This window comes from Streptomyces flaveolus, assembly GCF_014648815.1.
Taxonomy (GTDB): domain Bacteria; phylum Actinomycetota; class Actinomycetes; order Streptomycetales; family Streptomycetaceae; genus Streptomyces; species Streptomyces flaveolus.
In genome coordinates, this window is record NZ_BMRV01000013.1 from 54,842 (window position 1) to 165,386 (window position 110,545).

General features: G+C 70.8%; 108 protein-coding genes and 9 pseudogenes (1 of these 117 only partly in view). 53 read left to right on the top strand and 64 right to left on the bottom strand.

Features of this window, described 5'->3' with window-relative positions; all coding sequences use genetic code 11:
- The first annotated feature begins 77 nt into the window (after nt 1-77).
- Nucleotides 78-278: a hypothetical protein gene (locus IEZ05_RS26840; protein ID WP_189232833.1), complete on the top strand. Its 201-nt coding sequence runs from the start codon at nt 78-80 to the stop codon at nt 276-278.
- Nucleotides 279-427: 149 nt separating this feature from the next.
- On the opposite strand, the gene IEZ05_RS26845 is transcribed toward IEZ05_RS26840, so the two are convergent.
- Entirely contained in the window at nt 428-1,468 is a 1,041-nt protein-coding gene (locus IEZ05_RS26845; RefSeq protein ID WP_189232834.1) for a hypothetical protein, read from the bottom strand.
- A gap of 208 nt (nt 1,469-1,676) precedes the next feature.
- Between IEZ05_RS26845 and IEZ05_RS26850 the strand changes: the two genes are divergently transcribed.
- The 4 genes and pseudogenes from IEZ05_RS26850 (at nt 1,677) to IEZ05_RS26860 (ending at nt 5,334) form a co-directional block, all read left to right on the top strand.
- A complete protein-coding gene (locus tag IEZ05_RS26850) occupies nt 1,677-2,183 on the top strand; it encodes a hypothetical protein (protein ID WP_189232835.1) in 507 nt (168 codons plus the stop codon).
- A 706-nt stretch (nt 2,184-2,889) separates the two neighbouring features.
- Complete coding sequence (locus IEZ05_RS26855) at nt 2,890-3,756, top strand: hypothetical protein (protein WP_189232836.1); 867 nt, start codon at nt 2,890-2,892, stop codon at nt 3,754-3,756.
- A gap of 64 nt (nt 3,757-3,820) precedes the next feature.
- A pseudogene (locus IEZ05_RS36525) lies at nt 3,821-4,089 on the top strand (toxin Doc); the annotation flags it as partial.
- Nucleotides 4,090-4,335: 246 nt separating this feature from the next.
- Nucleotides 4,336-5,334 (top strand): YdcF family protein, encoded by a 999-nt coding sequence (locus tag IEZ05_RS26860; RefSeq protein ID WP_189232837.1) that lies wholly within the window; start codon nt 4,336-4,338, stop codon nt 5,332-5,334.
- 276 nt (nt 5,335-5,610) lie between these two features.
- Here the strand turns inward: IEZ05_RS26860 and IEZ05_RS26865 are convergent.
- The 8 genes and pseudogenes from IEZ05_RS26865 to IEZ05_RS26900 form a co-directional block, all read right to left on the bottom strand.
- A pseudogene (locus tag IEZ05_RS26865) lies at nt 5,611-6,859 on the bottom strand (DUF418 domain-containing protein).
- A 306-nt stretch (nt 6,860-7,165) separates the two neighbouring features.
- Nucleotides 7,166-7,888 carry a response regulator gene (locus IEZ05_RS26870; protein ID WP_229869892.1) on the bottom strand — a complete coding sequence of 241 codons (723 nt, stop codon included), beginning with the start codon at nt 7,886-7,888 and terminating at the stop codon, nt 7,166-7,168.
- A gap of 195 nt (nt 7,889-8,083) precedes the next feature.
- Nucleotides 8,084-8,963, bottom strand: a pseudogene (locus IEZ05_RS26875) (IS5 family transposase); the annotation flags it as partial.
- Entirely contained in the window at nt 8,873-10,096 is a 1,224-nt protein-coding gene (locus IEZ05_RS26880) for a lactate 2-monooxygenase (protein ID WP_189232839.1), read from the bottom strand. The pseudogene IEZ05_RS26875 and the gene IEZ05_RS26880, both read right to left, overlap by 91 nt.
- Nucleotides 9,990-11,765 (bottom strand): amidohydrolase, encoded by a 1,776-nt coding sequence (locus tag IEZ05_RS26885; protein ID WP_189232840.1) that lies wholly within the window; start codon nt 11,763-11,765, stop codon nt 9,990-9,992. The genes IEZ05_RS26880 and IEZ05_RS26885 overlap by 107 nt, the downstream gene beginning before the upstream one ends.
- A gap of 15 nt (nt 11,766-11,780) precedes the next feature.
- Nucleotides 11,781-13,037 (bottom strand): amidohydrolase, encoded by a 1,257-nt coding sequence (locus IEZ05_RS26890; protein WP_189232841.1) that lies wholly within the window; start codon nt 13,035-13,037, stop codon nt 11,781-11,783.
- Nucleotides 13,034-14,275 (bottom strand): MFS transporter, encoded by a 1,242-nt coding sequence (locus tag IEZ05_RS26895; RefSeq protein WP_189232842.1) that lies wholly within the window; start codon nt 14,273-14,275, stop codon nt 13,034-13,036. Before IEZ05_RS26895 ends, IEZ05_RS26890 begins: the two co-directional genes overlap by 4 nt.
- A gap of 101 nt (nt 14,276-14,376) precedes the next feature.
- Nucleotides 14,377-15,180: a class II aldolase/adducin family protein gene (locus IEZ05_RS26900; protein WP_189232843.1), complete on the bottom strand. Its 804-nt coding sequence runs from the start codon at nt 15,178-15,180 to the stop codon at nt 14,377-14,379.
- Nucleotides 15,181-15,317: 137 nt separating this feature from the next.
- Here IEZ05_RS26900 and IEZ05_RS26905 point away from each other — a divergent pair, with 137 nt between their 5' ends.
- Entirely contained in the window at nt 15,318-15,932 is a 615-nt protein-coding gene (locus IEZ05_RS26905; protein ID WP_189232844.1) for a TetR/AcrR family transcriptional regulator, read from the top strand.
- 115 nt (nt 15,933-16,047) lie between these two features.
- Here the strand turns inward: IEZ05_RS26905 and IEZ05_RS26910 are convergent, their stop codons facing one another.
- Nucleotides 16,048-16,659, bottom strand: a complete 612-nt coding sequence (locus tag IEZ05_RS26910; protein WP_229869876.1) for a TetR/AcrR family transcriptional regulator — start codon at nt 16,657-16,659, stop codon at nt 16,048-16,050.
- Nucleotides 16,660-16,744: 85 nt separating this feature from the next.
- Here IEZ05_RS26910 and IEZ05_RS26915 point away from each other — a divergent pair, with 85 nt between their 5' ends.
- Nucleotides 16,745-17,677 (top strand): alpha/beta hydrolase, encoded by a 933-nt coding sequence (locus tag IEZ05_RS26915; protein ID WP_189232845.1) that lies wholly within the window; start codon nt 16,745-16,747, stop codon nt 17,675-17,677.
- Between the two features lie 53 nt (nt 17,678-17,730).
- Here the strand turns inward: IEZ05_RS26915 and IEZ05_RS37125 are convergent, their stop codons facing one another.
- On the bottom strand, nt 17,731-17,973 hold the full coding sequence (locus IEZ05_RS37125) for a DUF6281 family protein (RefSeq protein ID WP_373298856.1): 243 nt from the start codon (nt 17,971-17,973) through the stop codon (nt 17,731-17,733).
- 62 nt (nt 17,974-18,035) lie between these two features.
- Here IEZ05_RS37125 and IEZ05_RS26920 point away from each other — a divergent pair, with 62 nt between their 5' ends.
- The gene (locus IEZ05_RS26920; protein ID WP_189233020.1) at nt 18,036-18,434 is read left to right on the top strand and encodes a hypothetical protein; all 399 of its coding nucleotides are present in this window, start codon (nt 18,036-18,038) and stop codon (nt 18,432-18,434) included.
- A 318-nt stretch (nt 18,435-18,752) separates the two neighbouring features.
- Here the strand turns inward: IEZ05_RS26920 and IEZ05_RS26925 are convergent, their stop codons facing one another.
- On the bottom strand, nt 18,753-19,673 hold the full coding sequence (locus IEZ05_RS26925) for an SDR family oxidoreductase (protein WP_189232846.1): 921 nt from the start codon (nt 19,671-19,673) through the stop codon (nt 18,753-18,755).
- A gap of 97 nt (nt 19,674-19,770) precedes the next feature.
- On the opposite strand from IEZ05_RS26925, the gene IEZ05_RS26930 reads away from it, so the two are divergent.
- Both IEZ05_RS26930 and IEZ05_RS26935 read left to right on the top strand, forming a co-directional pair.
- Nucleotides 19,771-20,460 (top strand): TetR/AcrR family transcriptional regulator, encoded by a 690-nt coding sequence (locus IEZ05_RS26930; RefSeq protein ID WP_229869877.1) that lies wholly within the window; start codon nt 19,771-19,773, stop codon nt 20,458-20,460.
- Between the two features lie 397 nt (nt 20,461-20,857).
- Nucleotides 20,858-21,361: a GNAT family N-acetyltransferase gene (locus tag IEZ05_RS26935; RefSeq protein ID WP_189232847.1), complete on the top strand. Its 504-nt coding sequence runs from the start codon at nt 20,858-20,860 to the stop codon at nt 21,359-21,361.
- A gap of 101 nt (nt 21,362-21,462) precedes the next feature.
- Here IEZ05_RS26935 and IEZ05_RS26940 read toward each other — a convergent pair.
- From IEZ05_RS26940 to IEZ05_RS26950, 3 genes and pseudogenes are all read right to left on the bottom strand, one after another.
- Nucleotides 21,463-21,591 (bottom strand): annotated as a pseudogene (locus IEZ05_RS26940) (IS5/IS1182 family transposase); the annotation flags it as partial.
- Between the two features lie 270 nt (nt 21,592-21,861).
- Nucleotides 21,862-22,083, bottom strand: a pseudogene (locus IEZ05_RS26945) (VOC family protein); the annotation flags it as partial.
- A gap of 423 nt (nt 22,084-22,506) precedes the next feature.
- Complete coding sequence (locus IEZ05_RS26950) at nt 22,507-23,646, bottom strand: PucR family transcriptional regulator (protein WP_189232848.1); 1,140 nt, start codon at nt 23,644-23,646, stop codon at nt 22,507-22,509.
- An 86-nt stretch (nt 23,647-23,732) separates the two neighbouring features.
- Here IEZ05_RS26950 and IEZ05_RS26955 point away from each other — a divergent pair, with 86 nt between their 5' ends.
- Complete coding sequence (locus IEZ05_RS26955) at nt 23,733-24,788, top strand: ferredoxin reductase (RefSeq protein ID WP_189232849.1); 1,056 nt, start codon at nt 23,733-23,735, stop codon at nt 24,786-24,788.
- A 7-nt stretch (nt 24,789-24,795) separates the two neighbouring features.
- Nucleotides 24,796-25,914, top strand: a complete 1,119-nt coding sequence (locus IEZ05_RS26960) for a fatty acid desaturase family protein (protein ID WP_189232850.1) — start codon at nt 24,796-24,798, stop codon at nt 25,912-25,914.
- 416 nt (nt 25,915-26,330) lie between these two features.
- Here IEZ05_RS26960 and IEZ05_RS37225 read toward each other — a convergent pair.
- Both IEZ05_RS37225 and IEZ05_RS26965 read right to left on the bottom strand, forming a co-directional pair.
- Nucleotides 26,331-26,479 (bottom strand): annotated as a pseudogene (locus tag IEZ05_RS37225) (IS110 family transposase); the annotation flags it as partial.
- Nucleotides 26,480-26,611: 132 nt separating this feature from the next.
- Nucleotides 26,612-27,061: a hypothetical protein gene (locus IEZ05_RS26965; protein ID WP_189232851.1), complete on the bottom strand. Its 450-nt coding sequence runs from the start codon at nt 27,059-27,061 to the stop codon at nt 26,612-26,614.
- 386 nt (nt 27,062-27,447) lie between these two features.
- Between IEZ05_RS26965 and IEZ05_RS26970 the strand changes: the two genes are divergently transcribed.
- Together IEZ05_RS26970 and IEZ05_RS37230 are read left to right on the top strand one after the other, a co-directional pair.
- Nucleotides 27,448-28,236 (top strand): potassium channel family protein, encoded by a 789-nt coding sequence (locus tag IEZ05_RS26970; protein ID WP_189232852.1) that lies wholly within the window; start codon nt 27,448-27,450, stop codon nt 28,234-28,236.
- 112 nt (nt 28,237-28,348) lie between these two features.
- Nucleotides 28,349-28,672 (top strand): annotated as a pseudogene (locus tag IEZ05_RS37230) (hypothetical protein); the annotation flags it as partial.
- Nucleotides 28,673-28,839: 167 nt separating this feature from the next.
- On the opposite strand, the gene IEZ05_RS26980 reads toward IEZ05_RS37230, so the two are convergent.
- The gene (locus tag IEZ05_RS26980) at nt 28,840-29,244 is read right to left on the bottom strand and encodes a type II toxin-antitoxin system PemK/MazF family toxin (RefSeq protein WP_189232853.1); all 405 of its coding nucleotides are present in this window, start codon (nt 29,242-29,244) and stop codon (nt 28,840-28,842) included.
- Nucleotides 29,245-29,355: 111 nt separating this feature from the next.
- Here IEZ05_RS26980 and IEZ05_RS37235 point away from each other — a divergent pair.
- A pseudogene (locus tag IEZ05_RS37235) lies at nt 29,356-29,609 on the top strand (IS701 family transposase); the annotation flags it as partial.
- A gap of 62 nt (nt 29,610-29,671) precedes the next feature.
- Here the strand turns inward: IEZ05_RS37235 and IEZ05_RS36540 are convergent.
- Nucleotides 29,672-30,010, bottom strand: a complete 339-nt coding sequence (locus IEZ05_RS36540) for a DUF6199 family natural product biosynthesis protein (protein WP_229869878.1) — start codon at nt 30,008-30,010, stop codon at nt 29,672-29,674.
- A gap of 333 nt (nt 30,011-30,343) precedes the next feature.
- Entirely contained in the window at nt 30,344-30,640 is a 297-nt protein-coding gene (locus tag IEZ05_RS26995) for a hypothetical protein (RefSeq protein WP_189232854.1), read from the bottom strand.
- Nucleotides 30,641-31,776: 1,136 nt separating this feature from the next.
- Here IEZ05_RS26995 and IEZ05_RS27005 point away from each other — a divergent pair.
- Nucleotides 31,777-31,935, top strand: coding sequence for a hypothetical protein (locus IEZ05_RS27005; RefSeq protein ID WP_189233021.1), 159 nt, complete (start codon nt 31,777-31,779; stop codon nt 31,933-31,935).
- Between the two features lie 340 nt (nt 31,936-32,275).
- Here IEZ05_RS27005 and IEZ05_RS27010 read toward each other — a convergent pair whose 3' ends face one another.
- The 5 genes from IEZ05_RS27010 to IEZ05_RS27030 form a co-directional block, all read right to left on the bottom strand.
- Nucleotides 32,276-32,776, bottom strand: a complete 501-nt coding sequence (locus IEZ05_RS27010) for a PASTA domain-containing protein (RefSeq protein ID WP_189232855.1) — start codon at nt 32,774-32,776, stop codon at nt 32,276-32,278.
- 303 nt (nt 32,777-33,079) lie between these two features.
- Nucleotides 33,080-33,547 (bottom strand): hypothetical protein, encoded by a 468-nt coding sequence (locus IEZ05_RS27015; protein ID WP_189232856.1) that lies wholly within the window; start codon nt 33,545-33,547, stop codon nt 33,080-33,082.
- A gap of 289 nt (nt 33,548-33,836) precedes the next feature.
- On the bottom strand, nt 33,837-34,676 hold the full coding sequence (locus tag IEZ05_RS27020) for a hypothetical protein (RefSeq protein ID WP_189232857.1): 840 nt from the start codon (nt 34,674-34,676) through the stop codon (nt 33,837-33,839).
- Nucleotides 34,673-35,413 carry a MerR family transcriptional regulator gene (locus IEZ05_RS27025; RefSeq protein ID WP_189232858.1) on the bottom strand — a complete coding sequence of 247 codons (741 nt, stop codon included), beginning with the start codon at nt 35,411-35,413 and terminating at the stop codon, nt 34,673-34,675. The genes IEZ05_RS27020 and IEZ05_RS27025 overlap by 4 nt, the downstream gene beginning before the upstream one ends.
- Nucleotides 35,414-35,649: 236 nt before the next feature.
- Entirely contained in the window at nt 35,650-36,141 is a 492-nt protein-coding gene (locus IEZ05_RS27030; RefSeq protein ID WP_189232859.1) for a GNAT family N-acetyltransferase, read from the bottom strand.
- Between the two features lie 459 nt (nt 36,142-36,600).
- Between IEZ05_RS27030 and IEZ05_RS27035 the strand changes: the two genes are divergently transcribed.
- Nucleotides 36,601-36,885, top strand: a complete 285-nt coding sequence (locus tag IEZ05_RS27035; protein ID WP_189232860.1) for a hypothetical protein — start codon at nt 36,601-36,603, stop codon at nt 36,883-36,885.
- A 71-nt stretch (nt 36,886-36,956) separates the two neighbouring features.
- Here IEZ05_RS27035 and IEZ05_RS27040 read toward each other — a convergent pair whose 3' ends face one another.
- The 8 genes from IEZ05_RS27040 to IEZ05_RS27075 all read right to left on the bottom strand — a co-directional run bounded on the left by IEZ05_RS27040 (nt 36,957) and on the right by IEZ05_RS27075 (nt 44,605).
- The gene (locus IEZ05_RS27040) at nt 36,957-37,898 is read right to left on the bottom strand and encodes an ADP-ribosylglycohydrolase family protein (RefSeq protein ID WP_189232861.1); all 942 of its coding nucleotides are present in this window, start codon (nt 37,896-37,898) and stop codon (nt 36,957-36,959) included.
- Between the two features lie 253 nt (nt 37,899-38,151).
- Complete coding sequence (locus IEZ05_RS27045; protein WP_189232862.1) at nt 38,152-39,165, bottom strand: pyridoxal-phosphate dependent enzyme; 1,014 nt, start codon at nt 39,163-39,165, stop codon at nt 38,152-38,154.
- On the bottom strand, nt 39,123-40,127 hold the full coding sequence (locus IEZ05_RS27050) for a GHMP family kinase ATP-binding protein (protein WP_189232863.1): 1,005 nt from the start codon (nt 40,125-40,127) through the stop codon (nt 39,123-39,125). The genes IEZ05_RS27045 and IEZ05_RS27050 overlap by 43 nt, the downstream gene beginning before the upstream one ends.
- The gene (locus IEZ05_RS27055) at nt 40,124-40,933 is read right to left on the bottom strand and encodes a Rossmann-like domain-containing protein (protein WP_189232864.1); all 810 of its coding nucleotides are present in this window, start codon (nt 40,931-40,933) and stop codon (nt 40,124-40,126) included. Before IEZ05_RS27055 ends, IEZ05_RS27050 begins: the two co-directional genes overlap by 4 nt.
- The gene (locus IEZ05_RS27060; RefSeq protein WP_189232865.1) at nt 40,930-41,682 is read right to left on the bottom strand and encodes a class I SAM-dependent methyltransferase; all 753 of its coding nucleotides are present in this window, start codon (nt 41,680-41,682) and stop codon (nt 40,930-40,932) included. Before IEZ05_RS27060 ends, IEZ05_RS27055 begins: the two co-directional genes overlap by 4 nt.
- Nucleotides 41,683-41,785: 103 nt before the next feature.
- Nucleotides 41,786-42,796: an ABC transporter substrate-binding protein gene (locus IEZ05_RS27065; RefSeq protein WP_189232866.1), complete on the bottom strand. Its 1,011-nt coding sequence runs from the start codon at nt 42,794-42,796 to the stop codon at nt 41,786-41,788.
- A gap of 14 nt (nt 42,797-42,810) precedes the next feature.
- Nucleotides 42,811-43,584, bottom strand: a complete 774-nt coding sequence (locus tag IEZ05_RS27070) for an ABC transporter ATP-binding protein (protein WP_189232867.1) — start codon at nt 43,582-43,584, stop codon at nt 42,811-42,813.
- Between the two features lies 1 nt (nt 43,585).
- The gene (locus IEZ05_RS27075) at nt 43,586-44,605 is read right to left on the bottom strand and encodes a FecCD family ABC transporter permease (protein WP_308426961.1); all 1,020 of its coding nucleotides are present in this window, start codon (nt 44,603-44,605) and stop codon (nt 43,586-43,588) included.
- A gap of 419 nt (nt 44,606-45,024) precedes the next feature.
- On the opposite strand from IEZ05_RS27075, the gene IEZ05_RS27080 reads away from it, so the two are divergent.
- The 3 genes from IEZ05_RS27080 (at nt 45,025) to IEZ05_RS27090 (ending at nt 48,677) form a co-directional block, all read left to right on the top strand.
- A complete protein-coding gene (locus tag IEZ05_RS27080) occupies nt 45,025-46,308 on the top strand; it encodes an MFS transporter (RefSeq protein ID WP_189232869.1) in 1,284 nt (427 codons plus the stop codon).
- Nucleotides 46,309-47,132: 824 nt separating this feature from the next.
- Complete coding sequence (locus tag IEZ05_RS27085) at nt 47,133-48,089, top strand: hypothetical protein (protein WP_189232870.1); 957 nt, start codon at nt 47,133-47,135, stop codon at nt 48,087-48,089.
- A 192-nt stretch (nt 48,090-48,281) separates the two neighbouring features.
- Nucleotides 48,282-48,677, top strand: coding sequence for a hypothetical protein (locus tag IEZ05_RS27090; protein WP_189232871.1), 396 nt, complete (start codon nt 48,282-48,284; stop codon nt 48,675-48,677).
- A gap of 126 nt (nt 48,678-48,803) precedes the next feature.
- Here IEZ05_RS27090 and IEZ05_RS27095 read toward each other — a convergent pair whose 3' ends face one another.
- On the bottom strand, nt 48,804-49,238 hold the full coding sequence (locus IEZ05_RS27095) for an Rrf2 family transcriptional regulator (RefSeq protein ID WP_189232872.1): 435 nt from the start codon (nt 49,236-49,238) through the stop codon (nt 48,804-48,806).
- 127 nt (nt 49,239-49,365) lie between these two features.
- On the opposite strand from IEZ05_RS27095, the gene IEZ05_RS27100 reads away from it, so the two are divergent.
- Nucleotides 49,366-50,121, top strand: a complete 756-nt coding sequence (locus tag IEZ05_RS27100; protein WP_189232873.1) for an SDR family NAD(P)-dependent oxidoreductase — start codon at nt 49,366-49,368, stop codon at nt 50,119-50,121.
- A gap of 271 nt (nt 50,122-50,392) precedes the next feature.
- On the opposite strand, the gene IEZ05_RS27105 is transcribed toward IEZ05_RS27100, so the two are convergent.
- Nucleotides 50,393-50,578, bottom strand: coding sequence for a hypothetical protein (locus tag IEZ05_RS27105; RefSeq protein ID WP_189232874.1), 186 nt, complete (start codon nt 50,576-50,578; stop codon nt 50,393-50,395).
- Nucleotides 50,579-50,847: 269 nt separating this feature from the next.
- Between IEZ05_RS27105 and IEZ05_RS27110 the strand changes: the two genes are divergently transcribed.
- On the top strand, nt 50,848-51,333 hold the full coding sequence (locus IEZ05_RS27110) for a DUF2975 domain-containing protein (protein ID WP_189232875.1): 486 nt from the start codon (nt 50,848-50,850) through the stop codon (nt 51,331-51,333).
- Nucleotides 51,333-51,596 (top strand): helix-turn-helix domain-containing protein, encoded by a 264-nt coding sequence (locus IEZ05_RS27115; RefSeq protein WP_189232876.1) that lies wholly within the window; start codon nt 51,333-51,335, stop codon nt 51,594-51,596. Before IEZ05_RS27110 ends, IEZ05_RS27115 begins: the two co-directional genes overlap by 1 nt.
- Before the next feature lie 155 nt (nt 51,597-51,751).
- On the opposite strand, the gene IEZ05_RS27120 is transcribed toward IEZ05_RS27115, so the two are convergent.
- A complete protein-coding gene (locus IEZ05_RS27120) occupies nt 51,752-52,897 on the bottom strand; it encodes an FAD-dependent oxidoreductase (protein ID WP_229869879.1) in 1,146 nt (381 codons plus the stop codon).
- Nucleotides 52,898-53,004: 107 nt separating this feature from the next.
- On the opposite strand from IEZ05_RS27120, the gene IEZ05_RS27125 reads away from it, so the two are divergent.
- Nucleotides 53,005-53,592, top strand: coding sequence for a TetR/AcrR family transcriptional regulator (locus IEZ05_RS27125; RefSeq protein WP_189232878.1), 588 nt, complete (start codon nt 53,005-53,007; stop codon nt 53,590-53,592).
- 222 nt (nt 53,593-53,814) lie between these two features.
- A complete protein-coding gene (locus IEZ05_RS27130; RefSeq protein ID WP_229869880.1) occupies nt 53,815-54,405 on the top strand; it encodes a DUF1214 domain-containing protein in 591 nt (196 codons plus the stop codon).
- Between the two features lie 12 nt (nt 54,406-54,417).
- Here the strand turns inward: IEZ05_RS27130 and IEZ05_RS27135 are convergent, their stop codons facing one another.
- Nucleotides 54,418-55,287 (bottom strand): alpha/beta fold hydrolase, encoded by an 870-nt coding sequence (locus tag IEZ05_RS27135; RefSeq protein WP_189232880.1) that lies wholly within the window; start codon nt 55,285-55,287, stop codon nt 54,418-54,420.
- 278 nt (nt 55,288-55,565) lie between these two features.
- Between IEZ05_RS27135 and IEZ05_RS27140 the strand changes: the two genes are divergently transcribed.
- From IEZ05_RS27140 to IEZ05_RS27150, 4 genes and pseudogenes are all read left to right on the top strand, one after another.
- Entirely contained in the window at nt 55,566-56,210 is a 645-nt protein-coding gene (locus IEZ05_RS27140) for a dihydrofolate reductase family protein (protein ID WP_189232881.1), read from the top strand.
- A 246-nt stretch (nt 56,211-56,456) separates the two neighbouring features.
- Nucleotides 56,457-56,744 carry a DUF6355 family natural product biosynthesis protein gene (locus tag IEZ05_RS27145; RefSeq protein ID WP_189232882.1) on the top strand — a complete coding sequence of 96 codons (288 nt, stop codon included), beginning with the start codon at nt 56,457-56,459 and terminating at the stop codon, nt 56,742-56,744.
- 51 nt (nt 56,745-56,795) lie between these two features.
- Nucleotides 56,796-56,900: pseudogene (locus IEZ05_RS37135) on the top strand (DoxX family protein); the annotation flags it as partial.
- Between the two features lie 176 nt (nt 56,901-57,076).
- Nucleotides 57,077-57,742 carry an MSMEG_1061 family FMN-dependent PPOX-type flavoprotein gene (locus IEZ05_RS27150; RefSeq protein ID WP_189232883.1) on the top strand — a complete coding sequence of 222 codons (666 nt, stop codon included), beginning with the start codon at nt 57,077-57,079 and terminating at the stop codon, nt 57,740-57,742.
- 241 nt (nt 57,743-57,983) lie between these two features.
- On the opposite strand, the gene arr is transcribed toward IEZ05_RS27150, so the two are convergent.
- Nucleotides 57,984-58,394 (bottom strand): NAD(+)--rifampin ADP-ribosyltransferase, encoded by a 411-nt coding sequence (gene arr, locus IEZ05_RS27155; protein WP_189232884.1) that lies wholly within the window; start codon nt 58,392-58,394, stop codon nt 57,984-57,986.
- Between the two features lie 285 nt (nt 58,395-58,679).
- Between arr and IEZ05_RS27160 the strand changes: the two genes are divergently transcribed.
- Nucleotides 58,680-59,096 (top strand): ATP-binding protein, encoded by a 417-nt coding sequence (locus tag IEZ05_RS27160; protein ID WP_229869881.1) that lies wholly within the window; start codon nt 58,680-58,682, stop codon nt 59,094-59,096.
- 124 nt (nt 59,097-59,220) lie between these two features.
- On the opposite strand, the gene IEZ05_RS27165 is transcribed toward IEZ05_RS27160, so the two are convergent.
- The 4 genes from IEZ05_RS27165 to IEZ05_RS27180 all read right to left on the bottom strand — a co-directional run bounded on the left by IEZ05_RS27165 (nt 59,221) and on the right by IEZ05_RS27180 (nt 61,578).
- The gene (locus IEZ05_RS27165) at nt 59,221-59,598 is read right to left on the bottom strand and encodes a fic family toxin-antitoxin system, toxin component (RefSeq protein ID WP_189232886.1); all 378 of its coding nucleotides are present in this window, start codon (nt 59,596-59,598) and stop codon (nt 59,221-59,223) included.
- Nucleotides 59,598-59,843, bottom strand: a complete 246-nt coding sequence (locus IEZ05_RS27170; protein WP_189232887.1) for a hypothetical protein — start codon at nt 59,841-59,843, stop codon at nt 59,598-59,600. Before IEZ05_RS27170 ends, IEZ05_RS27165 begins: the two co-directional genes overlap by 1 nt.
- Before the next feature lie 94 nt (nt 59,844-59,937).
- Nucleotides 59,938-60,780, bottom strand: coding sequence for an alpha/beta fold hydrolase (locus tag IEZ05_RS27175; RefSeq protein ID WP_189232888.1), 843 nt, complete (start codon nt 60,778-60,780; stop codon nt 59,938-59,940).
- A 558-nt stretch (nt 60,781-61,338) separates the two neighbouring features.
- Nucleotides 61,339-61,578, bottom strand: a complete 240-nt coding sequence (locus IEZ05_RS27180; protein ID WP_189232889.1) for an XRE family transcriptional regulator — start codon at nt 61,576-61,578, stop codon at nt 61,339-61,341.
- Nucleotides 61,579-61,856: 278 nt separating this feature from the next.
- Between IEZ05_RS27180 and IEZ05_RS27185 the strand changes: the two genes are divergently transcribed.
- The gene (locus tag IEZ05_RS27185) at nt 61,857-62,753 is read left to right on the top strand and encodes a SigB/SigF/SigG family RNA polymerase sigma factor (protein ID WP_189232890.1); all 897 of its coding nucleotides are present in this window, start codon (nt 61,857-61,859) and stop codon (nt 62,751-62,753) included.
- Between the two features lie 60 nt (nt 62,754-62,813).
- Here the strand turns inward: IEZ05_RS27185 and IEZ05_RS27190 are convergent, their stop codons facing one another.
- Nucleotides 62,814-63,296 carry an Asp23/Gls24 family envelope stress response protein gene (locus IEZ05_RS27190; RefSeq protein ID WP_189232891.1) on the bottom strand — a complete coding sequence of 161 codons (483 nt, stop codon included), beginning with the start codon at nt 63,294-63,296 and terminating at the stop codon, nt 62,814-62,816.
- Nucleotides 63,297-63,741: 445 nt separating this feature from the next.
- Between IEZ05_RS27190 and thrS the strand changes: the two genes are divergently transcribed.
- Together thrS and IEZ05_RS27200 are read left to right on the top strand one after the other, a co-directional pair.
- Nucleotides 63,742-65,070: a threonine--tRNA ligase gene (gene thrS, locus IEZ05_RS27195; protein WP_268255237.1), complete on the top strand. Its 1,329-nt coding sequence runs from the start codon at nt 63,742-63,744 to the stop codon at nt 65,068-65,070.
- 98 nt (nt 65,071-65,168) lie between these two features.
- A complete protein-coding gene (locus IEZ05_RS27200) occupies nt 65,169-65,870 on the top strand; it encodes a 2-phosphosulfolactate phosphatase (protein WP_189232893.1) in 702 nt (233 codons plus the stop codon).
- An 83-nt stretch (nt 65,871-65,953) separates the two neighbouring features.
- Here the strand turns inward: IEZ05_RS27200 and IEZ05_RS27205 are convergent, their stop codons facing one another.
- The gene (locus IEZ05_RS27205) at nt 65,954-66,274 is read right to left on the bottom strand and encodes an STAS domain-containing protein (RefSeq protein ID WP_189232894.1); all 321 of its coding nucleotides are present in this window, start codon (nt 66,272-66,274) and stop codon (nt 65,954-65,956) included.
- 168 nt (nt 66,275-66,442) lie between these two features.
- On the opposite strand from IEZ05_RS27205, the gene IEZ05_RS27210 reads away from it, so the two are divergent.
- Nucleotides 66,443-66,805: a helix-turn-helix transcriptional regulator gene (locus tag IEZ05_RS27210; RefSeq protein ID WP_189232895.1), complete on the top strand. Its 363-nt coding sequence runs from the start codon at nt 66,443-66,445 to the stop codon at nt 66,803-66,805.
- Between the two features lie 196 nt (nt 66,806-67,001).
- Here IEZ05_RS27210 and IEZ05_RS27215 read toward each other — a convergent pair whose 3' ends face one another.
- The 12 genes from IEZ05_RS27215 to IEZ05_RS27270 all read right to left on the bottom strand — a co-directional run bounded on the left by IEZ05_RS27215 (nt 67,002) and on the right by IEZ05_RS27270 (nt 79,648).
- The gene (locus tag IEZ05_RS27215) at nt 67,002-67,343 is read right to left on the bottom strand and encodes an STAS domain-containing protein (RefSeq protein WP_189232896.1); all 342 of its coding nucleotides are present in this window, start codon (nt 67,341-67,343) and stop codon (nt 67,002-67,004) included.
- Entirely contained in the window at nt 67,340-68,626 is a 1,287-nt protein-coding gene (locus IEZ05_RS27220) for a PP2C family protein-serine/threonine phosphatase (protein ID WP_189232897.1), read from the bottom strand. The genes IEZ05_RS27215 and IEZ05_RS27220 overlap by 4 nt, the downstream gene beginning before the upstream one ends.
- Nucleotides 68,626-69,429 carry an alpha/beta fold hydrolase gene (locus IEZ05_RS27225; RefSeq protein WP_189232898.1) on the bottom strand — a complete coding sequence of 268 codons (804 nt, stop codon included), beginning with the start codon at nt 69,427-69,429 and terminating at the stop codon, nt 68,626-68,628. Before IEZ05_RS27225 ends, IEZ05_RS27220 begins: the two co-directional genes overlap by 1 nt.
- Before the next feature lie 143 nt (nt 69,430-69,572).
- Nucleotides 69,573-70,523 (bottom strand): NAD-dependent epimerase/dehydratase family protein, encoded by a 951-nt coding sequence (locus IEZ05_RS27230; RefSeq protein ID WP_189232899.1) that lies wholly within the window; start codon nt 70,521-70,523, stop codon nt 69,573-69,575.
- The gene (locus tag IEZ05_RS27235) at nt 70,520-71,665 is read right to left on the bottom strand and encodes a cytochrome P450 (RefSeq protein ID WP_229869882.1); all 1,146 of its coding nucleotides are present in this window, start codon (nt 71,663-71,665) and stop codon (nt 70,520-70,522) included. Before IEZ05_RS27235 ends, IEZ05_RS27230 begins: the two co-directional genes overlap by 4 nt.
- Nucleotides 71,662-72,438 carry a glycosyltransferase family 2 protein gene (locus IEZ05_RS27240; protein WP_189232901.1) on the bottom strand — a complete coding sequence of 259 codons (777 nt, stop codon included), beginning with the start codon at nt 72,436-72,438 and terminating at the stop codon, nt 71,662-71,664. The genes IEZ05_RS27235 and IEZ05_RS27240 overlap by 4 nt, the downstream gene beginning before the upstream one ends.
- Nucleotides 72,435-73,913, bottom strand: coding sequence for a class I adenylate-forming enzyme family protein (locus tag IEZ05_RS27245; RefSeq protein WP_189232902.1), 1,479 nt, complete (start codon nt 73,911-73,913; stop codon nt 72,435-72,437). The genes IEZ05_RS27240 and IEZ05_RS27245 overlap by 4 nt, the downstream gene beginning before the upstream one ends.
- The gene (locus tag IEZ05_RS27250; protein ID WP_189232903.1) at nt 73,913-74,653 is read right to left on the bottom strand and encodes a glycosyltransferase family A protein; all 741 of its coding nucleotides are present in this window, start codon (nt 74,651-74,653) and stop codon (nt 73,913-73,915) included. The genes IEZ05_RS27245 and IEZ05_RS27250 overlap by 1 nt, the downstream gene beginning before the upstream one ends.
- Entirely contained in the window at nt 74,650-75,678 is a 1,029-nt protein-coding gene (locus tag IEZ05_RS27255) for a 3-oxoacyl-ACP synthase III family protein (protein ID WP_189232904.1), read from the bottom strand. Before IEZ05_RS27255 ends, IEZ05_RS27250 begins: the two co-directional genes overlap by 4 nt.
- A gap of 121 nt (nt 75,679-75,799) precedes the next feature.
- Nucleotides 75,800-76,963, bottom strand: a complete 1,164-nt coding sequence (locus IEZ05_RS27260) for a PP2C family protein-serine/threonine phosphatase (RefSeq protein ID WP_189232905.1) — start codon at nt 76,961-76,963, stop codon at nt 75,800-75,802.
- A gap of 126 nt (nt 76,964-77,089) precedes the next feature.
- The gene (locus IEZ05_RS27265) at nt 77,090-78,991 is read right to left on the bottom strand and encodes a CASTOR/POLLUX-related putative ion channel (RefSeq protein WP_189232906.1); all 1,902 of its coding nucleotides are present in this window, start codon (nt 78,989-78,991) and stop codon (nt 77,090-77,092) included.
- A 486-nt stretch (nt 78,992-79,477) separates the two neighbouring features.
- Nucleotides 79,478-79,648 (bottom strand): hydrophobic protein, encoded by a 171-nt coding sequence (locus IEZ05_RS27270; protein WP_189232907.1) that lies wholly within the window; start codon nt 79,646-79,648, stop codon nt 79,478-79,480.
- 244 nt (nt 79,649-79,892) lie between these two features.
- Between IEZ05_RS27270 and IEZ05_RS27275 the strand changes: the two genes are divergently transcribed.
- A complete protein-coding gene (locus tag IEZ05_RS27275; protein ID WP_189232908.1) occupies nt 79,893-80,906 on the top strand; it encodes a hypothetical protein in 1,014 nt (337 codons plus the stop codon).
- Nucleotides 80,907-80,908: 2 nt separating this feature from the next.
- Here the strand turns inward: IEZ05_RS27275 and IEZ05_RS27280 are convergent, their stop codons facing one another.
- A complete protein-coding gene (locus IEZ05_RS27280; protein ID WP_229869894.1) occupies nt 80,909-81,889 on the bottom strand; it encodes a helix-turn-helix domain-containing protein in 981 nt (326 codons plus the stop codon).
- 92 nt (nt 81,890-81,981) lie between these two features.
- On the opposite strand from IEZ05_RS27280, the gene IEZ05_RS27285 reads away from it, so the two are divergent.
- The 4 genes from IEZ05_RS27285 (at nt 81,982) to IEZ05_RS27300 (ending at nt 85,159) form a co-directional block, all read left to right on the top strand.
- Nucleotides 81,982-83,016, top strand: coding sequence for a saccharopine dehydrogenase family protein (locus IEZ05_RS27285; RefSeq protein ID WP_189232910.1), 1,035 nt, complete (start codon nt 81,982-81,984; stop codon nt 83,014-83,016).
- A gap of 85 nt (nt 83,017-83,101) precedes the next feature.
- Nucleotides 83,102-83,779 carry a HEAT repeat domain-containing protein gene (locus IEZ05_RS27290; RefSeq protein WP_189233005.1) on the top strand — a complete coding sequence of 226 codons (678 nt, stop codon included), beginning with the start codon at nt 83,102-83,104 and terminating at the stop codon, nt 83,777-83,779.
- A gap of 3 nt (nt 83,780-83,782) precedes the next feature.
- Nucleotides 83,783-84,781 (top strand): MerR family transcriptional regulator, encoded by a 999-nt coding sequence (locus tag IEZ05_RS27295; RefSeq protein ID WP_189232911.1) that lies wholly within the window; start codon nt 83,783-83,785, stop codon nt 84,779-84,781.
- Between the two features lie 117 nt (nt 84,782-84,898).
- Nucleotides 84,899-85,159, top strand: coding sequence for a GlsB/YeaQ/YmgE family stress response membrane protein (locus IEZ05_RS27300; RefSeq protein ID WP_189232912.1), 261 nt, complete (start codon nt 84,899-84,901; stop codon nt 85,157-85,159).
- Between the two features lie 65 nt (nt 85,160-85,224).
- Here IEZ05_RS27300 and IEZ05_RS27305 read toward each other — a convergent pair whose 3' ends face one another.
- Nucleotides 85,225-86,001, bottom strand: a complete 777-nt coding sequence (locus IEZ05_RS27305) for a class I SAM-dependent methyltransferase (protein WP_189232913.1) — start codon at nt 85,999-86,001, stop codon at nt 85,225-85,227.
- A gap of 81 nt (nt 86,002-86,082) precedes the next feature.
- On the bottom strand, nt 86,083-87,180 hold the full coding sequence (locus IEZ05_RS27310) for a LacI family DNA-binding transcriptional regulator (protein ID WP_189232914.1): 1,098 nt from the start codon (nt 87,178-87,180) through the stop codon (nt 86,083-86,085).
- Between the two features lie 233 nt (nt 87,181-87,413).
- On the opposite strand from IEZ05_RS27310, the gene IEZ05_RS27315 reads away from it, so the two are divergent.
- The 7 genes from IEZ05_RS27315 (at nt 87,414) to IEZ05_RS27345 (ending at nt 94,265) form a co-directional block, all read left to right on the top strand.
- The gene (locus tag IEZ05_RS27315) at nt 87,414-88,586 is read left to right on the top strand and encodes an ABC transporter ATP-binding protein (protein ID WP_189232915.1); all 1,173 of its coding nucleotides are present in this window, start codon (nt 87,414-87,416) and stop codon (nt 88,584-88,586) included.
- A 16-nt stretch (nt 88,587-88,602) separates the two neighbouring features.
- Entirely contained in the window at nt 88,603-89,874 is a 1,272-nt protein-coding gene (locus IEZ05_RS27320; RefSeq protein ID WP_189232916.1) for a polyamine ABC transporter substrate-binding protein, read from the top strand.
- Entirely contained in the window at nt 89,871-90,752 is an 882-nt protein-coding gene (locus IEZ05_RS27325; RefSeq protein WP_189232917.1) for an ABC transporter permease, read from the top strand. Before IEZ05_RS27320 ends, IEZ05_RS27325 begins: the two co-directional genes overlap by 4 nt.
- Nucleotides 90,749-91,594, top strand: a complete 846-nt coding sequence (locus IEZ05_RS27330) for an ABC transporter permease (RefSeq protein WP_189232918.1) — start codon at nt 90,749-90,751, stop codon at nt 91,592-91,594. Before IEZ05_RS27325 ends, IEZ05_RS27330 begins: the two co-directional genes overlap by 4 nt.
- A gap of 87 nt (nt 91,595-91,681) precedes the next feature.
- On the top strand, nt 91,682-92,683 hold the full coding sequence (locus IEZ05_RS27335; protein WP_189232919.1) for an SIS domain-containing protein: 1,002 nt from the start codon (nt 91,682-91,684) through the stop codon (nt 92,681-92,683).
- 115 nt (nt 92,684-92,798) lie between these two features.
- A complete protein-coding gene (locus tag IEZ05_RS27340; protein WP_189232920.1) occupies nt 92,799-93,680 on the top strand; it encodes a PfkB family carbohydrate kinase in 882 nt (293 codons plus the stop codon).
- 135 nt (nt 93,681-93,815) lie between these two features.
- The gene (locus tag IEZ05_RS27345) at nt 93,816-94,265 is read left to right on the top strand and encodes a VOC family protein (protein WP_189232921.1); all 450 of its coding nucleotides are present in this window, start codon (nt 93,816-93,818) and stop codon (nt 94,263-94,265) included.
- A gap of 54 nt (nt 94,266-94,319) precedes the next feature.
- Here IEZ05_RS27345 and IEZ05_RS27350 read toward each other — a convergent pair whose 3' ends face one another.
- A complete protein-coding gene (locus IEZ05_RS27350) occupies nt 94,320-95,684 on the bottom strand; it encodes an MFS transporter (protein WP_189232922.1) in 1,365 nt (454 codons plus the stop codon).
- Between the two features lie 360 nt (nt 95,685-96,044).
- Here IEZ05_RS27350 and IEZ05_RS27355 point away from each other — a divergent pair, with 360 nt between their 5' ends.
- Entirely contained in the window at nt 96,045-97,016 is a 972-nt protein-coding gene (locus tag IEZ05_RS27355; protein WP_229869883.1) for a helix-turn-helix domain-containing protein, read from the top strand.
- 41 nt (nt 97,017-97,057) lie between these two features.
- On the opposite strand, the gene IEZ05_RS27360 is transcribed toward IEZ05_RS27355, so the two are convergent.
- Complete coding sequence (locus IEZ05_RS27360) at nt 97,058-98,656, bottom strand: family 20 glycosylhydrolase (protein ID WP_189232923.1); 1,599 nt, start codon at nt 98,654-98,656, stop codon at nt 97,058-97,060.
- A gap of 266 nt (nt 98,657-98,922) precedes the next feature.
- Here IEZ05_RS27360 and IEZ05_RS27365 point away from each other — a divergent pair, with 266 nt between their 5' ends.
- Together IEZ05_RS27365 and IEZ05_RS27370 are read left to right on the top strand one after the other, a co-directional pair.
- A complete protein-coding gene (locus IEZ05_RS27365; protein ID WP_189232924.1) occupies nt 98,923-100,191 on the top strand; it encodes a glycoside hydrolase family 1 protein in 1,269 nt (422 codons plus the stop codon).
- Between the two features lie 10 nt (nt 100,192-100,201).
- Complete coding sequence (locus IEZ05_RS27370) at nt 100,202-100,780, top strand: TetR/AcrR family transcriptional regulator (protein WP_189232925.1); 579 nt, start codon at nt 100,202-100,204, stop codon at nt 100,778-100,780.
- Nucleotides 100,781-100,862: 82 nt separating this feature from the next.
- Here IEZ05_RS27370 and IEZ05_RS27375 read toward each other — a convergent pair whose 3' ends face one another.
- The gene (locus IEZ05_RS27375; RefSeq protein ID WP_229869884.1) at nt 100,863-102,080 is read right to left on the bottom strand and encodes a serine hydrolase domain-containing protein; all 1,218 of its coding nucleotides are present in this window, start codon (nt 102,078-102,080) and stop codon (nt 100,863-100,865) included.
- Entirely contained in the window at nt 102,077-104,428 is a 2,352-nt protein-coding gene (locus IEZ05_RS27380; protein WP_189232926.1) for a glycoside hydrolase family 3 C-terminal domain-containing protein, read from the bottom strand. The genes IEZ05_RS27375 and IEZ05_RS27380 overlap by 4 nt, the downstream gene beginning before the upstream one ends.
- Before the next feature lie 232 nt (nt 104,429-104,660).
- On the opposite strand from IEZ05_RS27380, the gene IEZ05_RS27385 reads away from it, so the two are divergent.
- The gene (locus tag IEZ05_RS27385; protein ID WP_189232927.1) at nt 104,661-105,590 is read left to right on the top strand and encodes an SGNH/GDSL hydrolase family protein; all 930 of its coding nucleotides are present in this window, start codon (nt 104,661-104,663) and stop codon (nt 105,588-105,590) included.
- Here IEZ05_RS27385 and IEZ05_RS27390 read toward each other — a convergent pair.
- The gene (locus IEZ05_RS27390) at nt 105,580-106,239 is read right to left on the bottom strand and encodes a TetR/AcrR family transcriptional regulator (protein WP_189232928.1); all 660 of its coding nucleotides are present in this window, start codon (nt 106,237-106,239) and stop codon (nt 105,580-105,582) included. The two genes, IEZ05_RS27385 and IEZ05_RS27390, sit on opposite strands and share 11 nt — an antisense overlap.
- 195 nt (nt 106,240-106,434) lie before the next feature.
- Here IEZ05_RS27390 and IEZ05_RS27395 point away from each other — a divergent pair, with 195 nt between their 5' ends.
- The 3 genes from IEZ05_RS27395 to IEZ05_RS27405 all read left to right on the top strand — a co-directional run.
- Nucleotides 106,435-107,964 carry an ABC transporter substrate-binding protein gene (locus tag IEZ05_RS27395; protein ID WP_189232929.1) on the top strand — a complete coding sequence of 510 codons (1,530 nt, stop codon included), beginning with the start codon at nt 106,435-106,437 and terminating at the stop codon, nt 107,962-107,964.
- A 76-nt stretch (nt 107,965-108,040) separates the two neighbouring features.
- On the top strand, nt 108,041-108,982 hold the full coding sequence (locus tag IEZ05_RS27400) for an ABC transporter permease (protein WP_189232930.1): 942 nt from the start codon (nt 108,041-108,043) through the stop codon (nt 108,980-108,982).
- Nucleotides 108,979-110,545, top strand: partial view of a dipeptide/oligopeptide/nickel ABC transporter permease/ATP-binding protein gene (locus IEZ05_RS27405; protein ID WP_189232931.1) — the 5' portion only. The gene runs 281 nt beyond the window's last position; the window shows 1,567 of its 1,848 coding nt (coding positions 1-1,567); it begins with the start codon at nt 108,979-108,981; the stop codon falls past the right edge of the window. Before IEZ05_RS27400 ends, IEZ05_RS27405 begins: the two co-directional genes overlap by 4 nt.

Sequence of the window (110,545 nt, forward strand, 5' to 3'; positions counted from 1 at the left end):
GGGGGTACGACCAGAGCGGGGACGAGCACTTCTTCTGGCCCTGCGACACGGACCCGGACCGGTGGAAGGTCGTCACGATGGCTCATGGAGAGGGCTGCGTGACCTTCGACGGCCCCTTCTCGGCCTTCGTCCTCGGGTTCGTGCGGCAACTGCTCGACGTGGACCGGTACCACGGCATCGACCCCTATGCCCTGGAGTACCTGGAGCCGGAGGACCTCGAAGAACTGGCCGCCGCCGGAGAGATCGGCCCCGTCCAGCCGGGCTTCGAGCCAGCCTGACAGACCAAACACTGGGAGCTCAATGCACCGGCGGGCGGTGGCCGGGCAGGCTGCGCTCGGGCGCGGTCGGCCGGCGCAGCGGTGGAGTGGGTGGCAGGAGAGCGGCGTGTTCGGCTGGGGTCCTCGCACGGACCGACGCCTGACAGCTTTCAGCCGTCGAAGCTGATCCACTTGACGTCGGATTCCGGGAGGGCCTGCAGAGCGCTGCGGTGTGTGGCGCCGGCCCACAGGTCGAACGTGCCGTCGTCCAGGGCGTCGCTGACGTGCAGGACGAGTCCTGGTGCGACGTAGAAGCGAGTGCGGGCCTGGGGCCGGAAGGGCCGCAGGGGGACGTGCTGCAGGGACACGGTGAGCTGGGCTAATTGTCGGTCGCTGAGGTGGTGGGCGAGGCCGACGTAGTCGGCGCTCATGGCGGCTTCGAAGAGGGAGAACTGGAGGAGGAAGCCGCTGAGCGGCTCCTGCTCAGCGATAGGCGTCTCGTCGAACACGCAGAACCAGACGTCTGGATCGTCTTCCGGCTCGTTCAGGGTCCAGGGCAGGCCCCAGTAGAAGGATCCCTGGTTCTCGGCGCCGAATACCAGCAGCTCTCCGAGGGGGTCGGTGAGGACTTCATGCCAGGGCAGGATGTGGTTGTGGTGTCCGAGCACGCCCGGCCGTTGTTCGCCCAGCCGGTACAGCTGCTGCAGACGGCCGGGCAGCGACAGCGACCCGGTCGGCACGGGTGACGGGCTCGGTGGCTGGTCGGCGGCCGGGTACCAGCAGGTGACGAACTGCTCGAGCACTGCGGCCCGGTCCCCGCCGACGTGCTCCAGCCACCCGAGGCCCTGCAGGTTTGGTGCGGGCGCGGTGGGGCGAACCGTCGCCAGGATGGGCCAGCTCAGTCGGGTGTCGAGCCGCAGCCCACAGCTCATGAGTGCGGGCTCGCCGCCGTCCGGCGGTTGCGTGATGTGCGCGTGCGTGCGTCGGCCCGTACCCAGATACAGCAGCCCCTCATCGAGGCGGACGGCCAGATGGAGCGGCAGCGACGACTCGTCGGCGCCCCACGCCTCCAGGCCGCCCAGCAGCCGCTTGGTCACCGGCGCGGGCGCCTCACCGACCAGACGGACTTCCTCGGCGCTCCACAGGCCGCTGTCCCCCTGCACGTCACCCGCCGCCGTGATGACCACGCTCCCAGACGGGCCCAGCAGCACGGTCGCACCGCCGACGGTGAAGCGCTGAGTGCCGGCCGGGCCTCCGCGAGTGCCTCGATCTCTGCTTCTTCCACGAGCGCCCACAGTGCGGTTGCTGCAACGCCGTCAGTCATGGGCGGCATTCTCTCCGCTGCGGCATCGGTGGCCGGGTGTCGGCCAGCGTTCTATCCCGTGGGAGTCTTCGGGGCCTGGCTCGCATACTGGCCCGATGAGTCCGCTCTCCACGCGCCATCGGTTCCGGGACCCGCGCAGCACGAAGTACGACTTCCTCGTCTCGGTTCTCGTGCGCTGTCCCAGCTGCGCGAAGGCCGCGCACGTCGTGACTGCCCCGGCACCGGAAGCAGGGCACGACCGTGACCTCTTCGCTCCAAGGCGCCTTGTCTGCCGCAGCTGCGGGACGGCGAAGCAATGGAACGGCCGGGGTGTGGCCCTCCATCGTGACCGGCACGCGCCGGCCACCGACCCGTACTTCGGCATCCCCTTGTGGCTGCAGACCCAGACCCGGCACGGATGGGTGTGGGCCTACAACCTGGAACACTTGGACCTGATCAGACGCTTTGTGCAGGCGTCGCTACGTGAGGGGATTCCCTGGCACGACCACGGCCGGAAGATGACCGTGCTGGCCCGTCTGCCCGCATGGATGCAGCACGCCAAGAACCGCAACGAGGTACTACGGGCCATCGATCGCATCCACGCCTCGCTGCTTCACACCTAAGCGCAGTGTGCGGTGTGCCGGGCCGTGTACGCGCGCAGCGCGCTCAAGTCGGCTACCTGTTTACGGTGTTCAGGCAGGCGGCCGGTTTCGCGGGTCGGCTCTGCGCTGTCCCCGTACTCGTGGAGGGTCCGGTGAGTGATGTCCGTAGTGTGTGGTGGGATGACGGACTCTGTTGTGGATCTGCTGGGAGGCCAACGTGACGTCTCAGCTGAGATCACCCCACCCTTGCCCGACCAACGCACCAGCCGCACCACCGGTTATGGGACAACCTTTAGCTTAATCTTCAACGTCTGGGCCGTTGGTCAGCTGCTGGACCGGGTCGAGGTGCCCTCAAGCTGCCTGGGACCATTTCGGCATGCGCCTGGTAGCTGACGGAACCACACCGACCTCGCGGTTGGTGCTGGTGAAGAACTTCGAGACCGACGACGGCTATGCCTTCGAGTCGTCGTGCGGGCAAGTGGAGAGCGGCTGTCGCCGGCGGGCGACTGGTCCACTCGTTGCGGGCCTGGATCTCTACGCCGCCGGTAGAAGCTGTTCCTTGAACGGTGCCTCGTACTTGGTCACTCGGTTCGGTATCCGCCATGTCGTCCCCTTTACCGCCGGCAGCCGGAACTCCCCCACCCGCCCGGCCTGGGGCCATCCGCCTCCGCCCAGCGAGCACCGCAGCGACCGATGGCCATGACCGCCCACCAAGGAGAGCCCTTTCGTGCAGAAGACTGACCTCGTCCCCTACGCCCACCTCCCCCGAGCGCACCACAACCGCCATGTCCTGACCAGTATTGTCGACGTCTTCGGCGTCGCCCACTGGCTGCTCGCCGAGCGCGCTCTTCAGCCCGGCGACGATGTCCTGCCCTTCGACGCGCTGGTCGTCTCGGTCCATCCGGGCGGCGACGTCGAACTCACCGAGCTGAGCGCCGTGCGAACTCGCTGGCCGCGCCTGGACCGCCTGCCGGACGGTGGGTTCGTCGTCGCCGCGTCGCGCGCCCGCCGGTTCGAAGACGCGGACCAGGTCCAGGTCTTCAACGCGCTGGGACGTGAGACCTCGTCCTTCTCCGTCGGGGACGCCATCGAGCACCTGCTCGTCGACGAGGCCGGCCATATCTGGGTCGGGCACTTCGACGAGAATCCGGCAGGCATCCGCCGCTGGAGCGCCACGGGCCGGCTTGCCTGGGCGTCGGACGGTGCCCGCATCCCCGGTCTCTTCGACTGCTACGCCCTGAACGTGTCGGGCTCCGCCTCCTGGGCGTGCCCCTACACGGACTTCCCGCTCGTAGAGATACGCCCCGACCGCACCAGCCAGCCGGTGAGGGTGAGGTCGAATCGCGTACGGGGCGCCAAGGCGGTGGCCGTCCACGGCGAGCGAGTCACCTTCTACGGCGGCTACGGCGAGGAGCGAGACCGACTCGCCCACGGAGAGCTCACCGAAACCTCTGTCGAACCAACGGAGGTCAGCGTGCTCACCCTGCCCAATGACCCTGCTCCCCGCCGCCGACGGGTCGTCAGCCGAGGAAGCAGGATCTACGTCCAGGCTGAGCCATTCACCGCATGGGGCCTGTTCGACCTCAGCAACTGATACCCTCCCGCCCCGGAGATGTCGGGAGCGGGACCAGGTGGAGCGCCGGGCAGCTACGCGGTTCCGGGACAAGACCCGGATGCCGAGGCTGGAGGCGTCCGAGCCGGACACCGCCTGGCGCGCGGCCGCGCTCCTGCACACGGTCGTCCGGCTGGAGCCCTCCCCCATCGCAACAGTCTCTTCGCCTCCTTCGTGGCCGCCCAGTACATGGCCCAGTCCGGCTAAGGCATCGACCCGCCGTACGGCGCCCTGTCGGATCTGGTCAGGAAGGTCCGCGACAGCCGGGTGGGCATCTACGCCGTCGCTGAGGCGCTGCGCTCCTGGCGCATCTGACCCGGGCGACGGGCGTATGCCGCTTCCGGGCGTATGCCGGTCCCGGGCGACTGCGTATGCCGGTCTCCGTCGATGGCGGCAACGTACGCCCGCCTAGGGCGCGTCGCGGCCGGTCTGCGAGGATGTTGGGCGGCCGTCCGCACCAGGTCCGCCGCGCTGCGCGAGCCCGGGAACGCGCAGGCGGCGACAGACGGGCGGGGACGGGCCCAGGGGCCCCGCGGGTGAGAGAGCGGAGTGGTGCGGGACGTGCCGGAGTACCCGGAGTACCTTGCCGCGGCGGTGTTCGCCGCGGGTGGCCTCGTGCATGCCGTGCTGGCGCCGCACCGGTTCTCGACCGCGGTCCTGTTCTGCCTCGCGGCGACGTCTGCCGGACTCGGTGTGTCCGCCCGCAGCGCGCAGACCCACCACACCGTCGCCACCGTGCTCGCCGTCCTCGCCCTGCTCGGGGCGCTCGCGCTGGGCCTGCTCCTGCTGGTCGACGCCGTCCTCCTGGTCCGGCGCTACGGGCCGCAGACGCCGTTGCTCGCGACCGGCGCCGCCGGCTGCGCGGTGCTGGCGGTGCTCGGCCTCGACGCCGTCCTGTACGCGGTCGGCGGCGAGGTGGCGGGTGGGCTCATGGTCGCGGTGAACGCGGCCGCGGGGTACCTCTCGCTGCTCTTCCTCGTCTTCACCGGGTACGTGATCGTCCGGGGGCGCAGCACCCCGCCTCCGGGGACCACCCATGTCGTCGTCCTGGGCGCTGGGCTCGACGGCGACCAGCCCGGCCCGTTGCTGCGGCGCAGGCTGGAGCGCGCCCTCGCGGTCGTCGCGCCCGACGGACCGGACACGGATCCTGTGACGTTCGTCGTCTCGGGCGGGCAGGGCGCCGACGAGGTCGTCTCCGAGGCGGACGCCATGGCCGACTACCTGCGCGCCCGTGGAGTGTCCTCCGACCGGATCGTGCGGGAGGACCACTCCGTCAACACCAGACAGAACCTCCGCTTCAGCGGGGCCCTCATGGAACACGCCGGTCCCGGCCACCGGGCCACGGTGGTCACCAGCGGCTTCCACGTCTACCGCACCACCCTGCTGGCCCGCCGCGCCGGCGTCCCCGTCGACGTCATCGGCGCGCCGACCTCCCCCGCGTACTGGCTCTCCGCGACCCTGCGCGAGTTTGCCGCCGTCCTGTGGCTGGACCGGCTCCCGCTGGTGGGGCTCAGTCTGCTGCTGGCGGTGCCCGTGGCGACGGCGGTCTTCGAGCGCTGAGCGAGTCCTCGCTCCCTTCGGTGACACCCTCTTCGGCGTGCCGGTGCGGTGAGTTCGCCGGTCGTCGGCAGTCTCCCCTGCACACGCACCTCCGTCGGCCGAGCAGGGGCCGCGGGGCCGGAGGCGTGGCGGAGCGAAGGAGTCCACGATGCCCCACCCGATTCGGCTGTACATGTCGATGTCGCTCGACGGGTTCATCGCCGGGCCGGACGATTGCTGGATCCATGAGCGGTCCAGGCCGGGGTGGGACGTGAGGCGTCTCACCCCGGCCGGGTGTCATCTGATGTGCTTCGCCGGCTTGGTGGCGGCGTTGAGCAGGTACTCCAGGGGGCCGCGGCGGAAGAAGCGGGACCAGATCGTGGCGAACACTATCGCCCCGAGGACGTACATGATCAGCGGCAACCATGACTGCTGGGTGCTGGTCCCGGGCGGGCGTGGACAGCACGGACTGTGCGACGAAGTGGCCGACGTAGGCGGTCAGGGACATGGTGCCCACGGCGATGACCGGCTTCGCCAGACGGCGCAGTCGCGGCAGGCGCTCCATCAGCACCGTCGCGCCCACGATCACGAGGATCGCGACTCCGACGCTGCCGATGATGTCGAACGTGGTGCCGCTGTGCGGCCCGGCCGAAAGAAGCGACGACGCCGGCATATCGGGGAACGACCCGCCGTCGAGGGGCATCGAACCGGAGCCGCCGGACGACGACCCGTCTTCCGCCGTGCTCCTCAGCGCATTCTTGCCGGCGAGCAGCAAGCACATGCCGTACGCGGCCACGGTGAGGGAGGCACCGACTGCGGCCAGGCGCCGCCGGACAGTGCTGGAGGACAGGTCGAGGCGGCCCAGCGCCATACCTGCGATCACGAACGACATCCAGGTGAGCGCCGGGTAGAAGCCGGTGAGCAGCAGATCGAGCACTCCCACCTCGCTGAGGCCGCGGAGCGGGTCGTAAACGTTGATGCTCTCCTGGACCGACGGAGTCAGCAGCGAGGTCAGGACGAACGCCAGCTGCGGTGTGACGAGGGCGAACGCGGCCGCGATGATCGCGAGCGTCTTGGCGCTCAGTCGCACCAGGGGCAGGGCCAGCAGGAAGTAGACACCGTAGAAGCCGAGGATGATCACTCCCCCGTACTCCATCGCCATCACGGTGCCCAGCGCCAGCAGGACCACGGCGCGGATCGCGATCCGAGCCTTCGCCTGCCGGCCCGCGAGGCCGGTCCTCGGCTCCCGGCGGCCGGCGAGCAGCATCAGGGAGAACCCGGCGAGGGTGGCGAACAGGACCGACGAGTGACCGTCCGCCACGTACCGGATCCAGCTGCCGACACCGGTCGTGGCGGACAGCGGGGGTCCGATGTGGACGATGTACATGCCGAACACCGCCAGCGCGCGGGCCAGATCCACCCCGACGAGGCGTCCCATCGAGGGACCGGGCGAGGCCAGAACGGCGGACTCGGGGGAGGTTCGGGGCGGCGGAGGCGAGTTCTCCTGCGGAGTTGACGTCTCCTGCGGCGGCTGTGTCTGTGTCATACGGAGAACCTCGCGCGGACGCCAGGGGCGGACCATCCGGCAGTCTTCGGTAACGCCCCCGCCGATCCGGGGGGGCGCCTGCCGACCGGTGGAACCTCGGTGCCCGGCCGGTCCGGTGCGACCGGACGGCGATTTTTCTTCAGCCACTCGGCGGGGGTGGCCCCGACAGTTGCCGGATGGGAGCGGGGTGGGCGGGCTTCCAGGCTGGAGGAATGACACACCGTGTGCGACACGACGAGCGCGAGGGCTTCCGCGGAACATCGGCCGACGTACCGGGCCGTGACGCCGTCCCTGGCAGGGGCGAGTTTATGGAGTTCCTCGGTATGGCGCTGGCGGCGGGCACCTTCGTCCTGTGTGTCGTCCACCCGGAGGTGACCGAAGCCTTGGTGCGCCACCTCGCCATGCGCACCACCGGGCTCGGCCACTGACCCGGCACATGCTCACGCCCCGGCACACTGAAGAAGAAGGGAATTTCGTGAACACCCCACCCGCCCCGACGACGGATGAGACGTCCCCGTCCGCCGGAGAGACGCTCAAGGCACTGCGGAGCAGCCGGACCCGTGCCGCGTCCTCGTCGACGGCCGCCTTGGCGCGGGGGTGGCTGTGCAGCAGTGTCCGCGACGCCTTGGGGGAGAGCACCACACCGCCCGCGGCCAGGGTGCGCACCAGGTTGGCGAGTTGCTCCGGCTCGGTGTCCTTGAGCAGGAAACCGGCCGCGCCGGAGTGCAGCGCGGTCAGGATGTACTCGTCGGCGTCGAACGTGGTCAGCATCGCCACCACCGGAGCGTCCGGCGTCGTCCGCAGCTCGCGCAGGACGGTGAGCCCGTCGACGTCCGGCATCCGGATGTCCAGCAGCAGCACGTCGGGCCGCTCCCGGCGGACCGTCTCGACGGCTTCGCCGCCGCCGGCGGTCGCGACGACCTCGATGTCGTCGGACGCGCCCAGGATGAGTTCGAAGCCCGAGCGGACCAGTGCCTCGTCGTCGACCACCACTACCCGGATCACGTGCTCCGCCTCACCTTCATTCATGCCGTCCGGCCCATGCCGACTCGACCCTAAAGCCCCGATCGGTCCCGGTGGCCCGTCGAGCGGCAGCTCCAGCCACACGGCGGGGCAGTACCCACCAGTCGGCAGGGACACGGCAGCCTTCTGCCGGATAGTCCATGATCGGCCCGGTCTCCAGCCTGAGGGTCATGACCCATCACCTAGGACTTGTCCGGGCGATCACGTGCGGAGCCAGATGGTAGGGGCTGCGACGGTGGCGGTGCCGAGGAAGACATGGCCGCGTTTGTCGTAGCGAGTGGCGACGGCCCGGGACTGTTTCAGACGGTTGATCGCCCGCTCGACGGTGTTGCGCTCCTCGTAGCGGTGCTCGTCGGAGCCTGGCGGCCGTCCGCCGCGTGAGCCGTTGCGCAAGCGGGCGGCCTGGCTGTCGGTCTTCTCCGGGATGGTGTGGCGGATCCCCCGCCGTCGCAGGTACCTACGAACGGGGCCGTTGCTGTAGGCCTTGTCGGCGGCGAGGCTGACCGGCTTCTTGCGTGGTCGTCCCGGGCCAGGTCTGGGCACGCGGGTCTTCTCCAGGACCGGCTTGAACTGGTTGCAGTCTGCCCACTGCCCTGGAGTGACGATCAGGGACAACTCGCTGCAGCGGCCGTCCGCGCTCAGGTGGAGCTTGCTGGTGAACCCACCCCGCGAGCGGCCCAGGCCCTCACCTCCAGCACCACCTCCACCAGGCGGGCGACGAGGCTCTGCCACGGCGTCTCGGCCTGGTGTTCCATCTCTTCGGCCCCCTTTGATCCCGGAGCCGGAGGCGGTCGGTGCGGGCGCCGGCCGCATGCTGGTGCGCGCGGACAATGGTGGAGTCGACCGAGATGTCCCAGTCGATCTCGCCTGCGGCGTCGGCCGCGGCCTGGACCTGCTGGAGCAGACGTTCCCAGGTGCTCTCCGGCCGAACAGGGGGCGCTCCTGCTATTCCTCGTACGACAAATCTCCAGTCCATGCCTGCGCACCGGATCAGCCGGCCCGCGGATGATCGAACAGCGGTCCTGTGCCGCAGCACACGCGCCGCAGGGCCGCCGGTGTGAGTTCGGCGAGGGTCGGGTAGCCGTCCACGGCCATGATCAGGTCGGCTTCGGCGAGCAGTGCGCGCAGGACGTGGGCCACGCCGTCCGTGCCACCGAGGGCCAGGCCGTAGACGTAGGGGCGTCCGACGCCGACGGCCGTGGCGCCGAGTGCGAGGGCCTTGACGATGTCCGCACCGGAGCGCACTCCGGAGTCGAAGAGGACGGGGAGTCCTTCGGCGGCCTCGACGACGGCAGGCAGCGCGTCGAGCGCGGGCAGGCCGCCGTTCGCCTGGCGGCCTCCGTGGTTGGAGCAGTAGATGCCGTCCACGCCCAGGTCCTTGGCGCGGCGGACGTCGTCGGGGTGGCAGATGCCTTTGAGGATGATCGGCAGCGTGGTGAGCGAGCGCAACCAGGGCAGGTCGTCCCAGGTGAGGGGGTTGCCGAAGATCCGGGCCCAGGTGAGGGACGTGTCTCTGGGGTCGTCCAGGTGGCCGTTCGGCAGCAGGGCGCGGAACGCGGGGTCGCTGGTGTAGTTGGCCAGGCAGTGGCCGCGCAGTTGAGGGAAGTTCGAGGTGGCCAGGTCGCGGGGGCGCCAGCCCGCGATCCAGGTGTCGAGCGTGACGACGATGCCTGCGAAGCCGGCCTTCTCGGCCCGGTGGACGAGGCTCTCCGCCAGTGCCCTGTCCGTGGGGGTGTAGAGCTGGAAGAAGCCGGGCGTCCCGCCGAATTCGGCCGCCACCTCTTCCAAGGGGTCGGCCGAGAGGGTCGAGGCGATCATGGGCACGCCGGTGCGTGCGGCGGCCTGGGCGGTCGCCAGGTCGCCGTGACCGCCGTGGGCGCAGATGCCCAGGACCCCGACCGGGGCCATGAACAGCGGCGAGGGCAGCGTCAGGCCGAAGAGGTCGACGGACAGGTCACGCCGGTCCGCGCCGACGAGCATGCGCGGGACGAGGCCCCAGTGCGCGAAGGCCGCGCGGTTGGCGTTCTGTGTGTGCTCGTCGCCGGCTCCCCCGGCGACGTACGACCACACGGTCGGTGGCATGGCGTGTCGGGCCCGTGCCTCCAATTCAGCGAAGTCCATGGGATGTTCCGGAACGACGCCGGACAGTCCGTTGAGGTAGATCTCGTTCTGATAGGCGGCGTACGGCTCTCGGGGTGCTGGATGGTTGGACATGGCGAGGGCTTTCCCTTCCGGTGGTCAGGGCCAGGTCGGTCGTCCGCCGAGGTACGTCGCTGTCACGGCGACCTCCTCCTGGAAGCGGTCGGGGTGCACGGTCCGTGGTCAGGGCGACGAGGTCGGCGCGCATTCCGGTACGGAGCGTGCCGACCTCGTTCTCCAGGTGCAGCTGCCAGGCGGGGCCTGCGGTGACGGCGCGCAGGGCCTCCTCGATGGTGAGGCGCTCGTCGGGTCCGTGTACACGGCCGCTCGGGTGGCTGCGGCGCGTGATCGCGGTGGCGACACCGGAGAGGGGGTCGGTGGGCGAGCAGACGCCGTCGTTGTGGAGGGAGACACGGTGGCCGGCGTCCACGGCCGTCCGGGCGGCCATCCAGCGCGCGGCGACGTCCGGGCCGAACAGGTCGTCCGCCAGCACGTCTCCCCACCAGCGCACGTGGTCCATGAACAGGCTGACGGTCGCGCCGAGCCGGGCGGCGCGGCGGTACTGGTCCGCCGTGATGGCACCGCAGTGCTCCAGCCGCGGTCTGAGCGAGCGCAACCGCTCGGGATCGCGGCCGGCCGCCGTCTCGTAGGCGTGCAGGACAGCCTCACAGGTGACGTCCCCGTGCACATGGGTGGCCACGGGAAAGCCCTGGGCGGTGAAGGCGGCGGCCAGGAATGCGAGTTCGTCGGTGCTGTAGTTCATTCCGCCGTGGGCGCAGCGATCGAGGCCGATGCGCACGGTGGCGTCGCCCGTCAGGAAGGGGAAGCTGGTGGCGATGCTGCCCTGCCAGGGCGTGCCGTCGGCCCACAGCTTCATACCGGAGACTCCGAACATCTCGCGTGCGGGGGCGTGGCCGGTGAACCGCCGGTCGGGATCGGCGGCCAGGTCGGGGGTGCCCATGACGTAGGCACGCACCCGCACCTCGGCGTCCGGCTGTTCGGCAGCGGCGCGCAGATCGGGCAGCAGCCGGGGTTCGGCGGCCATTTCGGTCACCGTGGTGATGCCGACCCTGGCGTGCTGGGCGAAGGACCACCGCAGGGCCGTCCGAACGTGGTGCTCGTCGAGACGGTCGCCTGCGACGGTGTTCATCAGCGCGATGACGGCCGCACTTTCGTGCGCCTCGCCGGTGGGCTGGCCGCTCTCGTCGCGGACGAAGCGGGCGCCGGGCGGGTCGGGCGTGACCGCCGTGATTCCGGCTGCACGAAGGGCGGGGGTGTTGCCGTACGCCGCGTGACCGCTGTTGGAGACGACCACGAGTGGGGCGTGCGGGCTGATGCCGTCGAGCAGGTCGCGGGTCGGTGAGGCGAGATCACGCTGAAGCAGCAGGTCGATCCCGTACGCGCCCACCGGGCGCCCGGGTGCCGATGCCACGGCCGCGCGGATCTTGTCGTAGACCTCCCGCCCGGTCGGCACGGTGAAGGGACGGACGTCCAGGGCGGGCGGGGCGATGGCCAGGCCCATGATGGTGGGGTGGCCGTGTGCTTCGACGAACCCGGGCAGCAGTGCGTGCCCTTGGAGGTCCACGACGTCGGTGCCACGGCCGCGCAGGGCGAGCACGTCGCGAGCGGCGCCCACGGCGGTGATGGTGCCGTCGCGCACGGCCAGGGCCTCGGCGTCGGGAGCGGCGGGGTCCATGGTGAGGACCGGGCCGCCGGTGAAGATGCGTTCTGGGGTGTCAGACATGGATCCGTCCTGGTGTCAGGAGGTCAGCCACGGTGAGGCCGCCAGCAGGAGGTACTGGACGCCGAGTTCGATGGTCGGTTCGGGCGCCGGCGCGAACAGCGGCGAGTGGTTGTGGGGGATCTCCGGCGGGATCCCGTCCGTCAGGAGGTCGACGCCGGCGAACGCGGCCGGGTCGAGTCCGCCGAACGTCCAGTACACCGACGGCGCGCCGAGCGTCGTTCCGAAGGCACCGAAGTCCTCGCTGCCGGTGAGGGGTTGAGGCAGGTCGACCACGCGTTCCGGTCCGAGGCCGGCACGGAACGCGGCCTGGACGGACGCGGTTGCCTCGGCGTTGTTCACCGTCGCCGGGAAGGCGTTGATGACGGTGATCTCCGGTTCCTTCGGCGCCGCCGAGGCGGCCGCTTCGGCGCGGATGATCCGCTCGACCCCGTCCAGCACCTGTGCGCGCACCGCGGATGTCGTGCTGCGGATGTTGATCGTGAGGTCGGCCGTGTCGGGAATGACGTTCTCCCGGGTTCCGGCGTGCAGCGTTCCCACCGTGACGACGGCCGACCTGTCCGCCGCGACCTCGCGGGCGACCACCGTCTGCAGGCGCATCACGGTCGCGGCGGCCATCACCACCGGATCGACGGTCGCCGCCGGGGTCGATCCGTGCCCGCCGCGTCCGTGCAGGCGTACGGCCAGACTGTCCGAGGCGGACATGAACGTACCCGGGCGGGTGGCGACCAGCCCCGCGGGAGCGGGGGCCACGTGCTGGGCCAGGCAGACGTCCGGGCGGGGGAAGCGCTCGGCGAACCGATCCGCGACCATCACCGGGGCCCCGCAGACCTCCTCCGCCGGCTGGAACACCGCGACGACCGTGCCCTGCCAGGCGTGCTGGTTGGCGGCCAGCAGGGCCGTCGCGCCGAGGAGACAGGTGACGTGCACGTCGTGCCCGCAGGCGTGCATCACGGGCACCTCCCGGCCGGCGGCGTCCGCCACCGTCCGGGTCGAGGCGTAGGGCAGCCCGGTCGCTTCCCGCACCGGCAGCGCGTCCATGTCGGCCCGCAGCAGCACGACCGCTCCCGGCTTTCCGGAGGCGAGGACCCCGACGACGCCCGTGCCGCCGACGCCCTCGGTCACCGTCCAGCCCTGCTCCCGCAGTCGGGCGGCGACGATCCCGGCGGTACGGAACTCCTGATGGGACAGCTCGGGGTGGGCGTGCAGATCGCGGTAGAGGGCGAGCAGGTCGGGCAGTTGACGGTCCAGGCCGTCGAGGAGGGCGGCGGTCACGAGGGCTCCTTCTCGGTGGGTAGGGGGGTGTCGGCCAAAGGGGTGCGCCGGTGGACGGCGGTGGTGAAGGACTCCGTGTCCTGCGGGGTCAGAAGGGCCAGCACCGCCGTGATGACCGGGCCGATGGCGAGGACGGCGAAGGCCGCTTCGAAGGAGACTGCGTCCGCGATCACGCCAAGCACCGGTGGCGCGACCATGCCGGCGACCTGCCCGCCGAAAACGATGATCGCGCTGCCGACACCGACGAGTTCGGGGGTGAGGCTGCGCAGCGGCACGGCGAAGATGGGCATGTAGCACAGGGAGGCGGCCAGGACGGCGATGGTGCCGCAGGCGATGGCGCCGGTGAGGCTGGGCGAGAGCGCCATGAGGCACAGGGCCGGAGCCGCGACCGACATGGCGGGCAGGATCACCTTGCGGTGGTGGCCCTCGAACCGGTCGGACAGCCGCCCGCCCAGCAGGGTGCCGAGCGCGGCAGCGAGGGAGGGCACCGCCACGAGGACGCCGGCGGAGGTGAGGGAGAGCCCGCGTTCCGTGTTGAGGTAGGACGGGATCCAGGTGCTCAGCCCCCACATGAGGGCGGAGTATCCGAAGAGCATCAGGGAGAAGCGCCACAGTACGCCGATGCGCAGGACCTCCCGCAGCGGGACGCCTCTCGCGGCGGGCGCGGCGCCCTCGGCATCGCGGGGAGCCGGCAGCCACAGCCGTACCGCGACGTAGACGAGCGCGCCCACCCCGGCGGCCAGGACGAAGGCCCAGCGCCAGCCGACCACCGCCGCGAGTGGCGGAACGGCCAGGGGCGCGGCGACGGAGGCGAGGGCGTTGGAGCTCATGATCAGCCCCTGCGCTCCCATCCGCTCGCCGACCGAAGTCCGCTCGACCAGAGCCTTCATGGAGGCGGAAGGGAAGATGCCTTCGGCCGCGCCGAAGGCGAAGCGCACCAGCAGGAGGGCGGTGAAGGACCAGGCGAGGCCGGTGAGTGCGGTGAAGAGCGACCAGGCCAGTAGCGCCCAGCAGGTGACGCGTTTGGCGCCGAACCGGTCGGCCAGCATGCCGCCGGGTATCTGGCAGGCGGCGTAGGAGAGGAAGAACACGGAGACGAGCAGACCCTGCTGCCCCCGATCGAGGTTGAACTCGTCACCGATCGTCGGGAGGATCACGGCGAGCGCGATCCTGTCCACGTAGTCGATGAACCATGCCGCGAACAGCAGGGCGACGGTGGTTCTGACCGGCGCGCTCATCGCCGGCTTCGCTGCGGTGGCAGGGGAACGGAGGAAGGGCACGGTGGTCCTCTCTGAGATAGCCGCGACGGTGCGTGGCCAGTGCGGTCCCTGTCCGTCGATCAGTGGAAGAGGTCCGGCTGCTCCTCGGTGATCTGGTCCCAGAGCGGCCGGAGCTGGAACCACCCCGACAGCGGGCTGCCGATCTGCTCACGTACCTGGAGCGCGGTCTCCCGGTCGATGAGGAACGGTGTGCCGGCCGCCATCGCCAGCAGCTGTGCCTGACAGGAGCGCTCCATGGTGATGAACCACCACGCGGCCTCGGCGACGGTGCGGCCGACCGTCAGCAGACCGTGGTTGGCGAGGATGACGGCCTTGTGCGGGCCGAGTGCCGCGCCGATCCGCCGGCCCTCCTCCGTGTCGTTGACGACGCCGCGGAAGTCCTCGTAGAGCCCGTGGTCCTCGAAGAACGCGCAGGCGTCCTGCGTGAGCGGGTCGAGGCGTCGGCGCAGCGCAGAGAAGGCCTTTCCGTGCACGGAGTGCGCGTGTGCCGCGGCGACCGCGTCGGGGCGGGCCTTGTGGACCTCGGAGTGGATGCAGAACGCGGCGCGGTTGACGGGGTGGCGGCCTTCGACGACGTTGCCGGCGTGGTCGACGAGCACCAGGTCGGAGACCCTGATCCGGCTGAAGCTCATCCCGAAGGGGTTGACCCAGAACCACTCGGGGTTCTCCGGGTCCCGCGCGGTGATGTGGCCCGCGACCCCTTCGGAGAACCCGAGCTTCCCGAACAACCGGAAGGCGGCGGCCAGTTCCTGCTTGCGGTGCAGCCGCTCCTCCTCGATCGAGTCGAACTCGGGCGGGAGCATCGCCCGAAATCCGGGCGGCACGGGGCCCACGCCGGTGTGCGGTGCGGTGGACGTTTCCATCGTTGGCCTCCTCGTTGAGCGCCATGGGCACGGACCGTATGAGATACGGACCCGCATGGGATACGGACCTGTATCGCATACGATGCTGTATCGTGAGGCGGGTCATGCCGAGGTGTCAATGGCCGGGAAGGAACGACGTGCCGAAGGGACCCACCAAGCGCCGCCCGCAGACGACCGCGCGGCTTCTTCAGGCGGCTCAGGAGACGTTCGCCGAGCGCGGTTTCCACGGCTCCTCGATCGAGGTGATCTGCGAGCGGGCGGGCCTGACCCGCGGGGCCTTCTACTCCAACTTCCGTGCGAAGGAAGACCTGTTCTTCGCCCTGTTCGACCTGCACGCACAACGCGTGGTGGACCGCCTGACGCAGGCGGTCGACGAACTCGACACGGCTGCGGACCCCGTGCGGGCGGTCCTCACCCACATGGGCGCCGTCGACGAGACCGAACGCCGCTGGTACCTGCTGTCCACCGAGTTCACCTTGCACGCCATCCGGCACCCCGACACGGCCCGCGCCCTGGCCGACCACGACCGCCGCCTGCGCGAGGAGATCGTCCGCGTGCTCGCCCGCCTCTTCGACCGCATCGGCCGCAGACCCACGGTCGACCTGGACCTGCTGGCCCGCCTCACCGCGGCCGTCCACGAAGGCTCCCTGGCGCAGAGCCTCGTCGAACCCGACCGCCTGGCCCCCGAGCAGCTGGCCGTCACCTTCCTGCCGACGTTGCTGGAGACGGTCTCTGAGCCGGTGGCCACGTAGGGGTGAGGGGGAGATTCAGCGGCTGCCGCTCGGTCGCCCGGCGGACTGAGGTCGCTGCGAAGCCCACGCCATGGGGCCGCCCCCGTCGGCCGAACGATCCCCACCCGCCCCGGCGTCAATCGTCCGCTTGCAGGATCGCGGGCAGGTACCTGCGCTGCAGCTCCCCTGGCTGGAGTTGGCCGGGTTCGATGAGGGCCTGCATCATCGCGCCTTCGTGGAGGGCGATGATCAACCGCGCGAGCATGTCGATGTCCCGGTCCGCACGCCGCCCGCTGCGGGCGAAGAACACCGCCAGAAGTTCGGCGAACCGGGACCGCAGCCGACGGTCGTGCTCGGCGAGCCGCCGAGCGGTCTCGGGATGCCGGATGGCGTGCAGGGTGAACTCCGTGGACGCGAGAAACCACAGGCGCTCCTCGTCGCCGCTCCCGCTCCAGGCGCCCGACAGCCCGTCGAAGATCTCCTCGACCGTGGCCGCCTGGGAGATCGACGCGTCCAGACGGGCCACCTCACGGTCGGCATGTTCGTCGAACAGGGCGAAGAACAACGTCTCCTTGTCCTCGAAGTTCGAGTAGAAGGCCCCTCGCGACAGCCCGGCGCGCGTGCAGATCTCCTCGACGGACGCGCCGTGGAAGCCTCGCTCCGCGAACGCCTCCAGGGCCGCTGCCCGCAGTTTCGCCACACTTCGCGCCCGCGTCGGCGCACCCTTCGCCATGACGTCCTTCCCCACCCGTTGACGCTGCCTGACGTGCGTGCCACAGTACGCACCACTCATAAATGAACAACCTCGGATTTTATGGAGGTAGGCCACCGCCGTGACTCTGGACCCCGTGCTCGGCTCACTCGTCAAGCGGCTCCCCGAACCGGCGACGGAGATCGAGGACCCTGAGCGGTACCGCATGGCGAAGCGCCAACTGTTCGAACAGCTCTCCGCGCGATTCATGGAACCCGGTCCCCCTGTCGCCGAAGTGCGGCTCGAACGACTGCCGGTGGCCGGCGGCGAGATCGCCTTGCGTGTGTACCGGCCGGCCGGGCCAGGGCCCCGCCCGATCCACCTCTACCTCCACGGCGGCGCCTGGATCTCGGGATCGGTCTTCGAGCCCTCCACGGACATCTGCTGCCGCGAGCGCGCCGCCGGAGCCGGTCAGGTCGTCGTCGCGGTGAACTACCGGAAAGCTCCGGAGAACCGGTTCCCCACGGGTCTCGAAGACTGCCATGCCGCCCTGGTGTGGGCCGCCGAGCACGCGGCGGACATCGGTGGCCGCGCTGACAGCATCAGCGTCGGAGGAGTTTCCGCCGGCGCCAATCTCGCGGCCGCGCTCTCCGCCAAGGCCCGGGACGAGGGCGGGCCCCGCATCCGCCTTCAGGTCCTGGAGGTCCCCGCGACCGACCTTGCGGGGGACTTCGCATCCCACCGGCTGTTCGGAGAGGGCTTCGCACTGTCCTCGACCACGATGTCCCTGGCCAAGTCGGCCTACGTCGCCTCGCTCGAGCAGCGTTCCCATCCACTGGCTTCGCCCCTGCGAGCGACCGACTTCTCCGGCCTCCCCAGAACGCATGTCATGACCGCGGAGTACGACATCCTCAGAGACGAGGGGCTGGCGTACGCGGAACGTCTGGGCGAGGCCGGAGTCGAGGTGTCCCACACCCTCGGCCGGGGCCATGTGCACATGTCGATGATGCTGACCGCGGTCCTGCCCGCCGCCCGTCAGTGGCGCGCCGAGGTCCTCGACGTGCTGAGCCGGTGACTCACCGTCTCATCGAGTACTCAAGAAGGCAGTACGCCGTCGTCGGCTGACTGTCAGCCGGCGTCACGCAGGCAAAAGCATGGTGAGAGGCACGTTGTAGCTCTTCTCGTCGGCCATCCGGAAGCCGGAGCGTCAGCGAACCGACTGCGCGACAGCGGAGCGAGTAAGTCGCAGGACGGGAACTCGGCGGGGCCGAGTGCTTCGCCAACGGTGAAGTCGACGTTGGCCACCTGCGTACAGGTGCGGCCCCCGTACAGGGCCGCGATCGCGCATGACCCTTCGGGCCTCCCCGTCACTGTCCTCCCCGCCAGCGCCCTGCGCCGTGCAGGCGGCCGTCAGCGCGGCCACGACCGTGACCATGCCCGTGTACCACGGCAGCCGCCGCGACCCCGTCGACAGAGCGGCGCCGCTTCGGCCGCGCCAGCTCCGCCCGCTCGGCGGGGTGCAGCGCGCGGGCGGCGTCCTCGGTCAGCCGGGCGCCGGGGACGCGTTCGACGTCGCCGCCCACTGGACACGGGGCCAACGCCAGCAGGGCCAGCCCCCGCAGGGGGACAACGAGAACTGCACCGATGTGCCCGCCGGACCGGCCACGGCGGGACGGCCGTGCAGCCCGCCGCACCCGGGGCAGGGCAGCCGGGTCGGCGGGCTGCCCTGGGCCGGTGATGTGTTCACCGAAGACCTGGATGCAGCCGACCAGGTGCGGTTGGCTTTCGGGCTGCTGGACCTCCTCGACGATGCGCCACCTCGTTGGCGGTGAGCAACGCGTCCGGCTTCTCGTCACTCACCCAACCGTCGCGCACTTGGCTGACGCCCCGATCAGCCAGCCAACGCCGCACCGCCTCCTCGGCTTGCATCTCCCCCCGGGAAGTATGACGACCAGCCTCGCAGGATCCGAACGAAACGGCCTTGTGCGAGCTGCTCCGCCCGTCTCAGCCACGGCGCTCCTCCCCCGCCGGCAGCTCAACGACGTGAGTGCTGCAGGGGCGGGGAACGCGCCCGTGCTTCGGTTTCGCAAGGTGCCGCAGCGGCTCGGGCAATCGGACAGCCCTGAGCGGCCATTGGCTGGTGCGATGGATCAGCGGAGTTCCGGGGTCGGCGCAGAGACGCCGGTGAGGCGTTCGGCCTCGGTCCACAGGCGTGCCGCAACGGTCTTGTCCCTGGCGCTGCGCGGCAGACGGGTGGCCTTGGTCGGGCCGACCATCGCCCAGCGCGGCCCGTAGTAGCCGCCAGGCTCGGCGTCGCGGCTGGTCGCCGCGTACAGCAGGGGTTCTGCGCCCTGTTCGGGACCCTGGGACGGCACGATCTTGTACAGCAGTGATTCGAGCCGACCGGGCCGGCCGCCGTTCAGGGTCGGGCCGGAGGTCGTCAGGTTGGTGCGGGTGTAGCCGGGGTGCGCGCCGGCCGACAGCAGCGGCCAGCCGTGCTGGTCGGCAAGGTCGGCGAGGTGCAGCATCATCAGCATGTCGGCCAGTTTGGACTGGGCGTAGGCCCGGGTGGGGCTGTAGCTGCGGGTGGACTGCAGGTCGTCGAAGTCGATGCGCGCCCGGTGGGCGGTGCCGCTGCTCATCGTGGCCACCCGCGGCGCGGGGGCGGCCAGCAGCAGTGGCAACAGGTGGACGGTGAGGGCGAACGGGCCGAGGAAGTTGCTGCCCAGCTGGAGCTCGAAGCCGTCCGGTGTCTGGGTGCGCTGAGGCACGTTCATGACTCCGGCGTTGTTCACCAGCAAGTCCAGCGGCTTGCCGTCGGCGATCAGGTCGTCGCCGAAACCGAGGACTGAGGCCAGGTCGGCCAGGTCCAGCCGGCGGACCTCGACTTGGGCGCCGGGGTGCGCGGCGAGGATCTCGCCCCGGGCCTTTTCGCCTTTGGCCAGGGTGCGCACGGCGAGCACGACACGGGCTCCGGCTCCGGCCAGCCGCTTGGCGGCCTCCTTGCCGGTTCCACTGTTCGCGCCGGTGACCACGGCGAGCTTTCCTTGCTGGTCAGGGACCTGGTACATCACGAACCCCATTACGTACTACCGGTATCTTGTCTCCCCTCACCGTAACGGACCACTGGTATCTAATCAACGTACCGCCGGTTTGTAATATGGGGACGTGACCTTCCAGCGTGCCCGCACCGACGAACAGCGCAGCCAGCGACGACGCCAGATCCTGGACACCGCAGCCGCGATGCTGACCGAGATGCCGGTCGCGGAGCTGAGCCTGAACAAGCTGAGCCGCCGCGTCTGCCTGGCCAAGGCGAACGTGCTGCGCTACTTCGAGTCCCGCGAGGCGGTCCTGCTCGACCTGCTCGACACCGAGACCCAGACCTGGATCGCCGAACTACGGAACGAGCACGCGACAATCGAGGGCACCACGCGTGAGCGAGGGGACCGGCTGGCGGACCTCCTGGCCACCTCCCTTGCGCGACGGCCGGTGCTGTGCGACCTGCTCAGCGCGCAGGGCGCGGTTCTGGAACAGAACATCTCCACCGAGGCCGGCATCCGCCACAAGCAGGCAGCCCGGCAGTCCCTGCAGGCCCTGACCCAGTTCGTGCTGAGTCACCTTCCCGAACTCGGCCCCGACGGCGCCGCCGCGCTGGTCGAGTCGACCCTACTGATGGCTATGACGGCATGGCAGTGCAGCCGCCCCTCGGACGCCATGGTGGCGGTCTACGCCTCCGACCCCGCGCTGGCCGCCATGCGCCTGGACTTCACCGACCTGGTCCGCCACACAACGGCAGTGACCGCCTCCGGCCTGCTGGCCCGACGGACGGAACAGACCAGCGCCAGCCCAACCCACTGAGCACCAGGCGCGCAGCACATCGTATGTGGGACATCGCGCGTCCGAGACAGTCATACAGGCCACAGAGAGCCATCGAGCCGGTGTCGTCGGGCAGCTGCGCGAGGGCGGCATCCCGGATCTCTGAGGAGGTTCCGGTCATCGGTCATGTCCGTGCCCTGCCGCGAGCGCAGCATCCGGGCCGTCGCCGTAGCGGGCGAGCTGGGTACGCAAGCCGTCCTTCTCCGGACTTCGACGTGTCTGTGAGAAGCCGTCGCCCTACCGATCATGGAGTCTGTCGATCGGACGGGAGTCTCGATCGGGTGATCGCGCGGGCCCTGCGCGGCATGAGAGCAGTACCTCGGATATACGGGGAAAATCCAGGGGACCGGACGGCCGCGCGCTGCTACGGTCGGGCGGCATGAGCTGGCTTCCCGATGACTTCGTCCACCCCGTCCTGGTACCGCTGCCGGGCGGTGGTCATCACCTGCGGCCGATCCGGGAGGCCGACACCCCGCTCGACTATCCGGCTGTGATGGGTTCGCGCGAGCGGCTGTGGACCATCTTCGGCCCGGCCTGGGGCTGGCCCGCGGCCACCATGACCTACGAGGCCGATCAGGCCGACCTGTTGCGGCACGAGCAGGAGATCGCCGCACACCAGTCATTCAACTACGCGCTGTTCGACGCGGCGGAGACAGCTCTGCTCGGCTGCGTCTACATCGACCCACCGGAGAGGGCCGGCGCGGACGGCGAGATCTCCTGGTGGGTGGTGGACGAGCTGGTGGGCAGCACGGTCGAGCAAGCACTCGATGCGCTGGTGCCGCAGTGGATCGCCGCCGACTGGCCGTTCGACCGGCCGCGCTTCATCGGCCGCGAGATCTCCTGGTCGGACTGGCTCGCCCTGCCGGAGCATCCCGACACGTAAGCACTTGTTGCCCGTACCGATCTTGAAGGCTGTCGATCGAACGGGAGTCTTGATCGGGTTGTCTGCGGCGGTTTCCGCGCGTGAAAGCAGGGCCTCTTGGTAGCTCGAAGGGTGTGGCGGTAGGTGATGAGGCAGGTGGCGAGGCCGAGGACAGCATCGTGGATGTCGTCGCGCCTCTCCCACCGGATCCGCAGTCGGCGGAAGCCGTGCAGCCAGGCGATCGTGCGCTGGTCTTCGGGCCGTACACCCGCATCGTCGACGCCCGCCGCAGCACAACAAGAGCCACAAAAGGGTTCGCGCCCGCTGGAACACGCCTTCGCCCGTATGAAGACCTGGAAGATCCTGCGCGACTGCCCCCTGAGGGGCGACGGTGTGCGCCACGCGATGCACGGCGTAGCCCGCCTGCACAACCTGGCTCTCAAGATGACTCCCGCCGCATGCGGGACCTGAGAGGCCCGCAGGAGACCGGCAGCTCCTCACCTCGCAGTCTCAGAGGAGGATCAGGCGAGGCAGAACTCGTTGCCCTCGATGTCCTGCATCGTGATGCACGACTCGTTGACGCCATCAGCACGCTGCGTCAGCACGTGTTTCGCGCCGAGTGCCATCAGCCGTGCGCATTCGGCCTCGAGTGTGGCCAGGCGCTCATCACCCACGAGCCCTGTGCCGACCCGCACATCGAGATGCACCCGGTGTTTGACGATCTTGCCTTCGGGAACTCGTTGTCGGAAGGAGGCGTCTGCTACCTGCTGTTATGTCGTTCGGTCGCAGGGGTGAACCGTGGTCAGTGCTTCCCCAAGGGAAACCTGGGATGCGATACCGGCCAGCCACTCTCGTGCTGCCAAAGATCTGGAAAGCGACTACGAGGGCCCCGGCGCGCTGGAACACTTGCAGCGCGGCGCACCTGGCCCGCGGCCCAGCTCACCGACCAGATGCTCGATGAGAGCGTCGACGAGCGGGCCGGTGCGCATCGTCCACCGGATCCAGTCGAGCCGTGTCCGCCGCCACGCTTATCAGAGGCAGCGCTCCCGACGGGCTTCCCGATGCCTTGTCCGGTCTTCACATCAACCCCGGTCTCAGCTGGCTCATACCGCTCTTCCCCTGGCCGCATGAGCCATCTGATGGCACCGAAAACGAGGCAGTACTCGTCAGCTGCCCCGAAGACCGACCGCCAGCGTCAGTTCAAGGACCCGGTGTGGCGATGCGAGATCGGGAAACAACTCCCGCAGCTGCGACATCCGGTACCGGACTGTCTGGGGGTGGACGAACAACGCCGCCGCCACCTCCTCCCGCCTGCCCTGGTGCAGCAGCCACGCCCGCAGCGTCTCCTCCAGCCGTCGTGCGGTCGCGACAGGCAAGGGCCGCAACGGTGCGAGGGCTCGGGCACGCAGGTCTGCGAACGCCTCCGCGTCGGCGCTCAGCACCAGCTCGGGCAGGTGGTCCTCGGTGTCGCGAATATCAGAGGAGAGGGAACGCGCGCGTACGGCTCGTGCGTACGAGGCGGACGCACGAGTCCATGGCCGGGCCGGGCCGACCACGGCGGTGCGGTCGGTCAGTTGCCGCAAGAGATGTGATCGGTCGGCATCGGGGACGAGCAGCACACCGGTGGCATCCGGCAGATCGTCGAGGACGAGGGTGCTCGGGTCGAGCGCGCGGTAGGCAGGCCGGGCCTGGGCGGCGGGCAGCAGGACCGCGGTCAGCGAAACCGGAGGCTGCCACCCGGCCCGCTGAACAGACGTCAGCAGCGCGTCCGGGCTCGCGCCGGCGAGGAGGTCGCGGGCCAGGTGTTCCAGGTGGCGCTCGTGGGCCCTGCCCCGGGCGGCCAGTTCGTCGGCGTGACCCGCGGCGCTCGCGGCGGAGAGCTCGTCGATGTAGGCGAAGGTCAGCTCGGCGAACTTGGCGACCTCGGCGGCCGGCAGACCTGCGGGTACGGCACCCGCCGCCAGGCATCGCCAGGCCACGCGGGCGCCGACGCGGTAGGCGCTGAGCAGGGCGTCCATCGAACGGCCGTCGCGCACCTCGCCGCGGCCCAACTCGTAGGCCGCGTCACCGGCGTCCCCGCCTGTGGCGTTCCCGCTCGCGAGGTCCAGGTAGTGCCCCAGGGCGGTGCGGACGGCTCGGCGGATGGTGCCGCCCATGCGGCCCGAAAGGGCGTTGGCGTAGGAAGGGACCTCGTCGATGATCGCCTGGACGACCTCGTCGGCGGTGGTCTTCAGCGTGGCCCGAAGTGCGGTGACCGTCGTCTCATCCAGGGCCAGTTCGCTGACCCTCCGGATTGCATGGCTCACGTTTTGTTCCCTGCGAACAATTCAGCCGATCAGATTCACGTCCTGCGGTCAGGACTTTACGCCTTGAGGCACAGCAAGCTGAAATCATGACGAGTACAGCCCTCCGCAGCAGGGCGTGGAAACTGCTGGAGATGATCACGACGCCACTCCTGCCGTCGGACTACCTCGACCTGGTCAGCCCGCTGCGTGCGGGCGCCGACCTGCGCGGGCGCATCGAGGCCGTGCACCCCGAGACGGGTGACGCCGCGACCATCGTGATCAGACCGGGACGGGGCTGGCGCGGCCACACAGCCGGTCAGTACGTGCGGATCGGGGTCGACGTCGACGGGGTGCGCCTGTGGCGTGCCTACTCCATCACCTCGCCGGCAAACGGCCAGGACGGCCGCGTCACGATCACCGTGAAGGCGATCCCGGACGGCAAGGTCAGCAACCACTTGGTCCGCAGGGCGAAACCGGGCACGTTGATCCAGCTCGACCAGGCGACCGGTGACTTCGTACTGCCGCAGGCCAAGCCCGCCAAGGTGCTCTACCTGACGGCCGGCAGCGGAATCACGCCCGTGATGGGCATGCTGCGCGACACTGTGCTCGACGACGTCGTCATGGTCCACTGCGCGCCACAGCCGCAAGACGTGATCTTCCGCAACGAACTGCTCGCCCTGGTCGCGGACAAGAAGCTACGGCTCTCCGAGGTGCACACCGCCACGGACGGCATGCTCGACATCGCCCGTCTCGACGAACTCGTGCCCGACTGGACCGAGCGCGAGACCTGGGCCTGCGGGCCCGCGGGCCTGCTCGACGCCGCCGAGAAGCACTGGAGCGAACACGGCATACCGGAGCGCCTGCACACCGAACGCTTCCGCCCCAGCATCGTCGTCACCGGCGACGGCGGCGAGGTCACCTTCAGCACCACCGGCAAGACCGTCGACACGGACGGCGCCACGCCGTTGCTGGACGTCGGCGAGGAGGCAGGCGTGCTCATGCCGTCGGGGTGCCGCATGGGCATCTGCTTCGGCTGCGTCACCCCGCTCAAGGCGGGCGCCGTCCGCGACCTGCGCACCGGCGAGATCACCGAGGCCGAGCCGGGCGTCCTCATCCAGACCTGCGTGTCCGCCGCGGCGGGCCCCTGTGACATCGAACGGTAGGAGCACTTTGACCGCCATTGACCCCACCGCCCACCTGACCGCGCAGCAGATCGAGGAGCTCGGCCGCGAACTCGACGCGATCCGCGACGAGGTGATCGCCGGCCGAGGTGAGAAGGACGCCGCGTACATCCGCAAGGTCATCTCGGCGCAACGCAAGCTCGAGCTGGTCAGCAGGGGCGTGCTGCTGTTCTCGATCTTCCCGCCCGCGTGGCTGATCGGCACCGCCGGTCTGTCCGTGGCGAAGATCATGGACAACATGGAGATCGGCCACAACATCCTGCACGGCCAGTGGGACTGGATGCGGGATCCGAAGATCCACTCCACGACCTGGGAGTGGGACCACGTCTCGCCGGCCGACCAGTGGAAGCACTCGCACAACGAGCTGCACCACACGTACACCAACGTGATCGGCAAGGACAACGACCTCGGCTACGGCATCATGCGCGTCGACGAGGACCAGAAGTGGCACCCCTTCCACCTCGGCCAGCCGCTGTGGAACTTCATCAACGCCTGCTTCTTCGAGTACGGCATCGCCGCGTACGACCTGGAGCTCGGCAAGAACCTGCACAAGCGCCGCCGCAAGAACCCGGAGTTCCGCGCGCAGGCCAAGGCGGTGGGCCGCAAGATCCGCAAGCAGGTACTCAAGGACTACGTGATCCACCCGCTGCTGTCGGGGCCGTCGTTCCTCCCCACGCTCGCCGCCACGTTCACCGCGAACCTGGTCCGTAACATCTGGTCCCACTCGGTGATCATGTGCGGGCACTTCCCCGAGGGCGTACAGGTCTTCGAACGCCGGTCGATCAAGGGCGAGACGCGCGGCCAGTGGTACCTACGCCAGATGATGGGCTCGGCGAACATCAGCGGCAGCAAGGCCATGCACTTCATGACCGGCAACCTGTCGCACCAGATCGAGCACCACCTGTTCCCGGACCTGCCGAGCAACCGGTACGCCGAGGTCGCGGTGAAGGTGCGCGCGCTGTTCGAGAAGTACGAGCTGGAGTACGTCACCGGGCCGCTGCCCAAGCAGGTGTTCTCCGCGTGGCGCAAGGTCTTCCGACTCTCGCTGCCGAACAAGAAGCCCAAGGTCAATACGCCGGACCGCGAGCAGGAGCTCGTCGCGGCCTGATTCCCAGTAATGGCTCCACCTTTCGGTGGTAGCGGCTGCACCGCCGGGTTCGGTGAGATCCGTCGCGGACGGCGGGCGGCCGCGACGGCAGACCGTACGACACGGGATCCGGGCAGCCCGGTGTCCGGCTGCGCTGCCCGGACGTACGCCAGGAGCCCAGCACACAGCCCCGATGAGGTGTTGCAGTGCGCCGACCCGCCAGGGTCGGGCCGGCAGTCAGGTATGTACGCGCACTCGGTGTGCCGACGGGCGGACCGAGTGGATGGCATGGGCTGTGACGTGGACTGCCGTAACCGGAGCTCGCCACCCCTGTGTCCGGCCCTGCGCTGCTGTCGAGGTGTGCGCATGACGTCAAGTGGGACGGGCGAGTGGCGGGTGAGCCAAGTGGGACAGGAGTCGGACCTTGCTCTCCGTGGAGGCCGGGACTGCTTGCGGGAGACGCTGTGCCGGTCGCGGTAGGGGGCGGCAGCCATCGGGTTACTCGCGAACACCTTGCGCTTGCCGCCCGCAGCACAGCCACCAGCAGGCCGTGGGAGGTCTCGATCACGACCGGGGCCGGGTTCTCGGCGCTCGCCGTACTCGAACAGTTCCAGCAGTGACGACGCGGGCGCCGAAGCGGTCTCCCAGTCGCGGACCCGCGCGAATCCGCGCAGAAGGGGCGCGTTACCTGACCGGCAATCAGGCAGCACGCGGAATGTCATCCCTGGATGCTCGCAGGGTGCGCGCCTGTAGTGGCGCGCGACGCGTGGGGCACGACCACGACTTGTACGTCGTCCTCGTAGATCACACGCCCTGGGTCTGCGGAACGCACGGCCAGGCAATCGATGCCGTGAGCGGCCAGAATCTCCAGGTAACCAGCCACCCGATCGAGAAGATGCGCTGCTGATGGCTTGAACCACGCCGCGGCGCCAGGGTTGATCTCATCGTCGTAGATGGCGGGGTCAACGGTCGATGGGTCGGTGTACGCGGCGTCGTACCATCTGTTGTTGCTGCGGCGGAAGGACTCCTGTTCGTCCGAGAGCCTCCCCTCCCGCGCCAGATTGTTGACGAGCCCGAAGACGCCGGTGAAGTGGCCTCGGCTGTTGCGGTGAGGCGATTGGAACCGCACGTACTGGACGGCCTCGCTGTCGCTTTCGATCATCCCCATCGAATCATCTTCCCACCGCTCCGCTCATGGGTGAGGGTGCAGGCGGCAATGTTGGCCGCACCCTCTCCGCCGGCCGACGTGTTCCGTGTCGCCTGGCGTGCTTCGGTGAGGGCTCGCTGCCTGAGGTGGCGTTGCCGCCGAACAACTAAGTTCCCGACTCGGGCCGGACCTCTTCCAAGGCAGATTCGCGAACTTCACCCCGAGCGCGATGACGACCTACGACTTCGCCAACGACCGCGCCCCACTGCTCTTCAGGCCTCGCCCTCGACTGGGCCCCTCCCCCACCCCCGGCGACCTCGCTCAGCCCTGACCCCGTGGTGGCGCCGAAGGGCCGCGGCGTGGTCCGCGGTGATGCGGGTGACGTGTCGCCGTGCGCGCTTTCTACCATGGCCCGCATGTCCGACACGAGTACTGCTGCCCGCTGGGAGCAGCGCACCCAGGGCCCGCTGCTGGCGTTGGCGGTGCTCTTCGCCGTCGCCTACGCCCTGCCGGTGGTCAAACCCGACACCCCTCCGACGGTGCTGTCCGCCTGCCACGCCGCGAACTGGGTGGTGTGGGCGGCCTTCGCAGTCGACTACGCCGTACGGCTGTGGCTGAGCGAGGACCGGCTGCGGTTCGTGCGAAGTCACCCGCTGGCCCTGCTCGCGGTGCTGCTGCCGCTGCTGCAGCCACTCAGGCTGCTGAAGCTGGTGTCCATGCTGCTGCTCGCGGGGCAGCGGGCACGGTTGGCCTCGCAGGTCAGGGTGACGACGTATGTAGCCGGGTCGTGCCTGGGGCTGCTGGTGTTCGGGGCACTTGCGGTGCTGGAGGTCGAGCGCGGCAAGCAGGGCGCGTCGATCCAGACGCTGGGCGACGCGGTCTGGTGGGCGTTCACGACGATGACCACGGTCGGGTACGGCGACATGGCGCCGACGACTGGTCTCGGCCGGCTGCTGGCAGTAGGGCTGATGCTGTCCGGGATCGCGCTGCTCGGTGTGGTCACCGCGAACATCGCGGCCTGGTTCATCTCCCGCTTCGAAATGGACGACGCGGAGGAGCGGCGGCAGACGGCGGCCATCGAAAGCCTGACGGAGGAGGTACGGGCGCTTCGGGCGGAGGTGGTCATGCTGCGGGACCAGCAGGGGGCACCGTCCGAACGAAAGAACCCCCCGGCTCCGGCCCCGGCCCGCGACTGAGCGTATGGGATCGGGCGGACGCGGTGCGTGTCGTGGGGGCTCGCCCTGCTGAAGCCCGGCACAAGCCGCTGACCGGGGTCAGGTTCTTCCGACGGTCTGTTGTGCGGCGCCGATGCGACCCGAACGGCCAGCAGAACGTTCCCGTTCGGCCGGGCAGCGGCGCCGGGGGCTGCGACGGCCTACTGAAGGCGCTCCGGGGTGGCCGTCCGATCTCGGCGATCTTCTGCCAGGCCGCCCCGGTTGCGCGGCTGCGCCGGCAAAGGTCATCACTGGGACCGCATCACCGTCCACCGACGGCCACCGTGCCGGCGTTACACCACTGCCGTGCACCCTGCGGACGCCGGGTCAGCAGCGCCACGTAGGCGCCAAGCGCTATCACCACCCCGTCGACGGCGATCTCACCCTCGACCGCGACACCGGGGTCGGCGCCGACGGCTCCGGTCAACGCCTCATGCTCCTCACCGCAGAACCCGGCACTCCCAGCCACGACGCCCTGGCCATCAGGTACTGGCATGACGCACTCCGGGCAACGCGGGCAACTGGCAGCGTCGATCATCTGGACGAGACCGACAACGCCGTCGCGGGCGTCCGCTTCTTCTCCGCCTATCCGAGTCCACCAAGACGGAGGGCGTTCCTCATCTCGCTGAGCTTCGCGGTCGTCGCCGGGGACCACTCCTTCGCCTGCTCACCGAGACGGAGGGCGTTCTCAATCTCGTTGAGTTTCGCGGAGGACAGAAGGCCCGCTCGCTCGATCAGGTCGTCCCGGGACACGGTGGTCAGCCACGTACAGGGGGTAAAGCCCGGACGCGGCAACGCGAACCGCAGCACGCCTTCGAAGGGCAGTCCTTCCACGGCGCCTACTGCCACTTCGACGGCCAGACCGGTGATGTCGACACCCGCCCGTGCGACGACCTGCATCACCCGGATCCCGGACGCGTCGTTTCCCGACAGCAGCACGACCGGCCGCCGCTCGTCGAACTCCACCCACCAGACTTCGCCACGTTGCATATGTCCTCCTGACACAGGAACGGCGGGCGGACGCTACGCGAACCCGACGCGCTGTGGCGACGGGTGCGGTCACCCGTTGATCATCGATGTGTGAAGACAAACGATCAGGTGGTGGCCGCAGGTCACAGCGTAGACCCTGCCCGCGGGCAGGAGGCGTTCGAGGGCCTGGTGAGCCGGATAGCGGGAAGGTTCACACGGGTCGAACCCCGGTTCAGGGTCCGGACGTTGGTGCGCGGACTGCTGTCGGACCTGCCACGCAAGAACAGAGCGGGGACGTGAAGAAGGGCACCGACACGGTCGGCGTCCAGCGCCGGTACACCGGTACCGCGGGCAGGATCGAAAATGCCCAGGTCGCCCTCTACCTGGTCGACAAGCCACTCTGGCATGAAGATCACGAACTACGCTGGAGCAGTAGGGATTCGATGGCTCACATCTGCTGGACCAGCATCCATGTGACGAGCCCTAAGAAGATCACGCCGACTACCCGGTTCATGGCGTAGCCCTTGCTCGTGGGCTCGGTAGCGTCGGGGTCTTTCACCCAGCCTCGCTGGAGGCGGCTGTTGGCCTTCCACAGCAACTGAGGGCGTACGACTTGAACAACTCCCATGATCAGGAAGAAGCACAGGACCAGGACGAATACCGGACTGCCGCCATCACTGTCCGAGGCAGCCTTCATTACCGCACCGTGAATCATGATGATTCGGTTGCCCAGGCCTTGAACCAGGAAACAGACATGCCTGCCCGGGCTTGCGAGACTTCCACTCACGAGGGCACCCCGACGTGGCCAGCCCCGGACCCTCTGCTGCACTCCCGAACCGTCCGGCGCCACCGGGCGGCCGATGGTGAGGAGAGGCGAGATCTTTAATTGCTTGCGTTGCCGACGCCGTGCGCTCCGATTGGGTATCAACAGACATGCCCAACGGTCCCCACGGGTTACCTGACTTAGTTCATTCCGGTGGAGTGAAGGAATCAGAGCGTTGCACCATTGCAGCGCCTCCCTTATCGGGGGCGCCTTCCCCCTGCCTCCCGACGAACGCCTCATACATCGTGATGCTGGCGCGGCCGGGGCCTGGGCAACTCCGGCGGACGGGTTGGCAGCTCAGGCGTGGGCGTGGCGGTGGGTGCTTGACCGTTTGTGCGGGGCAGCGTGATGCACGGGCCGGCCTGTTGCCGGAACTGCGAGGCGTCGCAGGGACAGGCTCGCTGTGACGAGGAGAGCAGTGAAGACGGCCAGGAGGAGGACGGACACCCACATCTGCCGGCTCCCGGGCGCCTGCCAGCCGGTCCAGAGGGCTGAGCCCGTCCACAGCAGGATGGCCGCAGCGTAGAAGGAGCGGATACGGCGCAGTTGCCGCACGGCCCGCAGGAACTGGATGCGTTCGGTCTTCGGTGCCATGCGGCACCGTGTACCCCGAGGCACGCCGGCCATCGGGTCGCAGGGAATTTTTGTGGAGGGGGCCGGCCGACCACTTGGCCGCCTTCTCGCCGTCCCTCTCGGCTTCCGCACGGTCAGCGTCCCTGTTCGGTGCTCGTGGTGCCGGGCAGGGGGCGTTCAGGTGGGTCGGCGGCCGGTCACGGTCGGCGAAGCCGCGGTCCTCATCCGGGAGAAGGTCACAAAGCCATAGGCGGTCATGCCTGTCCACATCACGGTACTGGCCAGCGGCCACCACAGATTCCATCCCTGCTCGCCCCGGATGAGACAGCTGACCCAGTTCACCGCCCAGCTGACCGTGAGAACGAGCGCCGCCCACCTGGCCCAGCGCCAGATCCGCATGGTTCCCCGGGCACGGGTCTCCTGCTTGCTCTGCTCACCCCGCCGGGCTCGTGTGCCATTCATACCTCCCCGTCTACCCGCTGTCAGGTCTTTTGCTGCGCGGTGGGGGCGCAGCGAAGACGGCACAGGGCGGGCGCGCGGCTTTGACTCATTCCCTTGCCGGGCTGCGCTCAGTCTTCTGGGAGGTGGGCACGAGCCTCGAAGTCGCGCCGCACCGCGGCGCCCTGGTCCTCAACCAGCCCGTCCTCGTCAGGGAGGTCCAACACCGCGCCGCAGTGGCTGCACAACTTTCCGTCCTCAGCCGGCGTACCGCATGCCTTGCAGAACCGGTTGCCCTTCTCAGTCTCCTGCGTCATGACTCTCCGGAAGTAGCTCGAAGTGTTGGGATTTCTATGCGAAGTACCCGTGGCTTCGGGTCTGATTCGCGAGACGTTGTGTTTCATTTTTTCCCTGCGACAGGCCCTGACCGAGCCATCTTCACGGTCTACGAGATGAAGCGGCTCGGCCGCGACGCCACCGAGCTCACCGCCCTCACCGCCCACGGCTTGGTCCTGGAGATGCTCGCCGGGTCCCTGCCCGGCATCTACTGACCCACCGGCCCCGGGAAGCTGCTGTTCGCGTTCTTCGCCGCGATGGCGGAGAACGAGCGGGAGAATATCCGCGAGTCCACGCTCGAAGGGCTCGACATCGCGGCCGAAAGGGCAAGCACGGCGGCCGGCCCCCGGTCATCACCGGCGACATGCTGCAAGCCGCGCGGCATGTCCCGCAGCACGCTGGACGACCCCGACGCCAAGCAGCAGGTAGCCGAGAACTCCGAGATCGCCGAACTGTGGGACGAGACACCTAGTGGCCCCCAGTGGCGGCGTGGCATCCGGCATCTCAGGGCCGTCCTGGCGCCCGAGGCCGACCCTCAGTAAGCCGCACTCTTGGAGATGTGACAGGCGCGGGACAGGAGGGACGACGGGCGACGGATGGGCGGGGGTGGTGGAAGCGCGGCCCGGAGGCCGGCAGGGGCGCGGGACGGCGGGCCGGGCGCGCGGGCTCCCACCGCAGCATGGAGCTACTCCCGCGGGTGCGGGTGCGGGGACACGTCGCGCAGGACCGCGTGGGCCCGGACTGCAAGATGCCCCCGACGAGACGACGGAACCCCCGCGGGCGCGGGGACGACTAGAGGCGTCCAAACTCGTGCCCAGGTCGGTGGAGCCACCCCGCGGGAGTGGGGCGCTCATCGGGGTGGGCGCCACCTTGGGTCTAGGGTCAGCAGGACTCGGCGAGTTTCACCGAGTAGATCGCGACGCGCAGCACGTCCGTGGCGCCGGGCTGTGGGTCCTGGCGGCACACCTTCCAGTTGCTGTTGTTGATGATGAAGGTGCTGCCGGGACTGATCGACTCCTCGTTGACCAGGAAGCCCTTGCTGTGCAACTGACGCATCGCCTCAGCGTGGTTCATGCCGACGACGTCAGGCACTGGTTCCACTTCCCTCTTGACCTCCGATGCGTCCTCGGCCGGCTTCTCCGCCGTCGGGGTGGGCTCGGTGAGCGGGGCGACTGACTCCTTCACAGGCGCGGCCGGGGTGGCCGTCTCAGTGACGGTGACGGCGGGCTGCGGCTTCGCGTCCGTGCTGGTGTCGTCCTGGCCCGCGTTCGCGGCGGCGCCGATCACGGCGACCACGGCGACACCGATCCAGAACCCCGTGCGCTTGTACAGGGGCTTCTTCGCGGGCTTCTTGTCCTGCGGCGGGACATACAGGCTGTTCATGATGGTCCCTCAAATGTGTTGGGGGGAAGGAAGAATGAGGCGGCGGTGCAGGGCTCAGCCCCAGTCACAGCTGGAGCCGTCGGTGTCGTGGTCGAGGTGCGCGCCGTAGCCGGGCTGGCCTTCGACAGACGCGGTCCCCCAGGCTCGGGCGACGGTGCGGTTCTCGTAGTAAGAACTGCCGGACGTGGGGTTCGGGTGTCGCCGCAGTCGTAGGCGTCGCTGTCGTCGTGGGACCTCCCCGGTCGGTCTCCGCCACGGTCGGCCGGTGGGCCGAGCGCGTCTTGGTGACCGCCACCTGATCAGCTACCTCGGCATGACCTGCCCCTGATCCGTCACGTAGTTGTTGTGCAGGCAGTCCAGGTAATCAGCTTCGGACACGTTGTACGGGCCGCCTGCTTGTTGGTTGCAGTAACTGCTCAGGGTCTGACTCTTCTGCGCGGCGGAGATCTCGGCCGGTTGGCCGTTCTGCTGCTGGTTACCCGCCTGGTCCTGCACCCATGGACTGGGGGAGGAAGGGGCCGGTTTCTCATCAGCGCCAAGGACGATGCCACCCAGGAAGAACGAACCCACGGCAACGGCGACCATTCCACCCCACAGGACCAAAGGCCGCTTCCACCAAGGGCTTTCCATCGCCGCCAGGATGCGCTGATACTCCGGGTCGGCCTCGTACTCGTCCCGCCAGCCGTACGGCTCCCCTTTCGAGTTGGCCGTCGTCGGAGCGCTGGACGGCCGTGGAGGGACGTTCGACGGAAGCGGCGACCTGTTTTCCACCCGAGTCTCCTCAAGCCCTGACCGGCAGCCACATCGCGCACGGAGAGTCAGACGGCACAGGCTAACCACAGAGTATTCATGCTTTCTACACGAATGACCCAACTGTGACCGCACCACGGTGACCAATCGAACGAAGAGGCGATGGTCATCGCCCAAACCCCCAGCCTCGGCACCCTGTACATGTGACCCGCCGCGTCCCTCCCCTGGGTCCAGGTCCAGCCCCCGACCGCGGTCGACGAGCCCGTGCGCGTTAGATGCGCGACTTTGTGGTCGAACCGAGTCTGCGTGGTCAGGTGGTCTGGCGGAGTGCGGTGACCAGTGCGCGCGGGTCGTCGGCGTGGAAGCGGATGGTGTGGGCCTTCTCCGTTGCGCCGAGCGGGCGGGTGAAGGGCAGTGGCCGGTTCAGCCTCAGGGTCACGGAGGTCTGGCTGCCCACGATCAGGTCGAGGACCCCGTCTTCGGAGAGGGTGATCAGGCTGCCTTCGGGGTAGCGCCGGTCGACCTGGACCGAGGCGACCGCGTCCGCCGGTACGACGAGGTCGAAGAGGGCCCCGTAGCGGATCCGCAGAGAGCCGTCGGCATGCACGACGTGCGGCCGAGTGACACAGGCGGCGTGCAGGGCCAGTACGAGGACGACGCCGTACAGGTCGAGTACCAGGACCACCCGGTGGACGACCGGCCAGGGGATGAGGAAGGCCAATCCCACCGTTTCGATGACCACCACGAAGAGCAGCCCGTACATCATCGCGGTCTGGGGTCCGGTATACGCGGCGGCGAGATCCCCGGGACGCACCCCGTGCGTGCCGCGCCGGACCCACCGCCCCAGGGATGCGAGGGCGCGCAGTTCGTGGAGGACCAGGCGGCGGATCGTCACCGGCACCGTCTCTTGTACAGCGGCCCGCAGCGCCGCCCGGCGGTCCGCGCCGCGGGCGCGCGCGGCGATGTACAGCGAGCGCAGCACGCGAGCCTCCATCAACAGCACCGCGAGCACCAGCGCCTCGGCGCCTGCCAGCACCCACCCTGGCAGCCGGACCCCGGCCATCAGGCAGACCACCAGAGCCAGTTCCCCCGGCAGCACGGCCGCCATCGCGGCCCGGGCCGCCCGTACGCCCCGGATCCCGCCACTCATCCCCGGCCCCTTTCCATGAACGCGTCCATGAGTCGGCTCACTACTTCCGCCTGCGCGGGGGCGTACTCCGCGAGCAGCGCCTCCTTGAACCCGGTCAGGACCGCCCCGTCCGCGGGGATCTCGGCGAACAGCTCGTCGGGGACGGCTGCCATCAGGTCAGCTGCCAGGGGTGCGATCCGCGGATCGTCGGCAGGCGCTTCGGCGAGCGCGTCGAGACGCTCATACAGTTCGACGACCGCAGGATCGGTGACCATCGTTCCGAGCAGCGCGAACATCTCCTGGTTACCGGAGCCGTCCACCATGCCGTCCACCAGCGTGAGGTACTCGCGATCCTTCGCCGCGGTCGGCGAGTCTGTCCGGGGGGCCTGAGCCAGCAGGGCGGCAAGGCCGGGAGAGACTGGTCCTGTCGCGCCGGGCGGCTCGGCGAGCAGGGCGCCGAGGCGGCGGCGGCGTTCCCGGATGTCGGCTTCCTGGCGGGCCAGGTCGGCGTCGAGGTCCTTCAGTACCTCGGCCAGTTCGCGTCCGTCATCGTCGGCGAGAGCGTCGCGCACTTCATCGAGGCTGAGGCCGAGTTCGGTGAGCCGGCGCACTCTGGCGAGCAGGACGGCGTCGCGAATGCTGTACGTCCGGTAACCGTTGGGGCGCCGCTCCGGTTCCGGGAGCAGTCCGATGTGGTGGTAGTGCCGGATTGCCCGGGTGGTGAGCCCGACCAGCACGGCGATCTCTCCAATGCGCATGCCCTCAGTAGAAACCCTGCCGTTGCGTCAAGGTCAAGGCCCGTATCAGTGGGCCTAGAACGACTCAAGCAGGGCTGCTTCCCGGGAGTTTGCAGTCCGTGTCCCCCGATGCCGTCCGGGGCCACGTTCCCAGCCCGGGCGCGGCGATGGAAGGATCCGGCCGGTGCCGCGGCGAGGCACCGGCAAGAACTGGATGAGGTACCGCTCCGCAGCCGGCCCACCAGCACGATCACGGTCTACCGCTGGGGTACCAAGTCGCGCTGATACCAGGGGCCTGAGGCACCACCGAGGTCGGCCGGGTCAACCAGGACAAACCCAGCCTTGATCAGCACCCTCTGGGACGCGACATTCTCGCGGGAGGTGCCCGCCCGCAGGGTGCGCAGCCCGTGCCGCGCCACCGCCAGCCGGCACAGCTCCCGGACGGTCTCGGTCGCCACGCCGCGTCCGGCGACGTGCTGCGCGACCCGGTAACCGAGCTCAGCAGTGCCGTTCTCGAGGTCGTACAGGTTGAACCGGCCCAGAACCGAGCCGTCCTCGGCAACGAGCAGGTAGAAGGCGCAGATGCCGGCCTCCTGCTCGGCCAGCAGGGCGCCGTACCGGTCGGTGAACTTGTCGAAGAAGTCGTCGCCGCGGTCGGGGACCGAGGCAGCGAAGTAGGCGCGGTTCTCCAGCTCGAAGGCCAGGACCGCCGGGGCATGGCTAGCATGCAACCGCTTCAGCTTGGGCACCGCCCGACCCTAACCGGATGGTGGGCTCAGATCATCTGAGTTTCCGCCAGCGGCAGACAATCCCAAGACCAGGGCACATAACGGTCTACGGCTGAAGTACTAGCCTCGGGGGCAGGGGCCGCCATAGGGCGGGTGGTGCCCCCTGCGGAAATGCGTCTGCAGGCGCCCACCGGATCGCCTCGCCGACCTGCCGTCGAGCCTTTGACCACTCCCCCACACACAACGACGAGGGAGATTCGTCGAACCGGCGACGCATCTGAGGCCGCGAACCGCGGGCACGATGTCGGTGGCCCGGCATGAACGCTCTCTCAACACCTCGCCGATCGCTTCGGGCCCCCGGCCCGCGCAACGTCCGTGCCAGAGGGCCGGTGTCAGTGCCACGGGCAGGCGGGTCCAGGACCCGAGCGGCTCTGAATGTCGGATGCTTGTGTCGGGCAATGACGACGAGGAGCGCTGACGGTGATCAAGACCTGCCTGTCCTGGTACCGCGAGGGCCGGATGGATGAGTCCGAGTTCCGCTCGGTCACTGACCTCCTGGCCGAGTCCGGGATGTCCCTCGAACATCCCACGCTGGGGTGCGGGATGCTTCTGGACGTCGTGGGGGAACAGGTGAGGTGGCCTCCCGAGCGGATCCGGGAGCTGGTCGGACTGTCGGTCGCGCCGCTGTGCCTGCAGTTCTGGCTTGGCGCGGATCACCACCGGTACCCGCCGAGCGCCATCCTCCTCGGTAAGACTCCACCCTGAGCAGCAGGCCGGCGGCGGCGCGGAAGGATCCCATGGCATCACGGATCATGCCGGCCTGTCGTCCTCGTGGATCAGGCCGCCGGCGTCTCTTCGAGGCGGTGTGCGAGGTGGAGCAGGTCTGTCAGGTGCAGCACCCGTCCATCGAATCCAGGGAGGGGAACGTGGAGCGGCTGGGTCCAGTGCGGGGGGATGGCGTCCAGCCCGTAGCAGGCCCCTGCGAGGCCGCCCGTCACCGCGGCGACGGTGTCGGTGTCACCGCCGAGGTCGATCGCCGCGCGTATCGCCTCTTCGAAGCCGGCAGTGGTGCGCAGGGCCCAGACGGCGGAGCCCAGGCAGGGCCAGACGGCGCCGTTGAACTCGGTCGCCTGGTCGGGGTGCCAGTCGGGCGCGAGGACGGTGGCGTAGCGGCCGCGGTGATCGGGGTGGATTGCGGCGAGGGTGTCCGGGAGCGCGGTGAGCGGGTCGGTGTCCTCGAGTATGAGGCGGATGAGTTCGTGGAAGACCGCAGTGCCTTCCCAGGCCGCGCGGTCGCCGTGGGTGAGGGCCGCGATACGGCGGGCCGCGTCCATGGTGACTTCCTGGCCGGCGCGCGCGAAGTAGACCGCGGACGTCGAGGCCCGCATCAACGAGCCGTTCCCCGCTGCTCGCTGGTTGACCTGGAAATGGATCGCGGCGGCGAGGTCCCAGGGCATGCCGTTGGTCAGGACGTCCTCGGTCTGCAGGCCGATGTCCTTCGGTTCCGCTGCTGCCCACCGCTGGAAGCGGGCGAAGATGTCCGGCAGATCCAGTCCGCCCCGCTCCAGCAGCGACTCCGCCACCAGAATGGCCATCTGCGTGTCGTCCGTGGCCTCACCCGGGTCCCAGCCACCGCCTCCGCACATCTCCCCACCGGCACCAGGCACGGGAAACCGTGCGGAGAACGCTCCCTCGGGGCCGAACTCGAAGGGGCCGCCCAGGGCGTCGCCCACCGCTGCGCCGACGACCGCGCCGGCGGCCCGCTGAGTTCGCTTCATCCGCGCAGGCTATCCGGGCCGCACCGTACGCCCCCGTGTGCGGCTGCGATCCGCACGTTCCTGCTCGGCACCGACAACCGAGACGGATTCCCGTCCGGATCCAACTCCCGAAGGCGGGCTGGGCTCGGCCGCGGTCTGTCCTCGGGGCTGGACGCCCCGACGGTCCGTGCCGTCGCCGAGCCGTCGGGCCCTACGAGGAACGCGGAGGCGGGGCGAGGATCGCCCGCCTTCGCGCGGCCTGTCCCTGTGGCGGCTATCCGAGGATCGCTCCCGCGGGTGCCGGCGACCCGTCCCAGCTCATACGTGACCAGGGGAGGCTCAGTTCGTCCGTGCGGCGTACAGACCGGGGGGCGAGGTCCTCGATCCGGGGGGTCTCCCGGTGCCGGGCGAAGACGGTGTCGACGTAGCGGTGCCCGGTGTCCGCGGCGATGAACAGCGTTGTACGGCTGGGCTCTTCGCGGCGTTCCCACTGGGCGGCGAGGTAGGCGGCTCCGGTGGACAGGCCCGCGAAGACGGCGTGCCGGCGCAGCAGGTCGACGCTGCCGGCGAGGGCGGCGTCGAAGGCGAGCCAGTGCAGGGTGTCGTAGAGGTCGTGGCGGACGTTGCCGAAGGGGATGGAGCTGCCGATCCCGGCGATGATGATCTCCGGGTCGGCGACGTGTTCGCTGCCGAAGGTGACGCTCCCGTAGGGCTGGACGCCCACGAGTCGTACGTCGACGGAGCGTTTCCTGAGGTAGTGGGTGAGGGCGCCGGTGGAGGCCCCGGAGCCGACTCCGCCGACGAAGGTGAGGGAGGCGCCACCGGTCCGGTCGTGTATCTGTTCGGCGACGGCTTCGTAGCCAAGGTAGTGGATGTCGTCGTGGTACTGGCGCATCCAGTGGTAGTCCGGGTGTTCGCGCAGGATCTCTCGGACTCGGGCGACGCGGCGGTTCTGGTCGAGCTTGAGGCTGCTGCTGGGCGGCATCTGCTCCAGGCGGGCGCCGAGTATGTCGAGCTGGATGCGCAGAGTGTGGTCGACAGTGGTGGAGCCGACGATGTGGCAGCGCATGCCGTAGCGGTGGCAGGCCAAAGCGAGGGCGTAGGCGTAGATGCCGCTGGAACTGTCGATGAGCGTGTCGCCGCGTCGTACGGCTCCGGTGTCGAGCAGATGGCGTACGGCGGCGAGGGCGGAGATCACCTTCATGGTCTCGAAGCGAAGGCAGAGGAGGCCGTCGTCGAGGCGTATCAGGTCCGGGCGGCCGATGGCTTCCGAGATGTGTTCGTCCACGGGAACTCCTCGCTGGTGGGTGACGCGAAGGTGGTGAAGGTCCGGGTCGGTCCGATGCCCTCGCGCTCCAGGTCGCGGGTGCAGCGGCGCAGTCTGTTGTGCAGGCCGGGGGTACGGGGGTCGAAGAGGATGCCGGCGACGTTGCCGCTGTGGGCGATCTGCACGCCGACTGCTCCGGTGCTGTCGGCGATGGCGGTGAGGGCGGGGAACTCGTGATGGCGCAGGACGCGTTGGCGCAGGCGGGCGCTGGCGGTACTGACCCGGCCGAGCAGGGCGCTGTCGACGGTGGTCACCGCGCGGCGGAGCATGCGGCGCAGGTGTGCGTAGGCGGCGAGGTCGTCGTCGTGGTGGAGGACGGGGAGGGCGAGGGTGTCGACCGGTGCGCCTCCGGCGAGCGTGCACCCGACCACCACGGCGGGCGGCAGTGCGGAGCCCAGGACCTCGAGGACACGGCCCTCGCGCTGCGCGAAGAGCAGTGGGCGTGAGCCGTGCATCAGGGGGTCGCTGGCTCCTTCGGCGCGCACCGCGATCCGGGCGATCGTCTCCGGCGGCAGCAGCACGCCCCAGGCATCGGCGACCGCCCGCACAGTGGCGATGACGTCGCTGGTGGAGGAGCCCATGCCGAGCCCGACGGGGAGGTCCCCGGTGAGTGTCAGGTCCCCGCCGCAGGGGTCCGCGTCGCGGCGTGCGGCGCACTCCCGTACCGCGAGGACGGCCGCCGCCCGCGCCTTGGTCCGGCCGGCGGGCGTCACCGTCACCTCGTCCGGCAAGCTGCCGGGCCGCTGCGTGAACCGTGCGGTGCTGCCCGGTCCGTGCATCGCCAGCGTGACCAGTGCGTGAACCGGGCGACGCCGCTCGTCGGGAAAGACGCCTTGCAGGATCTCGCCGTGGTGGCAGGCGGCGTGTCCGGTGCCCTCCGTACCACGGGCAGCCGCCTCGGGCGGGCGGGTGGCGGCCGTCATGCGCCGGCCGCCACCCGGTAGCGGTACAGGGTGGTGGGCTCGGCGCTGAACTGGGAGAAGGGGAAGGGCTCCGCCGACAGCGCGGTCACACCCTGGCCGAGGAAGGCGCGCGCCACGGCACTGCCGGTCTGGGCGTAGACCACCAGAGGCACGCCGCGCTCTCGACAGCGGGCCAGGACGGTGTCGAAGCTGCCGTTGCTCAGGGTCATGCCGGTGGCCACGACCGCGTCGGCGGTGTCGAGGACCTCGTGCATGTCGTCGGTGACCGGGTCGCCCCACTGGGTGGTGCGCAGGTTGAAGTCGCAGAGCAGGGGATCACCACCGCGCTCGCGGATGGCCGCGACGAGCGGGTTGACCACTCCGATCAGCCCGACCTTCGCCCCGGCCTCGATGTCGAGGAGCCCGGCGATGGCCGCGTCCCGGGCCAGCGCCCGTGTCTCGGGTGTCCCCGCGGGCAGGGTCACCGCCTCCGCCTCGGCCGTCTCCCGGTGCGGGCGGGCCGCGGCGAGGTACGCGTCGAGCGCGGCGATGACCACAGGGCGCGGTGCCTCACGCAACAATGTGTCGAGCGGGGCACCGGAGCGATCGCGGCATATGGACGCGTCGACCTCGCCGGCCTCGAAGGCGCAGCCACCGAAGGAATCGCCCAGGCGGACGAGGACATACTGGTTGAGGTACGTGGTGTTCCCGCCGGCCAGCCGGGTGCCGTGGTGCACCCAGAAGACGCTGGTGGCCACGAGGTCGGCGGGGCGCGGGCCGTGCTCGCCCGCGAGGACGGCGGCCAGGAGTTCCTCGGTGTGCTTCATCGCTGTCCTCCGATGCGGGGCGTTTCGTGGGTGATGCGGAAAAGGAAGGTCAGCACGCCGTCCTGCCAGTCGTGGAGATGGTCGATCCGAGGGCTGAGCCCGTGGTCCAGGGCGTGCTGGACCAGGGCTCGCAGATCCGCGGTGTTGGAGGCGATGACGTAGACCTCGCCGCCGGGGGCCAGCAGGTCCTTCTCCACGATCTGGGCGAAGAACTTCGCCAGCAGCGGCGCGCCCACGCAGACGTTGCGTACGACGTCAGGGTCGTCACTGACGGTCTGGCTGACGGCGGGCGGGTTGAAGGTGACGACGTCCAGCCGAGCATCCTCCGGGAGAGCGTCGAAGACGTCGCTCACCGCAGGCAGGAACGTGGTGTCCGGGCGCTCGCCGACCAGGCGCCGGTAGTGGCCGGTGGTGGCGGCCACGCTCTCCGGGTGGACGTCGAGTGCGTGAATCTCCCGAGCGCCGCGGATGCCGGCCGCCACGGTCTCCACGCCCAGGCCCACGCCCATGGCGGCGTACCGGAGGCCGCGGGTCTCGATACGGCCGTCGAGCAGCCGCTCGTGGATCAGGCGGCTGGTCCAGCCGGGTATGAAGACGCCGGGCGGGACGTCGAACGTCCAGCCGTTCCACTCGTAGGAACGAGTGGTGTGCAGGTCCGCCTTGGGCTGGTTGAGGGCGACGATACGGTCGGCGGGCAGTGGTGGAGGCAACTGCTCCAGAAGAGCCTGGCCGATCGAGTGGTGGTCCATGGGGTCCTTTCCTCGTCATACGACGGGGCGATGCGCCCACGTCGAAGTGCGGTCCGCCGGCGGGACGTTCACGCCTGCCCGGCAGACCGTGGCGCGCGGTGACTCAGTCCTTGAGTTCGCGCAGGTAGGTGGCGAACTTCTCCAGGCCGTCGATGTTGCGGGGCCCGCTGATACCCTCGTTGTAGTCGAGGACGAAGAAGTTGTCCTTCTTCACGGCCGGGAGTTCCCTGGTGTGCGGGGACTTCTTCAGGAAGTCGATCTTCTTCTCGGCGGGCAGGTCGCCGTAGTCGAGGATCACGATGACTTCGGGCTCGCTCTCGGCCACGGATTCCCAGTTGACCTGGGTCCAGCGCTCGTCGAGGCCGTCGAACACGTTCCTGCCGCCCGCCGTCTTGATGATGTCGTTGGGCGGCACCTGGTTGCCCGCGGTGAACGGCTGGTCGGTGCCGGAGTCATAGAGGAAGACAGGAACCGGATCGCCCTTCGGGGTCTTGGCCTCGACCTCCTCCACGCGCTTCTTCAACCCGTCAACGACTTCCGTGGCCTTCTCGTCGACCCGGAAGATCTTGCCGAGCCGTTCGAGGTCGGTGTAGAGAGCCTGGAAGGGGCTCAACTTCTCGGGGTAACCGGGGTAGTTGAAGCAGCTCTCGGTGTGCATGAAGCTCTGGATGCCGAGCTTGTCCAGGATCTCGGGCGTGATGCCCCGCTCGTCCTTGAAGCCGGAGTTCCAGCCGGCCACCACGAAGTCGGACTTGGCCTCGACCACGACCTCCTTGTTCAGGAGGTCGTCGCTGAGCATCTTCACCTTCGCGTACTCGGAAGCCCACGGGGACTCACTCACCGGCGGGTTCGCGGGCGGCATCACATAGCCGTGCACGTGCTCGGTCAGACCGAGGGCGAACAGCTTGTCCGCGCTGCCGCCTTCGTAGGCGACGGCCCGCTCGGGCACCTTGTACTCCACCGGTTCACCGCACCGCTTGACGGTGACGGTGCCGGAATCCTTGGCGTCCGATTCGACCTCGGCACCACATCCGCTGAGCGCCAGGGCCGCCGCCAGGGCGGAGCCGAGAGCGGCAGGCCGGCGGACCATCGTGAAGTATCGGGTTGTACGCATGCGTGAGCAGCCTTTCAGCGGGTGGAGTCGAGCGAATACAGGAGCTGGGGATCACCCGTCAGCGGGTGCGGGACGACGCTGGCCTTGACGCCGAAGACATCGGCAACGAGGTCCGTCGTCAGCACGTCGGCAGGCGCACCGGAGGCGACCAGGCGGCCTTGGGAGAGCACGCCGAGCCGGTCGCAGGCCGCAGCGGCGAGGTTGAGGTCGTGCAGGACGACCAGGACAGTGAGCCCGGAGGCACGCAGCAGTGAGAGCAGGTCGACCTGGTGGCGGACGTCCAGGTGATTGGTCGGCTCGTCCAGGACGAGGATCTCCGGTTCCTGCACGAGTGCGCGGGCCAGCAGGACGCGCTGGCGCTCGCCGCCCGAAAGCGTCAGAACGCCCCGGTGCGCGAGGTGTCCGATGTCGAGCTGGTTCATCGCCCACCCGCACAGTTCGCGTTCCCGGCCACTGAGCGCCTGGTTGCCGCGCAGATGGGGAGCGCGTCCGAGCGCGACGACCTCCTCGACCGTGAAATCGAAGTCGACGCCGCCGTCCTGGGTCATGGCCGCGATGGTTCGTGCGCTGTGGCGCATCGGGAGCCGGGTCAGGTCCTGCTCACCTACCCAGACGGTTCCGGAGCTGGGACGCAGTGCCCGGTAGACGCACCGCAGCGCGGTGGACTTGCCGCTTCCGTTGGGCCCCACGAGTCCCACCACCCGAGCGGCCGGCACCTCCAGGGACAGGTCGCGCACGAGGCTCTTCCCGTCCATCGCCACGGAGAGTCCATCGAGTTTCAGGTCCATGTCAGCGCCCTCCGAAGGTGTAGCCCCGGCGGCGCATCAGGGCGATGAAGACGGGCACTCCCACGAGCGCGGTGATGACCCCGAGCGGCAGTTCGCGCGGGGCGACCAGCGTGCGCGCCGCCAGATCGACCCACACCATGAAGATCGCTCCGACCAGTGGGGCCACGGCGAGCACGCGGGCGTGCGTGGCTCCGACGACCATCCGCACCACGTGCGGCATGACGAGTCCGACGAAGGCGATGGCGCCGCTGACGGCGACCATGACGCCCGTGACGAGCGAGACGAGCACCAGCAGCACCCTGCGGTTCCGGTCGGGGTCGAAGCCCAGGCTCGCGGCGGTCTCGTCGCCGAGGGAGAGAACGTCCAGTGTCCGCCCGTACCCGTACAGGACCCCGAGTCCGGCCATCACCACAGCGGAGACGACGGGCAACACACCCCAGGTCGCGGCACCGAAACTGCCCATCGTCCAGTACAGGACCATGCTCGTCGCCTCGCTGTCCGGCGCGAAGTAGATAATCAGGCTCATGACAGCCTGAAAACCCAGCGACATGGCCACGCCCGTCAGCACGAGGCGTGGCGGGGACAGCACGCCCCTGCTGGAGGAAGCGGCGTACACCAGGAGCGAGGCGACGAGAGCGCCGGCGAAGGCGCCGACGGAGACGGCATAGAGGCCGAGAGCGGCCAGCCCTCCGGTGACCGTCACGCCGACGGCACCTACGGAGGCGCCCGAGGAGACACCGAGTACGAAGGGGTCGGCCAGCGCGTTGCGCACCATGGCCTGGATCGCCGCTCCGACCGCGCTCAGCCCGGCGCCCACCAGTGCCGCCAACAGCACGCGCGGCGTACGGATCTGCCAGATGATCTGATATGTCGTCACGTCGTCCGCAGCGATGCGCCCTCCACTGAGAGCCGCCCACAGGTGACGGGCGGTCTCCCCCGGTGCGACGGCCGCGGGGCCCAGTCCGATGGCGACGACGACGGACACGAGCAGGACGGCGGCCAGCACCGCACAGCTGAGCAGCAGCACTCCCCGGGGCGCGAGCCGGCCCCGAACAGCCACCGCGGGCCGGGACGCTGACGCCTCGGCCGGGCCGACCGTGCCGCCGTCGGCCGAGGACACGGAGACCGAGGGCAGACGCATGCGCGGCACCTTCACCTTCGCTCGCTAATGACAATCATGTTCATATGTGGAACCTAGCATGCGCCCCGACCGAGCAGACAGCCCCAGCCGGCAGGTGACACAGGATCACGGCACCGCCCTCGATGCGACGACCGATGGCACTCTAATGGAAACGATTATCACTACGGTAGTGTGTTGCCGGCGCCGCGCTGTCCGCCGTGTGCCAGGCCGGTCCCGTCGCTCAACCTCACCGTCCGGCAGGGACGTTGCAGCCGGTGCGTATCCGATCCGTCGCCCCAACAGGACAGGAGTGTGCCCCCGTGCCCACCCCCTCCGCCCCTCCCACCGCCGCCAAGTCTCCGCGCCTCAAGCAGCATCCGATCCTGTTCGACCTGGCCTTTCTCCGCCTCTGGACGGGCGCCACCGCATCGGGCCTGGCCACCTGGGCCCTGCCCTTCGTCCTCGGCCTCGCCGTCTTCGACCGGACCCTGGCAGCGACCGACCTCGGCCTGCTGCTCGCGGCGCGCACCGTCGGGTTCCTCGCCGCGGTGCCCGTGGCCGGGGTGCTGGCCGACCGGCACTCTCGCCGGGGCGTCGTGCTGTGGGCCGGGCTCGCCGCCGGAACCGCGGCCCCTGTGATCGCCGCGGGGCTGGACCGGTCGGTGCTGCTGATGGCGGCGGCCGCCGCCGTGGCCGGAGCGGGCCAAGGCGCCTGCCGACCCGCCTTCCAGGCCCTCGCCGCCGAGGTGGTCGACGTCGGCCGCAGGCAGCAGGCCAATGCCGCCATGACCCTGTCGGTCCGGGTCACCACGCTCGTGGGCCCCTCCCTGGCCGCGCTGCTCGCCGCCTTCCTGGACATCTGGGCACTGCTGGTGGGCATCGGGCTGCTCTGGCTGGTCGCCGCCTGCGTTCCCGGACGCGGCGCAAGGCCGGGGACTGCGGAAGACACGTCGGAGCCCTCGGCGGGGACGCGCAGGGCGTCCTTTGCGGCCGAGTTCGCCGAAGGTGTCCGCGAGGCCCGCAGACACCCGTGGTTTCTTGCCGGCCTGGGCGCGCTGACGGCCGTGATAGCCACCGGCTACTCCGCGACCGGCGTCGCCCTTCCCCTGGTCAGCAGGGACGAGTACGGGACCGAGGTCGTGCTCGCGGGTGCGATGACCGCCTACACCGCGGGAGCACTGGGCGGTGCACTCCTCATGGCCCGCTGGCACCCCCGCTCCCCCGGCCGGGTCGCCCTGGCGGGCCTGGCCTCCTACGGCTTCGCCCCGCTCAGCCTCGTGTTCCCCGTGCACCCGGCCTTCGTGATGGCCGCCTACGCGGTCGCGGGCATCGGCATCGAACTGTTCAACGTGCCGTGGTTCACCGCCGCCCAGCGCGAGGTCGCCCCGGACAAACTGGCCCGGGTCTCCTCCCTGGACTTCCTGCTCTCCTACGGCCTCGCGCCGGTGGGTCTCACCGTCATCGCCCCCGCCGTCGACACTTTCGGCACCACAGCGGTCCTCGCGGGCTGCGCGGTCATCTGCTTCGCAGCACCGGCTGCCGCCGCCCTCGTCCCGAGCGCCCGAACCTTCTCCCGGGCCCCCGCCCGCAGCGACACCCCCTGACTGCCACGGCGAGCAACACCCCCCGGTGGGACCACCTGTGGGCTTGCGACGACGGCACCTGCGACGCCCTGGTGGTCGCCGCAGCCGGGTCATCGGTGACGTCGCCCTGTACCGGCGCCCGGGCCGGGTTGCGCGCGCTGCCGGCCACGCCACGCTTCGCACCGCGCACTCGCGTACACCCGTACCGGCCGGCGTGCTGCCCCGGCACCGCGACCCCACCGCCGAGCACATCGGTCAGCAGCTCGACCGTTCCGCGAAGACGTAGCGGCATTCATCCCAGGCCCTTGAGATTCGCAGCGCCACTGCGGAAGATGACCGCAGGATCCGCCCCTCACGCAGTTCATTGCCGGTTGAGATGGCCAGGCGAAGGAGCGGACCCGTAGCCACCTCGACGCCGCTCAGGCCTACTTGGTGGATCTGCCGAGCGTCGGCCTCTCCGCAACCTCGAGTTCCCGCTCGTCCACGACAAGTACTGTCGCCCGTGGGAACGCGGCCTCCGCCCGGTAATGGCCGGATGCGGCGCGGAACACGGCTCCGGGTTGGGCGATTTCCGCCGGGTGGCAGAGCGCACGATCGCCCGGATGCATGGATTCCGACGCCTGCGCTCGACCTATGAGGGCGATCACCAGAACGGCACCGGACAGTACCACCCTCCCGCGCATGGCGCCTTCGTCCCGGGTTGCATGTACCTGGTCGGCGTACGAGAGTTGAAGAAGAGGTTCCTCACCTTCCCCCTTGAGATTCAGCCACGTACACGTGGCAGGACCCGTCCTCATGCAGGGTCCGATCATGCCTGACCGGGCCTGCGGAAACGGAGTACCGGAATGGCCATCAACGAGAGTGTGACAGGCAACGACAGCGTGGCGATCACCGGAACCGCCACGCCGGGCGAACGAACCGTGGGAGTCGGGGGGCGGGGAGACGCCGTAGGCGTTCAAGGCAAGGGCGCCCGCTGGCATGGTGTCGAGGGCGTGAGTTCCAGCGAGATCGGAGGCGCCGGGGTCTACGGAGCCGGTGCCTCCGGCGGAGCCGGGGTGGTAGGCGAGACGTCGGGCCGCTTCAACCCCGCCGTGTACGGCAAGCACAGTGGCTCGGAGGGTATCGGCGTGCTCGGTGAGGCTGACAACGGCGCCGGCACGGCCGGGAAATCCAAGAGCTGGGTAGGGGTGCACGGGTCATCGGAGAGCACGACCGGCGGTAGCGGCGTCTGGGGCGAGCACAAGGGCGCTGGTACCGGGACGATCGGCTTCAGCGCCCAAGGTGTCGGCGTGCACGGCCGGGGAGGCCGCCTCGCCGGCTTCTTCGAGGGAAACGTCGAGGTCACCGGTGACCTCGTGCTGACGGGGGGAGACGTGGCCGAGCAGTTCGACGTGGCCGTTCAGGGCACCGGCACCGACCGGCTCGGTCCGGGCACGGTGGTCACCTTCGACGACGAGGGTGCGCTGACACCATGCGCGGATGCATACGACAGGCGTGTGGCGGGCGTGGTGTCAGGCGCGGGTGACCGCGTTCCGGCACTCGTCCTGGACCGCCGGGAGCCCGGAGCCGGCCGAGCGGGCACTGTCCGTCAAGCAGTTGCCGTCACCGGCAAGGTCTGGTCCCGTGCCGACGCGTCGTCGAGGCCGATTCACGTCGGCGACCTCCTGACGACCTCCCCGACTCCTGGACACACCATGGTGGCGACCGATCGTGACGCGGCATTCGGCGCCGTCCTCGGGAAAGCCCTTACGCCTTTGGTTTCCGGGACCGGAATGGTCCTGGTCCTCGTCGGCCTGGGGTGACACCCCGGATCCCGGCTTCGAGTGCCGTCGCAGCGGGTGGCGCTCGAAGCCCCGGACATGTACCGATTCGAAGCAGTGAGGCATCCGATCATGCCAGAACTACGGCAGGCGATTCACAGTGCCCGTGACCGAGGCGTACTGCCTCAGTACAGGTCTGACGGGAATGTGCGTCAACTCGTGAGGCGCCTCGATATGCTCGCACCGATCTCCACGCGCCAACTCATCGCGTTGCTCGACAGCTTGCACATCGTAGGTGAGCCTCAGCATCCTCCGGTCGAGCCACCGCCCCCGCCGATCACGAAACCTCAGATCACGGTGCGGACGGAAGGAGCCGGTGATTCCGCTGTCTTCCTGATCGACGGTGTCCGCTTCGTCGGCGACACCACCGTCACCGTCAGGGTGGTCGACGACGCACTCAGCCAGCGAACCTTCCAACAGACCTCGGATTCCGGAGGCGAGCTCCACATGCGTCAGAGCATCCCGTGCCTTTCCGGTCTTCCGCTTCACATCTCGGCAACCGACAGCAGGCCCGACCGAGACCCCACGGGTGTCCTGTGGAGCAACACCGTCACGCTTCCCTGCCCGTGAGGGGAGCAGCACTCATTTCCGTCCACGCACCCGCGGGACCAGTCGAGTTCGCCGACCGCGTGGAGATCGGCGAACAGTCCGGGCTCCGATGGGGATCTCGGTGACGTCAGGGCGTAAGCGGGGAGGCTAGCGAGGTGCCGCGAGTACGTCCCGGAGTACGTTCTCGAGCGTGACGCGGGCCAGCTCGCGTCTCAGGGTCTCCTCGATGCCCTCGTAGATGCCCCGCATCGCCGGCTGGATGCCGTAGCCCACCACGCAGCCCTGGTCCGGGGTGGCGCGGTGCATCGCGAACAGCGGGCCGGGTTCCACTGCCTCGTACACGTCGAGCAGGGTGATCGACCCCAGCTCGCGCGCCAGCGACCAGCCCGCGCCCACGCCCCGCCGGGACTCCACGAGTCCGGCCCTGCGCAGCTCGCCGAGCAGCCGCCTGATCACCACGGGATTGGTGTTCGCGCTGGTCGCGATCTGTTCGGAGGTGGCGATCTCGTGGCCCTGGCGCTGGTAGAGGCCGATCCAGGCCAGCGCGTGGGCGGCGATGGTCAACCTGCTGTTGGCACTCATGAACCCCTCCTCTCGGCCGCAACGCTTTATGTTACGACAGCACAGTCGTAACAGCGAGGGTTGCGACAGAGTGTCGTAACAGCTAGCGTTACGACTGCCGAAAGGGCAAATCAACGAGGTGGGAAGTATGAGCAAGCCACTCACGGGCAAGGTCGCCCTGGTCACCGGAGGGTCGCGCGGACTGGGAGCCGCGACCGTACGACTGCTGGCCGAGGAGGGCGCCGACGTCGCCTTCACCTACGTCAGCTCCGAGAGGCAGGCGCAGGCTGTCGTCGACGAGGTGCACGGCAAGGGAGCGAAGGCCCTCGCCTTCAAGTCCGACCAGGCGGACACGAGTCGGGCGCCGGCGCTGATCGACGACGTGGTCGCGCACTTCGGCGGCCTGGACATCCTCGTCAACAACGCGGCGATCTCGGTGGAGCAGGGCCGCACGGTGGACGACCCGGACGCCGACACTGCCGCACTGGACCGGATGCACGCCACCAACTACCTCGGCGTGATCGCCGTCATCCGGGCCGCCTCCCGAGTAATGCGCACGGGCGGCCGCATCATCACGGTGAGTTCCGGACTGGGCTCCCGGGTCGGTGCCCCGGGCCTTGCCGACTACTCGGCGACCAAGTCCGGGATCGAGAGGTACACCATGGGGGTCGCACGGGACCTCGGGCCCCGGGACATCACGGCCAACGTCGTGGAAGCCGGACTGATGGAGGGCGGCATGGAAGGGCCGGACCCCGAGACCCTCAAGGTCCTGCTCAGCTCGCTGTCCATGCAACGCATGGGTCACCCCGAGGAGATCGCCGCGGCGATCGGCTTTCTGGCGAGCCCGGCCGCGTCGTACGTCACGGGCGCGGTGTTGGACGCCCACGGTGGCTACAACGCCTGAACGGAAGTCCCCGACCGGCGGAGGACGGGTTCCTGGAACGCCAGGCTGAGCTGCTGGACGACCTCGCGGCCAACGAGTACAGCACCTTCGTCGGCCTGGCCGCCGTCGGACACGACTTCAGCCGCCGCGAACTCCGCTGGCCGAGGGACCTCGTCAGCGGCCGGCCGCTTCGTCACCGTCCAGCGATCCGACTCCCCAGTCGGATCGCTTCACCGATGGCACCGCGACACCCGGGTGCGGTGGCCCGGGCTCGCCGGCGCCTACGCGACGATTACAGGGTGCCGGGAAGGCCCTTGGGCTCGAAGACGTTCCGTGGCGCACTCGGCTGGGAGGGGGACGCCGGCCGCAGCACCTGGGCCAGGTCGCGGTGTATCCGGTCGGCTTCACCACGGACCTGGACGGGGATGTCGCCGCGCTCGGCGACCAGGCGGTCGTAGACGGGGGTCTGCTGGAACACGGTGGGGCGGTTTTCTTTCAGCGGACGATTCACCGGACTGGCGCAGCATACGGGCCCGGAGATCACTCCCCCCTGCCCGGGCAGGCGTTCCGGCCGGGACGGCCGTGCTACCGACCTGCACGTCTTGTGGCGGCTCCCCCGTCGCCGGTGGGCGCAGCCGAGCTCGGCACGGTGCCATTCCGTAGTTGGCGCCCGTCCATCGCCCACTTGCTCAACCTATCGATAGTCGATAGATTTTCATCGTAAGTCGTTGTCGGAAGGGGTGGGTCGTGAGACAGCTGACCGTGAAGGTGCTGCGCGCCGTGCTCGTCGTGGTGCTCGCCGGCACCGCGTTCGTACAGGTGTCGATGGTGTGGGCACTGGCCGCCGACCCGGAGGCCGGAACACTCCCCCTGACGCCGCTGCGGGTGATCACGATCCTGGGCATGGTGTCCGCCCAAGTCTCCCTGGTCTGCGTATGGCGGCTGGTGACGATGGTGCGACGCGGAACCGTCTTCTCCCACGCCGCCTTCCGGTACGTGAACGGGATGATCGGTGCGATCGTGGCGGCTGCCCTCCTGTGGTTCACGGTCACCGCCCTCAACGCACCGGGCCAGCGGGACGACCCGGGCGTGACCGTCATCATGGGAGGGATCGGCGTGGCCATCTTGGGAGTCGCACTGATCGTGCACGTGCTGCGGATGCTGCTCGCCCAGGCCGTCGCACGCGACGTCGAAGCGGCACAGATGCAGGCCGAGCTGGCCGAGGTGATCTGATGCCGATCGCGGTGGACATCGACGTGATGCTGGCCAGACGCAAGATGTCCGTGGGCGAACTCGCGGAGCGCGTAGGGATCACGCCCACCAACCTGGCAGTCCTCAAGAACGGCCGTGCCAAGGCCGTACGCTTCGCGACGCTCGCCGCGCTCTGCGAGGTGCTCGAATGCCAGCCGGGCGACCTGCTGCGCTGGGAGGCCGAGGGTGGCCAAGAAGACGCAGCAGCGCTGTCCCAGAGGACGCCGTCGGCAGCCGGGCACTGATCGGCACGACAGGCACCAGCCGCACGTCCGGCCACAGCCGGCCGGTCGTCCGTGGGGCCAGGTGTCGTACCGCCCCACGCGGCCTGCCGGCCCAGAACCCTCGCCGCCTACCGTGCACAAACCACGGGGACCACCAGCTCCGGCATGAGTGGGGGTCACCGGTAGTCCAGCTCGGCGAGCCGGCGCGCCAGCTTGTCGCGAACGGCCGGGATCCTCCCCATTCGCGGGAGTACCGCGTTGCGGACGGCTCGCAGAATCGGGTTCCGGGTGGTGGCGATCTTGGTCATCCGGTCGGTGAACGCGACGACCTCGGCCGCGATCGGCCGTCGCCGCCCCTCGTACTCTTCGACCTGTCCCGCCGCGATGGCGCGCCCGAGGGCGACGCCGTCCTGGATGCCGGTGTTCATGCCCTGCCCGCCGGCCGGGCTGTGCACATGCGCGGCGTCCCCGGCGAGCAGCAGCCGGCCCGCGCGGTAGGAGTCCGCCACCCGGTGGTGGATGCGGAATCGCGAGGACCAGATCACCCGGTGTGCCCGCGCCTGGTCCGGCAGACGTTCGTCGAGCAGTCGCTGCACGAACGCGAGTTCCGGCTCCGCCGGGGCCTCGGCGACGGTGGCGACGACGCGGTAATGGCCGCCGGGCAGCGGCGCGACGACGGTCAGACCGGCCGTGCCGAACGTCAGCGAGACCTCGTTCGGCCCCGGCGCCCAGTCCATCTCGACGTCCGCCAGTACGAAGGACTCCTCGTACGCACTGCCACTGAAGCCGATACCGGCCGCCTCGCGCACCGCGCTGTGCATCCCGTCGGCACCGACCGCGTAGTCGGCGCGCAGAGTCCGCCCGCCGGACAAGGTGAGGGTGACACCGTCCGCGTCCTGAGCGAGGGACTCGACCTCGTACGGCCGGTGCACATCACCGCCGAGCTCGCGAAGGCGGGCGAGCAGCAGGGCCTCGGTCTTGTACTGCTCGAGCATCAAGGTGTACGGGTATGCGGTCGGCAGCGCACCGAAGGGGACGGCGAGCAGCTTCCTGGCTCCGTCACGGACCGCGAACTGCTCGATCTTCAGGCCCTTTTCGACCAGCGGGGCGGCCACACCCAACTCGTCGAGCACCTCAAGGGTGCGGGCGTGGACGACAGCGGCGCGGGAGGTGTTGGCGCCCTCGGCGAGCCGGTCCAGCAGCACGAAATCGACGCCCTCGGTGGCGAGGGTGAGCGCGAGGGCCAGGCCGGTGGGGCCGGCGCCGACGATGGCCACCCGGGTTCGGGCGGGGAGAGCGGCGGGCTGTGCGGTGGCGTTCACGGCTTGCCTCCGATCCTTTGCCAACAGTCGTTGGCAAACAACTGTTGGCATTGAGAATGGACCCGCGGCAATGGCATGTCAACACCTGTTGGCCTACAGTTGTTGGCATGACTGGGAACAGGGAGACATCGCCCGAGACCGAGGGCGCTGCGCGCCGCTCGAACCGCACCCGGGCGGCGATCCTGGACGCGGCCAGGCGGCGCTTCGCGGAGCAGGGCTACGACCGCACCACCATCCGCGCCGTCGCCGCGGACGCGAACATCGACCCGTCGATGGTGATGCGTTACTACGGCAGCAAGGAACGCCTCTTCGAGGCCGCGCTCACCGTCGACCTGCACCTGCCCGACCTCACGGCCGTGCCGCGCGAACAGCTGCCGCGCACGCTGGTCCTGACATTCCTCGACCGCTGGGAAGGGGCTCCGGCGGGCGACACTCTGCTGGTGCTGCTCCGGTCCGCAGTGACGGCCGACCACGCGGCCGCGCGCATGCGTGCCATCTTCGAGGGCCAGGTAGGCCCGGCGCTCGCCCCAGTCATCGGCCCGCAAGGAGCACCAGCACGGGCGGCACTGGTGACCTCACAGCTCCTCGGCCTGGCCCTGGGCCGCTACATCCTGCGCATCCCCTCCCTGACACACCCGTCTCCGGAGGAGATCGCAGACCTGCTCGCACCGGCCATCGCGGCAACGCTCGACTGACACAGCGGCGGCCGTTCTCGACCGCGCGGAGCTGCTGCCCTGGACCGGCCCGGCGCCAACGACTGACCCACCCTCTGCCCGCTCCTGCGGGTCCCGCTCCCGCCGGTCGGCGGAAGCATGACAGCAGCGACAGATGTACCGGACATCGAAGGCGTGGTCACCTTCGTATTCGTACGCTCTGAAGCATGGCGGCTGGAACCGTCTACAAGGGGGCGACAGGTCGTGCTGGATGTCGCACACGCCGATGTCGGCGTTCGGGCCTCCGGCGTGGTGGCCTGCCCGGCGATGTTCCGCCGCGGCGTCGGCGCGGGCTCGCTGTACTGGCTCGGGCTGCGCGACGCCACCGGGGCGTACCTGGACGGCGGCCGGACCTGCCGGCTGCGCGTCCCCCCGCCCGTCCCCTACTCGCTCTTCTGGTCCGTCACCGCCCACGACGTGCAAACCCGCTCCGAAGTCGTCGCCGACCAGGACCGGGCAGCGCTGCGCTCGCTGTTCGAGGCGTTGGAGCCGGAGGGGTCCGACCACGTGGACCTGTGGTTCGGACCCCAAGAGCCGGACGGCGCTGGCGGGCGCTGGATCCAGACCGTCCCGGGACGGGGCTGGTTCGCCTACTTCCGCATCCACGGCCCCCAGCAGGCAGCCTTCGACGGCTCCTGGAAGCCCGGCGACTTCGAGCAGCAGCACGGAAACGTCCCGCATCCGCACCGAGGGGGGCGCGGGAGCGCAAGGTGTCGCCGCCCTGCTGCTCGTCGGGGCCGCCGCGGAGGCCGTACGGGAGCCCGGGGCCGCGCGGCGGGCCGTTCGCGTCGGTGACCGCGGCTGTCCCTATTCAGAGCGCCCGGCGAGGAAGCGCGCCAGGGAGGACGCGAGCGCTTCCGGAGCCTCTTCCGCCACGTGGTGCCCGGAGTCGATGCCGTGACCGCGCACGTCCGGTGCCCACTGGCGCCAGATCGTCACCGGGTCCCCGTACAGGTCCTCGAGGTCGTCCCGCAGCGACCACAGGATCAGTGCCGGGCACCGGATCCGTGTTCCAGCGGCTCGGTCGTCCTCCTCGTGCCGCCGGTCGACGGTGAGGCCGGCCCGGTAGTCCTCCAGCATCGCCCGCACCACGTCGGGGTTCCTCGTGGCCGCACGCCATTCGTCGTAGTTCTCCTGACCCATCGTCTGCGGATCGCCGCGGTACCAGCTGTCCGGGTCGGCAGAGATGACCCGCTCGGGGATGTCCGGCTGGGCGAAGAAGAACCAGTGCCACCACTGCGTGGCGAACTCGGTCGTGATGCGGGACAGGTGTTCGGTGAGAGGCAGACAGTCGATCAGCGCCACCCGCGAGACCGCGTCAGGATGATCGAGCGCGAGACGCAGCGCGACAGCGCCTCCGCGGTCGTGCCCGGCGAGTGCGAACCGGGCATGGCCCAGTTGCCGCATCACCTTGACCACGTCACCGGCGACTGCCCGCTTGGAGTACCCGGTGTGGTCCGCGGTAGGCACCGGACCGGTGGACCGGCCGTACCCCCGGAGATCGGGACAGACCACGGTGAACCCGTGCCGGACGAGGAGCGGGGCGACACGATGCCAGGTCGCCGATGTCCGGGGGTGGCCGTGCAGCAGTACCACCGGCGGCCCCTCCCCGCCGCAGCGAACGAAAATCGACGCTTCGTCGACCTCGATCCGCTTGGCCTCGAAGTCCTCGAACAAGGCCCGACCTCCCGCCCTCGTTGACGGACCACCCCAGGGCAACCACCGGGCCGACAGGCTGCGCCCCTCCTCGCCGGCGGGTGCCGAAGCGACACAGCCTTCCTCCTGCCCCGCGAGGAACCGTGCACACCACTCCCTCACTGCAGGCGTACTAGGCCGAAAGGGCGCGGCCCGGAGAAAAGTTGCGGGCCGCTGTCGATCCGGCCACGTCCCGTTCGACGTGATGATGTGCGGCACATCGCCGCACTATGAAGCAACAGGACCTGAGGAGGACAAACGTGACTCAACTACTGAGAGTGATGAACTTCAACGTCTCGAGTGACGGAATCGGTGCCGGTGAGGACCAGAGCCTCGAGCGACCGTTCGGCTTCGACCATCCTGAAAGGCTGTTCGCCTGGGCCGGCGCCACGGCCAGCTGGCCCATGCGCACGGACCCCGGAGGGAGCAGAGGGCTGGACGACTACTTCACACGAGACTTCGCCCGCGACATCGGTGCCGAGATCATGGGCCGCAACAAGTTCGGCCCCCAGCGAGGACCCTGGCAGAACCATGAATGGCGCGGCTGGTGGGGGGAGGAGCCCCCGTTCCGCACTCCGGTGTTCGTCATGACCCACCACACGCGTCCGTCGTTCACGCTCTCCGACACCACGTTCCACTTCGTCGACGGTGACCCGGCCACGGTCCTCGAACGTGCGCGGGAAGCGGCGCAAGGCAAGGACGTCCGACTCGGCGGCGGGGTCACCACCATCCGGGAGTTCCTCGACGCCGGCCTCGTCGACACCCTGCATGTAGCGGTCTCACCGATGAAGCTCGGGTCCGGACTGCGGCTCTGGGAGTCCCCCGAAGAACTGCTCGACCGGTTCCACCTGGAGGTTGTGCCCAGTCCTAGCGGCGTGACGCACCACCTGTTCTGGCGCAGGTGAGGCGAGGCCCCCTCGAGTTAAGACTGTGACTCTGAGGGGGCCGGTCAGGGGGAGGGCCCGAGGCAGCTCGTGGGGCGAATTGACCAGATTCAACTGATCGAGGCAGAAGTGAATCGATTCGCCGGGTGAATGGTGCCAACGGCGATCAGAGCGGCTGCCCTGGACTGGAAGCCTGAGGGCCTCGACAACGGATCGGCAGCCGGCCGGTGGTTCGGACTGCCGATCCTCTACTGGTAGGAGCTCTCCTTGCGCATTCGTCGTATCGCGACCGCGGCCCTCGGTTCACTCGCTCTCTGTCTCGCCTCCGCCGGCACGGTCGCCCTGAGCGCCGGTCCGGCCGCAGCGGATCCCTGCGGTTTCTTCGCGACCGCCTCCGACGCCTACTACAACCACTGCACCTCGGACGGCTCGCACATCGTCATCGAGATCGATGACTGGGGGCCGAACAGCGAGCGGTGTGTGGGACCGGGCGTGACCTGGCTGGGGTCCAGTTCCGATGTCGACGGCGCGTGGTACACCGGCCGCACATGCTGAACTGAGCAGTAAGGACAGCGGCGGCCGCTCGGTGGGGGTGAAGGTGAACCACTGATCCTGCCGCCGCTGACCGCAATCGTCCCTTCGCTGCCACCGGCCGCGGCCTTGGGCTTCGTGCTCCTGCAGACGGGCGCGATCGCCTTCCGTCTGACCGGTGGAGGCGACTTCAGGGCCAACCGTCCCACGGTGACCGGAGCAGCCCGCCCCGGTAGACCTCGGGGTGGGTCGCCCAGGGTGGTCTCACGTATCAGAAGCCGATGCGAGATCCGCGCTGAGGGCGAGATCAAGCGCTGACCCGCGCACTGCCCCGGTCGTCTTCTAGGGTCGTCCACATGATGATCGACACGGGCACCCCCGGCTTGCTCTTCGAATCCCTCCGGGCGGACGCCCTCACCAGCCCGGACCAGCTGCGCGAGCTCTACCCGCAGCCGAACGAGGCCGCGCTCCGCAAGGAGATCGACCGCCTGACCGAGGAAACGCGGGCGCTGATCGGCTGTTCCTCACTGGTGTTCATCGGCAGCGCCGACGCCGAAGGCCGGGCGGACGTGACGCCGCGTGGCGGCCCGGCCGGGTTCGTCTCGGTACTGGACGAGCGGACCTTGGTGATCCCCGACGCGACCGGCAACAAGCGGCTCGACACGATGCACAACGTGCTGCAGACGGGACGCGTCGGTCTGCTCTTCCTCATCCCCGGCCGCCCGACCACGCTGCGCGTCAACGGCCGCGCCTGCGTTTCGGCACGGCCGGAGCTGCTCGACCAGCTCACTCCCGTCGGCAAACCGCCGGTCACGGCGATCGTCGTGCAGATCGAGCAGGTCTATCCGCACTGTCCGAAGTCGCTGATGCGCGCCAACGCCTGGCGGCCGGAGCAGTGGGTGCCTGCCGACGCCCAGCCCACCAGCGCCGAGGTGACCCTGGCCCAGCTGAACCTGCCCGGCCTGACCGTCGACCAGATCGAGGAGGCCGAACGGGAGTCGCTGCGCTCGCGTTACGAGTGAGGCCCTCCTCGGCGACCGGGTTCTCCATGCCTGGGGGGTTGGACGTGCACGTGCCGTGGGCGGCATCCGGGTCATCGCCCGGCGCCGCACACCGTCAGGAGATCACCGCGGCCTGACCAAGCTCGGCCTGCGCAACCGGGTCGAAGTGGCCGTCTGGCTTGGGAGATCCGCGCATGCCGGTTGGGGACCCTCGTCGTGCGCCTGCTCGGACAGGAAGCGCAGCGTGGTGCCGGAAGAACCTTCAGTTGATGATTTCGGCGCGGTCATCCAGACGGATCGCGGCCAGCCGGTCTCGCCACATCTGGAGAGCTTCGGGTGTCTGTCGCGTCCAGTCGGTGACCTCGCCGACGATCCGCAGCGGTTCCCTGCTGCGATAGGAGCGGGTGGGATTGCCGGGGAATTTCTTGTCGGTGACGTTCGGATCGTTCTCGAATTCCCCCGTCGGTTCGACGACATACACTCGCGGGGCTCCGTCGCCGGCGGCGAGTTCGGCGGCGAGTCCCGCGCCGTCGCGCAACGCGGTGAAGTAGATGTGGTTCATCACGATTTCGGGCCGGTAGTTGGAACGGAAACCGGCGGTGAGGAGATCTCCGACTTGCAGCTCGGCCTTTGTGCCGTGGAAGAAAGGCCCCTCGTCCAACGTCTCGTCCATCGCCGCAGGTTATCAAGACGAGCTGTCGTGACGGCGAGCCAGGAGCGAACGGCATCCCCACGCTGCCCGCCCCAGCCAAGGTAGGCGGTCAGCTCATGGGCCGCGCCAACTGGTGGGGCCCGGCGGCCATGCGACTGACCGGGACGGCTGCCGCCGCGCCGCAGCACCGATGACGGCCGGTAATTTCGGCGGGTCCAGTGGCTTCACTCGGCGCTCCGGGGATACCCGCAGGGGGGTAGCCATCAGCTTGGGGGAATCGCAGTGGAGGAATCGTCAGTACGTGCAGTGGGTTGGGCGCGTTCGCTGCCCCTGCACAGCACTCCGAAGGCGGCGCGTGACTGGGCCCTCGGACACTTGGAGACGCTCGACTGGACCGACAGCGCTCCGCAGACAGTGGATGCGGTGCTGATCACCGTCTCCGAACTGGTCACGAACGCCCACGTCCACGCGCATTCCCATGCGCAGTTGGTGATGACGTGGGACGGCCAGTGTCTGCACGTCGCGGTGCGGGACAGCTCCAGCGAGCTGCCGAGAACGCGCCCGCCGAGCGACCAACGCCTCGGCGGGCGGGGCATGTTCCTCGTCGACGCGCTGGCCGACGAGTGGGAAGCCCGTCCGTGCCAGGACGGCAAGACGGTCATCGCCTGCTTCCGCCCGCCCGCCGCGGCGGAGGGTGCCGCCCCGGAGACGTCTCCGGGGTGACGCGCTGCCCCGGGAGGGGCATGACCCGTGCTCGGCGTCCGCGCCGCGTCTCCGAAGCTGCTGCGCGGGCGCTCACGTCAGGGCCGGCGACGCCGCTCGGCCGCCCGCCTCCTGGGGAGTCCGGTCAGGTGGCGGTGGGCCAGCCGCGCAGCACGGCGGCGATCTTCCCGGCGGTACAGGCGGGGTCCAGGAGCAGGTCCTTGAGGGCGAGGGCGTCCTCGTGGGCGGGTTTGACGGTGATGCCGGCGGCCTCGAGGTACATGACGCCGGTGGCGGCGGCGACGGCCAGGTTGGAGCGTTCCAGCCAGCGGCAGCGGCCCAGCGTGTGCACCAGGGCGGCGGCTTTGGCGTACGGGCCGTCGTAGACGGGCTGCTCGAACAGCTCGGCCCGGTGGCGGGCGACCGCCGCGAGGGGAACGCCGTAGTCGTCCGGGGCCGGATCGTTGGCTCCTGCGGCTTCGGTGACCTGCAGGATCCAGGGGACGTCGATGTTCAGGTCCATCAGGCGGCGTGCGCTCCCCGAGCCGTCTTCGTCTGCTGGGTACGCTCGGCTTCATCGAAGACCGCCTGGTGTTCGGCCAGGAAGCGGGCGGCGGCGTCCACCGCGCGGGCGCGCAGGCCGCTGGCGTCGTCCTGCACGAGCCGCGCGAGGTAGTCGCCGACGCTCAGTCCCAGGTCGGCGGCGCGCTTCTTCGCGAGGTCCGCGATGTCCTCGTCCACGCGCGCGCCCAGTTGTGTCTTCGCCATACCGCGCATGGTAACAGGTGTTACCGAGTCGCGCCGGCAGGTCCAGGATCCCGGCGCAGATCGTTGTGGCGACCCGCGCGGTACCCACCGTCCTCTACTCGAGGGTGAGCATCGCTTCGGTGACCTCGTCGGCCGCCTGTTCGGGGATCGCCGTGGCGGCCTCCTCCAGGACGAGCAGCCGTGCCCGGGCGATCTCCCGCGCGATCGCCTCACCGTTGCCGAGGGGGAAGAACCGGTTGCGGCGTCCGTGGACGACGAGGGTGGGGACCTCGATCTCGGGCAGGCGCTCGCGCCAGCGGGGTGTGCAGTCGAGCCTGGAAAACACCAGGCCCAACTGGTTGGCCATCTGGACAGGAGATGCGGTGCCGGGCGTGCGGTCCCAGATGCGCGCAGCGATCGCGCGCGCGGCGACGGGGTCGTCGCCGAGAATCTCCGCACCGACGGCGGCGAACTCGGCAGCCGCCTCGCGGTCGGCCCAATCGGGCATCGGACGCGCGAACAGCCGGCTCGTCATGACCTGGTCATGGTCGGGGAGGTCGTCGTCGGGCGGGCCGGGGGCGACCGCGCGGGTACCGACCAGGGTGAGCGCGGAGAAGGAGTCCGGATGGTCGAGCACGGCCACCTGGGCAACCATCCCTCCGACGCCGATCCCCGCGAGGTGCGCGGGTCTCCCGCCGAGCGCGTCGGCCAGGGCCGCCGCGTCGGCGGCGAGGTCGCGCAGGGTGTAGGCGGGCGCCTCCGGATCGGCCGTCGTCGACTCCCCGCTGTCGCGCAGGTCGTAGCGCACCACACGGTGCCCGCCGGCGGCGAGGCGCTCGCACAGTGCGTCGGGCCAGGAGAGCATCGTCGCCCCGCCTGCGAGCAGGACAAGTGGCGCGTCGTCGTCACCGAACGACTCGATGCCCACGGTGATCCCATTGGCGTCGACGGTGGTCATGGGATCACCGGAAGACGCCGCAGGTCCTGGCTGCCGTCGGGGTCGCCGGAAGGCGCCCACGTGGGCAGGGGCTCCTCGCCGGCGCCCTGATCATTGTCCGGGCTGGGGTCGGGCCCGGTGACGATGCCGTTGCAAGAGACCGAGATGTCGGCGAAGAGTCGAGTCACACAAGGGCAGACCCGGTCCGCCGCCCGAACTCATCGCTCGCGCGGAAAGCGCGTGGCGGATGCGAGAGCCCGATGGCACGACGCGCGCCCGGCAGAGGGAGATTGCCTCCTGGGGAGCCGCCACCGACCGGAGGTAGAGGGGCAGCCGCCCCGCCAAGCCACGACGCCGATCCTGCGGACGAGCGGAACGCCGCCCGAAGGCCTGGCGGGGCATATCGAGCCGCTACGAAAAGGGGGCCGGGAGCGACCGGGAGAGCCGCCCGGGGTGCGGCTCCGCGCCTACCGAAAGCCGAGGTGCGGATCGGTACCGATCAGCTCCCCGCCGGCCGCCCACAGGCAAGCCGCTCACGTCCAGTGCGCCGCCGGGGTGGGCCACCACACTTTGCCCCGCTCACCGGGCAGTCGCTGCGACCTGCGGACGACCGGCGGCCATGACAACCGACAGCGGTAGCGCGAGGGCGCCGGCCAAGTCGGAGAGCTCCTCGCCGGTCGGGCGGATGGGCCCCTCGGCGCCGTCCTCGGCGAAGGCCCGGATGCGCGGGGTGCGGATACCGGTCTTGTCCGCAACGGCCTGCGGCGTCAGGTGACGACGACGCATCGTCTGTTGCAACAGCTGAGAAAGATCGTCCATTGGTCTCTTCTACTCCTCCTCAAGCGCTCTCATGCCGAAGGTGTGCCGCAGATAGACCATTTGCAGTGACTAGTGGAGCGTACGGTCACCGGCCGGCCACGCAAGGCGATGGTGCGGTTACCCGCAATGAGCGGCGACAAGCACGCGCTCATCCCTCTGGGACCACCCGGACAGCACCAAGAGTTACTGAACGCATAGGGAAAGGCGCGTTGGGTAACAGGCTGTCACGTCGCGTTCGCGGTCCCGGCTGCGGGCGCCTGAGCGAAGCGGAGCATGCGATGACGAGTCCTACGCAAAACCGTTCGCACAGCCTGTCGTTGAACCGGCATTCCGGGGCGGTCCCCGCAGGAACCTCACCGGAGTCGGCGAGACCTGACTCCTCTCCCCACCTCGGCGACGTCACCGGCGTCGCGCCCGTGGATGCCCGCGCCATGTCCACATCCCTGTTCGCACGACTGGACACGCTGGAGGAAGGCACCCTCGAATACGCGTATGTCCGCAACACTCTCGTCGAGCTGAACCTCGCCCTGGTGCGCTACGCCGCCCGGCGTCTGCGCACGCGCGGCGAGTCGCTGGAAGATGTGCTACAGGTCGGCACCATCGGCCTGATCAAGGCCATCGACCGCTTCGATCCCACGCGGGGCATCGAGTTTCCCACCTTCGCCCTGCCCACCATCACGGGTGAGATCAAACGGTTCTTCCGCGACTCCACCTGGGCCGTGCACGTCCCACGCCGTCTGCAGGAGCTGAGCTCGACGCTGCAGAGCGCCACCGCCGCCCTGGAGCAGGACCTGGGCCGGCCACCCACGGTCACTGAGCTGGCCGAACACGTCGGCCTGGACCCGGATCACGTGATCGAGGGCCTGGAGGCCGCCAACAGCTACAGCGCCGCGTCGCTGGACGCGGCAGCCGACGACGATGAGGCCACGGACGCCCTCGCCGATCGCATCGGCATCGACGACGAGGATCTGGAAAGGGTCGAAGATCTCGTCGCGCTCGAACCCCTGATCGCTGCGCTTCCGGAGCGCGACCGGAAGATGCTGGCGCTGCGGTTCGTCCAGGAACTGACCCAGGCGGAGATCGGTGCCTCACTGGGCATCTCCCAGATGCATGTCTCCCGTCTGCTCGGGCGCACACTCGCACGACTGCGCGCCGGGCTGATCTCTCAGCCGTAGCCGCACGAAACCGGGAGTGGAGCGTCAGGGAGCTACCGCTGGGCGCTGGGGGCCGCGCCGCTAACGCACGCGAACCGCCTCGGCCTCTCCCTCTTCCTCCTCGTCCGGCAGATGGACGTCGGTGACCGCGACATTGACCTCGACGACCTCGAGGCTCGTCATCCTCTCCACCGCCGCGATCACGTTCTCGCGGACCTCCGCGACGGTGTCGGTGATGGCCTCCCCGTACTCCACCACGAGGGACAGATCGATGGCGGACTGCCGCTCGCCGACCTCTACCTTCACCCCACGGGTGACACCGGCCGCGCGTCCACCGGGAACACGCTCCCGCACCGCTCCCATCGTGCGGGAGAGGCCGCCTCCCAGCTCATAGATGCCCGGCACCTCCCGTGCCGCCATCCCCGCGATCTTCTCCACCACTCCGTCCGCGATGGTCGTCCTGCCCCGCGTCGCCGGAGCCGTACCCGCCCCGGGATTGCCCTGCAAGGTTGTCGCGCCCGAGTCTCGCGACTGGGTCTTGGCTGCGCTGGTTGCCTCCGTCATGGATGGCCACCTCCTCGATCGGCAGGCTCCGACAGAAGCCAGAAAATGTGCTCGCCGCTGAGCGGATCGCTGGTCCAGGGCGACGCATGCCGGTGCCGCTGCCACCGGCACCCGACGACTCCTCCCCCGGCCCCTGGCCCCGGGAGGAATTGTCCCTACCTTCAGCGTGCCTCCCCCTGCGCGCAGGCGCCAAGCGCAGCGACGGCTCCGGCCCTTCTCATCGAGCCGGAGCTGCACGGGCCCATCCGCCGTCTCACGTGCGGAGCCCCCCCGACCGGCCGGCGGAAGATCACAAAAAGTCACTCTCGGTAATATCCGGCCTGGCGGATCCCGAAGGGGAAGATCAGAGCCCCCGTTCCCGGCAAGGAAATAGGCGTGAGGACATCGCTGCGCCCTGCTAACGTCGCCGGCATGAAGCGCGCTGCTGTGACGACGACGCCGGAGAGTGTCCCGGCGCGCTGACAGATGTCCTTGTCCGAAGCCCCGGGGTGAGTGCCCCGGGGCTTCGGCTTGTGGTCACTCGCCCGATGTCCGCGAGGAGACCGCCATGCATGACCACCGCAAACTCGGGCGCGAGCTGGGCCTGTTCGACACCGACCCGCTGATCGGCGCCGGCTTGCCGTACTGGCTGCCCGACGGGGCGACCGTACGGCACACCCTGGAGGAGTACGTCCGCGCCGCCGAGCGGCAGGCCGGGTACCGGCACGTGTACTCACCGGTCATCGGCAAGCGTGAGCTGTACGAGATCTCGGGGCACTGGGCGCACTACAGCGACGACATGTTCCCCCCGATGGAACTCGGCGGTGAGCAGGTCGTCCTGCGGCCGAGCCTGTGCCCTCACCACGCGGTGATCTATCGCTCCCGGTCCCACAGCTACCGCGAGTTGCCCCTGCGCATGGCCGAGCTGGGAGGCATGTACCGCTCCGAACTCTCGGGCGTGCTCGGCGGGCTGACCCGGGTGCGGGCCATCCAGCTCAACGACGCCCACATCTTCTGCACCCTGGACCAGGTCGCCGGGGAGGCTCACGCGGCGCTGGAGATGATCCGCCGGGCGTACGAGGCGCTCGGCATCACCCCGACTCGTTACCGGCTCTCCCTGCCGGGCCCCGGTGGCAAGTACGTTGCCGCGCCCGAGAAGTGGCAACGGTCCACCGCCCTGCTGACCGACGTCCTCGACCGCTCCGGTCTGCCCTACGAGGCGGCCGAGGGAGAGGCCGCCTTCTACGGCCCCAAGGTCGACGTCCAGGTCGCCGACGGCGCCGGCCGGGAGTCGACCCTGTCCACCGTCCAGGTCGACTTCCACCAGCCCGAGCAGTTCGACCTGCACTACATCGGCGCGGACGGCGTCAAGCACCGTCCGGTCATGGTCCACCGGAGCATCATCGGCAGTGTCGAGCGTGCCGTCGCCCATCTCATCGAACAGCACGGCGGCGCCTTCCCCGCCTGGCTAGCCCCTACTCAGCTGGTGATTCTCCCCGTCTCCGACACCCAGCTGCCGAGCGCGGAGGCCCTCGCCCGACGCTGCATCCGTCTCGGACTGCGTGCCGAGCTCGCGGGACCGGAGCGGGGTAGCCTGGGCGCCCGTGTCCGAGAGGCTCGCCTGGTTCCCTACCAGGCCGTCATCGGCGCCAGAGAGGCTGCCGACGATCACGTCGCCCTGCGCTTGCGTGACGGACGCCGGCTCGGCCCCCGACCGGTCAGTGACGTACTCACCCGCATCAGCACTCTTGTCGAGGCCCACAGCAGCGATCTGTGGGCCGACGCCACCTCGTAGCAGCAGGCGAGGATCTCCGTGACGGCGTCGGGCGGAGCGCCTTGTGACGCATACCACTACCCGGGCTCTTCGGGTCGGGCTTGCGCGATCATGACCGGATGGACGCTCGTTACCTCGGCATTGCCGAGCTGGTCGAAGCCCCGTCCGTGGCGGTCGTGGTCGACGTCATGCGCGCTTACACGGTGGCTGCCTGGGCCTTTGCCCAAGGGGCGGAAAAGATCGTTCTCGCCGAGTCGCTCGACGAGGCCCTGGCTCTCAAGGCCCGCCACCCGGATTGGGTCGCGCTCAAGGACGGTGCTCCCGCCCCCGGGTTCGACTACGTCAACTCGCCGGGTCTGCTGCGGTCTGCTGACCTCGGCGGACGGACCGTCGTGCAGAAGACCACGGCGGGTACGGTCGGTGCCCTCTCGGTCAAGGAGGCGTCGCTGGTGCTGTGCGCCGGCTTCGTGGTGGCGGAGGCGACGGCCCGGCTCTTGCGGATGCGCGCGTGCGACAGTGTCACGTTCGTGGTCACGGGCGAAGACGGGCTGGCTGACGAAGACCTGGCGTGCGCTCAGTACATCGCGCGGAGGGCCACCGGGGCCGGGACGGACGCGGCCGAGTTCCTCCGCCGCGCCGGCACGTCGCGTGCCGCCGCCGAGCTCGAGCAGGGTGTGCGCCAGGGAGCCCATCCCGACGACGTCGCACTCTGTCTCGAGCTCGACCGGTTCCCCTTCGCCATGGTGGCGACCTCGGAAGACTCGCTCATGGTCCTGCGCCCGTGCACGGTTCCTTCGCCGGCCGATGAGGCTTCGATCTGATCGAGAGGCCCACCGGTCGTCGGTTGATCAGCCGGACCCCAGGGCATACCGTGCCTCCCCGCGACGCCCCGGGGCTGGACGGCTCAGCAGGCCGCCGCCTCTTCCACCGTCGCTCGCACCTTCAGGACGGTGTCCACTCCGGTGAGTTCCAGGAGCCGGGTCAGCTGCTGCGGCGGCGCGGCCACACGGAAGTCGGTCGCCTGACGGGTGAGGATGAGCAGACTCAGCAGCGTCGAGTCCGCGAAGGTGATGCCGGAGGCGTCCAGAACCACCTTCGGATGCTCCTTGGCGGCGGTCTCCAGCGCGTCCGCCAGGGGCGTGATCGAGTTCATGTCGTAGGCGCCTCGTGCGCCGACGACCCAGGCACCGCACCACTCGTACTGCACCACCATGGCCTGGTCCATGGCCTGCAGCCGACTCCCGTGGGTGTCGCTCGAGCGCCCTGTGACCGCTTCATCCGTAGACACCTGCGGGACCCTCCTGCGTCTCCCCCGCCAAATACTGTCATCTGTTGCGCGAAAAGTATGTCATGTATTAGGTGTCAGGCAAAGACGGTCCCTAAAATGCTGAGCATGGTTGAAGTGCCTGGATCTCACACCGGATGGACGTTCGTCACGAACCACGCGCGCGTGCTGGCGGCCATCGCCGACAACCCGAACATCCGGATCCGCGACATCGCCGCCCACTGCCGGCTCACCGAGCGCGCCGTCCAGCGGATCATCTCGGATCTCGAGCAGGACGGTTATCTCTCCCACACCCGCGACGGGCGCACGAACACCTACCGCATCGAGCCGGAGAAGGTGCTGCGTCACCCGGCGGAAGCCGGCCTGACGGTGGCCGCGCTGCTCTCCCTGCTCGTCCAGGACGAGACGGACCGCGGACGGAAGTCCGGTGTCCACTCATCCCGCCTGGTCGATTCCGGCGGAGCACGGTAGAGGCAGACCGGGTACGCGCCGTGCACCTACATCCTCGACCGCTACCACGCCCGCCCCGCGCCGGTCACGGCGGCGGAAAGGGAAGGGCCGCTTCGACCTCCCCAGGTGTCGCAGCCCTTCCCCGCCTGCGCGTGACTACCCACCCAGCGCGGCCTCACGCCTGTGTTCTTCACCATGATCCAGCATCAGGACCGGGTCAAGTCGACGGCTGGGCGGCCGGGCTCTGGGGCAGCAGCGGGAAGATCTGGTCGAGGCCGACGATGCGCAGTACGCGCAGTGTGTGGTCGGGGACCGCGGCGAGCGCGACGTCGGCCTGCGCGGCCTGGGCGTGGTTGCGGACGACGATCAGGGCCGTGATGCCGCTGGAGTCGCAGAACGTCAAGCCGGCCAGGTCCAGGACGAGGCGCTGCCCCGGCTGGAGGGTGAGCCCGGGGAGCAGTTCGCGCAGGCGGCCGGCTGTCTCGTAGTCGAGGTCTCCGAGGATCTCGAGAACGGGACCGGTGGGGACATCTCGGGTGGTGATCTTCAACGGGCTCATGCGGTGGTTCTCGTCCGGGGGTCTGAGGCGGGGACGCCGAGGGCGAGCAAGGCGGTGTCGTCGTCGAGGCCGTCGCCGAAGTCGTCGAGGAGACCGGTCAGGGCCTCGATCACGGCCTGGGGGGACCTGCCGGCGTGCCGGCCGGCGAATGCGAGCAGGGCGTCGTCCCCGAAGAGCGTGGCGCGGTCGTCGCCGGTGCGGGCTTCGGTGAGGCCGTCGGTGTACAGCAGCAGGGTGTCGCCGTGGCCGAGGACAGTTGTGGCGGTGGCGAAGGGCGCGTCGGGCAGGACGCCGACGAGGAGGCCACCGGGGGTGGGCAGGAACTCGGCCGTGCCGTCCGCCCGTAGAACGACGGCCGGGGGGTGTCCGCCCGAGGCGATGCGGACGGTGACCTGCCCGGTGGCGGGGTCGGGGTCGAGGATGCCGTAGATGACGGTGCAGTAGCGCGGATCGCCGCGTGTGTAGCGCTCGTGGAGCGCCTTGTTGAGGGTCGTCAGGGCGGAGACGGGATCCGGGTCGTGCAGGGCGGCGGCGCGCAGGGTGTAGCGGGTGAGCGAGGTGACCGCGGCTGCCTGCGGGCCCTTGCCGCACACGTCACCGAGGAAGAAGGCGAAGCGGCTGCCGTCGAGCGGGAAGAGGTCGTAGAAGTCGCCGCCCAGCCGGTCGGGGGAGGCGGCGCGGTAGTGCACGGCCGCTTCCATTCCCGGCACGGGGGTGAGGGTGGCCGGGAGCAGCGACTGCTGGAGCACGGCGAGGGCGTCCTGGAGCCGTGCCCGGTCGGCCTCCGCTTCTTTGCGTGCCTGCTCCGCCGCCTTCCGGGCTCGCAGGAGTTCCTCTTCGTAGGAGCGGCGGTCCCGGGCGTCGAAGACGGTGGTCCGGATCAGCAGGGGCTCGCCGGTGCTGCCCCGCTTGACGGCGGAGGAGACCAGTACCGGTATGCGGCCGCCGTCCGCCTGCTTGACCTCCAGGGCGATGCCGCTGATCTCGCCCTGCATGCGCAGCAGGGGCGCGTAGTGCGTCTCGTGGTAGAGCTTGCCGCCCACGGTCAGCAGGTCGGTGAACCGCATCCGGCCCACTACTGCCTGCCGGTCCAGGCCGAGCCACCCCAGCAGGGTGGAGTTGATCTTGGCGATGGTGCCGTCCATCAGCGTGGACAGGTATCCGCACGGTGCGCTCTCGTAGAGTTCCTCGGCGCTGTCCTCCAGCAGCGCGGCGAAGGCGGCGTCGGGTGCCTTCTCGTTGTCGGACTCGTACGGGTCGGGCTGCTGCCCGGTGCGGCACATCACTTCAGGCGCGCCAGGAATGCGGTGATCGCCTCGTTGGTGGCCTCCGGCGCGGACAGGTGCGGGCAGTGCCCGGTGGCGTCGAGCGTGACCAGCTGGGAGCTGGGGATCGTCCGGTGGACGAAGGCGCCGACCTCCCGTGGGGCGATGACGTCCTGGGTGCACTCCAGCACCAGGGTCGGCACCGTCACGCCCTTCAGGTCGTCCCGCGAGTCCGACAGGAACGTGGTGCGCGCGAAGACCCGCGCCATGTCCGGGTCCGTGGCGCAGAAGCTGTTCTTCAGTTCCTCGCCGAGCTCGGGGCGGTCCGCGTTGCCCATGATGGCCGGTGCCATGGCCGCCGACCAGCCCAGGTAGTTGGCCTCCAGGGACGCCAGCAGCTCGTCGATGTCGTCGGCGCTGAACCCGCCTCGGTAGCCCTCGTCGTCGATGTAGCGCGGGGAGGGTGCGACCATCACCAACGCCCCGATCCGCTCCGGAGCCTTCCCGGCGGCCAGCACTCCGATCATCGCGCTCACGGAGTGCCCCACGAACACGGCGTCGCGCAGATCGAGGGCCTCGCACACCTCCACGGCGTCCTGGGCGTAGCCCTCCAGCGAGGCGTAGCGGTCCGGCGAGAACGCGGCCGGGTCGGAGCGCCCGGAGCCCACGTAGTCGAACAGCACCACCCGGTAGTTCTCCGCCAGGGCGGGCACCGTCAGCCGCCACATGTTCTGGTCGCAACCGAAGCCGTGCGCCAGCACTACCGTGCGGCCCTGGGGGTTGCCCGTGACCGTGACATGGTTCCTGCGCTCGATATCCACTGCATCACTCTCTCAGTTCGCGCCCCCTGCTCCCGCGCCGGCCCGATCGGGGGCGGCGCGGGCGGCATCGCGCTCGGGGCAGCGGAGGGCGCGCGCTCACCCAGCGAATGCTCCCGAGTTCCGGAAGGAAACTATGACGTAGATCACCAGGGGTACGAGGACCGGGAGAACGATCGCTGCGAGGACTGAGCCGCCGGCGCGGCCGTGTAGTCGTCCAGAGTCCTGCCGGCCGTCCACCCCTGGGATGCGGCCCTGCCCACGTCCAGGACGACCGAGGACGCCAACTGGTCCACGGCGTAAGGGGTGAGCGGCGACTCCCCGCGGCCGAGCAGCCGGGCCAGCCTCTGGGCGGCGCCCGCCGCGGTGCGGGCGACCGGCAGGGGGAGGTGGCCGATGCGTACCCGCTTTCCGTGCGCCCGCAGCACCGCGCGGATCGCCTCGTCCCGGTCGTACGGCACCGGGTCGGAGATGTTGTACGCGCCCGGCGGCCAGTCGGTGGCCGAGAGGCAGGCGTCGGCGAGGTTCTCGACGGCCGTCAGGCTGAGGCGGACGCTCGGCCCCGGCAGCATCAGCCGGCCGCGGCGGACGCGGGACAGCAGCCGGGGCACCAGGTGCGGGTCCCCGGCGCCGTAGACCGCACGCGGCCGCAGGGCGACGGCGCCCGCGGCGAGCGCCAGCGCCTCACCGGCGGCCTTGGCACGGCCGTAGGCGTTCAGGTGCCCGCGCACCGGATGGTCCTCGGTGATGCGGGAGCGCCCGGGGCCGGGCGCGTAGACGCTGGCGCTGCTCACCCACACGACCGGCCGGCCGCCGGCCGCGTCCAGCAGCCGTGCCGTGCCGTCGACGTTGACGGCGTGCATGGCGGCCTCGGCCGGGGAGCCGGGCACCGGGTCGCCGACGGCCGCCGCGCAGTGCACGACGAGGTCGGCGCCGGACAGGTCGGGCACCTCGCGCGCGGCGTCCCAGGGGACGTGCCGGCCGACCGGGCCGGGGCGCCGCCCCAGGCACAGGACCTCGGCGCCACGGGCGGCGGCCGTGGTGGCGACGTGCGAGCCGCAGAAGCCGCTCGCGCCGGTGACGGCGATCGTGGTCATCGGTCCTCCGGGGTTCGGTGGCCGTCGGTCGCCCGGACGGTCAGGGAGCGCCACCCGGGCAGCGCCGCCCCCCGGTCCACGCGGGCGCGCACGACGGTGGGGCGGTGGGGAGCGAGCGCGGCGAGGGTGTCGTCGAGCTGGGCACGGGCCAGCCGCGCGCCGGGACAGGCGTGGGTGCCGGCGCCGAAGACCAGCTGGGCCACGGCGGGCGGAGCCGGGTGACGGGCGTCCGGCGGTTCGCGGTGGGCCCGCGCGGCGTGCCGAGCCACCAGGATCAGACGGTCCCCGGCCCGTACCGGGCAGCCGTCCAGGTCGGCGTCGGCCGCGGCCACGCGGGGCAGCAGCGGGGAGGGGGCGACCACGCGCAGCAGTTCGCCCACCAGGGCCGGGCGCAGCCGGTCGTCGGCCGCCTCATCCCACAGCCGGGCGTCGGCGCACCACGCGGCAGCGCGGGGCAGGGCGGCGACGGTGGTGTTGACGGCGGCGACCGCGAGCATCGAGCGCAGGGCCGCATCCGCTGCCGCGCCGGGCTCGCGCGCCGGGGCGAGCAGGGTCTCCAGCCGCGTCGCCGCCGCGGCGGCCGCCCGTGCGGTACCCGGCGGTCTGGGGCCGGGCAGGTGGTCGCGTACGGCGGTGGCCGCTGCCTCGGCGGCCGCCACGGCGACCGCCTCCGGGTCGCCGGTGGTGCGCAGGAGCGCGCAGACGGTGGCCCCGGCCAGTTCGCGGGCCAGCGGTACGAGGTCGACGTCGCGGCGCTCGGCGAGCCGGCCGAGGCGGCGGGTCAGGACGTCCCGCCACACCGGGCGCAGCCGCTCCACGCCGGCCGCGCCGAGGTCGTCGGCGACCGCGCGCCGGGTGGCGCGGTGACCTGTGCCCTCCTGGTCGAACAGGGTTCCCCCCGTGGTCAGTTCCCGCGCCGCGCCGCCGGTGGTGCCGGCGGCTGCACGGTCCAGCGGGATGCGGGTGAGGGCCTGCCGGTAGGGCTCGGTGCCGTGCACCAGGACCGCGCCGCCGACGCGGGTGACCGGCCGGCCGCGGGTGGCGGCGAGGAGGGCGAACAGCACGGGGTGGGAGCGGGTGTACACGCGCCGGTCGCGGCGGCGGGCGGCGCGGAGGGCGGGTGCGGTGGGAACCGTGGTCACCGGACGTGCACCTGCTTCGGGTCGGCGGGTCGGTAGCGGCGGTCCCAGCACCACAACAGGGTGCGGCGGGCGCCCCATGCCCGCAGGCGGCGCAGGCTGGTGTGCACCACCATCCGCTCGGCCCGCGCGATCCGTTCGCTGTGCTCGCGCGCCCGGTTGAGCAGGACGACGTCCTCGGGCGGTCCCTCCAGCGGGGTGCGGGGCGTGCCCCCGCAGCGCAGGTAGAGCGCGGCCGTGATGGCGAGGTTGTGGCCGTGACACAGCACGTAGGGTGCGCGGTAGCGGGGGTGCCGGTGCTGGGTGCGGTAGCGCCCGTAGAGTGCGGTCGCTCGGACGATCGCCGGGAGCAGGTACCGCTCGGCCGGTGTGGGCGACTCGTCGCGGCGCGGAAGGCTGCGGCCGCAGGCCATCTCCGTCCCGCGAGCGAACTCCCCGCGCGCCGCGGCGATCCAGTCGGTGGCGGGCAAGCAGTCGGCGTCCGTGCGTACGAGCTGCGCGGCGCCGTGCGCGACGGCGTACCGGAACCCCGTGTCCACTGCCGCGCCGGTGCCGCGCTCCTCCTCGCGGACGAGGTGCACGGGGAAGGGCGCGGTGGCGGCGAAGCGGCGCACGACGGCGGCGGTCGCGTCGGTGGAGGCGTTGTCGACGACGGCGAGGGAGAAGCGGGTGTCGCTCTGGGAGGCGAGCGCGGCGAGGGTGGCCCCGATGCCGGTCTCCTCGTTGTAGGCGGGCACCACGGCCCACAGCGACGACTCGTTGCCGGGCGTGGTCATCCCCGGCTCCGTTCGGCGAGGCGCCGGGCGGCCAGGAGCGCGGTCGCGGCGCGGTCGGGCTTCAGGGAGCGGCCGGACAGCGGGATGCCGGCGAGCAGTACCGCGTCCGGCCGGGCGGCGCCCATGCGTTCCAGCGGTCCGGCCAGGGCTGCCCGCAGCGCGTCGCGGTCCGCACCGGGGCTCGGCTGGACGACGGCGACCAGACGTTCGTCGCCGTCGCCGGCCGGTACGCCCACGAGCAGGGCGAGTTCGACGCCCGGTACGTGCAACGCGGGCTCGTACAGCCCCGGGTAGATGTTCTCCGCGTGCCGCAGGACCATGTCCTTGCGGCGGCCCTCCAGCACGATCCTGCCGCCGTCGAGGCGTGCCCGGTCGCCGGTGGCGACCCACGGGTCCGGTTCCTCGCCCAGGTAGCGGTGCCGCGCGGCGGGGCCGGACAGCAGGAGCTCACCGGACGCGTCGGTCTTGGCCACGACTCCGGGGAGGGGGGTGCCGACCAGGTCCCCGTCGCCGGTGAAGGCGGCCTTGTCGGCCTGCTCGACGGCCGCGGCGGGGAACAGCTCGGTGAGCGCGTAGACGCCCCACGCTTCGTCGGCGCCCGCGCGGGTGACGCGGGTGAGCAGGTCGGTGCTCGCCGGGGCCGACCCGGTCCACACGCGGCCGGTGAACCTGCCGCCCTGCGCCAGCACCCGCCGGAGCTGCGGTGGTGTCAGGTAGGTGGCATGCGGGGCGAGCCGGCGCAGCTGCCGGGGCAGGACGCGCGCGGAGCGGGCGGGCAGCGCGACCGGCGCTCCGTTCGCGAGGGACGGTACGAGGACGAAGAAGGTGCCGCCGAGGACGGGCCGCCCGGCCTCTGGCCGTACCAGCTCGGTGACCGTGGTCATGCCGGCGGCGAGCGAGGAACGGGTGTGCACCACCGCGCGGGGCCGTGACGTGGTGCCCGAGGTGAACACGATGACCGCGTCGCCGTCCCCGTCCACGGGGCGCGGCAGGACCGCGGAGCGGACGTCGGCGTCCAGGGCGGGGGCGCAGCCGGGCAGCCGCGGCCCGACCGTGGCCACCGGGCCGAGTTCCGCGAGGTCCGGCAGGGCCAGGCGGGCCCGGCGGGCGAGCGGCCGGGCCCATCCCGCGGCCGCCTGGGCGGTGGCGTCGGCGAGGACGACGTCGGGACGGGCCAGGGCGAGGCGGGCCCGCAGCACGTCCGGTCCGGCGCCCGGATCGAGCACCGCGGCCCGGGCGCCGAGCCGGTGCACGGCGAGCAGCACCGCGAGGGCCCGGGGTCCGGGCCGTACGGCGACGCCGACGGTGCTGCCGCGTCCGGTGCCCCGTTCGTGCAGGGCTGCCGTGTAGCGGTCGGCGAGGTCGGCGAGGTCCCCGTTGGTGGCCCTGGTGCGGACGGCCCCGGTGCGGGTGGCGCCGAGGACGGCGGGCCGGCCGGGGTGGCGCCGCAGGGCGTGGGCGAGGGTGTCGAGCATCAGCGCGGGTCCTCCCCGTGACGGCCCGGGCCCTTGTCGAGGTACCAGCGGGCGGTGCCGACGACGCCGTAGGCGCGCAGGCGGCGGGTGGAGTTCTCCACGACCATGTCGCGGGCGTGGACGATGGCGGTGGTGTGGCGGCGCACCCGGTTCAGGAAGAGGCGGTCGGTGGGGGAAGGCCGGCGTGGCATTCCGCCGACGGCTTCGTACAGGCCCGCGGTGACGGCCATGTTGTTGCCGGCGTGCATCCGGTAGGGGGCGAGGTAGCCGTGGCGGCGGTGGTGGGCGGGGCGTACCCGGCCGAAGAACGCGGCGGTGCGGACCAGCGCGCGGAAGGCGGCTCGCCCGAGCGGTCCGTGCTCGTCGCGGCGTGCGTCGATGCGCCCGCACACCAGGCCCGCGCCGCGTCGCAGGGCGTCGCGGGCGCCGGCCGTCCAGCCGGGGTGCGGCAGGCAGTCGGCGTCGGTGCGGGCCAGCAGGGTCGCGCCGTGTTCGATCGCGTACCGGAAGCCGGTGTCGACCGCGCAGCCCACCCCCTTCTCCGGTTCGCTGAGGACGTGGACCGGGAAGGGCGCCCGGCGGGCGAAGTCGTAGGCGATGGCCGCCGTGTCGTCGCTGGAGGCGTTGTCCACGACGACGAGGGTGAAGTCACGGTCGCGCTGGGCCGCGAGAGCGTTCAGCGTGGCGCCGATCCGCGTTGCCTCCTGGTGCGCGGGCACCACCACCCACAGGGCGTTCATGCCTTCTCCCACACCATGGTCATGATGCTCACGCCGCCGCCCAGGCCCACGAACAGCACCCGGTCGCCGGGGCACAACGTCTCGTGGACGCGGTCGAGCTGTACGCCGAGTGTGGCGCTGGCCATGTTGCCGAGTTCGGGCACCGTGACGACAAGCCGGTCCCGGGGGACGCCGGTGAGCTCCACGAAGCGCTCCAGGTAGGGCACGGTGACCTGGTGGACCAGGATGTGCCGGAAGTCGCCCCACGTCAGGCCGGTGCGCTGTCGCATGCGGTCGAGCACCGACGTGCCGACCTTCTCGAACACCTCGCGCAGCTCGCCGCCGTCACCGTGGAAGTACGTGTGCTCGTCGCCGCGCGGGTGGCGCGAACCGCCGCCGAAGATGCCGCCGACCGACCAGTGTGCGGAGTGCGTCTCGGTGTCCACGTCGAGGATGCCGCCCCGCTCCACCGCCTCCAGGACGACCGCGGCACCCGCGTCGCCGAAGGTGTAGCCCGCGAACCCGTCGCGGAGCTGCTCGGGGCCGGACGGGGCGTGCCGCACCGCGCGGCTCGGGGTCTCACCGGTGACGACCAGGGCCCGGCGGGCGCGGCCGGCGAGGATCATGGCCCGTGCGGTGTCGATGCCGTTGACGAAGCTGTTGCACGCGTTCGTGACGTCCAGCGCGTGCGCCCGCGAGCCGAGTTCGGCCTGGACGATGTGCGCGGTCGCCGGTTCGACCACGTCCCGCGTCGCGGAGGCGAAGACCAGCAGGTCCACGTCGTACGGGGTGAGCGCGGCCCGGTCCAGCGCGGTGCGTGCCGCCCGCACGGCGAGCGTGGAGGCGTACTCGTCCTCAGCCGCCACTCGGCGTGAGGTGATTCCGGTGGCCCGTTCGAGCATGCGCGGCGGCAGGGGAAGCCCGGCGGCCTCGCTGATCCGGTCCTGGAGCTGCCGGGACGTCACTTCGTGTTCCGGCAGGGAGCAGGCCACCGCGGTGATGCCGGCACGGCGTACCGGTGTGCGAGCAGCGTGGTCTATGTGCATGGCCTGGACGCTACGGCTGCCCTCGGGCGGCCTGCCTGAGCACGCGTACTCAGTGGGCCTAGGTGCTCGCCCGCAGTCTTCGCGGCGGCCGAGGTATGTACGTGCCCGCGCCGCGCACGGATCAGCGGGACGGGCCGTGCCAGTCCAGGACCACGACGGTCGCGTCGTCCTGGAGGTCGCCGTGGCAGGCGTCCCGTACGGCGGCCGTCAGCTCGCGGACGGCTTCCCTGGGGTGCAGGGCGCTGGTGTCACGCAGGAGCGCGGTCAGGTCGACGGCAGCGGCACCGCGGTCCTGCATGCCGTCGGTGAGCAGGACCAGCCGGTCCCCGGGACGCAGGTGCAACTCCTGGAGGGCGTAGGGAATCGGGGAAGCCACGCCGAACGGAAGGTTCACGGTGAGTCTGACCTCCTCCACGGTCGCGTCGCGCACCCGCAGGGGCCAGGGGTGGCCGGCGTTGACCAGTTCCGCGACGCCTGTTTCCAGGTCGATGCACAGCAGTTGTCCGGTGGCCAGGCCGCGTCCGTGGGCCAGCAGGGCCTCATGGGCGTGGTGGGCCTGTCTGAGAGCGTCGCAGCCGCCGCGTCGGGCCCGGCGCAGCGCGCCGACCAGCAAGGTGGCCAGCAGCGCCGAGTCGGTGTCGTGACCCATGGCGTCCGTGATGGACAGGTGCAGGGTGTCGCTGTCGAGGCTGTAGTCGTACGTGTCACCGCCGATGTCGTCGGCCGGGACCAGCCCCGCGGCGAGGGTGAACTGGTCGGCCTCGCAGCAGGAGGCCGAGGGCAGCAACTGGTGCTGGATCTCGGCGGCCATGCTGGTGCGGGTGGTGCGCTGGGCCACGTGATACAGGTCGGTGAAACGGCGGTCGGTGACAATGATGTAGGCCAGTGCGTGCGCCGCCTCCCCCACCTGTCCGAGGACTCTGTCGTCGGCGTGCTGCAGGGTCACCTCCAGCAGGCCGATGCAGTCGCCGCGGTTGGTGACGGGGGCGATGATGCGCTGTCCGCCCTGGCCGTCCGGTTCCACGCGTCGGCGCTGGCTCCGCAGGACGCTGTCGTAGACGCTGCCTTGCAGGTCGATCGGCTCGGAACGGGACGCGCGGTCACCGTCGACGGCCGCGGGCAACCGCACCAGCCGTTCACCGATGAGGTCGACGAACAGGAACGACACACGCTCGGCCCCGAACCGCTTCTGCAGATCCCGCGCGACCACGTCGACGGATCGTCCGGGCGGCGCCGCCTCCGCTGCGGCCAGCAGCTCTCCCAGTTCCAGATCTCCACCGTCCACGGCAACCTCCTGTTCGGTGCCGTCCCTTCTTCCCCGCAATCTTTCGAAGTCACCCGGCGGGGCCTGGGACGGGACCACGAATGACTGGGGGCCCGAACACGCCCTCAAGGCGTGGGCTCCGACCGCTCAGTCCTCGCCGATGACGACGATCTCGTCGCCCGTGGCCCAGCGGCGTCGCTCGGTCTTGGGCGGGTTGATCCGCAGGCCGTACGCGGGACCGCTGGACACAGCCCGGTGTTCCCGGTAGCCGATGGCGCATTCGCCGCGCTCGCGCGCCGCGGCCACCAGGGTGGCGAAGGACGTCTCGTGATTCGGCAGGACGTAGTCCGTCGCGGGCCTCAGGAGGATGCCGGGGCCTCCGCCGGCGAACAGTCCCTCGAAGACCGCAGCGAGGTGCCGGTTCTGTGAGATCTGTGCCATCAGCAGTCCGATGAGCTTTCCGCTGATGATGACGTCGGCACCGGGACTGATGGGAGCCAGTGCGCGGTTGCGGTCGTCGATCAGCTCGGTGACCACCGGCAGCTCGCGTCCGGTCTCCTCCTCCATATGCCCCAGCAGGAGGAGGGTGGCGAGTGTGCGGTTGTCGGGCTCTTCCGGCGGCTGTCCCGCAGCGGCGTCCCGGCCGAGCACGATGACGCTGTCGTACGAGGCGAGATCCAGGCGTCGCAGCGTCTCGAGACACATCACGTCTCCCTGGTGCAGACGCACGGTGAGCCCGGGGTCCCGTGGGTCGTCGACGTCGAGCACCTGCCGGACGGGTGCCTCGTCACCGTCCGCGATCACGTCGACGGCCGAGCCGGGGCGCACGCAGCGCCGGAACTGGTCGACCATGAGCGGTGCTCGGCGGTTCCAGCCCAGCAGGAGCACGCGTTCGGGGCCCGTGGGCGCCGTCCGTCCGGACGCCATCGCCTGCTTGTCGACCTCCTCCGAACAGTCCTGCGGCGATGAGGTGTCGTCGTCGCGGCTGAGGACGATGAGCCGGTCCCCGGCACGGATCGGCGTCTGCGGTGCCGGGTTCAGGAGAGGCACGTCGCCCCGCATCAGGCCGACCACGCTCGACGTCGAGTAGGCCAGCAGTGTCTCGCCGAACGGGCGCCCCACCCAGGCGGGTTCCGTGGTCAGGTAGAACTCGTCGCCGGCGAAATCGAGGAGCTCACGGTGGACCAGGGAGAGCCCGGGACGGCGCGCGGCCTGGACGATCAGGCGGGCGGTGACGGTGTCACTCTCCAGGACGATGCCCTTCGGTCCCGCCGCGTAGGACGCTGCTTGCCGGAACCTGTCGTACCGCACGGCGGCGACCACGACCGGGCCGGTCGTGGGGCCCTGCGGGAGGGTGGTTCTGAGGGCGAGCAGGGTCCTGACCACCTCGGCATCGGCGTCGGGTTCGCTCTTGGGCAGGATCAGGATCGAACCGGCCGCGGCGGGGTTGGTCAGGGCGAGCACGGCGGGGTCGGTGGTCGGGCCGCTGCGGCAGATCAGCCGCGTACTGCCGAAAGGCCCCAGTCGCGCGGAGAGTTCCTCCTCCATCGCGGTCTTGTCGTGGTCGGCCAGCACGACCACTGCGCCACGGCGTTGGTTGGCGTTCGCGGCCACCAGTTCGCCCACCACGGTGAAGACCTGTTCGGACCATCCCAGAACCACGGCGTGGCCCTCTTCCAGGACGGTGGAGCGGCCCCGTCGCAGGGAGGTGAGCCGCTCCGTGAACGCCGTCGTGATCAGCCCGACGAGGGTGGAGACGTACAGCAGGGCGACCAGTGCCAGCAGTACCGACAGCAGCACGCGCATCGGCGTTCCCGTCGCGCCGCCGAGCCGCAGGGTCTCCCCGGTGAGGCGCCAGACGGCGACGAGCCTGGCCCCGAGGGACTCCGGCGCGTGCGGGTCGGTCCACACCATGACGGCGCTGGCCGGAACGACGAACGTCAGGCACAGGAGTACCAGCCAGCCGACGAGAGCGGAGGCGCCACGGCTCAGCGTGGAGTCGAACCAGTAACGCGCCCTGTCGCCGAGCGGAGTGCGCCGCTGCGCCACCTGTCCCCCTTCTTCCCCCCGTGGAAAGGGCCGGGCACCGTTGCGACGCGATGCGAGCGACCCGATGCCCCCGTACCGCACGACCATGGACGGCACAACGGCAGTGTGGGGGATCCGCCGTCCGGCCAGGCGGGGTTCGGCGCACGTTCACACGTTTGGGAGAAGGCGCTCCGGGGCGGCACCGTCGCGCCCGGGCCCGGGCGGTCGTGCCCCAGGGCATCGGCCCCGCGGGCGTGGAGGCGCAGGGTTCCCACTGCATGCGCCCGCGGGGCCGATGCGACGTCCAGTACCCCTCGCTCCATCCGTTACGCCGGATACGGTCATCCAAGTCCGGTTTGATCACCCGAAGCCTTTCCTTCGAGGAGCGAGCAGCCCGGAAGGACGCACGCAGAAGGGTGGGTCCGGACCCTGTCGGGCCGGACCCACCCTTCGAACGACGCCGTTGACGGTGGCGTCGACCGTGCCGCGTTCAGTCAGCCGCGGGCATCACCATCGATACCAGCGGCCCTTGCGGCCACCACTGGCCGCCGGGCGTACGACGAAGCCCAGCAGCCACACCACCAGGACGATGACGGCGAGCCACCACAGGGCCTTGAGCGCGAAACCCGCGCCGAAGAGGACCAGGGCCAGAAGAAGAACCAGAAGCAGGGGAACCATTGTTATCAACCTCCTGGCCGTCGTGTGCTCTTATCTCACCCCTACAAACACGGAATCGGCGCGTTCCTTTCACGGGATCGGGGGCATACGCGCACACCTTGGTGTGCCGCGGCCGTGACTCACAGGCCGTCACTTCTCCGAACGCGCCGGCCGGCGCAACCGAACGGCTGTCTCAGTCGTCCTACACCGGTGTCCCACCGGACACCAGGCATCGGACAGGAGCACAGTGGCGTCGAGAACACGAGTGAGGATCGTGGTCGCCGTCGGCGCGGCCGTGCTGACGGCGGCCGGGAGCGCGGTGGCCCTCGCGGCCGACGACGGCCGCCGGGTGCTCCCCCGCGCCTCGTACGACCCGGTCCGCGGTTCGGCCGCCGCACAGGAGTGGGTCGCCTACGGTGACCACGCCGCCGTCGTCCGGGTCACGCGGGAATCGGCGACCGAGCCCGATCCCAAGGACGGCGACTACGTTCCCCGTTCCGTCACCGCGACCGTCACCCAGGTCATCTGGTCGAGGCCCGGGGCGCCGCGCCTGCCCGAGGAGTTCACCCTGCGGGCGCACGGCTGGCACACCACCCTCTGGGGCGGCAGGGAGGAAGTCGCACGTGAGGGAGCTCCCCGGCTCGAACCCGGCCACACCTACGTCGTGGGGGTCATCGGCACCCGGACCGGGGCGGAGCTGATCGGTGACGACGCCGCCCTGCCCTACGACGACGAGACGCTCGGCCTCGGAGAGCTCGAGGGCCGCGCCGTCGCCCCCGGCGCGTACCGCAGGGCCGTCCGGGGTCTGCCCGAGGACGCGGTCGCCGAGTTCGCCATCGACGAGACCTACAACCCCCGGACCCTGCGCGACGTCCAGCGGCTGCTGGCGGTCACCTCACCTCAGAACGTCTACCGGCGCACGGCGTTGAGCAGCCTGCACACGGACCTGAACCTGGACCGGAAGGCGGACCGGCCCGTCGACGACGGCACGGGTGACCTCCCCGGCCGGACCCGCCGCAGCGTCCCGGCCCTCGATTCCGGCACCGACTACTTCCTGACCGTTTCCTGCTCCGGCCGCGGGAAGGCCGTCACGGTCCGGCTCACCGTCAACGGGACGGACACCACACGCCGCCTGCCGTGCAACACGAGCAGCGATCTGGTGGCCGTCAAACGGCCGCGCGGCGAGGTGACGTACGAGATCGCCTCCGACGGGACCGGTGTCGGAGCCGTCGCGTGGAACCTGTCGGAAGCCCCCGGGGCCGCCGTCGGACGTCGGTGAGCTCAGGGCCGGCGGTGAAGTTCGCCGGTCCTCGAACGGAAGGTGCGGCGGTAGGTGTCCGGAGGCACGCCGACCGTGCGGTTGAAGTGGCGGCGCAACGTCGTGGCGGTGCCCATGCCGGTGGCCGCCGCGATGGCGTCGACACTGTCGTCGGTGGTCTCCAGCAGCGCCTGCGCGTGGCGGATCCGCTGGGTCAGGAGCCATTGCAGCGGGGTCGTACCGGTGGCGGCCCTGAAGTGGCGGCCCAGGTGGCGCGAGCTCATTCGCGCACGGCGCGCGAGGTCGTCCACGGTCAGCGGCTGGTCGAGCCGTTCGAGGACCCAGGGGAACAGTTCCGCGAGCGGGTGGTTGTCCGGAGCGGGCACCGGGGTGGTGACGAACTGGGCCTGCCCGCCGTCCCGTTGGGGTGGCACGACCAGGCGGCGGGCGGCGGTGTTGGCGATGGACGATCCGTGGTCGAGACGGACCAGGTGCAGGCACAGGTCCATGGCGGCGGCCTTGCCGGCGGAGGTGAGCACGCTGCCGTTGTCCACGTAGAGGACGCCCGGGTCCACCGTCACGTGGGGGTAGCGGGCGGCCAGGACCTCGGTGTGCGCCCAGTGGGTGGTCGCCCGGAGCCCGTCCAGCAGACCGGCGGCGGCCAGCACGAACGCGCCCGTGCACAGGGAGGCCACGCGTGCGCCCGCCTCGTGGGCCGCGCGCACCGCGTCGACCAGCTCCGCGGGAGGATCCTGGTCGACGTCGGCCCAGCCGGGGACGATCACGGTGTCGGCGTGCGGGAGCCGGTCGAGACCGTGGTCGGGTTCCAGCCCGAACCGGCCGGCCCGCACGGTGCCCGGCCCGCAGACGACGACGTCGTACCAGGGGCCCGGCACATCGGCCGGAGCCGATCCGAAGACCTCGTAGGCCAGGGCCAGTTCGAAGTGCAGCATCCCGTCGGTGACGGCCAGCGCGACTGTGTTCACGTCCGGAATTGTACGCATCATGTCGTTCCGGACACTCGTGCGGTGCGGCACTTCCCCGACAGGATGATCCCGACGGAACCGAACGGATCATCCGAGCGAAGGACGCACTCATGACGGCGGGGCACATGATCACGGTGTACGGCGCGTACGGGCACACCGGGCGTTTTGTGGTGGCGCAGTTGCGGGACCGCGGGTTCGTCCCGGTCCTCTCGGGCCGCGACGCCGACAAACTGAAGGCACTGGCGGCGGAGTCCGACGGTGAGTGGGACGTCCGTCCCGCCTCGGTCGGCGACCCGGCCTCGCTCGATCGCGCGCTGGCCGGCGCGGCGGCCGTGCTCAACTGCGCCGGCCCCTTCGCCGAGACGGCCGCCCCCGTCGTCGAGGCGGCCCTGCGCGCCGGCATCCCGTACGTGGACGTGGCGGCCGAGATCGAGGCGAACCTCGACACGTTCACCGGCTTCACGGACCGTGCCCGCGCCGCCGGAGTGAGCATCGTGCCCGCGATGGCCTTCTACGGCGGGCTCGGCGACCTGCTCACCACCGCGGCGATGGGTGACTGGACGACGGCCGACGAGGCACACATCGCCTACGGACTGAGCGGTTGGCACCCCACCGCCGGGACGCGTGCCGCGGGCGTGGTCTCCCGGCAGCGGCGGGGCGGCCGGGGAATCCGCTACACCAACGGGCGTCTGGAGTACCACCAGGACGCGCTGCCGACCCTGGACTGGCCCTTCCCCGACCCGATGGGCCCTCGGGCCGTCCTCGGGGAGTTCACCATGGCCGACGTCGTCACGGTCCCCAGCCACCTGGCCATTCCCGAGGTGCGTACCTATATGACGGTCGAGGCGGCCAGGGACCTGTCGGCCCCCGACACCCCGGCACCGGTCGCGGCCGACGAGCGCGGGCGGTCCGCACAGACCTTCCTGGTCGACGCTGTCGTGCGCTCGGGCGGCCGTGAACGGCGTGCGGTCGCCCGGGGTCAGGACATCTACGCCATCACCGCGCCCCTCGCGGTGGAGGCGGTCGATCGCCTCCTCACCGGACGGACCAGGGCGACCGGGGTCGCCTCCGCCGGCGCGATCTTCGACGCCCCCGACTTCCTCCGTGCGCTGTCCGCGCACCTCGACCTGGAACTGCACCTGTAGCGGGCTCGCTCCCCTCGCACGCCGGTGCTCGGTTGACCTTGACACGGTGACAAGGTCTTCACTGCTTGCCGAGGAGGTGGTCTCGATGACGGTCACGGGACGGAACACGGACACGGATACGGCGCGAATGCTCCAAGGGCTGGAGGACGACCGCTCGTCCGTGCGGCTGCGGGCCGCCCTGGCGGCCGGCACGACACCCGACCCGCGCTTCGTCGGCACACTCGTCGAGCGATGCGCGGTCGAGCCCGAGTTCTTCGTCCGCGACATGCTGACCTGGGCGCTCACCCGCCACCCGGTCTCCGTGACGCTCCCCCGGTTGCTCGCCGAGGTCCGCTCGGTGCGCGCCCAGGCACGGAGCCAGGCGCTGCACACGCTGTCCAAGATCGGGGACCGGCGGGCGTGGCCGGCGATCACACCGACGCTCCTGTGCGACCCCGACGACGAGGTGGCGCGCAGCGCCTGGCGGGCCGCTGTCGTGCTCGTAGCGGACGGTGAGGAGTCGGCGTTGGCGACGGTCCTGGTGACGCAGCTCGGGCGCGGCGGGCGGGAGACGCAGGTGAGTCTCAGCCGGGCACTGGTCACGCTGGGTGAGGTGATCGTGCCGGCGCTGATTGCCGCGGAGTCGGCCCCCGAGCCGCTGGTGCGCGCGCACGCGCTCGCCACACAGAGGCTGCTGCGTGACCCGGACGCCGCGTTCGAGTTCGTGATCGAGGAGGCGAAGCGCATCGTGGCTCTCGGCGGGTCGGGGCATGCGGGAGGATAAGGCGTGTTGATCGGTGAGGTGGCGCGACGGTCCGGGGTCAGTGCCCGCATGCTCAGGCACTACGAGTCGCTCGGCCTGGTGCGTCCCTCGGCCCGGTCCGGCTCCGGTTACCGGGAGTACTCCGGGGAGGACATCCAGCGGATCTTCCAGATCGAGAGCCTGCGGTCGCTGGGGCTGTCGCTGCGGGAGATCGGACGTGCGCTCGACGATCCCGGCTTCATGCCCTCCGTGCTCGTCGACGACCTCATCCGCCGGACGCGTGAACGCATCGCGGCGGAGACCGAGTTGCTGACGCGGCTGCGCCGGATCCATGCCGCGGACCCGGCCGGCTGGGAGGACGTCCTCCAGGTCGTCGCGCTCCTTCAGGCACTGGGCTCGAAGAGCGCCGACGCACGGCAGCGCGCGGCCCTTTCCTCGGCCGCCGAGGTGCCGGTGGAGGCCCTGGTCGAGGCGGCGCTGCGCGAGACGGACGCGAATGTCGCCGGCGCCCTGCGATGGGCGCTGGCACGATCGGGCGACGGCGGCCCGGCACTGCTGGCGCAGGCCCTCGGCTCACCCACGGCCGCCGTACGGGAACGTGCCGTCCGTTCCCTCGCGGAGCTGCCCGGCGAGGAGGCCACCGAACAGCTGCGGAAGGCGCTCGCGCACCCCGACATCGTGGTCCGCGGACAGGCGGCACTGGCGCTCGGGACACGCGGTGGGGCCGACGCGGTCCCGACGCTCATCGAGATGATCGTGGAGGGAAGGAACGACACCGACGCGGCCGACGCGCTGAGTGTGCTGGCGCGCGACGCCACGACGGCGGACCGGATCGCGACCGGTCTCGTCGACCGCCTCGCCCACGAGGCCACTCGAGCGCCCGCGCGCGGGCGGCTGACCCAGGCACTGGCGGACATCCCGGGGACGCGGGCATCGCGTGCCCTCGGGGAGCTGTCGCACGACGCGGACCGTGCCGTGGCGCTGACCGCGACGTACCTTCTCCAACTCCGCGACGCACGGTGACGTCGGGTCCCGAAGACCTCCCGTGAGCGACCGGGCGCGTCGGGCAGGCATATGACGATGCCCCAGGGGCACGCGGAGAGCAACGCGAACTCACGCATCACCGCAAGGAGGAGAGTCGTGTCGTTTCTCTGGGCCATCATCGCGGGACTCATCATCGGCCTGCTGGCCAAGCTGGTCGTCCCCGGGCGCCAGCCCATCCCGCTGTGGCTGACGACCATCCTCGGCATCCTCGGGGCCGTCGCCGGCAACGCGCTCGCCACCGCCTTCGGCGTACGGGACACCGGCGGCATCGACTGGATCCGCCACGTCCTGCAGATCGGCGTAGCCGCCCTGCTCATCGCTCTCGTCACCCCGTTCTGGGCCCGACGGCACGCCTGAGGCACGGGGAAAGGGGTGTGCCCGTCGGCAAGTTGCCGGCGGGCACACTTCTGTGCGCAGCCGGCCTAGTCGCCTGCGCGAGCAACGAGCAGTGGCTGGAAGAAGCCCGTCTCCTGCGGCATCCGCCATCGGGGCTCTGCGAACCCGGCCTCGGCCGCGAGGCGGGCGAGCCGCTCGCTGCCCAGTGCCCAGTAGGTGGTCCGGCGGACTCGCACGCGCCATTCCCCGTCTGCCGGGAGGAGCTGGAAGTGCTCCAGGTCGTAGTGCTCGCCGTCCTCGTACCAGTGCCAGAGCTGGAAGGTGACGGTCCTCTCTCCGCCGCCGGTACGGTCGGCGGTCCGGTGAACCTGAGGAGGCGTCGAGACCGGACGCTCGCCCAGCAGGTCGTCGTAGGGGCGCGTGCTGACCAGCAGCAGGCCGGTGGGGCGCAGCACACGGCGCATCTCGGTCAGGGCGGCGTGCACGTCCTGCTCGGTCAGCAGGTGGGGCAGTGAGTTGTCCGCGCAGACGACGGTGTCGAAGCGGCCGTCGGGGAAGGGGAGGCGCCGCATGTCCGCTGCGGCAGTGGGCAGGCTCAGGTTCCTGCGAGCGGCCTCGCGGGCGGCGCGGGCGGCGGCGCGGGGGCTGAGGTCGGTTCCGGTGACACGGTGCCCGAGCTGCGCCAGGCCGATGGCCTGGGTGCCAATGCCGCAGGAACAGTCGAGTACCGCGGCGCGGTCCTGACCGATCAGGGCATCGAGGGCGTCTCCCTGTCGGCGGACGCTCGCGTCCCAGTCCGGGTAGATCAGGTGATAGTCGTCGGCCAGGTCGTCGTAGAAGTGCCCCACCGGCGTCTCGGACATGAACCGAGGTTACCGAGGCTGATCCACCGGGTGAGCCGGTTGCGCTGACGGGAGCGATTGTTGCGGCCGCTCCCGGCGCCGTCACTCCCCCGGCACTCCGAGGCGCCGTAGGCGCGCGGGGGCGGGGCCGGTCGACTCGCGGGCGATGTAGGTGGTGCGCAGGGTGTGGCGGCGGGGCCGGGCCGTGGAGCCGTTGATGCGGCGGACCAGGATGTCCGCCGCCAGTCCGCCCAGTTCCTGTACCGGCTGGCCGACCACGCTCAGCCGTGGCCGGACGAGCGTGGTCCACTCCGCGTCGTCGAAGCCGATGACCGAGACGTCGTCGGGGATGCGGGCGCCGAGGTCGAGCAGGGCGTCCAGCGTTCCGAGCGTGGCCACGTTGTCGGTGGTGAAGAGCGCCGTGGGCCGGTCGTCCGAGCTCATCAGGTCCAGTACGGCGGAGCGCGCCCACGTCCGGTCGTACCCGGTGTGGCGGATCAGCTCGGCCTCGCGGGGGATACCGGCGGCGCGCAGGGCCTGGCGGTATCCGGTGAGCCGCTCGGTCGTGGTCCAGATGTCCGCGCCCGGTGCCAGCCGCACGGAGTCCTCGTCGCCGGACGCCGAGGTGACGACCGCGATGCGCCGGTGCCCGGCACCGGTGAACCTCGCCACCGCCGCCTTGGCGGCACCGCGGTTGTCCACCACGACCGTGTCCAACTCGGCTCCGGCGAGCACGCGGTCCAGGAGGACCACGGGGACGCCCGAGGCGACGGCCTTGTCGAGATGCCCGTGCTCGGCGGCGGCGGGCGCCACGACCAGGCCGTCCACCCGCCGCTCGATGAACATCTGCACCGCCGACTTCTCCGTCTCGCCGTTCTCGTCGCTGTTGGCGAGGACGACCTGCAGGCCGGCCTTGGCCGCGACGTCGGTGACGCCGCGCACCGCACGGGCGAAGTAGGGGTTCTCCACGTCGGCGACCACCACGCCCAGCGTGTGGGTACGCCCGCTGATCATGCTGCGGGCCACCGCGTTGGTGCTGTAGCCCAGTTCGGCGGCGGCGGCCAGCACCCGTTCCCGGGTGGCCGCGCTCGCCGACCCGTACCCGCCCAGGACCCGTGCGGCGGTCGCCTGTCCCACCCCGGCGTGCCGGGCGACGTCCGGGATGGTGACGCGGCGCGGCGGTCGGGGGGTGTTCGGCATGGGCGGTCTCTTCGTCGGTGACGGCTCGGCGGACGCCGAGGAACGGGTCGATGAAATCCAGCGCCATTCAACCATTGACGGACGGCGCCTGCCGGTGGGTAAGGTACGAGCCCGTTGGTAACGTTATCAAACCCCACCGGCAACCGCCCGCCCGCCTTTCACCCGGGCGACCACGGCATGCCCGCGTGCACGGTCGCCCCGATCCCACGCCCCGAACACCGGAGGTATCACGGATGGCACCCGACACCCTCTCGCCGCCACCGGCCGCAGGCCCGGCCATCACCCTCGTCGACGTGGTCAAGGACTTCGGCGGCGCCCGGGACGCGGCGGCCGTCCGCGGCGTCAGCCTCTCCATCGGCGAGGGCGAGTTCTTCTCGCTGCTGGGCCCCTCCGGCTGCGGCAAGACCACCACCCTGCGGATGATCGCCGGCTTCGAGGAACCGACCGGCGGCGAGATCCTCCTGCACGGCCGCGACATGGTCGGCGTACCGGCCAACAAGCGTGACATCAACATGGTGTTCCAGTCCTACGCCCTCTTCCCGCACCTGAGCGTCGCGGACAACGTGGCGTTCGGACTGCGCCGGCGGCGCGTACCCAAGGACGAGATCCGCGACCGGGTCGACAGGATCCTGGGCACCGTCGAACTCGCCGACAAGGCCGACCGCCGCCCCCGCCAGCTCTCCGGTGGCCAGCAGCAGCGCGTCGCACTCGCCCGCGCCCTGGTCAACCGCCCCCGCGCGCTGCTGCTCGACGAACCCCTCGGCGCCCTCGACCTGAAGCTCCGCCAGTCCATGCAGCTGGAACTCAAGCGGATCCAGCGCGAGGTCGGCATCACCTTCATCTACGTCACGCACGACCAGGCAGAGGCTCTGACCATGTCCGACCGGATCGCGGTGATGAACCAGGGTGTGGTCGAGCAGGTCGGCTCGCCGCAGGAGGTCTACGAACGGCCCGCCACCGCGTTCGTCGCCGGGTTCATCGGCACCTCCAACCTGATCGGCGGGCGTCTGACCTCCACGGATGCGGGGACCGGGGTGGTCGATCTCGGCGACGGCGACCGCATCACGGTCGCGTTGCGCGGCTCCCGGAGTCCCGGAGAGGCCGTCGAGATCACCGTGCGGCCCGAGAAGATCAGGCTGACCGCCGGCCCGGCGGACAGCGCCAGCCGTGTCCGCGGCACCGTCCGGGAGGTCGTCTACCTCGGTACGTCCACCAGCTACTCGGTGGAGACCCGCACCGGCGCGGAGATGACGGTCTTCCAGCCCAACGACGGCACCGCGCCCGTGTGTCCGGCCCGCGGCGACACCGTCTGGCTCTCCTGGTCCACCGCCCACTCCTACCTGCTCAGCACCGCACCCAGTCCTGCGGCAACCGCCGCCGCCCCGGTTTCCCTCACCTCGCGCTGACGACAGGCAGACCACCATGCCCGAGCACTCCACACCCTTCGCGCCCCGGCCGCGCGGACTGACCCCGCGCGGCCTCACCCGGCGCGGTCTGCTGCGCGCCGCGTTCGGCGCCGCCGCGCTGGCCCCGCTCGCCGCGTGCAGCGTTCCCGGCGCCCGCGTGCACGTCCCCACCGGCAAGGCCGAGATCGCCGCGGCCGTGAGCGACTTCTGGACCGGCAGGAAGAGGTCGGGGAAGCTGGATTTCGTCAACTACACGCAGTACATCGACGTCGACCCCGCCGACCAGGGCAGGCATCCGACCCTGGACGCCTTCACCCGCGAGAGCGGCATCGAGGTCACCTACCACGAGCTGATCGACGACAGCGCCTCCTGGTTCGGCAAGATCCAGCCCGAGTTCGCCTCCGGCCAGGGCATCGGCTACGACCTCATGGTCGTCGGCGGCGACAGCTACCTCACCAAGTACATCGAACTGGGCTGCCTGGCCCCGCTCGACCACAGCCGGCTGCCCCACTTCGCGGAACACGGCGGGGCCGCGTTCAAGAACTCCTCCTTCGACCCCGGCAACGTCTACACCGTTCCCTGGCAGTCCGGCATGACCGGCATCGGCTACGACCCGGCCCAGGTCGGCCGGAAGATCACCAGCTGGCAGGACCTGCTCGACCCGAAGCTGAAGGGCCGGGTCGGCATGTGGAACGACGCGATCCAGATGGGCAACGTCGCCCTGCTGGCCATCGGCGTCGACCCCGAGACCTCGGCCCCGGCCGACTGGCGCAAGGCGGCGGCCTGGCTGCGCGAGCAGCGCGACGCCGGCATGGTCCGCTCCTACTCCACCGCGACCTACCAGTCCTCGCTCCAGCGCGGCGACCTGGCGGCCTCGCTGGTGTACTCGGGCGATGTCTTCCAGGCCAACCAGAGCGGTTCGGCACTGGAGTTCGTCATTCCCGAAGAGGGCGGTCTGCTGTGGACCGACAACCTCTGCATCCCGTCGACGGCCGCCCATCCCGTCGACGCGCTGACCTACATGGACTACGTCTACCGGCCCGAGGTCGCCGCGAAGATCAGCGAGACCGTGCAGTTCGTCTGCCCGGTTCCCGCCGCGCAGCAGATCGTCGCCCGTGACGCGGCCGCCGCCACCGGCGAGCGGCGCAGTGTGCTCGACGCTCTGAGCACCAGCCCTCTGGTCTTCCCGACCGAGGCCGACGAAGCCAGGCTGCGCCACCTGCGGGTGCTCGACCAAGAGGAGGAGAAGCAGTGGAACGCACTGTTCGAACCGATCTACCAGGCGTGACCCGCAGGCAGCGACGCCGGCGTTCCGGGGCCGCCCTGGCGCCCTACTGGCTGATCCTGCCGGGCTGGCTGTGGCTGGCCGCCTTCTTCGTCACCCCCGTGATCGTGATGGTGTCGCTGTCGCTGCAGACCGGCGACTTCATCGACGGCTTCCGCCAGACCTGGCACTTCAGCACCTACGCCGACGCGGTCGGCACCTACCACGTGCAGCTGGTGCGGTCCCTGGTCTACGGCGCCGCGGCCACCGTCTCCTGCGCCCTCATCGGCTACCCGGTGGCGTACTGGATCGCCTTCCGGGCCGGCCGGCACAAGTCGGTGTTCCTCTTCCTGCTCCTGCTGCCGTTCTTCGTCTCCTTCGTCATCCGCACCCAGTCCTGGAACGTGGTGCTCGCCGACCAGGGTGTCCTGCTCGGGCCGCTGAAGGACATGGGCCTGCTCTCCGACGACGTCCACCTGCTGGCCACGCCGTACGCGGTGATCGGCGGACTGACCTACAACTTCCTGCCGTTCATGGTGCTGCCGATCTACGTGGCCCTGGAACGCGTGGACCCCAAGGTGATCGAGGCGTCCACCGACCTGTACGCCTCCAAGGCGGGGACCTTCCTGCGCGTGGTGCTGCCGCTGTCGCTGCCCGGAGTCTTCGCCGGGGTGCTGCTGACCTTCGTGCCCGCCTCCGCCGACTACGTCAACGCCGGCATCCTCGGCGGCCCCTCCACCACGATGATCGGCAACATCATCCAGACCGAGTACTTCACCAACCTCGACTACCCCGGCGCCGCCGCCCTGTCCTTCGTCCTCATGGGCGCGCTGCTGCTGGCCGTGTTCACCTATGCCCGCGCCCTGGGCACCGACGAGGTCCTGGAGGTGGCCGCGCGATGACCGCCCAGACCGTCGCCCCCGCGGCCGACGCGCCCGCCGTCGCGCGACCGCGCCCCGCCCGGCGCGTGCGACGCCGCCCCGCCCTCACGCTGTACACCGGGCTGGTGCTGGCCTGGCTGCTGCTGCCGATCGCCGTCATGGTCCTGTTCGGCTTCAACGACACCGGCAGCAAGGTGAACTTCACCTGGCAGGGATTCACCCTGGACTGGTACCGGCACCTGTTCGCCATCCCCAACCTGACGGCCGCGCTGGTCAACAGCCTGACCATCGCCCTGGTCGTCGCCGTGGTCGCCACGCTGCTGGGCACCCCGATCGGGCTGGCGCTCGGCCGCTACCGCTTCCGCGGCCGGGGCTCGGTGGACCTGCTGATGTTCGCCGCCATCGCGGCACCCGAGATCGCCCTCGGCGCCGCTCTGCTGTCGCTGTTCATCGTCATGGGCGTGCCCCGCGGCTACTGGACGGTCGTCATCGCCCACGTGGCCTTCTGCATCCCCTACGTCGCCATCACCGTACGGGCGCGCATGGCGGGGTACGACCCCACCCTGGAGGAGGCCGCCCGCGACCTGGGGGCGGGCCCCTGGACGGCGTTCCGGCTGGTCACCCTGCCGATGCTGCTGCCCGGTGTGGCCTCCGGCGCGCTGCTGTGCTTCGCGCTGTCCGTCGACGACTACGTCATCACCAGCTTCAACGCCGGCCGTACGGTCACCTTCCCGCTGTGGGTCTACAGCGCCAGCCGTACCGGTGTGCCCCCGCAGGTCAATGTCATGGGAACGCTGATCTTCGTCGGCGGCCTCGTCGTCGCCGGGGCGAACGTGCTGTTCTCCCGGCGCCGCGCGGTCTGACCCGATCCGGTCCCCGCGCCCCCTCGGTCACCGGTCCACCGGCACCCGCCGGCCGGTGCGGAACAACCCACAAAGGAAATCATCACCGTGCTCTCTTTCAACGAAGCCGAGTTCGTCGCCCAGACGGAAAGCCTCGTGGCGCTGCGCCCCCAGATCGAGAAGGTCGCCGACCGGCTGATCGACGACGGGTACGACAACGTGCTCCTCGTGGGCGCGGGCGGGACGTACGCGCAGATGTGGCCCTACGAGCACCTCGCCCGGCGCACCTCGCTGCTGCCGGTCCGCGCCGCCGTCGCCGCCGAACTCGTCACCTCCGGCGACGCCCGTCTCGGCGAGCGCACCGCCGCCGTCTTCACCTCCGTCTCCGGCACCACCGAGGACAGCCTCCGCGCCATCGAGTACTGCAGGTCCCGCGGCGCCCTCACGATCGGCTTCACCGGCCACCCCGACTCGCCCGTCGCGCACAGCGTGGACACCGCGCTGATATCCGCGCCCAAGGCCTGGCCGTTCGACGTCCAGCTGCTGCTGCTCATGGGCCGGCTGCTGTCGCGGCGGGGCGAGTTCGAGGGCTACGAGCGGCTGGCCGACGAGCTGGCGGGCCTGCCCCGCATCCTGGTGGACGTGGCGCGGCAGGCCGAGCCGGTGGCGGCGGCCTTCGCGGAGGCCCACAAGGACGACGACTACCACTTCCTCATCGGCGGCGGGAACCTGTGGGGATTCACCTACCTGTACTCGATGTGCATCCTCGAGGAGATGCAGTGGCTGCGCACCACCCGGGTGCACAGCGCGGAGTTCTTCCACGGTTCGCTGGAACTCCTGGAGGAGGACACCAGCGTGATCGTCTTCCAGGGTGAGGACGAGACGCGGGCACTGACCGACCGGGCCGAGTCCTTCGCGAAGCGCGTCTCCAAGGACGTGACCGTCTTCGACGCCCGCGACTACCCCCTGGAGGGCATCAGCCCGGAGTTCCGGGGACTGCTCGCGCCGCTGGTGCTGGACACGGTGATGGACCGGGTCAGCAAGCACCTGGAGCGGGTGCGGGACCACTCGCTCGACCTGCGCCGCTACTACCGCGTCATGGACTACTGAGCGCCGGACCGGTTCCCCTCGCCCATCCACCCCGCGCGCCGGTGCCCCGGCACCGGCGCGCCCATGGCGGGCGCCGCGTTCCCCGCACGCCGTGTCCGCGCCTCGGGAGACCTTGATGAACGTGCTCGGCTTCGGCGACAACACCGTCGACCGCTTCGTGGACCGCGGCACCGACTACCCCGGCGGCAACTGTGTCAACGTCGCCGTCTACGCCCGCCGGCTCGGCCTTGAGGCCGCCTATCTGGGGGTGTTCGGTGACGACGACCTCGGCACCTTCCTCCGTACGGCCGTGACGGCGCAGGGCGTCGCCGTGGACCACAGCCCGGTGCGCCGGGGCGGGACCTCGGTCTCCACCCTGCATGTGCGGGACGGCGACCGGGTGTTCCTCGCGTACGACGAGGGCGGCGAGGCCGTGCGCGAACCACTCGTCCTGGACCCCGGGCTGAGGGCGTACGCGGCGTCGTTCGCCCTCGTGCACTCCAGCGTCTACTCCCGCACCGAGGCCGAACTGCCCGGGCTCGCCGCGGCCGGCCCGCTGATCAGCTTCGACTTCTCCGACGAGGCGGAGTTCCGTACCCCCGCCTACCTCGACCGCGTCTGTCCCCACGTAGACCTGGCGCTGCTGTCGTGCTCGCACCTGGACGAACCCGCGACGCGCGGGCTGCTCGCGGAGGTGGTGGGGCGAGGGGCCGGGACGGCGCTCGCCACGCGTGGCCTCGAGGGGGCGATCGCGTACGACGGACGCGTCACGGTCACCGCGCCGGCCCGCCACGCGGACCCGGGGTCGATGTCCGACACGATGGGCTGCGGAGACGCCTTCCTCGCCGGGTTCGTCGTGTCCCTGCTGCGCGACGGATGGTCCCGGCGGGTTCCGCCGGCACCGGAAACCCTGGAACACGCGCTGCGCCGCGGTGCACAAGCGGCGTACGAGCAGTGCTTCGTGGAAGCGGCCTTCGGCTGCGGCCGTCCGACTCCGGCGGTGAGGGCCGGGAGGTGACGTGCCGGCCCGGCATCGCCCCCGCCGGACAGGGTGGAGAGCGCGAGAAGGCCCGGGTCGTGGTCCCCGTGCCACGCGTCCCTCTCGTCCGAGTGGGCCCCGTCCGTGCGGGGCCGTGCCGGGCAGCCGGGCCGCATGACCACTGATGCAAGCCGCCTCCGGCTCGTGCAGACCGTGTTCGACAGCACCGATGCCCGCCGGCGCGCCGAGTTCTACCGGTCCCTGCTGGGCCTCGACTACGCCGACGGGGACGAGCCGCCTCCGGACGGGCAGCCGGACGAGCGCGGCCGGGACTGGCTGGTGGTGCGTACGCCCGACGGTGTACCGCAGCTCGCCTTCCAGCAGGTGACGTGCCTTCGCGAACCGGACTGGCCCGACGGGCCGGTGCCGCAGCAGCTGCACCTCGACATGCGCGTCGGCTCGCTGGAGGAGCTGTGGAACCAGCACGAGCGCGTGCTCGCCCTCGGCGGCAGCCTGCTCAGCGACCGGGACCGGCCGGACCCCGACGACGCGGAGCGCTTCCGGGTCTACCGGGACCCCGAGGACCATCCGTTCTGCATCTTCGTCGCGGAGCGGGACGAGTAGAGGTTGCCGGGGCACCCGGCCCCCGGGGGCCGAGCCAGGACGCGCCCAGCGACGTCAGCCGCGCGGGAGCAGGAAGCGGGCGAATGCGGCGGTGGCCAGGAGGAGGGCGGCGACGACCAGGAGGCCCAGGCGCATGCCCGGCAGGGAGAAGCCTCCCTGGGAATCGGCGAGCATGCTGCCGAACAGAGCGACGGCGAGCGCGCCGCCGGTCTGCCGGGAGGCGTTGAGCAGTCCCGAAGCGATCCCCGCGCGCCGGGCCGGCACGGCCTCCATCAGCAGCGCGGTCAGCGCCGGCACCGCGAGTGCCCCGCCCACGCTCAGCGGCACCAGCAGGACCACCACCAGCCACAGGGGAGTGTGGGCGGCCAGCGGCAGCATGGTGATCATGGCCGCGCTGAACAGCACCTGCCCGGTGACGATCACGGCTCGCCGGCCGATCCGCTCCGCCAGCCGCGGTGACACCAGGTTGGTCGCCGTCACCAGCGCCGACATCGGGACGAACATCAGTCCGGCCGCGATCCCCGACATGCCGCGCAGCTGCTGGTAGTACAGCCCCAGAACGAAGATCCCGCCGTAGAAGGCGGCGTTGAGGGCGAAGCCGACCGCCAGGGCGGGCGCCACCCGGCGGTCGCGCAGCATGCTCAGCGGGACCATGGGGCGCTCGTGCCGGGCCTCCACCCGGTAGAAGGCGTACGCGCAGACGACGGCGAGCACGGCGGCGGCCAGTACCGGCCCACTGGTCCAGCCCAGGTGGCCGCCCTCGATCGCGGCGAAGACCAGGGCGGCCAAGGCCAGTACGGCGGTGAGCTGGCCCGCGCCGTCCAGCGCGGTGGGCCGCCGCGGGGAGCGCTCCACGCGCACCAGCAGGCCGAGGATCACCGCACCCACCGGCAGGTTGAGCAGGAACACCGACCGCCAGCCGGCGCCGTCGGTGAGCAGCCCGCCCAGCACCGGACCCGCGGCCATCGCCACCGACCCGCCGACCGTCCACAGCGCGATGGCCCGGGCGCGCTCCCGGGCGTCCTCGTAGGCGTGGCGGATCAGCGCCAGGGAGGCCGGCATCACCACCGCGGCGGCGACGCCCTGGACCACGCGCGCACCGATCAGCACGCCGATGCCGGGCGCGAGGGCGCAGCCGAGGGAGGCGAGGGTGAAGAGGGCGATGCCCCAGGCGTAGGCGCGGCGGGCGCCGACCCGGTCGGCGAAGGCACCGGCGGAGAGCATCAGGGCCGCGAACATCAGGGTGTACGCGTCGACCACCCACTGCAGTCCGGCCATACCCCCGCTGAGGGAGTGCTGGATCGCGGGCAGCGCGATGTTGACGGCGGAGACGTCAATGGTGATCACCGTGAAGCCGAGCAGCGCCGCGATGAGCGCCCTCGTGTTCCGCCTCGGCGCGGCGGAGTCGTCCGCGGGCATCTCGGCCGGTCGGCTCCGGGCCGGTCGCCGTCGCCGGAGCACGCGACGCGCGGGATCCCCGGCAGCGCCGGGTGCGGTGTTCCCGGACGAGGCGGACGGCGACGAGATGAGAGGCACGGTGAACTCCTGAAGAAGGCGACGGACCCGCTCCCGGACGGGGCGGGTGGGCGGGCGGTCCCGTGCGCCGGGCCGCGGTCCGGTGCCGTGCACCCCCTGGGCCCCGGCGACCGGGCCGCCCGCTCCGGTACCGACTCTGCCCGGGTACGGCGGGGTCCGGCAGACCGCGTCGTACCCGGGGTGCCGCGTTCCAGGTCCTGACACGGCCCCTCACGCCCGTCACCCGCCTGCCACAATGGCCGGATGGCTGCAACAGGGGACGCGCGCGGCACCGAACTCGGCCGGTACCTGAAGGCGCGCAGGGCACAGGTACGTCCGGAGGACGTCGGGCTGCCGGCCGGCGCGGGACTTCGCCGCACTCCCGGCCTGCGTCGTGAGGAGCTCGCCGCACTGGCGGGGGTGAGCGTCGACTACTACATCCGCCTCGAGCGCGGCCGGGAGACCAACCCCTCCCCCGCGGTGGTGGACGCCCTCGGCCGCGCGCTGAGGCTGCGCGGTGACGGCTACGAGCGTCTGCACGAACTGGCGGAGCTGGCCTCCGGCCGGCCCTCCGAGCTGCCCGCGTCATCCGACCACGGTGTCCGTGACTCGGTCCTGCGCATGCTGGAATCGGTTCGTCCGCTGCCCGCCTACGTGGTGAGCCGCTTCAACCGGGTGCTCGCGGCGAATCCGCCCGGGCGGCGGCTGTTGCCGGGGCTCTGGGACTGGCCGGAGGAGCAGCGCAATCTGACGCGCTATCTCTTCCTCCACCCGGTCGGCCGAACCCTTTACGAGCCCTGGGAGGACACCGTCGCCCGCTCGGTCGCCCATCTGCGGGCGGTGGCGGGAGCCGCCCCGGACGACCCCGAACTCACCACGCTGGTCGGGGAACTGGTGCTGAAGTCACCCGAGTTCGCGAGGCTCTGGGAACGGTACGACGTCTGCGAACGAGGTGGCGGGCAGAAGACCTTCCGGCACCCCAAGGCAGGTGAGATGACGTTGACGTACGAGGTCATGCAGCTGGCCCGGACGGGCGGGCAGCGGATGGTGGTCTATCAAGCCGTCCCCGGCACCGCGGACGAGACGAACATGCTCCGCCTGGATCCGGCGCGGCACGGGGACGAGCCGGTGCCCGCGGAGCACCCCGGTCCGGCCGAGGGGACCGGCTCCCCCGCCGCTCCCGTCCTCACCGGCGCGGTCTCTACCGGCCTTTCGGGGTCCCTTTCCATTCCCTGACCTCAGTCAGAGAAAAGGGCAGGGCGCGACCGGCGACGCCGTCAGCTCCACGGGATCTCGGTGGAGGCCAGGTACCGGAGGCCGCGCTCGCGCCAGAGCCGGCCGTGGCGGGCGAGACGGTCGCGGTGGGCGTCCCAGTCCGGCGCCCGGCCGGTCCACGCGGTGTGCGCGACGGAGGGCAGGCGGGGCAGCAGCAGGGTGGTCAGGTCGTCGAACCCGTCGATCGACTCCCCGAACACGGTCGCCGCGATCCCGGCGATCCCGTCGTCGGGGATCCCGTGGGCGGCCGGGTCCCAGGCGGCGGTGTGCCGCACGCCGCGTGGCCGGTAGGCGGTGAATCCGAGGCGGGCGGCGGTCTCGGCCTGGCCGGACGGAGTGACGTCGGGCGCGTAGGGGCGGTCGAGGTAGAGGTGGGACTGCGGGGAGAGCAGCACGCGTCCGCCACCCTCCAGGACGCGCGCGAGGTCGTGGTCGGTGGGGGCGAAGAACCGCTTGAGGGCCTTGATGAGGTCGAGGGTGTAGCCGGCCGCGAGGAGGTCGGGGCGGCGGGCGAGTTCCTCCTGGGTGTCGGGCAGGTCCATCATCGGCACGTCCACCCAGAACTGGGCGATGTCGTCCGGGGTCGTCCCGGCGCGTGACGCCTCCTGCCAGGCCAGGGGGCGCTTGCCGGCGGCCCGCACCAGGGCGCGCAGTTCGCGTACGGCGAGGGCGAAGCTGTCCGCGGTCATGCCGAGCGCCTCGTCGCCGCCGACGTGCACGTAGGGGCCGTCCGTCGCGTCGCACACCTCGGTGAGGACGGAGGCCACCAGGGACCGGGTGGCGGGGTCGGCGAGGTCGAGCGGCGGGACGTACGGGAATCGGCCGGCCAGCCCCTCCGGCGCGGGCGCGGCGGGCAGGCCCGGTACGGCCTCGCGCAGGGCGGCGCAGTGGCCCGGAAGGTCGATCTCGGGGACGACCGTGACGAAGCGTTCGGCGGCGTAGGCCTGGAGGTCGCGGTAGTCCTCGGTCGTGTAGTGCTGCCGGGGGGTGCCGTCCGTACGGCCGGCGGTCGCGGCGGGCAGCGGCAGGCGCCAGCCCTCGTTGTCAGTGAGGTGCAGGTGCAGGACGTTCAGCTTGTACAGGGCCGCCAGGTCGACGACGCGGCGCAGTTCGGCGGGGGTGAGGTAGGCGCGTGCCGGGTCGACCATGAGCCCGCGCCATGCGTAGTGCGGCGTGTCCGTCACCTCCCCGCAGCGGATGGGGTCCGTGGCCGTGGCGATCGTCTGGAGTGCCGTGGTGGCGGCGCGGAACACGCCCTCCGGCGTGGCCGCCCGGCAGCTGACGGCGCGTTCGGTGACGGTGAGGCGGTACGACTCGTCGCCCGGTTGCGCGGTGCCGCGCGGCGACACCCCGACGGGCGTCCGGGGCGGGGCCGACGGGGCGGTGTCGAGGACGAGTTCGAGCGTGCGTGAGGCGGTACCGGCCGCCTCCGGGGCCAGCAGGCGGTCGCCCAGGTGCGGGGCGAGCAGCGCGCGGACCGTCCGGGCGACCGCGGCGAGCCGTGGGTCCGTGGCGGCGACACGCCAGGGACCGGCGAGGCTCAGAACCGCACCGGCGGTGGCTGCCGTTGGTCCCGCGAGCCCCGGAATGACGACGTCCATGGTTCTCCTCCACGCGACTGGTGCCGTTGGGTGCCGCCCGCGGACCCGGGTGCGGCGTCGTGCCGCCGGGCCCCGGGGCCCGGCGCCCCGTCAGGTGGGCGCGGGCCCCGGGGCGGCCGGCCGTTCCGGAGGAGTGTGGGCCGGCGCGCCTTCCTGCCGGAGCGGCTCGGCCTGTACGCTAACACGAAAACCGATCAATGAACGCTTTTCACGGAGCCCGGTCCGGCCCCCGCGCCGGCCGGGTCCGAAGCGGAAGGAGCCCCCGTATGACACCCCCGACCGGGCCCGGTCTCGTGCTGCCGCACGGCTTCCTCATGGGAGCCTCCACCTCCGCCCACCAGGTCGAGGGGAACAACGTCTCCAGCGACTGGTGGGCCATCGAGAACCGGCCGGGCAGCTTCGTCGCCGAGCCCAGCGGGGACGCCGTCGACAGCTTCCACCGCTGGCCGCAGGACATGGACCTGCTGAGCGAACTCGGCTTCAACGCCTACCGGTTCGGGATCGAGTGGGCCCGTGTGGAGCCCGAGCGGGGGAGGATCTCGCGGGCCGCCGTCGCCCACTACCGGGCCATGGTCCACGGCGCCCTGGAACGCGGGCTCACGCCGGTGGTGACGCTGCACCACTTCACCTCACCGCGCTGGTTCAGCGAACTCGGCGGATGGTCGTCGCCCGACTCGGCCGACCTGTTCGCGGCCTACGCGGCCGTGGCCGCCGAGGTGCTCGCGGCCGGCGCCCGCCATGTGGCCACGATCAACGAACCCAACATGGTCGCGCTGATGCACGCCATGAAGCGCGAGGCCGCCCGCACGCCGGACCTCGGCCGCTCGGGCGCGGCGGCCTTCGACCCCGGTTCCCTGGAACCGGACGCCGACGTGACGCGGGCGCTGATCCGGGCACACCGGGCCGCCTTCGCCGTACTGAAGGCCGCCGACCCGGAACTGCGGGTGGGCTGGACCGTCGCCAACCAGGTCTACCAGGCCGAACCGGGTGCCGAGGAGGTCGCCGCCGCGTACGCCGGTCCGCGCGAGGACGTCTTCCTGGAGGCCGCCCGCGAGGACGACTGGATCGGCGTACAGGCCTACACACGGCACCGGATCGGCCCGGACGGTCCCCTGCCCGTGCCGCAGGGCGCCGCGACCACGCTGACCGGCTGGGAGGTGTACCCCGAGGCGCTCGGCGAGGCGGTCCGGCACACCGCCGCCGTGGTCGGTCCGGACGTTCCCGTCATGGTCACCGAGAACGGCATCGCCACCGACGACGACACGCTCCGCGTCTCCTACACCACCCGGGCGCTGGCGAGCCTGGCCGCCGCCATGCGCGACGGCGTGGACGTGCGCGGCTACCTGCACTGGAGCGCGCTGGACAACTACGAGTGGGGTTCCTACCGGCCGACGTTCGGCCTCATCGCGGTCGATCCGCACACCTTCGCCCGGCACCCCAAGGAGTCGGCCCGCTGGCTGGGCTCGGTGGCCCGCTCCGGGCGCCTGCCGGGCGCCCCCGCCGCCACGGCGGCCGGCGTCGTCGGCGCGGGTTAGGCTGGCCGGCATGGCGAAACGGGGCCCGTACGAGAAGGGCGAGGCGAAGCGCAGCGAGATCCTGCACGCGGCTCTGGAGATCTTCGCGGCCGAGGGGTACCGGGGGACGTCGCTGCGCAAGGTCGCCGCCCGGTGCAATCTCAGCCTCCCCGGGCTGATGCACTACTTCGACTCCAAGGAGGACCTGCTCACTCAGGTCCTGCGCATGCGCGACGAGACCGCCCGGATGCGGCAGGACGAGCGCACCAGTCCCGAGAGCTACCGGGAGATCATCCGGGAGGGCGCCAGGACTCCCGGCCTGGTGGAGCTGTTCGTGTCCATGGCGGCGGCCGCCAGTGACACCGCGCACCCCGCGCACGCGCACTTCGCCGAGCGCTACCCGGTGCTGCGCGAACGGGTGGCCGCCTACGTGCGCAAGGCGATGGAAGAGGGCCGCATGACCACGGTCGTCCCGCCCGAGCGGCTGGCGGTGCTCCTGCTGGCGGTGGCCGACGGCATCCAGCTGCAGTGGCTCATCGACCGGTCGACGGACATGGAGCAGCCCATCGACGACGTCATGCGGCTGCTCGCTCCGCGGCGGGAGGACTGAGCGGGGACGGTCAGCGCAAAGGACGGAGGGCGGGGCCCGGTGCGGGTCCCGCCCTCCGTCCTACCGGCCGGCGCGAGTGGTGTCACCCCTGGCAGACGCCGGCCGCCTCCCGGACCGCCTCCGTCCACGGCATCCAGCGCGGGTCGGGTCCCGCCGACGGCTCCCAGGACATGGCCGTGCAGACATAGCCGACGGCCAGGCCGCTCTCCGGATGCGCCATGCCGAGGCGGCCGCCCGCACCGGCGTGGCCGAAGGAGCCCTCGCCGAGCAGGGGTTCGCCGGGGCGGGGCAGTTCGAAGCCGAGGCCGAAGCGGGACCGGCCGGGTCCGTCGACGAGGCGCAGGGGCCCGGGCGGCGGCAGGTGGTCGGTGTGCGGGGCACGGGCCCGGTCGACGGCGGACGCGGACAGCAGCCGTGCGCCGTCGGCCTCGCCGATGAGCGCGGCGTACAGCCGGGACAGCGAGCGCGCGTTGCCGATGCCGCCCGCCGCGGGGAGCTCGCCGGCCCTCCCCCGGCGCGTGCCCAGCATCTCGACCGCCGCGGCCAGTTCGCGGGCCGAGGCGCGCAGGGCGGTGCCCAGCCGGTCACCGGGCGCGAGGCCGAGGCGGTCGACCGCAGCGTCGATCTGCGCGTCTCCGGGGCCGGGCCGGACGGTGAACTGCGGGACGAACCTCGGCTCCTTCGACCTCGGCAGGCCCATCCACAGGTCCAGCCGCAGGGGTGCGGCCACCTCCCGGGCGAAGAAGGCTCCGATGGTCGTTCCCGTGACCCGCCGCACCACCTCGCCCAGCAGGTGGCCATAGGTGAGGGCGTGGTAGAGGTAAGCCGTTCCCGGCTCCCAGACCGGCCGCATCGCCGCGAGCGCACGGACACGGCCGTCCCCGTCGAGGAGGCCGGGCAGGCCGGTGCCGGCCGGGTCGTCGGTGAAGGCGGGCAGCCCGGCCCGGTGGGCGAGGAGGTCGGCCACGGTCGTCTCCGCCTTGCCCGCTGCGGCAAACTCCGGCCAGTACCGCGCCACGGGCGCCCGGAGGTCCAGCAGGCCGCGCTCGGCCAAGAGATGGGCGCAGACGGCCGTCAGCCCCTTCGACACGGACATCAGCACGGTGACCGAGTGGGGTCCGAAGGGCCGGCCGGGCGGGCCCGCCGTACTCTCGGTCCACAGGTCGACGACCGGCCGGCCGTGGTGGTGGACGGCCAGCTGGGCGGCGCCGGGGTCGTCCGCCTGTCCGTGGGCGAAGGCCTCACGTACGGCTTCCCAGCCAGGCCGCACCCGGCCCCGCACCGCCGCGTGCGCGGTCACCGGGGCGCGTCGTGCTCAGCGTCGTCGCCCGGAGTCGCACCGCCGGTCGTGGCGACGACGGCGACCAGTTCCCGCACGGCCTCGGGCGACACCGGGCTCTGCGGGAACTCGGAGATCACGTCGAGCGGCATCCCGGCGAGGAACCGCCGCATCACCGGGTCGTCCATGGCGCTCGGCCCGGCCGTCTCCGCTCGCGCGCGGGCCCGTGCGAACCGCTCGGCCAGCAGCGGTCCGCCCACGGGATGCCCCAGCCACTCCGCGAGCGTGTTGCGGCCGGTCAGGCGCAGCCTCGAGGGATCGCCGTCGAGGGTGAGGTCGGCCGACAGCCGGATGTCCCGCGACGAGGCACCCGCCTCGATGCGGTGGACACCGCCCTCGACCCGCCAGCCGCCCTCGCCTGCGCTGTAGTGGGCCAGGTCGGCGCGTGTCAGCTCCACCACCGCCTCCCGGCGCTCTCCGGGGGCCAGGAACACCGAGGCGAAGGCACGCAGTTCCCTCCGCGGGCGGGCGACCTCGGAGCCGGCCGGTCCGGCGCTGTAGAACTGGACCACCTCGCGGCCCGCACGGTCACCGGTGTTGGTGACGGTCACCGCGACGGTGAAGGCCGTGCCGTCCTCGCTCCGGTCCACGCGCAGGCCGGAGTAGGCGAACGTGGTGTAGGACAGCCCGTGGCCGAACGGGAAGGCGACCTCGCGGCGAGCCGCGTCGTAGCCGCGGTACCCGACGAACACACCCTCGCCGTAGCGGACCCGGCCCTCCTCGCCGGGGAAGGACAGGTGGCTGGGACTGTCCTCCAGGCGCAGCGGGATCGTCTCGGCCAGCTTGCCCGAGGGGTTGACCGCGCCGAACAGCACCCGGGCCAGGGCGCCGCCGCCCGCCTGGCCGAGCAGCCAGCCCTCCACCACGGCGGGGACGGTCTCGTGCCAGGGCGAGGTGCGCACGGCGCCGCCGTTGGACAGCACCACGCACACCCGGTCGTTGACGGCGCGTACGCGCTCCAGCAGGCGCAACTGGTCGGCGGGCAGGTCGATATGGGTGCGGTCGAAGCCCTCCGACTCGTCCTGCGCGGCGAGGCCGAGGAAGAGGACGACGGTGTCGCTTCCGGCGGCGAGCCGCACCGCTTCGTCCTCGTCCGCCGCCGGACCGGTGCCCTCGGCCCCGGCGAGGGCGTAGCCCGGGGCGAACTCCACGCGGGCGCCGTCGGCGAGGCGCCGCAGGCACTCCAGCGGTGTGTCGAGGCGGGTGGGTGTCACCTGGGAGCTGCCCGCGCCCTGGTAACGGGGGGTGCGGGCCAGTTCGCCGATGACGGCTACGGTGCCGGAGGCCGGGTCGAGGGGCAGCGTTCCGGCGTCGTTCTTCAGGAGCACGACACACCGGTCGGCTGCCTCGCCTGCCAGGCGGTGGTGCTCCTCGGAGGAGAACGCGGCGCCGGGCCGGGCGCCTTGCGTCGCGCGCCGGGCGAAACGGGCGAGGCGTTCGACCGCGGTGTCGAGGACCGACTCGTCGAGGTCGCCGCGGTTCACGGCGGAGACGACCTCGCGGTCGGTGCGGCCGCCCGTGCCGGGCATCTGGAGGTCGAGACCGGCTCGCAGCGCGGGCACCCGGTCGCGGACCGCGCCCCAGTCGGACATGACGATGCCGTCGAAGCCCCATTCGGTGCGCAGGATGTCGGTGAGCAGCCGCGTGTTCTGCGACAGCGGGACGCCGTTGAGCGCGTTGTAGGAGGCCATGACGGACCAGGGGCGGTCGCGGCGGACGATGCGTTCGAAGGCGCGCAGGTAGATCTCGCGCAGCGGACGCTCGTCGACGTCGGCGCTGACGCGCATGCGGTCGGTCTCCTGGTTGTTGGCGGCGTAGTGCTTGAGTGCCGCGCCGACGCCCGCCTCCTGCAGTCCGCGGACCATCGCGCCGCCCAGCTCCGCCGTGAGCAGGGGGTCCTCCGAGAAGTACTCGAAGTTGCGCCCGCACAGGGGCGACCGCTTGATGTTGATGCCGGGTCCGAGCACCACGTGCACGCCGTGGGCCGACGCCTCCGCGGCGATCGCGCCGGCGACGCGGCGGGTGACGTCCGGGTCCCAGCAGCTGCCCAGGGCCACGGCGGGCGGGAAGCAGGTGGCCGGGGCGGCGCTGTGCAGGTCGAGCTGGCCGCCGTCACCGCTCTCCTTCGGCAGCCGCAGACCGTGCGGGCCGTCGGACAGGGTGACGGCGGGAAGGCCGGCCGCGGAGAGGTCCGTCGTGACGAAGTCGCCCGCGCCGCTGGTCAGCGAAGCCTTGTCGGCAAGCGTGAGGGACGGCGTCGACGGGCCGGGCGGGGTCGTCCGCGCACCTGTCGGGGGCTGCTGGGTCATACGCGCACCTCTTCGGTTCCGGTGAGGCAGGTGAGTTGGGGGTGGAGGGGAGTACGGGCGGGTGAAAGTGCAAAAACCATAAGGTGTTCGGTTTTTACCGTCAAGGGTTCTCTACTCGCCGGTAGCCGGGGCGGCCGACGGCGTCCGGCCTTGTCCGCACGCCCTATTGACGACCAGAAACCGTTCACCGTACGGTTTTCGCATCTCCCCACCGACGAATCGAGGAACCGCCATGTCTCGGTCCAGCCAGCCGGCCGGTGCGCCACCCGGAAGAAGCGCGACGCGACGCACGGCACGGCGCGCGGCCACCGTCGTCGCGGCCGTCGCCGTCCTGATCGGCGCCAGCACGGCCGCCTCCGCGACCCCGGCGCCGGCGCCCGCGGCCGGGCGGAGCGCCGCGGAGGTGCACTACGTCGCGCTCGGCGACTCCTTCAGCTCCGGACTCGGCATCCCCGAACAGACCGACCCGGTCTGCGGGCGCTCCTCGGCCGACTACCCCACGCTGGTGGCCCAGGCGCTGGGGGCCGCCACGTTCACCGACGTGACCTGTGCGGGCGCCGAGACCCGTCACATGACGGCGCCTCAGGACACGGTGCCACCGCAGCTCGACGCCCTGCGTCCCGACACCACCCTGGTGACGCTGGGCATCGGCGGCAACGACCTCGACCTGACCGGCGTCATCACACGCTGCGTGCTCCTGGGGTACCTCGCCCCGTACGGGGCGCCGTGCAAGGGGAGTTACACGCTGTTCGGAACCGACGAGATCGGATCCCGCATCGAAGCCACGGCACCGCGCGTCGGGGCCGTCCTCGACGAGATCCACGCCCGCTCCCCGCACGCCCGGGTGCTGGTGGTCGGATATCCGGCGATCTTCCCCGACGACGGCACGGCCTGCCGGGAGACGGTCGCGCTCGCCGCGGGGGACTTCCCCTGGCTCCGGGACAAGGCGAAGCAGCTCAACACCACGCTCGCACGCCAGGCCGTCCTGGACGGCGCCTCCTATGTCGACGCCTACGGCCCCTCCGTCGGACACGACGTGTGCCGGCCGGCGGGCATACGCTGGATCGAACCCGAGGACACCGCCGCGGCAGCCGGGTTCCACCCCAACGCCGCCGGGCACCGGAGTACGGCCGATGCGGTGCTCGCCGCACTCACCCGCTGACGCCCGCCCCCCGCACACCGCCGTCCGGATCGAGACCCAGCCGGACCAGGTAGTCCCGCACCAGGCCCTCCATCGCCACGGCTTCCGGCTCCAGCAGCCACTGCGTCTGGAGTCCGTCCATCAGTGCCAGCAACTGCTGTGCGACGACCGCCGGTTCCACGGCGGGCGGCGGGTCGGCCGCCGCCCGCAGCGCCTCGACGAGCACGGTCAGCTCCTCCCGCAGGATGCGGTACCGCTCCTTGAAGTAGTGGTGGGCGGGGTGCCCCGGGTCGGTGGCCTCGGCCGACAGCTTGGTGTAGAGCGCGACCAGGCCCGGGGTCGCGCTGTTGCGGGCGACCAGCCCGACCAGCATCCGCAGCCGCTCGGCCGGAACCGGCTCGGGCACACCCGGATGCGCGATGCCGGGGAAAACCGACTGGGCGTCCGTCCGGTCCCGGTGGCCCAGCACCGCGGTCAGCAGGGCCTCCTTGCCGGCGAAGTGGTGCAGCACCCCGGCGTGGGTCAGCCCCGCGTGCGCGGCGATGTCCCGCAGCGACACGGCGTTGAAGCCGGCGCGGGAGAACAACTCGGTCGCGGAGTCCAGAATGCGGGCCCGCGTCCGCTCGCCCTTGGAGAGGCGACGCGGGGCGTCCTCGGGTCGTGCGCTCACTGCGGCGGTCTCCTGCCGTCGTCACCGGTGGACCGCGGGGCGGCACCGTCACGGCCCCGCGTGGATCCCCGGAAATTACCAGCCCGCCGGCCTCACCACGAGAAAAACCTACCAAGTGGTTAGTTCTGCGGTTAAGCTCACCGCCCATCTCGTCCGGGACGACCCACCCCCGGCCCTCCACACGGAGTGAACCTCATGACCACAACCACCCGAACCGGGGCCGTGGCCGCCTGCGTCGCGGCATCGCTCGCCCTCGCGGGATGCACCGACTCCGGCACCGCCGCGACCGGCTCGTCGGCACTGAACATCGCGACCATGACGTTTCCGCAGAGCCTCGACCCCGCCCAGGCGGTCGGCAGCGCCCTGCCGTTCTTCCAGGCCACCTACGACACCCTCGTCAAGCGTGAGCCCGACGGCGAGTTCCGCCCCATGCTGGCCACCGCGTGGAAGTACAACGGCGATCGCACCGAACTCGCCCTCACCCTGCGCAAGGACGTGAAGTTCGCGGACGGCACCCCCTTCGACGCGGCGGCGGTGAAGGCGAACATGGAACGCTTCGCCAAGGGCGGCGGCGCCGACGCCAAGTGGCTCAAGGACCTGGAATCGGTCGAGGTCGCGGACGCCTCGCACGCGACGCTGAAGCTGAAGCAGCCCAACCCCGCGATGATCTTCTACCTGAGCGACGCGGCCGGCCTGATGGCCAACCCGGCCGCCTTCGCCAAGGGCGACGCCCTCAAGACGACCCCCGACGGCACCGGTCCCTACCGCCTCGACAAGGCGAAGACGACGGTCGGCACCAAATGGGTCTACCGGCGCAACCCCGACTACTGGGGCGATCACCTCCCCTACGAGACACTGACGATGAGCTTCTTCGACAACGAGACGGCCATCGTCAACGGCCTGAAGACCGGTCAGGTGAACGCCGCCCTCCTGCAGAGCGCCGACCAGCAGATCAGCATCGAGTCCGATCCCCGCATGAAGACGACGAAGCAGGAGTTCGACTTCCAGGGGCTGCTGCTCTTCGACCGGGGCGGGAAGCTGACCCCGGCGCTGAAGGACCCCCGCGTCCGCCAGGCACTCAACCTCGCCATCAACCGGAAGACGATGCTCGAGGCCATCCGCCAGAACCGCGGCGAGGTCACCTCCCAGGTCTTCGGCCCCGACACGCACGGGTACGACGAGAAGCTGGACACCTACTACGCCCACGACCCGGCCGAGGCCAAGGAGCTGCTGCGGGCGGCCGGTCACGCCGACGGTTTCACGCTCGAGCTCCCCCGTATCGCCGCCATCGTCAACGACGCGCTCGCCGCCTCGTTGGCCGGCGACTTCGATGCCGTCGGTGTGAAGCTGGTCTGGGACGACCTCGACGGTGCCTCGGCCGTGCAGAAGGTGTTCACCGACCGCGCGTACTCCGGAATGGTGATGAACATGGGCCAGTCCTCGTCGGACTGGGTCGTGGTCGACGAACTGGTCAACCCGGGCGCCTTCAACATGTTCGGCACCACCGACGCCACCGTGCGGGAACTGCTCCCGCGGATCCAGTCCGGAACGGCCGAGCAAGCCGGAACGGCGGTGCGGGAGCTGGGCGAGCACCTGGTGAAGGAAGCCTGGTTCGTGCCCTTCTACCGGATGAGCTACCTGCACGTCTCGGACGGATCGGTGACCATCCGCCCGCAGTCCGGCATGGCCGTCCCGTCGATCTACAACTACTCCCCCGCCAAGTGACCCGGGAGTGCCCGGGGCGGTGCGGGCCGCCGACGCCCGGACCGCCCCTGGCGGCCCGTCACGGATACCGAGTGCCATGCTGAACTTCATCGCCCGCCGGATCGCCTCCGGCGTCCTGCTCCTGGTCGTCATCTCCCTGCTCAGTTACGTGCTGCTGTCGATCCCCGGCACCGACGTCGGACGGCAGCTCCTCGGCCAAGGCGCCGACCAGGCCGCCGTCGACGCGAAGAACGCCGCCCTCGGCCTGGACCGGCCGGTGCTGCGGCAGTACGCCGACTGGCTGGTCCACGCCGTACGCGGCGACCTCGGCACCTCGTGGTTCACCAGCGAGGACGTCACACAGGCGGTGCTGGGCCGGCTGCCGGTCACCCTCAGCCTGATGATCGGCGTCACGCTGGTCACCACGGTGGTCTCCTTCCTGCTCGGCGTCCTCGCGGGAGTGCGGCGCGGCGCCGTCGACCGCTTCGTCCAGGTGCTGGGCGTCGTGGGCTACGCGCTGCCCGGTTTCCTGGTGACACTCGTCCTCGTGCTGGTCTTCGCGGTCCGGCTGAACTGGTTCCCGGCCATCGGCTACATCCCGTTCGCCGACTCCCCCGGCGGCTGGCTGTCCACGGTCACGCTGCCGGTGCTGTCCCTGTCGGTCGCCTCCGTGGCCGGCGTCTCCCAGCAGGTCCGCGGCGCGGTGATCGACGTCCTGCGCCAGGACTACATCCGTACGCTGCGCGCCCGCGGTCTGCCCGCCTCCCGGGTCGTGTTCCGGCACGTCCTGCGCAACGCCTCCGCGCCCGCGCTGTCGGTCCTCGGCATGCAGTTCGTGGGCCTGCTCGGCGGCGCGGTGGTCGTGGAGCAGATCTTCGGGCTGCCCGGCATCGGCAGCATGACCGTCACCTACACGACCCGCGGCGACATCCCCGTGATCATGGCGTTGGTCATGCTCACCGTGGTCGGAGTCGTCCTGATCAACCTCCTGGTCGACATCATGATCGGCTGGCTCAACCCCAAGGCGAGGGCCGCATGAGCGAGAACCTTCCGGCCGACGTACCCGCCCCTGTCGCGAGCCCTGCCGACAGCGCGGCGCGAGCCACGGGCTCCGGGGCCGCGCCCGGCCGCCGCGTGCTGCGGCGCCTGCTGCGCAACCCCCTCGGCGCCGGGTCCGCCGCCGTGCTCCTGCTGCTCGTCACCGCGATCCTCCTGGCACCCTGGCTCGCACCGCAGGATCCCTCGGCCGCCTCCCTCGGCCAGGCCTTCGCCGACCCAGGCGGGGGGCACCCGCTGGGCATGGACTCCGCGGGCCGGGACATCCTCTCCCGCATCCTGTACGGCGGGCGCAACACCCTCGGCGGAGCACTGATCGCCCTCGGCATCGCCCTCGCCCTCGGCGTGCCGGCCGGGCTGTACGCCGGCTACCGCGGCGGCCGGTTCGACTCCGCCGCCAACTGGACGGTCGACCTCGTCATGGCGCTGCCCGCGATGGTGGTGCTCCTCGCCTCCCGCGCCATTCTCGGCCCCCGTGTGTGGGCGCTGATGGTCGTGCTGGGCGTGCTCGCCGCACCGAGCTTCTACCGCCTGGTGCGGGGCATCGTCGCGAGCGTGCGCAAGGAGCTGTACATCGACGCCGCGAAGGTCTCCGGCCTGTCCGACGCCCGCATCGTGGCCCGGCACGTCCTGATCGTCGTGCGCGGACCGGTCATCATCCAGGTGGCGCTCGTCGCCGGCGTCGCGATCGGCCTGCAGGCGGGCCTGGAGTTCCTCGGCATCGGCAGCGGGTCCACGGCGACCTGGGGCGCGATGCTCAACGAGGCGTTCCAGAACATCCAGCGGGCGCCCCTGCTGATGCTGTGGCCGGGCCTCGCCCTCGGGCTGACCAACGGCGCCCTCGTCCTGTTCGCCTCGGCCCTGCGCGACGGCTTGGAGGACCGCGCCGGCCGGCCGGCCCCCGCCCGCCCGCGGGCCGCGCGCCGCCGTACCGAGCCGGTACCCGCCGACAAGGACCGGGCGGTCACCGGGGGTACGTCGGACGGGCGGGCCGAACTGCTGTCCGTGCGCGGGCTGACCGTGTCCTACGCGCAGCCGGACGGCACCGATAGGGACGTCGTGCACGGCGTCGACCTCGATGTGCGCGCCGGGGAGATCGTCGGCCTCGTCGGGGAGTCCGGCTCCGGCAAGACGCAGACCGCCTTCGCCGTCCTCGGGCTCCTGCCCGACGGCGGACGGATCGGCGGCGGCAGCGTCCTGGTCGGCGGACGGGAGGTGACCGGGCTGCGCGAACGCGAGCAGCGCGCGCTGCGGGGCCGCACCGTCGCCTACGTCCCGCAGGAGCCGATGAGCAATCTCGACCCCGCGTTCACCATCGGCAGCCAGTTGGTGGAGCCCATGCGCCACACCCTCGGCCTCTCCCGGCGGGAGGCGGCCCGGCGCGCCGTCGAGCTGCTGCGCCTGGTGGAGATCCCGCAGCCCGAACGCACGCTGCGGCTGTACCCGCACCAGATCTCCGGCGGCATGGCCCAACGGGTCCTCATCGCCGGCGCGATGTCCTGCGATCCCGAACTCCTCATCGCCGACGAACCCACCACGGCACTCG

Excerpts from the sequence above, each read along its gene's own strand:
- IEZ05_RS26840 (WP_189232833.1), top strand. The coding sequence starts at position 78 with ATGGCTCATGGAGAGGGCTGCGTGACCTTCGACGGCCCCTTCTCGGCC.
- IEZ05_RS26850 (WP_189232835.1), top strand. The coding sequence starts at position 1,677 with ATGAGTCCGCTCTCCACGCGCCATCGGTTCCGGGACCCGCGCAGCACG.
- IEZ05_RS26870 (WP_229869892.1), bottom strand. The coding sequence starts at position 7,888 with ATGAATGAAGGTGAGGCGGAGCACGTGATCCGGGTAGTGGTGGTCGAC.
- IEZ05_RS26880 (WP_189232839.1), bottom strand. The coding sequence starts at position 10,096 with ATGTCCAACCATCCAGCACCCCGAGAGCCGTACGCCGCCTATCAGAAC.
- IEZ05_RS26885 (WP_189232840.1), bottom strand. The coding sequence starts at position 11,765 with ATGTCTGACACCCCAGAACGCATCTTCACCGGCGGCCCGGTCCTCACC.
- IEZ05_RS26895 (WP_189232842.1), bottom strand. The coding sequence starts at position 14,275 with ATGAGCGCGCCGGTCAGAACCACCGTCGCCCTGCTGTTCGCGGCATGG.
- IEZ05_RS26900 (WP_189232843.1), bottom strand. The coding sequence starts at position 15,180 with ATGGAAACGTCCACCGCACCGCACACCGGCGTGGGCCCCGTGCCGCCC.
- IEZ05_RS26920 (WP_189233020.1), top strand. The coding sequence starts at position 18,036 with ATGCCCGTGTACCACGGCAGCCGCCGCGACCCCGTCGACAGAGCGGCG.
- IEZ05_RS26925 (WP_189232846.1), bottom strand. The coding sequence starts at position 19,673 with ATGTACCAGGTCCCTGACCAGCAAGGAAAGCTCGCCGTGGTCACCGGC.
- IEZ05_RS26935 (WP_189232847.1), top strand. The coding sequence starts at position 20,858 with ATGAGCTGGCTTCCCGATGACTTCGTCCACCCCGTCCTGGTACCGCTG.
- IEZ05_RS26955 (WP_189232849.1), top strand. The coding sequence starts at position 23,733 with ATGACGAGTACAGCCCTCCGCAGCAGGGCGTGGAAACTGCTGGAGATG.
- IEZ05_RS26965 (WP_189232851.1), bottom strand. The coding sequence starts at position 27,061 with ATGGGGATGATCGAAAGCGACAGCGAGGCCGTCCAGTACGTGCGGTTC.
- IEZ05_RS26970 (WP_189232852.1), top strand. The coding sequence starts at position 27,448 with ATGGCCCGCATGTCCGACACGAGTACTGCTGCCCGCTGGGAGCAGCGC.
- IEZ05_RS26980 (WP_189232853.1), bottom strand. The coding sequence starts at position 29,244 with ATGCAACGTGGCGAAGTCTGGTGGGTGGAGTTCGACGAGCGGCGGCCG.
- IEZ05_RS26995 (WP_189232854.1), bottom strand. The coding sequence starts at position 30,640 with ATGGCACCGAAGACCGAACGCATCCAGTTCCTGCGGGCCGTGCGGCAA.
- IEZ05_RS27005 (WP_189233021.1), top strand. The coding sequence starts at position 31,777 with ATGTCCCGCAGCACGCTGGACGACCCCGACGCCAAGCAGCAGGTAGCC.
- IEZ05_RS27010 (WP_189232855.1), bottom strand. The coding sequence starts at position 32,776 with ATGAACAGCCTGTATGTCCCGCCGCAGGACAAGAAGCCCGCGAAGAAG.
- IEZ05_RS27020 (WP_189232857.1), bottom strand. The coding sequence starts at position 34,676 with ATGAGTGGCGGGATCCGGGGCGTACGGGCGGCCCGGGCCGCGATGGCG.
- IEZ05_RS27025 (WP_189232858.1), bottom strand. The coding sequence starts at position 35,413 with ATGCGCATTGGAGAGATCGCCGTGCTGGTCGGGCTCACCACCCGGGCA.
- IEZ05_RS27040 (WP_189232861.1), bottom strand. The coding sequence starts at position 37,898 with ATGAAGCGAACTCAGCGGGCCGCCGGCGCGGTCGTCGGCGCAGCGGTG.
- IEZ05_RS27050 (WP_189232863.1), bottom strand. The coding sequence starts at position 40,127 with ATGACGGCCGCCACCCGCCCGCCCGAGGCGGCTGCCCGTGGTACGGAG.
- IEZ05_RS27055 (WP_189232864.1), bottom strand. The coding sequence starts at position 40,933 with ATGAAGCACACCGAGGAACTCCTGGCCGCCGTCCTCGCGGGCGAGCAC.
- IEZ05_RS27060 (WP_189232865.1), bottom strand. The coding sequence starts at position 41,682 with ATGGACCACCACTCGATCGGCCAGGCTCTTCTGGAGCAGTTGCCTCCA.
- IEZ05_RS27065 (WP_189232866.1), bottom strand. The coding sequence starts at position 42,796 with ATGCGTACAACCCGATACTTCACGATGGTCCGCCGGCCTGCCGCTCTC.
- IEZ05_RS27070 (WP_189232867.1), bottom strand. The coding sequence starts at position 43,584 with ATGGACCTGAAACTCGATGGACTCTCCGTGGCGATGGACGGGAAGAGC.
- IEZ05_RS27085 (WP_189232870.1), top strand. The coding sequence starts at position 47,133 with ATGGCCATCAACGAGAGTGTGACAGGCAACGACAGCGTGGCGATCACC.
- IEZ05_RS27090 (WP_189232871.1), top strand. The coding sequence starts at position 48,282 with ATGCTCGCACCGATCTCCACGCGCCAACTCATCGCGTTGCTCGACAGC.
- IEZ05_RS27095 (WP_189232872.1), bottom strand. The coding sequence starts at position 49,238 with ATGAGTGCCAACAGCAGGTTGACCATCGCCGCCCACGCGCTGGCCTGG.
- IEZ05_RS27100 (WP_189232873.1), top strand. The coding sequence starts at position 49,366 with ATGAGCAAGCCACTCACGGGCAAGGTCGCCCTGGTCACCGGAGGGTCG.
- IEZ05_RS27115 (WP_189232876.1), top strand. The coding sequence starts at position 51,333 with ATGCCGATCGCGGTGGACATCGACGTGATGCTGGCCAGACGCAAGATG.
- IEZ05_RS27125 (WP_189232878.1), top strand. The coding sequence starts at position 53,005 with ATGACTGGGAACAGGGAGACATCGCCCGAGACCGAGGGCGCTGCGCGC.
- IEZ05_RS27150 (WP_189232883.1), top strand. The coding sequence starts at position 57,077 with ATGATGATCGACACGGGCACCCCCGGCTTGCTCTTCGAATCCCTCCGG.
- arr (WP_189232884.1), bottom strand. The coding sequence starts at position 58,394 with ATGGACGAGACGTTGGACGAGGGGCCTTTCTTCCACGGCACAAAGGCC.
- IEZ05_RS27165 (WP_189232886.1), bottom strand. The coding sequence starts at position 59,598 with ATGGACCTGAACATCGACGTCCCCTGGATCCTGCAGGTCACCGAAGCC.
- IEZ05_RS27170 (WP_189232887.1), bottom strand. The coding sequence starts at position 59,843 with ATGGCGAAGACACAACTGGGCGCGCGCGTGGACGAGGACATCGCGGAC.
- IEZ05_RS27175 (WP_189232888.1), bottom strand. The coding sequence starts at position 60,780 with ATGACCACCGTCGACGCCAATGGGATCACCGTGGGCATCGAGTCGTTC.
- IEZ05_RS27180 (WP_189232889.1), bottom strand. The coding sequence starts at position 61,578 with ATGGACGATCTTTCTCAGCTGTTGCAACAGACGATGCGTCGTCGTCAC.
- IEZ05_RS27185 (WP_189232890.1), top strand. The coding sequence starts at position 61,857 with ATGACGAGTCCTACGCAAAACCGTTCGCACAGCCTGTCGTTGAACCGG.
- IEZ05_RS27190 (WP_189232891.1), bottom strand. The coding sequence starts at position 63,296 with ATGACGGAGGCAACCAGCGCAGCCAAGACCCAGTCGCGAGACTCGGGC.
- IEZ05_RS27200 (WP_189232893.1), top strand. The coding sequence starts at position 65,169 with ATGGACGCTCGTTACCTCGGCATTGCCGAGCTGGTCGAAGCCCCGTCC.
- IEZ05_RS27205 (WP_189232894.1), bottom strand. The coding sequence starts at position 66,274 with ATGGACCAGGCCATGGTGGTGCAGTACGAGTGGTGCGGTGCCTGGGTC.
- IEZ05_RS27210 (WP_189232895.1), top strand. The coding sequence starts at position 66,443 with ATGGTTGAAGTGCCTGGATCTCACACCGGATGGACGTTCGTCACGAAC.
- IEZ05_RS27215 (WP_189232896.1), bottom strand. The coding sequence starts at position 67,343 with ATGAGCCCGTTGAAGATCACCACCCGAGATGTCCCCACCGGTCCCGTT.
- IEZ05_RS27220 (WP_189232897.1), bottom strand. The coding sequence starts at position 68,626 with ATGTGCCGCACCGGGCAGCAGCCCGACCCGTACGAGTCCGACAACGAG.
- IEZ05_RS27230 (WP_189232899.1), bottom strand. The coding sequence starts at position 70,523 with ATGACCACGATCGCCGTCACCGGCGCGAGCGGCTTCTGCGGCTCGCAC.
- IEZ05_RS27240 (WP_189232901.1), bottom strand. The coding sequence starts at position 72,438 with ATGACCACGCCCGGCAACGAGTCGTCGCTGTGGGCCGTGGTGCCCGCC.
- IEZ05_RS27245 (WP_189232902.1), bottom strand. The coding sequence starts at position 73,913 with ATGCTCGACACCCTCGCCCACGCCCTGCGGCGCCACCCCGGCCGGCCC.
- IEZ05_RS27250 (WP_189232903.1), bottom strand. The coding sequence starts at position 74,653 with ATGAACGCCCTGTGGGTGGTGGTGCCCGCGCACCAGGAGGCAACGCGG.
- IEZ05_RS27255 (WP_189232904.1), bottom strand. The coding sequence starts at position 75,678 with ATGCACATAGACCACGCTGCTCGCACACCGGTACGCCGTGCCGGCATC.
- IEZ05_RS27270 (WP_189232907.1), bottom strand. The coding sequence starts at position 79,648 with ATGGTTCCCCTGCTTCTGGTTCTTCTTCTGGCCCTGGTCCTCTTCGGC.
- IEZ05_RS27280 (WP_229869894.1), bottom strand. The coding sequence starts at position 81,889 with ATGCGTACAATTCCGGACGTGAACACAGTCGCGCTGGCCGTCACCGAC.
- IEZ05_RS27285 (WP_189232910.1), top strand. The coding sequence starts at position 81,982 with ATGACGGCGGGGCACATGATCACGGTGTACGGCGCGTACGGGCACACC.
- IEZ05_RS27290 (WP_189233005.1), top strand. The coding sequence starts at position 83,102 with ATGACGGTCACGGGACGGAACACGGACACGGATACGGCGCGAATGCTC.
- IEZ05_RS27305 (WP_189232913.1), bottom strand. The coding sequence starts at position 86,001 with ATGTCCGAGACGCCGGTGGGGCACTTCTACGACGACCTGGCCGACGAC.
- IEZ05_RS27310 (WP_189232914.1), bottom strand. The coding sequence starts at position 87,180 with ATGCCGAACACCCCCCGACCGCCGCGCCGCGTCACCATCCCGGACGTC.
- IEZ05_RS27315 (WP_189232915.1), top strand. The coding sequence starts at position 87,414 with ATGGCACCCGACACCCTCTCGCCGCCACCGGCCGCAGGCCCGGCCATC.
- IEZ05_RS27320 (WP_189232916.1), top strand. The coding sequence starts at position 88,603 with ATGCCCGAGCACTCCACACCCTTCGCGCCCCGGCCGCGCGGACTGACC.
- IEZ05_RS27330 (WP_189232918.1), top strand. The coding sequence starts at position 90,749 with ATGACCGCCCAGACCGTCGCCCCCGCGGCCGACGCGCCCGCCGTCGCG.
- IEZ05_RS27340 (WP_189232920.1), top strand. The coding sequence starts at position 92,799 with ATGAACGTGCTCGGCTTCGGCGACAACACCGTCGACCGCTTCGTGGAC.
- IEZ05_RS27345 (WP_189232921.1), top strand. The coding sequence starts at position 93,816 with ATGACCACTGATGCAAGCCGCCTCCGGCTCGTGCAGACCGTGTTCGAC.
- IEZ05_RS27350 (WP_189232922.1), bottom strand. The coding sequence starts at position 95,684 with ATGCCCGCGGACGACTCCGCCGCGCCGAGGCGGAACACGAGGGCGCTC.
- IEZ05_RS27355 (WP_229869883.1), top strand. The coding sequence starts at position 96,045 with ATGGCTGCAACAGGGGACGCGCGCGGCACCGAACTCGGCCGGTACCTG.
- IEZ05_RS27360 (WP_189232923.1), bottom strand. The coding sequence starts at position 98,656 with ATGGACGTCGTCATTCCGGGGCTCGCGGGACCAACGGCAGCCACCGCC.
- IEZ05_RS27365 (WP_189232924.1), top strand. The coding sequence starts at position 98,923 with ATGACACCCCCGACCGGGCCCGGTCTCGTGCTGCCGCACGGCTTCCTC.
- IEZ05_RS27370 (WP_189232925.1), top strand. The coding sequence starts at position 100,202 with ATGGCGAAACGGGGCCCGTACGAGAAGGGCGAGGCGAAGCGCAGCGAG.
- IEZ05_RS27380 (WP_189232926.1), bottom strand. The coding sequence starts at position 104,428 with ATGACCCAGCAGCCCCCGACAGGTGCGCGGACGACCCCGCCCGGCCCG.
- IEZ05_RS27385 (WP_189232927.1), top strand. The coding sequence starts at position 104,661 with ATGTCTCGGTCCAGCCAGCCGGCCGGTGCGCCACCCGGAAGAAGCGCG.
- IEZ05_RS27395 (WP_189232929.1), top strand. The coding sequence starts at position 106,435 with ATGACCACAACCACCCGAACCGGGGCCGTGGCCGCCTGCGTCGCGGCA.
- IEZ05_RS27400 (WP_189232930.1), top strand. The coding sequence starts at position 108,041 with ATGCTGAACTTCATCGCCCGCCGGATCGCCTCCGGCGTCCTGCTCCTG.